The sequence below is a fragment of the Cytobacillus firmus DS1 genome (assembly GCF_000565285.1).
Taxonomy (GTDB): Bacteria; Bacillota; Bacilli; order Bacillales; family Cytobacillaceae; genus Cytobacillus; species Cytobacillus firmus_A.
Map to the genome: position 1 here is coordinate 1 of NZ_APVL01000008.1, position 115343 is coordinate 115343.

Here is a 115343-nt window from a genome sequence, read left to right on the forward strand (position 1 = left end):
AGGCGCTTTTTTATAAACTGTCCGTAAATGGGGGTACAGTTCACCTAAGGGAAGCCCTTTTATTTCTTAAAGAAAAGCTCAAAGCGCCGGCGGATTGGCGGGCACTCTGCGCTTTTCTTAGTGAACAGCAGGATATCCACTGTTAATTATGGTCATTACAGAGAACCATCCGAAAACGGCAAGTGTTCCTACAGCAAAAACCAAGCCAAGGAAGTTCTTGTTTTTCAGTGCACTAAATGCACCAAAAGCTGCAAGAACTGCGACTAATGCAAAAATGATTGGTAGTCCCATTAAAACAGCCCCCTTTATTTGGTGATCAGCAGGCAAAAAGCCATATCATAATCATTCTTCAGGTTATATACCCATTATGTAAAACCCAAGTATATACATTCGTCCTTTATTTTATATTTTTTTCTTCTATTTGTCGAGGTCTAAAAATGACACTTGTATGTCATATGCTTCAGCAATGCCGATTATTAAATCCTTTAGATGAAGTTCTGAAAAATAAACTGCGGGCATTTTTTCCTCTTTCGCTGTAAAGACTAAATGCTCCTGAAATTGATAAATAGCCATCCGGATATCTTCTTTTTTGCCCCCGGTTATTGTGAAGGCGCTAAGGAGCTCAGTGAACAAGCAAACGCCGCTTTCTGTCTCAATCGCAAAGTCCTCAAAAGTTTCTCCCTTTACACCCGATTTTATGTAACACAGCTTAAAAAAATCTTCAAAAAGTTCAGCATCGACGAGGACACTTTTGGTAAATTCCGCATGAGCCCTCTTTTCAAAAAGAAAAATGCTCTGCTGAAAACCGAAAAGTTCAGTGTTATTTTTTATCAAGTTCATAAATTCGGGCACATCTTGAATAATATAGCCGGCTTCAACGCCATATAGGATTTTCATCTTATACTCCTTTTGCAGAAATAAGGCATTCCATTCTGATATAGTGTAAAATAATAGACAAATAATCAACACTGGAGGTGTAGGCAATGGAATGGAATCAGATCCCTCTTGGACCATTGCAAACAAACTGTTATGTCCTTTCGAATGAAAACAAAGACTGTTTAATCTTTGACCCGGGTGAAGAGAGCGGAAAACTGAGCGGTATTATCGAACAAAATGGACTGAAACCTCTGGCTGTCATTCTTACTCATGCCCATTTTGATCATATTGGCGCTGTAGACGGAATAAGAGATGCATTTTCCATCCCTGTATACATACAAATACATGAAAAAGAAGCTGCATGGCTTCCGGATCCAGCCTTAAATGGTTCTCACCTATTTAAAATAGGCAAGCTGATAAAAGCAAGGCCTGCCGACCATATTATAACAGCTGAACAAGAGTTGAGCATAGGTGAATTTACCTTTAAAATTCTAGAGACGCCAGGCCATTCTCCAGGGAGCGTTTCTCTGTATTTTGGAGATGCCGGTCTTGTGGTTGCCGGAGATGCGCTGTTCAGCGGAAGCATCGGACGCACAGACCTGCCGGGCGGCAATCAGCAGCAGCTCCTTGAAAGTATACATAATAAGCTTTTGTCATTGCCTGAAGAAACAGAGGTGCTTCCAGGACACGGACCGGTTACGACCATTGGTCGGGAAATGGATTCAAATCCATTCCTGAATGGATTCTGATTGGAAAATAGAAAAGCCCTTCTCCAATGAGAAGGGCTTTTCTGGGGGATGTTTTATTCATATAAAAATGGGAGGGGATATAGTTAAGCTACTACATTAACAATATAACAGGGAAAACACTATGTCAATAGTGAAAACAGTGTCCAAAACAATAAAAATGGCTGTTTCCAAAAATCTAGATTTTTCATTCGAAAAGGGAGTTTATATGCTGAATTTTATAATAAATTATATAGAAAATACTCCTCAAAAAATGATCAGCTATGCTGACTATATCCAGCAGGCCCTTTATCATTCCGAATATGGTTATTATATAAAAGATGCGGAAAAAATTGGGCCAGGGGGAGATTTTATTACAACCAGCAATGTTTCTGATATATATGGAAGGACCATATCAAAGTGGTTTCATCAAATGGCAGGGAAATATAAGCTCCCTTTTCAGGTCTGTGAAATAGGGGGCGGAAATGGACGCTTTGCAAAAGCTTTCCTTGATGAGTGGAATCTTAATGCTGATGAAAAGATTCATTACTATATTTTTGAAACAAGCCCCTATCACAGGAAGCTGCAGCAGGAGCAGATTGTATTTTCCGAACATATCAGACAAATAGATAGCTGGAATGAGATCGCCCCATTTTGCGGCATGATTTTTTCAAATGAGCTGTTTGATGCCTTGCCTGTACATGTGGTTGAAAAAGCAAATGATCAATTGCATGAAATTATGGTAGCTGTAAAAGACGGAAAGCTTACAGAACAAGCTGTACCATTAGCAAATAGAGATATTTCCTTATACCTTGAAGAAAGTGGTTTGTCACTTAGCAATGGCCAAAGAATTGAAATCCCTCTGCAAATGGAGCAGATGATCAAGAGTATCTCTGCTGCTCTGGATAAAGGGTTTGTTCTGACTGCCGATTATGGGTATACAGATGAGGAATGGCAAGAACCAATGAGAAGGGATGGAAGTCTCAGAGGTTATTACAGGCATTCTTTAATTAATAATGTGCTAGAGCATCCTGGAGAGATGGATATAACCAGTCATATTCATTTTGATTCCCTGATCCGCATGGGAGAGAAAGAAGGGCTGGATTTTCATTTTAAGATGAGACAGGATGAATTCCTGCTGTCTGCAGGCATTTTACAGGAGCTTGAAGATCATTATGATCCTAACCCGTTTTCGGCTGTCAGCAAAAGAAACCGGGCTATCAGAAGTCTGATAATGCCTTCAGGCATGAGTGCAGCGTTTCATCTGGTCCTTCAGGCAAAGAAAATAGCACAAAAATAAAAAAGCGATGAATTCATCGCTTTTTTAACGGCTATTAGTGGCCGCCCGCGCCAGGTGTCATCATAAATGTTGACCAGTAAGTGAAGCCTACGAAGAAAACTGTTAAGTATGCTCCAAAAACATAAATATACATACGTTCGGAAAGCTTTAAGTAGCTTAAAAGCAGGAAAAATCCTGTTTGGCCGAAGAAAATTAAGGACGTTGTATACATATCGCCAAGGTAAAACATAACAGCGAAAATTCCCGTCCAGAATCCTAATACTCTGTACATACGATCCATATGTATCCCTCCTTTTACCCTTACAAGTCCATCACTACAATATTATAAAGTAAATGCTTAATAAAAGTAAATAATGGTTTCTAAATAGTCCAGAAAAGGGCGGGAAAAAATGCTTAGCACGGTCTTTTTTCCGCCATTTTCCTGCGAATTCCTTTAATTTCCAACAATTGCTTTGTATGCGCACGAATCACAGCCAGTAAGCATATTCTGCTTTTCCTCCAGCTGAATAGAATCAAACAGACTTTCAAACATACCCTTCAAAAATTCATAATGCATATTGCAGACTGGCTCAGCATGCCGGGCTGCAACCTCTTTAAAGGGGCAATTAAAAATTTGGAAATAGACGATGTTCTTTTCCTCATTTGCATCAAAATCAGGATGAAAACCTGACAAATCGGCAGCATGCTTTAAGATGTTTAATTTCTGGTCAAAAGTAAGTTTATCTGTGTTTCCATACCGTTTAAGCTCTTGCCCGATCAGCTCACTGCCAAACCTTTTTCCTGTCGAATATAGTGCTTTTCTTCCTTCTTCCCCTAAGTCGAGCATTGTTTCCATGGCTATTTTGGCCAGCAGCTGATAATCCCTGTAAGGGAAATGCAGCTGAACTACATCATCAGATAACCGATATAGCCGGCTTGGTCTTCCGCCTTTGCCAGTTTTTTTTGTTTCAGAGACAAGCATATTGACATCTTCAAGCTTGGATAAATGCAATCTGGCTACATTGGGATGGATGCTGAAATTATCTGCAATCTCCTGTACGGTAACATCTTTATGTCGTTTAGTAATGTATTGATAAATATAATAGCGGGTTGGGTCGGATAACACATTTGTTATTTTTAATGTCTGCTCCACTTATTGTCACCTCAAAAGGGTTATTTATTCCCGAGGTCATCAGCTGTCACTTAGAGGATTTAGCTGGCGCCTTCCTGGCCTGCTTCCATTATAATACAGCAGATTGGGGTTAACACTGTAATCACTATAAGTTTAGAAAATGTTCACAAATTAAGTTTAATTACTTATACAAAAGTGTATACATATATTGTACAATTAATATACAATGTGTATAAATAAAATAATATATTTGTGAGGTGAAGAGGTATGAGCCAATTGACATTTTTCACATATCCCAGCTGTACTTCCTGCAGAAAGACGAAAAAATGGCTGACAGCCCATTCAATTGAATTTGAAGAAAGGCATCTCTTCAGGGAGACTCCATCACCAAGAGAATTATTAAAAATCCTTTCTTTAACCACAAGCGGCCTTGATGAGCTTCTCGCTACCCGCAGCCAGACTTATAAAGAACTGGGACAGAACCTTGATGAATTATCATTATCAGAAGTGGTGCAAATGGTCATTAAGGAGCCTAAACTGCTGCGGAGGCCGATTCTGACAAACGGAGATAAGATTGTCATAGGCTATAATCCGGATGCATTTAAGAATATGGCTAAATAGATTTTGCTGAAATGAAAAAGGAAGGACATCCGGTGTCCTTCCACAACTACTGGGCTAGCAGGATTCGAACCTGCGCATGACGGAGTCAAAGTCCGGTGCCTTACCGCTTGGCTATAGCCCATCAATTCGCTTTATACCCTTTTATTATGGAGAGAAAAAAATAAATTTATTCACAAATTCGACAAAAAGTTTTGCCGAAAAATGAAGGAAATGCCCTGGATAAGTCGAATTATAATCCAGAACAATTAAAAAAGGTGGTGCATAATTAGTTGAGTATAATTGAAAGAATGGCAGAACGAATTATTAAAGACGCAGTCAGAAGCCATGCTTCCGACATCCACATCATTCCCCGCAGAAAAGACACACTCATTCAGCTGAGGTTCGGCAGCCAATTGACCCCAAGGCTTTATCTTCCCAAAGAAGAATGCGACAGATTAATTTCACATTTTAAATTTACAGCTTCAATGGACATTGGTGAAAAGAGGAGGCCGCAGAGCGGTGCATATTCACTGGAAGTAGACGGTCAAATGATTGGGCTGCGCTTTTCAACCCTCCCATCAAGCCACAGCGAAAGCCTCGTTATCAGAATTCTTCCCCAGCAGGAACAAATTCCTTTTTACCAGATCAGCCTTTTTCCAGACATGACAAGAAAAATGCTTGCACTGCTGAAGCATGCTCATGGATTAATTATTTTTACTGGCCCGACCGGCAGCGGAAAAACCACAACTTTGTATTCCCTTCTGAATGAAACCTCCCATATGTTCCATCGCAATGTAATCACCCTGGAAGATCCCATTGAAAAAGAAAATGACTTAGTTCTTCAAGTTCAAGTGAATGAGAAAGCTGGAGTATCTTATTCTGCAGGCTTAAAAGCAATCCTCCGCCATGACCCCGATATCATTATGGTGGGTGAAATCCGGGATGCGGAAACGGCGAAGATTGCAGTTAGAGCAGCACTTACGGGTCACCTTGTTTTAAGCACCATGCATACCCGGGATGCCGAGGGGGCTGTATATCGTTTAGCTGAGTTTGGAGTGAACATGCTGGAAATTGAGCAGACTTTAGTGGCGGTCACTGCACAGCGCCTTGTCGAATTGAATTGTCCATATTGCGAAGAGGACTGCTCTCCATTCTGTTATGGATATGGCAGGTGGAAAAGGGCGAGTGTGTTTGAGCTGCTTGCAGGAAAGGCGCTCAATGCTTCCATAAAGAAGGCTAGAGGCGAAAGCAGCCTGGTTAAGTATCGAACACTGAAAGAAGTCATAACTAAAGGGATTGCTCTTGGCTATATAAAGGAAACTGAGTACAGCAGGTGGGTGCATGGCGATGGAGAAACATAAATGGACTATTCAAGAACAGGGCTTGTTTCTGAAGAACACAGGGGAACTGTTGTCCAGAGGTTACCCTTTATCTGAAGCGCTGGAGTCACTGGTGCATCAGCTGCCGCTAAAAAGAAAAGATGAAATCAGGCAGTGCCTCTCTCAATTGAGAGAAGGGTTTCCATTTTATCAAATACTTGCAAACATGAACTTTAATAAAAATCTGATTGGCTATGTTTTTTTTGCTGAACAGCACGGAGGCCTTGCTTCTGCATTTCTTGAAGGAAGCGAAATGGTGCTCCGAAAAGGGAAGGACATTGAAAAATTGAAAAAACTGATGGCCTATCCGATTTTCCTGATGCTCATTACCGCATTCTTATTTATTTTCGTTGATAAAGTCCTGTTGCCCCGTTTCTCTTCCTTATTCGTTTCAATGCAGCTTCAGCCTAATTTCTTTACGAAAGCCGTTTATTTGTTTGGTGATTTTCTCCCGTTATTCTTTCTGATCCTGTTCTTCTGCCTGTTCGCTTTGCTTATATACTATTTTGCCAGATTCAGAAATCTTTCCCCATTACAGCAAAAAAAGATCATAGTAAGAGTACCAGCAGCAGGCCAATTTCTTCGCCTTTACTATACTCATTTCTTTGCAGTACAGCTCAGTTATCTTTTAAATGGCGGCTTATCCATACATGAGGCGCTGAGTCTTTTTGAGAAAAATGATAAGCAGCCTTTTTACAGCGCCCTCGGTAAAGCAGTGAAGATCAAGCTCCGTGAAGGGAATAAACTGGAGGACATTCTAGTGAGTTTTCCATTTTTTGAAAGGGAATTGTCTAATATTATCAGACATGGTCAAAAAAATGGCAGGCTGGACCAGGAATTAACATTTTTCGGCAGGCATTGTCTGCACAAAATGGAGGAAAACACAGAAAAACTTCTTAAGTTCATTCAGCCCATTTTATATATTTTTATCGGTTTTTTAATAGTTTCGATGTATTTGGCAGTTCTGCTGCCTATGTTTCATCTACTGGAGGGATTTTAATGAAATGGCGCATGTTAAACAATAACAGAGGGTTCACGCTTATCGAAATGATGATTGTTTTATTGGTGATTTCAGTGCTCTTAATCATCACCATTCCCAATGTAACAAAACACAATTCAAAAATAAACAGCAAGGGATGCGATGCGTTTGTTAAAATGGTGCAAGCGCAGGTTCAGGCATACGAAATCGATAAAAAAGTACTTCCTTCGGATATACAGGACTTAGTGGCTGCCGAATATCTCAATGAAGAAACCACAACTTGTCCAAATGGTGATGCCATTACGATTTCTGCAGATGGGAAGGTTGAATCCGAAGAGTCATGATAAAAAACAAAGCAGGCTTTACATTGATAGAGTCGCTATTCGTTCTCAGTATTTTCCTTATTATTGCCTCGGTTACAGCCTTGTTTCTTAAACCTCATTTTTTCTATCTTGAAAAGATAATGTTCTTTTCCCAATTAAAATCTGACCTCCTTTATGCCCAAAACTATGCCATAACCCACCAGACAGAAGTAGTTATTCAGATTATTCCAGAGGAGAATAGGTATTTCGCTCAGGAAAAGCTTGCGGATGATCCTATCATTAGCAGAGAATATCCCGGAATCATTGAGATTAAGCCGGGAACTATGCCATTGTATTTTCAATATGGACCTGGCGGTATTACAAATAAATTTGGAATCTTCTATATTAAAGCAGACAAGGAGCAATACAAAATAACATTTTTTATCGGAAGAGGACGATTTAATGTGGAGAAAGAATAAAGGCTTTTTTCTGGCTGAGCTCCTGCTGTCTTTATCAGGGATGCTGCTTGCAGCGGGAATAATGTTTCCCCTAATCATAAAGGCACTTGAGCATTCTGAAGAGGTAAAACAGGATTTTGAAAGCACACAGCTGCTTTATGAAAGTCTTCTGGAGGCTGCTTCGGAAGGGAGTTTTCCTGAGGGGGAGACCATGAAGAAAAATCAGACTGTCTATAAAATATTCCCTAAGGAAAACCAAGGGGTCATGGAGGTTTGCATAAGGTATGAAAGTGTACGGGATAGCACGAAGGAAAAGTGTGAGGTATTTCAGTAATAAGGGATTTACAATGCTTGAATTGCTGTTTTCATTTTCAGTATTCTTATTGATTGTTTCCTTACTGACGGTCAGCTTAAATTTCATTTTCCAGAACTGGAAAATGGAAGCAAGGACACAAAGGCTAGAATGGCATGTATTTATCAATCAGCTCAAAAAAGAAATCAGACTTGCTGATGCTGTAAATATTTCACCTGGTTCAATTTTATTAACGATAGATGGGAAAAGTGTGCTTTATGAAAAATATGGATCTAACATGCGAAGGAGAGTGGATATGAAAGGCCATGAGATTGTCCTTCAAAAACTGGATGCCATTGCATTTACGTCTGTCAGTGGCGGAGTTGAAATAAGTGTTTCTGATAATTTTGATCAGAAGCATTCCGCGTCTCTTTATTACTTAATGGATATGGAGGATATTGATGTACCGTAATCAGGAGGGCTTTACTTATCCTCTTACTTTAACAATCATTCTGGCTGCACTCTTTCTTCTTACAATTCAATTAGACCAGTATATTTCCGAGAAAAGGATTGTTAATCAGGCGGAAACCGTCATGATGCAGGAATACTACCTGCTGAGTTCCTATAAAAAAACAGAAAAAATGCTGAGTGAAAATGCAGAACCGGAAGAGTCAGGCGTATATTCGTTTAAAAAAGGATCGGTTTCCTATGAGATTTCTCCAGTGGCAACAAGCTTAATTCAGATTACCTTCAAAACAAAAATTGGCTCTGATAAGGAAATTTCCGGTTATGCTTACTATGACACAGACCTGCAAAAAATGATAAAATGGATTGAAAAAAACTGAGTGGGGATAAAGATGAAGCCAATTTACTTAATCGGATTCATGGGTTCCGGCAAAACAACGATAGGAAAAGAGCTGGGAGCCTGCTTAAATCAGGAAGTAATTGATACAGATGAAGAAATAGTGAAGCGCGAGAATAAAAATATTAATGATATTTTCGCGCAGCATGGAGAGGGATACTTCAGAAACCTTGAATCACTTATTTTACAGGAAATGGATGATAGAGCGGGAGTTATAACCACTGGCGGTGGCATTGTAATAAATCCTGAAAACAGAAAAAGGCTTAGCGAAACAGGAATTGTTTTCTTCCTTTATGCTTCTCCTGAAGAAATCTTCAAACGGATTGAGAAGGATCATTCCAGACCGCTGCTGAAAGGCGATAAAAAAAGGCTGATCCGTGACCTTTATGAAAAAAGGATACCGCTCTATAAAGAAACCGCTCATGTGGTCATTGATACAACTAATAAAGATAAAGCAGATATTATACAAGAAATAATAGATTGTTTAGAGTGAAAACCCGTTGGACATACTTGTAAATGATAAATAGCAGGCAGTTCTTGCAATTCTGTGCGGAAAAAGGCAGGTATGAACATGAAATCCAACGATTATGTAAAGTATCTTACACAGACAGTGGTAAAATATATTGATCAGCCAAAAGATGAGCGAAAACGGCATCGTATTGAAAAAAAGGACATGAAAGAACCATTTTTATTCAGATGGTTTGGAATGTTTTCTTATCTGTTTTACTTGGGCATGAGAAAAAAGAAACATAAATAGCTTTTATGCAAAAGACCGGCTAAATTGCCGGTTTTTTGCATTTTTAGACTGCGTTGTCTGTCAGATAAAAGAGACCGCCATTTATGATGGAGATATTTACCTTTGGTTCATATTGCTCCTGAAGGGCTGTTTTTTCGTTTTCATAACTTTCTCCCTTTTCTTCTGCCTCTTCATAAAAATGTTCAAGAAGGGTGAGATCTTTTTGCCAGCGCTTCCGGGCTTCATCAGCCCATTTATGATCTTCTTGTTCAATTTCCGCTTTAATAAAATTTGCTACCCTGAATACTCCGCTCCCCGGCATAATAAGCGGAGACAGTGTGAACGAGTAGTCGGGGATTTTGGGCGTAAGGCTCATGCCAAGCAATCTGTCATGAAAACTTTCGACCATCTGGCCATTTATCAATTGGAGGCCGATGGATTTAAAGACATCCCGTTTTCGGTCGCATTGATAAGATACGCGAATGTTCATTCCCAGCCATGGTCTTAATGGAACCTGCTTTCCTGGTGCCTGCCGGTGATTTTCATATAATCGTATATAGCCTGCCAGGTTCCTGGCAGAATCAAAGATCTGGTGAAGCCTCGGGGAGCCAAAATGAATGACTTCCCCCTTAATATGTGGGGGGGCCAGCTGCTGGTTTGTAATAAGCGTCAGCTGCATCGGGTTTGGAATTCCGCCTGTTTTTTCGAGATAATGCCAATAAAAGGGCCGATTCATCAGTTCCTTATCCAAATCAATCGTCAGCTGTACGGTCATATACCCAGGACCTTTATCAGTTATTTCACATCCATTTGCGTGAAAATACCTTTCAAGGAATTTATGAATTTCCTGTTGCTGCATTCAGTTCACCTTCTTTCAGATCCTCCGCGAATTGAATCATGCTCGTCAAGTTCTCCATTTTGATTCTCATTTCACCTTCTGAAGCCGATCTTCCGAAAATATCAACAAGGTGATCGTCAATACTTCCAAATTCAAGCTTTGTTAAAATATCGTCCAGATCGCCGATGACTTTTTCGAAAAGATGTATTTTCTCATATAAAAGCTTCATTATGTGTTCTTCGACTGTTTCTTTCGTGGCAAAATTATAAATCATGACATCCTTTTCCTGGCCGAGACGATGGATGCGTCCAATCCTTTGTTCGAGCCGCATTGGATTCCAGGGGAGATCAAAATTAATGATATGATTGCAGAATTGCAGGTTTATTCCTTCTCCTCCGGCTTCGGTTGCAATCAGTACTTGAGCATTCTTTTGGAAAAGCTCTCTCATCCAGTCCTTTTTTCCTCTTTTAAATCCTCCCCTGAACGGAACCGATGTGATCCCATATTGCTTTAAAAACCACTGCAGGTACATCTGCGTTGCCCTGTATTCAGTAAAGATTATGACCTTGTCATTTATTTTCTGTATTAATTCCAGTGCTTTTTGAGCTTTGGAGTTTTGCTGGACAGCTTCTACTTTTTTAATAAGGTATTGTATCTGCTCCTGAAAAGCTATTGAAGGCTGTTCCTGTCTTTTCAGCATATTCTGAAGTGTAAAATAGACAGCTTCTCTGCTTGAGCATGCCTCTCTTTGCAGCGTCATCACTGAAAACTGGCTGGAACTGACCCAATTTTCTTCATTCCGCAGCTCTGTTACGGCTTCATAAAGTTCACGCTCTGCCTGCGAAAATTCAATCGGTATGGTTTCCACATGTCTTTTGGTCCATTCAATCCCGGTATCTGCCCTGCGGTTGCGGATCATTACTTTGTTTACGAGTTCCTTTAGATGTGCATCATCGTTCAAAGATCGTGAGTCCTTTTTATAATTCTCATAAAAAGCTGATTCATTGCCAAGATGTCCGGGTTTAAGCAGGGACACAAGATTGAAAATCTCACTGATTCGATTCTGAATGGGTGTTGCTGTTAATAGGAGGCAAAACTTCTTTTTTAGGTTTTGTACAAATTCATAGTTTTTCGTTTTATTATTTTTTAGCTTGTGAGCTTCGTCTATAATGATCAGGTCATAATCAAGGCTGTAAATAATGTCCCGATGAGGATTGCGCTTGGCTGTATCGATGGATGATACCACAACGTCGCATTGTTCCCATACATAGCTTTTCCGCTGTGCCACAGCCGGTATAAAAAATTTGCTGTTCAGCTCCATGGCCCATTGTGAAACGAGGGAAGCTGGAACGAGTATAAGGACTTTTTTTACAAGTCCCCTGATCATATATTCCTTTAATATCAGACCAGCTTCAATCGTTTTTCCAAGACCGACTTCATCAGCCAGAATCGCTTTGCCATTCATGCTTTCGACTACCTGTTTGGCCACTTCCAGCTGATGGGGAAGAGGAGTAAGGCTCGGCAGATGCTTAGGAGCCTGCAGGCCTTCAAAGTCAGGAATAGTTGTATGGGTTTCAACCTCAACAGCCAGTTTATAAAGCTCCCAGTTTCCCCATGGACCGTCGTCATCAATTCTTTTTAAGAATTCATCCTGCCAGGCAGAATCAAAGCCAATTTGCACTGTCATAAAAACAGCTCCTTTTATCTATATAAAGATATTGCCCAAACCTTATTAAGGTGGTACGATGTTAATAGCTTTGAAAGTTTTGAAAGTTAACACATTACATTTAGTTAACCGAAATAATGGCCGCTTTGTTTTTTCTGTTTGGTATAAGTATGACCATCTTGGAAAATTTTATAAATGCGAATGATAACAAGGGGAGAGACTACGTTTGTAGCGCCGAAGGAGCAAGCAAAATCTGTGAATCTCTCAGGCAAAAGAACTCTTGTTTGACGCAGCTCTGGAGAGTGCTTTTTAATAAGCCACCCAAGGGGAAAGCCGGTTTCGGTAAACTTTCAGGTGCAAGGACAGAGATCTTCTCACAATTGAGGGGATACTCTGTCCTTTTTTATGTTCCTAAAACAATTTAAAAAGATTTAAGGGGGACGAGTAAATGTCACAGTTAAAACGCACGCCTTTATTCGAGGTGTACAAAGATTACGGAGCAAAAACCATCGACTTCGGCGGCTGGGACCTTCCTGTTCAATTCTCAAGCATTAAAGAAGAACATGAAGCAGTCCGTACAAAAGCCGGCCTTTTTGATGTATCCCATATGGGTGAAATCGAAGTGAAGGGGACGGACAGTCTTAAATACCTTCAAAAAATGATGACGAACGATATTTCCAAATTAAAGAACTCAGGTGCTCAATATACAGCCATGTGTTATGAGAATGGCGGAACTGTTGATGATTTACTTGTCTATAAAATAGAAGATGACCACTATTTGCTTGTCGTGAATGCATCCAATATTGAAAAGGACTACAAATGGCTGCAGGATCATGCAGAAGGCAATGTGGAGTTGAAGAACCTTTCAGAAGATATGGCACAGCTGGCGATTCAGGGGCCGCTTGCAGAAAAAGTGCTCCAAAAGCTTGCCGGCACGAATCTGTCGGATATCGGATTTTTTAAATTCCAGCAGGATGTTGATTTGAATGGCAAGAAAGCGCTTGTCTCCAGAACAGGATATACAGGAGAAGACGGATTTGAAGTCTATTGTGATGCCAAGGATGCAGCCGCATTATGGAATGAAATTCTTGAAGCCGGCAAAGAAGAAGGCGTTCTCCCATGCGGACTTGGCGCAAGAGATACCCTTCGCTTTGAGGCCAACCTGGCATTATATGGCCAGGAGCTCTCACCTGATATCACACCGCTTGAGGCAGGAATCGGCTTTGCTGTCAAGGTGAATAAGGAAGCGGATTTTATCGGAAAAGAAGTGCTTAAGAATCAAAAAGAAAACGGGGTGCCGCGCAAGCTGGCCGGAATTGAAATGATTGACCGCGGTATTCCGCGCCATGGATACCCAGTATATAAAGGAGTAGAACTGATCGGAGAAGTGACAACAGGCACACAATCTCCGACGTTAAAAAAGAATATTGGCCTTGTTCTTATCAAAAAAGAGCATGCGGAGCTTGGAACTGAATTGGAAGTGGAAATCCGCGGCAAAAGATTGAAGGCTAAGATTGCAGCAACACCTTTTTACAAAAGAGAAAAAAACTAACCGGGGGGACAAAATGATGAAACATCGCTATTTACCGATGACAGAGTCTGACCAGAAAGAAATGCTTGAAAAAATCGGCGTCAGTTCTGTAGAAGAATTATTCAGTGATATTCCCGAAAGTGTAAGATTTAAGGGCGAATATAAAATTAAGCCGGCGAAATCAGAGACAGCTTTACTGAAAGAGCTGACTAAAATGGCTCAGAAAAATGCGGATCTTCGCACAAATACATCTTTCCTTGGTGCGGGAGTTTACGATCATTACATGCCTGTCATTGTCGATCATGTATTATCCCGATCAGAGTTTTATACTGCCTATACTCCTTACCAGCCGGAAATTTCCCAGGGAGAGCTGCAGGCAATTTTCGAATTCCAGACCATGATCTGTGAATTAACAGGAATGGATGTTGCCAACTCATCCATGTATGATGGCGGAACAGCTCTTGCTGAAGCAGCCATGCTAAGCGCAGGCAGCACACGCCGGAAGAAAATACTAATCTCAAGCGCAGTCCACCCTGAATCTAAGGAAGTAGTCAAAACATACGCAAAGGGCCAGTATATTGAAGTGATTGAGATCCCTCATAAAGATGGCACCACTGACCTTGAAGCACTAAATGAAATGATTGGCGATGATATCGCAGCTGTGATTGTACAGTATCCTAACTTTTTTGGCAGAGTCGAGCCTTTAAAAGAGCTTGAGGAAATTATTCATGCCCACAAGTCCATGTTTGTTGTTTCAAGCAACCCGCTTGCTCTTGGCGCGCTTACTCCTCCAGGAAAATTCGGAGCAGATATCGTAGCAGGAGATGCTCAGGTTTTCGGTATTCCTACTGCTTTTGGAGGCCCTCATTGCGGATATTTCGCCGTAACATCCAAGCTGATGAGAAAAGTGCCGGGACGTCTTGTCGGACAAACGGTAGACGATCAGGGACGCCGCGGCTTTGTGCTTACCCTTCAGGCGCGTGAACAGCATATACGTCGTGATAAGGCAACATCCAACATCTGTTCCAATCAGGCTCTGAACGCACTGGCGGCATCTGTAGCGATGACTGCTCTCGGCAAGAAGGGCGTAAAGGAAATGGCTGCTGCCAATATGCAAAAAGCCCATTATGCAAAACAGAAATTTAAGGCTGCCGGCTTTGAAGTTCCATTCGAAGGCCCTTCATTTAATGAATTTGTCATCAAGCTGAATAAGCCTGTTAAAGAAGCAAATCAAGCGCTTCTTGAAAAGGGCATTATTGGCGGCTACGATTTGGGCAGAGATTATGCTGACCTGAAAAATCATATGCTTGTTGCTGTTACGGAATTGAGAACGAAGGAAGAAATCGATGCATTCGTTAAAGAAATGGGGGATTACCATGCATAAGGAAGATCAGCCACTCATCTTTGAATTAAGCACAGAAGGCCGTATCGGCTACAGCCTGCCTGAAATGGATATTCCGGAAATTGATTTGAGCGAACTTCTTCCCAAAGGCTATCTGAGAGAAGAAGAGCCTGAGCTGCCGGAAGTGTCTGAACTTGATATCATGCGTCATTATACTGCACTTTCCAAACGAAATCATGGTGTTGATTCCGGATTTTATCCACTTGGATCCTGCACAATGAAATATAACCCTAAAATCAATGAGAATGTAGCGCGCTTCAACGGTTTTGCCCACGTGCACCCGCTGCAGGATGAAAGCTCTGTTCAAGGTGCACTGGAATTGATGTATGATCTGCAGGAGCATCTGATTGAAATTACAGGAATGGATGAAGTTACACTTCAGCCGGCTGCAGGAGCACACGGAGAATGGACCGGATTAATGATGATCCGTGCTTATCATGAAGCGAATGGCGATACCAAACGTACTAAAGTGGTCGTTCCTGACTCTGCTCACGGAACAAATCCAGCATCCGCAACAGTTGCAGGTTTTGAAACAGTAACTGTTAAATCGGATGAAAATGGATTGGTCGATTTAGAGGACCTGAGAAGAGTGGTTGGCGAGGATACTGCTGCTCTAATGCTGACTAACCCGAATACTTTAGGTTTGTTTGAAGAAAACATTCTTGAAATGGCAGAGATTGTTCACAGTGCCGGCGGAAAGCTATACTATGATGGAGCTAACCTGAATGCTGTACTTTCAAAAGCACGCCCTGGAGATATGGGATTTGACGTTGTTCACCTTAATCTTCATAAAACATTTACAGGACCACATGGCGGCGGCGGACCGGGATCTGGCCCTGTCGGCGTAAAAGCGGATCTGATCCCATACCTTCCGAAGCCTGTTTTGGTTAAGAATGGTGACCAGTATGAATTTGATTATGACCGCCCGCATTCAATCGGCCGCGTGAAGCCGTATTACGGAAACTTCGGCATCAATGTCCGGGCTTATACTTATATCCGTACAATGGGGCCGGATGGACTGAAGGCAGTCACGGAAAATGCGGTACTAAACGCAAATTATATGATGAGAAGGCTTGAGCCATTCTTTGACCTGCCATTTGACAGACATTGCAAGCATGAATTCGTTTTAAGCGGAAAGCGCCAGAAGAAGCTTGGCGTACGTACATTGGATATTGCCAAGCGCCTTCTTGATTTTGGCTACCATCCGCCAACCATCTACTTCCCGCTTAACGTGGAAGAGTGCATAATGATCGAGCCGACAGAAACAGAATCAAAAGAAACGCTTGACGCTTTTGTCGACGCCATGATTCAAATTGCAAAAGAAGCTGAGGAAAACCCTGAGATTGTTCAGGAAGCACCTCATACAACAGTAATTGGCCGTCTGGATGAAACAATGGCTGCAAGAAAGCCGGTTCTTCGTTACCAAAAACAATAATAAACAAGAGGCCCCGTCAAACTGACGGGGCCTTTTCAAATAACACTATTATTTTTTCGCCTTCACTTTTCCGGACCATTTTTTAAATCCGCCCTGCAGGTGTGAAAGGTCTTTGTAGCCTTTACGGTGCAAAAACTGGGCAGCTCTCGCACTTCTCATGCCGCTCTGGCAATATAAGTAGACTGGCTTGTCCGGACGCAATTCTTTCATGCGCATCTTCATTTGTGAAAGCGGTATATTGCGTGCACCTAAAATATGGCCGTTTTCAAATTCATTTGGTTCGCGAACATCGATTAACTGGGCTTTTCTATAGCCTTCTCTAAACTGGTCTTCAGTAAGCGTTTTAACAATCCGGCGCTGATAAAACCATGTTATGACAGAATAGGTAATGATTGCACCCAAAATGATAAGAATGAAATAAAGTGTTTCCAATATGTCTTTCTCCTTTCACGCATAGGTAAGCCAACTAATATTATATAAGTCTTTCCTGATTGGAGTAAAGGAAATCAGGTAAATTTGTTCTGGAAATTCAACTTGCTTTAAATTTCATCGGAATTTTGTTAGACTAATAACCGCAAATGACCAGTTAAAGAATTTGAAAATGAGGGTTACATATGACTAAAGAAGTTTGGCGGTTTATCGATTCAGGAGAAGGTTCGCCTTCTTTTAATATGGCTTTGGATGAGGCTTTGCTTGACTGGAATAGCGAAGGCAAAATGCCTCCTGTAATCCGGTTTTACGGCTGGTATCCCGCAACTCTTTCAATTGGATACTTCCAAAAGGTTGAAAAAGAAATAGATATGGAAGCAGTGAAGAAGCATGGCCTGGGCTTTGTCCGCAGACCAACAGGGGGAAGAGGTGTGCTGCACGAACATGAACTCACATACAGTGTAATTGTTCCTGAAGCCCACCCGGAAATGCCGACTACAGTGACCGAAGCGTACAGAGTCATATCTGAAGGAATTCTAAAAGGTTTTCACGCACTGGGAATGGAAGCTTATTTTGCCGTACCAAGGACGGCTGAAGAAAGGGACTCTCTAAAAAATCCAAGATCTGCTGTTTGTTTTGATGCACCAAGCTGGTACGAACTTGTTGTAGAAGGCCGTAAGGTAGCAGGTAGTGCGCAAACAAGACAAAAAGGTGTAATACTTCAGCATGGCTCTATTTTGCTTGATTTAGATGAAGACAAGCTGTTCAGCTTGTTCAAATACCCTAATGACCGGGTAAAAGAGAGAATGCAAAAGGCTTTTAAAAATAAGGCTGTTGCCATAAATGAGCTGACAGCAGAAAATATTACGCTTGAACAGGCTAAGGCAGCTTTCAAGAAGGGGTTTGAGGAAGGCCTGGACATTGTACTCGAACCTTACGAGCTTTCAGATGATGAGATGGCATATGTCCAAAAAATTGCAAAAGAAAGATATGAAAGTGATGACTGGAACTATAAGAGATAAAAGCGGCTAAGTCGCTTTTTCTCTTTTTTTAATGAATATTTTTCCAAATGCTGAACAAAAAAAAGTGCAAGCTTCAAAATATATTAAAATTTATCGTTATTTGTTGGAAACCGGCACCTAACTCTGTTTTTCTTCAAATTCTAGTATTTTTAAAGTTTGACAAAACGATAATTAGTTGAACTTAATACAACATGTAGTATTGTCGAAAATATTAAAGGCACTATATATTGATTTTGTGGTTTAAGGTATGGTAACTTTAGGGTACTATTCTGACAGATAGATTTACTCTATCTGTCAGAATCCACTTCCATAATTGATTTAGAAGGAGTTGTAACAATGTCTGTTGCTCTAGGACAAAAAATGAAATTGAACATTGAACGTTTAAACAAGGACATCCGTCTCTTTCCTCAGGTTCACCCTGTAACCTCAGATATGAAAATGACCCACAAAGGTGTTTCCCGCTTGGTTATGCTAGATCGCTATACCTTCAAAGACACCGAGAAAGTGACACTCACAAACGGTGACTTCGTTGTTCTCACCATCAAGGAAGATCCGAAATTTCCTGCACGCGGCTTAGGATATATCCTCGATATTGACTGGGAAAACAAGACAGCAAAGGTTTTAGTAGAGGAAGATTACAGAGGAGTGCTGGATGATCCGGAAGAATCGAGAACAGGCATTATTACAAAGTCTCTTGATGTAATCGAGAAGCCTTTGGAAATTTACTATGAGCAAATCGCCAAGCGTAACGCAACAGGCCTTGCATCGGTTGAGAAGACCGAAGAAAAGAAAAAAGAGTGGTTTGAAAAATTCTATCAGGAATTGAAAAACCTGAATTTCATTCCGGCTGGCCGGGTGCTGTATGGAGCAGGTGCTGACACAGATGTTACGTATTTCAACTGCTATGTAATGCCTTTCGTGCAGGATTCCCGTGAAGGAATTTCCGAGCACCGCAAGCAGGTAATGGAAATTATGAGCCGCGGCGGCGGAGTAGGGACAAACGGTTCAACTCTGAGACCGCGCAATACACTGGCTAAAGGGGTAAACGGAAAATCTTCCGGTTCGGTTTCATGGCTGGATGATATTGCGAAGCTTACACACCTGGTGGAGCAGGGTGGATCCCGCAGAGGTGCTCAGATGATTATGCTATCCGATTGGCATCCGGACATTATCGAATTCATCATCTCGAAAATGCAAAACCCGAGAATTTTACGCTTCCTTCTTGAAAATACAAATGATGAAACGATAAAAAAATATGCTAAAGAAAAATTAAAATTTACTCCATTTAATGAACAGGAAATTGCCATGTACCAGGGCATTATTAATTACAAAACTATTCCAGGCCATGGCGGCTTCAGTGAAAAAATCATAAATGATGCTGAGGAGAAGCTGGCGGCTGGCGGTACTTATAGTGTTCATAACTCTGAGTTCCTTACAGGAGCAAACATTTCAGTCTGCCTCACGAAAGAATTTATGGATGCGGTTGAAAATGATGCAGAATATGAGCTGCGTTTTCCGGATGTTGAATCCTATGATCCCGCAACGATGAAAATATACAACGAAGAATGGCATAAAGTCGGTGATGTCAGAGAGTGGGGAAAACAGGGATATAAAGTCCGTGTTTACCGCAAAATCAAAGCGAAAGAACTTTGGAACCTGATCAATATCTGTGCAACATACTCGGCAGAACCAGGCATTTTCTTTATTGATAACGCCAACGACATGACGAATGCACAGGCATATGGACAAAAGGTTGTAGCAACCAACCCATGTGGGGAACAGCCTCTCGCGCCATATTCTGTCTGCAACCTTGCAGCAGTGAACCTTGCAGAAATGGCGGATAAGGAAAACAAAACAGTAAACTTTGAAAAACTAAAGCGTACAGTCGAAGTGGGTGTGCGTATGCAGGATAATGTGATAGATGCAACGCCATACTTCCTTGAAGAGAACAAAAAGCAGGCATTAGGCGAGCGCCGTGTTGGTCTTGGCGTTATGGGGCTTCATGATCTGCTGATCTATTGTGAAACAGAATATGGCTCTGAAGAAGGCAACGTGCTGATTGATAAAGTCTTTGAAACCATTGCTGCATCAGCATACAAAGCTTCTGTAAAGCTTGCGGAGGAAAAAGGAAGCTTCCCGTTCTTAACAGGTGACAATCCTGAAGAAACGAATCGTCTGCGCAAAGCTTTTACCGAAACAGGCTTCATGAAGAAAATGCCTGAGGATATCCGAGCTTCTATTTTAGAAAGCGGAATCCGCAATTCACATCTTCTAACCGTTGCTCCTACTGGATCCACAGGGACCATGGTTGGAGTTTCTACAGGCCTGGAACCATATTTCTCCTTCTCATACTTCAGAAGCGGCCGCTTAGGCAAGTTCATTGAAGTGAAGGCAGATATTGTTCAGGAATATTTAGACCGCAATCCGGGTGCAGATCCTGATAATCTGCCTGAATGGTTTATCGCAGCGATGGATCTTGCTCCAGAAGCGCACGCAGATGTCCAATGTGTGATTCAGCGCTGGATCGACAGCTCGATCAGTAAAACTGTCAACGCACCGAAAGGCTATAGTGTTGAACAGGTTGAAAAGGTGTATGAACGCTTATACCGCGGAGGAGCAAAGGGCGGAACAGTATATGTTGACGGATCACGCGATTCTCAGGTATTGACGCTGAAAGCTGAAGAGAACAGCTTTGATGGTGCTGATACAGTCAAAAAAGAAAAATCAAAGCAGCATGTAGTGCTGGTTGATACAATCAGCGATCTGCGTTCCACCGATGTAACAATCGGTTCAGAAGTAGGCAATACTTGTCCGGTATGCCGCAAAGGAAAAGTCAAAGAAATCGGCGGCTGCAATACTTGCACAAACTGTAATGCACAGCTGAAATGCGGTTTATAAAAATAAATGAAACGAATGAGAGAAGATGGAAATAATTGTTCCATCTTCTTTTTTTGCTGTTGGATTATTTGGCTCATACTACAGTCATAGGGTTCAGCCGAGATTATATGCTGACAGAAAAATTGACAAAGAGAGGTTAATCCAATGAAGCCATTTATCCCTCAGCTAGTTTATATAGAGCCTCAAGCTCTTGAGTATCCATTAGGAAGAGAACTAAAGGAAAAATTTGAAAAAATGAATATAGAAATCAGGGAAACAACTTCACATAATCAGGTGAGGAATATTCCTGGCGATAACGAATTGCAGAAATACCGCAATGCTAAATCCACTTTAGTGGTAGGGATCAGACGTACTCTGAAATTTGATACATCCAAGCCCTCGGCAGAATACGCCATCCCCCTTGCTACTGGCTGCATGGGTCACTGTCATTATTGCTATTTGCAAACCACCCTTGGCAGCAAGCCGTATATTCGGACTTATGTAAACCTTGAAGAAATCTTTGATCAGGCATCAAAGTATATGGAAGAGCGCAGCCCAGAGCTGACACGCTTTGAAGCCGCTTGTACATCCGATATAGTAGGGATTGATCATCTGACCCATTCACTGAAAAAAACGATTGAATTTATCGGTCAGACTGAGTACGGCCAGCTTCGGTTTGTCACCAAGTACCATCATGTCGACCATTTGCTGGATGCGAAACATAATGGGAAAACACGTTTCCGATTTAGTGTTAATTCCCGCTATGTAATAAAAAACTTTGAGCCGGGTACTTCCTCTTTTGATGACCGGCTTGAAGCTGCCCGCAAAGTAGCCAATGCCGGCTATCCGCTTGGCTTTATCGTAGCACCCATTTATATGCATGATGATTGGCGTGAAGGCTACCATGAACTTTTTCAAAGGTTAAGCAGTTCTCTCGATGGCATCAATCTGAATGGATTAACTTTTGAATTAATCCAGCACCGATTTACGAAACCGGCCAAAAAAGTAATTGAAAAGCGCTACCCAAAAACCAAGCTTGAAATGGATGAAGAAAAGCGAAAATATAAGTGGGGAAGATATGGTATAGGCAAGTATGTATATCCAACAGATGAAGCAAAAGATCTGGAACATACAATCAGGGAGTATATTCACTCCTATTTTCCCGAAGCAGAAGTGCAATATTTTACTTAATTATGAAATTTTGCTTGTCAGCCGTACTATTTTAAAAAGCTCCTGATTAAAGATGTATAAGTAAAGGTTCCTCTATGAGCAAGTACATCGACAGGAGTGGCTTACATGTATATAGATGGTGTTTTTTCAGGAGGAGGCATCAAAGGATTTGCCTTAATCGGCGCATATGAAGCAGTTCATAAAAGGGGATTCCGCTTCAAACGGGTTGCTGGTACAAGTGCAGGATCCATTGTGGCTGCGTTAATAGCTGCTAATTATACAAGTGAGGAAATATATCGGCTCGTCGATGACTTTGAAGTCAAAAAGCTTCTTGATGAAAGAAAAACATTCATCCCCTTTGCAGTCGGAAAATGGCTTAATCTGTATTGGCGTTTGGGATTATATAAAGGATCTGAGCTGGAAAGCTGGATGGCTCAGAAATTGGGCGACAGGGGGATCAGAACATTTTCAGATCTGCCGCCTCAATCCCTGAGAGTCATAGCGTCAGACCTGACAAACGGAAGACTGGTTGTACTGCCGGATGATCTTGTGCATTATGGCATTGATCCAGCTTCATTTCCGGTAGCAAAAGCTATCAGGATGAGCTGCAGCCTCCCGTATTTTTTTGAGCCGGTCAAGCTGAATGGCTACAGCAGTACAAGTGTAATCGTGGATGGCGGGGTTTTAAGCAATTTCCCGATGTGGCTTTTTGATAAGGAAAATGTGAAAAAGACCAGGCCTGTGCTCGGGATAAAGTTAAGTCATAATTTAAGCGAACGGCCCCCGAACAAAATCGACAACGCCATACAAATGTATGCGGCGCTTTTTGAAACGATGAAGGACGCGCATGATGCAAGATACATTTCGAGAAAACATGCACAAAATATTATTTTCATTCCAACCGATGGTGTACTGACTGCGGAATTTAATATAACCGAACAGAAGAAAAAAGAACTTCTGGAGCACGGAAGGCAATGTGCGGAGCAGTTTTTCACATCATGGAGCTACTAATTGGAAAGTTCAGGAGCTTCAAGTCAAACAATATATAAACATAAAAAAAATCGAGCCCGAATTAAAGGGAAGCTCGATTTTTCTTTTTGCCTTTTTTGCCTTCTATGACTGTCAAATGCGGAGAAGCCTTTTTCTTGGACTTCTTAATGGAAGTAATGGAACCAACAGATCCCTTTCTTCCGTTGGCAGTGCCAGATTCTTTATTAGTAAAGCGTCTTTTTGATTTTTTGGCTGCCTTTATAAAAGCTCGCTGCTCTCGCTTTGAGGGATTAGATCTGTTAAAGCGCTGAAAAAGAAAGTATACAACAGCTCCAATGATGACAATGACAGCTATTCTCTGCAAAAAACCGGCAGGATTTGAGATCAGGCTGACGGCAACTCCGATAACAGCTAGAATTATAAGACCGGAGACAATATAAAATGTAAATGGTTTTTTCAAGAAAGCCACCTCCCTAAAAGCATGATGAGCAATTTTATAAGCTTTTAAACTCTATAAGCTAAAGTTTATCGAAATAATTAATGAAAGTTGTCTTCATTTTTTTATTTTCCTATTTCTTTACAATTTAAACAGAAGAACATTAACTTTTAATAAGTTTTAGTAAGGTTTTCCAAGATATCGCGAATATTGCTTATACATAAATTTATGCTGTGCACCCCTGTCCCGGAACTCACATAACGGGAAATAAGCACAAAATTAAAGAGCATTATCTTTAATTATTTTATTCGACTTAAAATCTCATAAAACCTCTATATAACAGGAAAATATATAAAAAATATGAACGGTTTTTGCGGCTGGAATTATTCCGGCATCTTTTATCGCAGTCTAACGGGCAGTAAGACCCCACTTCAATACTCAGAGGTTTCGAGGAGGATAGTGAGGGTCAAACTGCCCGTAAAGGCCCGATTGGTTCAACTAACAATCAGCGGGGGATAAGACCCACCACTGATTGAAGTTTCACTTTATTTAAAATTGGATGCAATGGAATAATTGTGTGTGGACATAATAGGAAAAGGAGGTGGCGCAAAGTGGCAGAAGAAAAAGAGCGCTTGGAACAGGATCAAAGGGAAAAACCAATGTCTTTTATGACAATGGTGGTCATTACCGGACTGGTTGGAGGCATTCTCTGGAGCGGACTTGCCTATCTTGCTTATGTGTTTAATTTCACGGAAATTCGCCCTAATGTCATTCTCGAGCCCTGGACAATTGGAGCCTGGAAAGAGGGATGGCTTGGGACACTGATCTCCATTTTCCTGATAGGCGGAATATCTATTATAGCTGCCCTGATTTATTATGCTGCGCTGCGGAAATTTCAAAGTATTTTCGTGGGGGCTGGCTATGGAGTTGCCCTTTTTTTACTAGTGTTTTTTATACTCAATCCAATTTTCCCTGGAATCAGCCCCTTCTGGGATCTTGAGCGAAATACAATTATTACATCAATTTGTTTCTATATTTTATTTGGCGTATTCGTTGGGTATTCCATTTCATATGAAGCTCAAGAACTCAGAGGAAAAACCGAAGATGAAAAAAAGGCACGCACAGATCGGGATTTAATTTAATGGATTAGAGTCAGACTTCGTATTTTATTTTTGCGCGGGAATAATGAAAAATAATGCGAAAAGCGCTATACATCAGAACTGTATGAAATTTTGCTTTATGATAGAATGTTCTTAATGGGCATTCTTTTTCCAGTTGTGTCAGAAGGATGTTAAGAAGAAGGAAAAGCCCGATAAGCAATTGTTTTATAAAGGGGGTTGAATATGGGGAAAATACTCCTGTTAAATGGGCCGAATTTAAACCTGCTCGGCATAAGGGAACCAGGTGTTTATGGAAAAGAAACACTGGGTCAGCTGGAGCAAAATATGAAAGCATTGGGTGCTTCATATGAGACAGAAGTAAACTGTTTTCAATCAAATCACGAAGGTGAACTCATTGACAGGCTACACCTTGCCAATGAAGATGGCACACAGGGTATAATTTTCAATCCCGGAGCATTTACCCATTATAGTTACGCAATAAGGGATGCTGTTGCAGGAATACAGGTTCCTGTGATCGAAGTACATATTTCAAATGTTCATGCCAGGGAAGAATTCAGGCATATTTCTGTCATTGCACCTGCTGCACTGGGACAGATAGTCGGCCTTGGCTTTAAAGGGTATGAACTGGCATTTTATGCATTAATGGATTTTGTCAAGGGGAGAGGATAATATGGAGAAAATACAAAAATTACGTACACGCTTTACAGAGTCAGGGATTGATGGGATGCTAATTACCAGCAATTACAATCGCCGTTATATGACTGGTTTTACCGGTTCATCGGGCGTGGTTCTAATCAGTGCGGATAAAGCACTCTTTATAACCGATTTCCGCTACACTGAACAGGCTGCCAAACAATGTGAAGGGTATGAAATTGTAAAGCATACTGGTGCAATTCCGGAAGAAGTCGCCAAACAGGCAGAACAGCTTGGGATCAAAAAGCTTGGTTTTGAAGAGAATCATGTAACCTTTTCATCCTATAAAGCCTATGAAAAAGCTGTTAACGCCGAGCTTGTCCCTGTTTCTGACACTATTGAAAAGTTACGCTTGATAAAGGACGAATCAGAGATTAAGATAATAAAGGTGGCGGCAGACATTGCAGATGCTGCGTTTAAACATATTCTAGATGTCATTCGGCCAGGCATTACGGAACTGGAAGTTTCGAATGAATTAGAATTCTTTATGAGAAAAGCGGGTGCAGATTCATCATCGTTTGACATTATCGTAGCATCCGGGTACCGTTCTGCTCTTCCGCATGGTGTTGCCAGTGATAAGGTTATTGAAAAAGGCGATTTTGTCACTCTGGACTTCGGCGCTTATTATAAGGGGTATGTTTCAGATATTACCCGGACAGTTGCTGTTGGGGAACCGGAAGATAAGCTGAAAGAAATCTATACAATTGTGCAGGAAGCCCAGGAGCGGGGAATGGAAGGCATCAAACCTGGAATGAGCGGCAAAGAAGCAGATGCCTTAACTCGTGATTATATTGCCGGTAAAGGCTATGGCGAATATTTTGGCCATTCTACCGGACACGGGATCGGCCTTGAAGTGCATGAAGGTCCTGCATTGTCATTTAAGTCTGATGTTATCCTTGAACCCGGAATGATTGTAACGGTGGAGCCGGGCATTTACATACCGGGCCTTGGCGGTGTCCGCATTGAGGATGATACAGTCATAACAAACGATCATAATGAAACGCTTACTCATTCTACTAAAGAATTGATTATTCTTTAATTGTACACATTAGGAGGACAAACTTATGATTTCAGTAAACGATTTTCGTACGGGATTGACGATTGAAGTTGATAACGGAATTTGGCGTGTAATGGATTTCCAGCATGTTAAACCAGGAAAAGGAGCGGCTTTTGTACGTTCCAAATTGCGCAACCTTCGCACAGGCGCGATTCAGGAAAAAACCTTCCGCGCAGGTGAAAAAGTAGGGAAAGCTCAGATCGACAACCGTAAAATGCAGTACCTTTATGCAAATGGAGATCAGCATGTTTTCATGGACAATGAGTCTTATGAGCAAATCGAGCTGCCTGCATCAGCAATTGAGTATGAATTAAAGTTTTTAAAAGAAAACATGGAAGTTGCTATTATGCTTTATCAGGGAGAGTCTCTTGGAATTGAGCTTCCTAACTCTGTTGAGCTTACAGTAACAGAAACAGAACCAGGCATTAAAGGGGATACTGCATCCGGCGGAACAAAGCCTGCAACAGTTGAAACCGGCCTGATTGTGCAAGTTCCTTTCTTTGTTAACGAAGGGGATAAACTGATCATCAATACAACTGATGGCTCATACGTATCACGTGCATAGTTTAAAAAAAATCCCGAGAAATCGGGATTTTTTTTATCCTTTATATTTCCTGCCTTCTGCGCCAGGGGATATGTCAGTGTCATTGCGATTATTATAATCTGGATCAGATGTGGGAGCAGTTCTGTTATCGCGGGTTCCACCCAGATAAGCCCTGTCGCCTTTTTTCTGGTTTTTTAAAAATTCATCTAAATTTTCATTCATCCAATAACCTCTTTTCTATAAAATTGCTCAGTGCCACCTTATTAGTATTTGCTTCTTCACTGTGATTATAAGCCGAAGATTTCCTAGCTGTAGAATATGAAATCTGCCGTGATGTGACTTTCGATTTCTATTGTTCCCGGCTGGATAGGTGTGCTGACGGCACTTTTAACTAAAGCGGAGGATTGAAAAGAGACAGGCTGCACCATGCCTGAATTTCCTTCTGAAACGGATACTGGAGTACTGATTAATTGGACTCTTAGTGAAACAGCGATTGTTTCTGCCTTTCTATAAGCATCCATTACGGCCAAGCTTAATGCCTGCTGATACAATTCCTGCTGGTTTTCTGTTTCAAACGTAAATCCTCTTACCGTATTTGCGCCGCTGTCTACTGCTGTGTCCACTACAAGTCCCGTATTTTCAATCACATCGGCCGTAATGTTCAGTATATGCTCAACCTTGTACCCGCGGAAAATTTGCTTGCCATCCACAAAATCATACTGCGGAAAAATGGAGAAATCTGAAGTTTGAATTTTTGTATCTTTTATTCCAATGGCATTAAGAGCCTTCTTGACATTTGAAATGGCTTCAGCATTCTGCTCCTGTGCCTTCTGAAGCTCCTGGTCTTCTGTTAAAACTCCCAGCTTTATACTAGCCTGATCTGGCTGTACAGCTATCTTTCCTTCACCTGAAACCCTTATAGTATTTGGATTGGATCTGGAATGCCTTCCAGTCTGCACAGTATTGCGGACGAATGGCTGATAATAATACATAACTTTCTCACCCCGCTTTCCTGAAGGTATCTTTCTAGAATTACGCGGGAGAAAGAGAGAAAATGCGCATAATATTAATGCCAGCTATAATTCATCAGTCCGGCAATTTTTTTCGGTATATCTGTATTCTCCAGTACTCCTGTAAAAGTTTCACTCCCATTGCCATAAGCAAATAAAGGGATCATATTGCCTGTATGACCGCCGGTAGAGCTGAGAGATCTTACTGTATCCGTTAAAATTCCGCCATGATATTTCTCGGCAATCAGGCTTCCTATTTCCCATGCTGCTAAATATTGAGGATAAACCTTGCTGTCTGTGTTCATAAGCTTTCCATTAAACGCTTCAATCTCCTGCTGGGTTAAATCGATATTCGCATACTTTTTTAGAACACCCTTCACACTTTCTGATCGATAAATGGCCCTATCTTCATCTCTTGCCAATTGGCTGACCATATACTGCGGAGATGCCTTAATTTCCTTTAAATGCTGTATCTCCAGCGGCTCTGATGCTGATATTCCCATAGTCTCATGATCTGCGACAACCAAAACCAGTGTCTCTTTGTCCTTTTTTGCCCATTCAACCGCGTATTTGACAGCTTCATCAAATTCAATGGTTTCTTTCCAGATGCTTGTAATATCACCTGCGTGCGAAGCATGATCAATTCTTGCTCCTTCCGCCATGAGGAAAAATCCCTGTTCTCCTTTTGCGAGTACATCGATCGCTTTTTCAGTCATTTCTTTTAAGCTGGGTTCTTTGCTGTTCAGTAAATTCCGGTCCAATTTAAAGCTCATATATCCGTCATTGAACAAGCCGAGCAGCTTTGGGGCTTTGGCATTCAGCAATTCGTCGCGACTTCCGGCATAGGCATATCCTTGTTGCTTTGCCTCTTTTATTAAATCCCTTCCGCTTTGCTTTTCCGGTGTGAAGTATGCTCTTCCGCCTCCCATCAGCACGTCCACACCGGATTCCAGCTGCTGGCGTGCAATTTCCTCCTGTCCGGACCATCTGTTTGAAACACTTGCTGTAAAGGCTGCTGGTGTTGCATCTGTAACTGTATTGGTGGATATCACCCCTGCTTTTTTACCGTTTTTCTTGAATAAATCAAGGATACTGTCTGCTTCCTTCCCATCAGGCGTAACTCCGATCATCTCATTATTTGTTTTTTTTCCAATTGCAAGTGCCGTACCGCCGGCAGCTGAATCTGTCACAAAATTATTGGCAGATTCGGTATGCACCAATGCGGTGTGAGGCAGAGATTCCAGGAACAGCCGCCCGTCCTTCCCATATTCCAGTTTTCTTGCAATCTCAATCTGGCCAATTCCCATTCCGTCGCCAATCATCAGAATGACATTTTGCGGTCCGTTTGTATTTCTCTGATGTGCTATTCCTTCCGCAGGTAAGAAACCAAGAACAATCAGATGAAAAATAGCCATGATGTAAATGCATTTTGCTTTCATAATTGGCATCAGCCTTTCTATAAATTCTTTATGAATTATTTTTTGAAGAAAGATATTTTTTTACTCAGGTAAAAGCCTGTACTAAATAAATGTGAAGCTTTCAAATCTAAGTCATATTGTTTTCCATCAGGCATACATTTTAAATAATGAGAAGCTAGTCCGAGATCAGATGGTGAATGGAGGAGCAGACTTGGAAACGATTATAGCCTTTTTGCCGAAAAAAATTGCCGAACAATTACAGAGAATCCCTCCGAAAATCTTAAAGGATCTGGAGGAAATCAGGGTCCGCATTTCGAGGCCTATTGAGCTGACAGCAAGGGGAGTACCGCATTTTCTCCCTTATATAGTTGATTCAGAGGATGCCGTGCATTTACTGAATAAAATAAGCCATTTCTCGATTTACACACTCGAGGAAGAGCTCAAAAGAGGTTATATCACGATTGAGGGCGGCCATCGGGTTGGGCTTGCAGGAAAGGTCATTCTTGAGCAAGGCAAGGTTAAGGCGATCAGGGATATTTCCTCTTTTAACATTAGAATTGCCAGAGAGAAAGTTGGCATTGCCCAAAAGCTGATTCCGGGGATTTACAGGGATGGCTGGCTGCATACCATGATTATTGGCCCGCCGCAGACTGGAAAAACCACATTGCTGCGCGATATTGCAAGAATCATTTCATCTGGTGATCCAGGCACTGACCTTCCTGCGAGTAAGGTTGGGATTGTGGATGAACGCTCCGAAATAGCAGGATGTGTGAATGGGATTCCGCAGATGACTTTTGGAAACAGAATTGATGTCCTTGATGCCTGTCCCAAAGCTGAGGGCATGATGATGATGATTCGTTCTATGAGCCCCGAGGTTCTGGTTGTTGATGAAATCGGCAGGCATGAAGATGCAGAGGCCATAATGGAGGCAGTAAATGCCGGAATAAAGCTGATTATGACTACACATGGAAATTCACTGGAGGAAATTAAGAGGCGACCCACTTTACAGGCCGTACTGGAAATGGGTATTTTTCAGCGATTTATTGAACTGAGCAGAAAAGATGGACCGGGCAGCATTGTTTGCATTCGAAACTCAGAGGGTGCGGGATATCAGCATCAAGCGGGCGTGATGTAAATGATGAAGCTTATTGGAGCTGTTTTGATCATCATTGCAACAACATGGGCAGGGTTTGAAGCCTCAAGGCACCTGACCGAACGGCCGCGCCAGCTTCGTCAGCTTAAATCGGCACTGCAGTCCTTAGAGGCTGAAATAATGTATGGCCATACACCTCTTCATGAAGCAGCCAGACGGCTTTCTGTCCAGCTTTCCAAGCCATTATCATGGTTCTTTGAATCCTTTGCTAAAAAACTGACCGATTCCGAGACGACAGTAAAGGACGCATGGGAAGAAAGCTTGAAGGAAATATGGAAAATGACCGCCTTTAAACAAGGGGAATTCGAGATCATGAAGCAATTTGGCGAAACACTTGGAAGACATGACCGACTTTCTCAGCAAAAGCAGATCATGCTGACCCTTTCCCATCTGGAACGTGAAGAAGCTGATGCACATGACAGACAAGTGAAATACGAGAGAATGGTCAAAAGTCTAGGGTTTTTATCCGGATTGCTCTTAATCATTTTACTAATGTAGGAAACGCCGGCTTGATTTGCCGGACGCTGATCAGAGCTTAGGGGGAGAAAAGATGGGCTTAGAGGTAGATATCATATTCAAGATTGCAGGTGTGGGAATCGTTGTAGCCTTTTTGCATACGATTCTTGATCAGGTGGGCAAAAAGGAATACGCCCAATGGGTAACGCTTTTCGGATTTATTTATATCTTATTCATGGTTGCTTCCATTGTAGATAACCTTTTCCAAAAAATTAAATCAGTCTTTTTGTTTCAGGGATAAAAGGGGGGCTCAGCCATTGAAATTCTCCAGATAGTTGGATTTTCGCTTGTAGCCACGTTCCTGGCGCTGGTTGTTAAGGAGCAAAAGCCGAATTTTGCGTTTTTGCTGATTGTTTTTGTCGGCTGTGCCATCTTTCTTTTTCTGGTCGACCAAATTTATGCCATTATCCATATGATTGAAAAGATTGCCGTCAATGCAAAGGTGAACATCGTCTATGTTGAAACCATTTTAAAGATAATCGGAATAGCCTATATTGCTGAGTTTGCTGCCCAAATTACGAAGGATGCAGGGCAGGGGGCTATTGCAGCAAAGATCGAAATGGGCGGGAAGATTCTTATTCTTGCCATGGCCATTCCGATCCTTACTGTATTAATCGAAACCATTATTCGCATGATTCCGAGCTAACCGGCTGCCTGATGAAATTACAGGCTGCCGGACTGGACAAGCTCATATTGCTGGCATTAGATAGGGTCTTTTAAAAGAGGTGAAAAAATGAAGCAGAGGATGCAGAAAATTTTAGGGTTCAGCTTATTTCTATTCTTTTTCCTGGCACCAATAGTACAAGCCTCACCAAAGACCGGCGAAGCAGAAGAGACGATATCCCCGCAGGATTTAATTGAAACCCAGGTGGAGAAGTTAGATCTTAATGAATTAAAAGGATTTTGGGAAGAAATCACAACAGAGTATGGAGGTTTTTTGCCCGAGAGCCAAAAGGGGAGTCTCTATGAATTCATAAATGGAGAAAAGGAATTTTCACTTAAAGATTGGGCTGGCGGCGCGATTAAGTTTGTGTTCCATGAGTTTATAGTCAATGGAAAATTGCTGGGGACTCTGATATTGCTGACGGTATTCAGCATGTTCCTGCAGTCGCTGCAGAATTCATTTGAAAAAAGCACTGTCAGTAAAGCCGCGTATTCAATCGTCTTCATGGTGTTAATTATTATTGCACTGAACAGCTTCCATGTCGCGATCACTTACACAGAGGAAACCATTTCAACCATGGTGTCATTCATAATGGCTCTCATACCGCTGCTGCTTGCACTGATTGCTTCTTCGGGAGGTTTGGTATCTGCAGCGTTTTTCCACCCGGTGATACTATTTTTGATGAATGTCAGCGGATTATTTATCCAGTATGTTATTCTCCCGCTTCTATTTTTATCAGCCCTGTTAAGCATTGTCAGCACATTGTCAGAACATTATAAAGTAACTCAGCTTGCTAATCTTCTCCGGAATTGGAGCATTGGGCTTCTTGGGATGTTCCTGACGGTCTTTCTGGGAGTTATATCAGTTCAGGGAGCATCTGCCGCGGTTACTGATGGTATTACCATCCGGACAGCAAAATTTATTACAGGGAATTTTATTCCGGTCATTGGGAGGATGTTTACAGATGCGACAGATACCGTAATCAGCGCTTCAGTGCTTTTGAAAAATACTGTTGGGATAGCAGGTGTAGCCATTCTTCTTATTATTGCAGCATTTCCTGCAATCAAAATTTTAATGATTGCGTTTATATATAAATTCGCGGCAGCCATTTTGCAGCCGCTGGGGGGAGGGCCGATCATATCCTGCCTGGATATAATCAGCAAGAGCATCATCTATGTTTTTGCCGCTCTGGCCATCGTCTCCCTGATGTTTTTCCTTAGTATTACGGTTATTATAGCGGCCGGTAATTTGACCATGATGGTCAGGTAGGGAGGGAATGAAGTGGATTTCATAAAAGAATGGGTAACGAACATCATATTATTTGTTCTGCTTGCCACTGTCATAGATATGCTCCTCCCCAGTTCCAAGCTTCAGAAATACACAAAAATGGTGACAGGGCTGCTGCTGATTGCGATTATCCTTACACCGATTTTGAGAATTATATCAAGTGATTTTGAAGAAGCTCTTGTTTCCGTGCCGGTTTTTGAGGCTTCTGGAGAAAAAAATATGGAAAATTTAATAGAAATGAAGAAAAAAGAAATACAAGCCTCAAGTGATGCATATATTTTAGAACAAATGGCTGTCCACATGAAACAGGACGCTGAAGAGGAGTTGATGGAACAGTACGGTCTGGAAATTGCTAACATTGATATTTTAGTAGATGAAAGCAGTGATCAAGCCTTCCCGGATAACCTGCAAAAGGTCATGATCCAACTCAAAGCAGAAGATGCAGAAGCTGAAGCTGTAGAAGTGGTTAAAACAGTGGATATCAATGCCGGGAAACCTCTTCCATCCAGCGGGCCCGAATATGAAGATGCAGAAAGAATTGCTTCTCTTCTCGCACAAAAATGGAATGTAGACGCAAACTCAATCGAAGTTCTGGTAGAAGGGGGGAATATGGACAGGGATGGATAATGAAAAAGGTCCTTTCACATGGATAAAGAAAATGATTTCCAAAGATGGACAGTCTGATAAGAAGCCCGGAAAATTCCATTATTTGCTGCTGGTTCTCCTTTTTGGGGCAGCGATCATGCTGATCAGCAATACGCTGTTTCAAGAAGACAGTTCCACCGGGGATTTGCCCGTTTTTAAAAATGGAGAAGAAGTGAAGCAGGAGGAAGAGGTGCCGGTATTCGGCCAGCAGAAATCTGGAGGAAATGACACCATTGCCAATTATGAAAAGGCATATGAAGCCCAAATAAAAGAGGCGCTTGACGCAATCGTAGGGGTGGAAGATGCCACTGTCGTGGTGAATGTAGATGCCACAGAGAAGAAAGTCCTTGAAAAAAACAAAACAACCCAAACTCAAAAAACCGATGAAACAGATCGGGAAGGCGGCAAAAGGAAGGTTGAGGATCAGTCACAGGAGGAACAGCTTGTGATTGTCCGAAATGGAGAAAAAGAGGTTCCCATTGTCATAGAAACCAAGAAACCTGAAATAAGAGGAGTGCTGGTTGTGGCAAAAGGGGCTGAAAATATACAAGTGAAAAAGTGGATTATTGAGGCAGTAACCAGAGCTCTGGATGTTCCAAGTCATAGAGTATCCGTAATGCCTAAAAAAAACTAAGGGGGAATAATAGATGCTTTTGAAGAAACAAACAGTCTGGCTATTAACAATGCTGAGTTTGGTGGTTGTATTATCGGTTTATTATGTAACATCGCCGGAGCAAAAAGGCAGTGAACTTGCTGGAATGGAAGAAAAGGCAGAGGGCGAAATGGAGTCAGTTGAGAGTGAAGATGGCAAAGCGATCATAACAAACACTGCCAGTGATGAAATGTTTGAAAATCTCCGCCTTCAGCTTGATGACGAGCGCAGCCGCATGAAGGAAGACCTGCAGGAGGTTCTTGGTCAAACTGACCTTCCTGCTGAAGAAAGAATGAAGGCAAAAGATCAAATTGATGAATTAAATGAAATTGCGCAAAAGGAAGCGATGCTTGAAACATTAATCAGAGCGATGGATTATGAAGATGTGCTTGTCCGTGCGGATGGCAAGAAGGTTCAAATTACTGTTAAAGCAAAAGATCATTCAGCTTCAGCTGCAAACAACATCATCCAGGAAGTAAGAAATGAAATTGGAAAGCTTGAGGCAGTGGCTGTTGAATTCCAGGTTGAAAAATAAAAATGTAGCGGGAGCCTGCAACTATTTTAGGGCTCCCTTTTTATTTTAGTCTGTTTTTGCAAGGTTTGTTGTACTTTGTATAAATTTACTGAGTTTTGATTGGAGCGGAAGGTGCGAGATCCTCTAAAATGGATTCGCATTTTCTTCGTGCGGTGTTTACTCAAGGAAGCATATTCAAAGTCCTGCGGGAGTGGAGGCTCACCGCCTGCCCCGCTGTTCGCTGAGCATCCTGGAGCAGAAATCAACGGACTATATTATTGACGAAAAACAGCAAAATATACGAAAATAGCATAATTTATTTGGGGTTTGGTAACTATTACACAAAAAGATAGTTCAAAAGTCCTGATTGTGAAGTGGTTTTGGATGAAATTCGGTAAAATCCAATGAAACATTTCACAAACATTTAGAAAAATATTAAAATGGAACATAGGACGGATAGAGAAATTATTATCCAGTACATAATAGAATGTTGAAGTTTTATAAGATCTTATCGTATGATATTAGTATCTAGTCATAATTCAAACCATGCATAACATCCCAGCCGTATGTTTCTTGTCTTTCAGCAATATATGCATACGGATAATTAAAGGGATTATCATGCAATGAGAAAACAAGGGGTGCCAAAATGTTAAAAGTACAAGAAATCCGTGAACTGATTAAATTGGTAGATCAGTCAAATATCGATGAATTTGTATATGAGCATGAAGGTTCTAAAATTAAAATGAAGAAAAAAGGCAATGAAGCCGCTGTTGTACAGCAAGTTCAGCCAGCAGCTGCCCAAGTGTTAGCGCCTGCTCCACAGCCGGTCCAGCCAGCCGCTGTGAAAGTGGAAGAGCCAAAAGCTGAAGCTCCGGCAGATGCTCCTGCATCAAAGGCTGAAGCCGCGGAAGATTTACATAAGATTGTCTCACCAATGGTAGGGACCTTTTATCAATCATCTTCACCTGATGCTGATGCTTATGTAAAAGCCGGTTCAAAAGTTACAAAGGATTCCATTGTCTGCATTGTAGAAGCAATGAAATTATTTAATGAAATTGAAGCAGAAGTTAATGGTGAAATCGTAGAAGTGCTTGTAAAAGACGGCCAATTAGTAGAATATGGCCAGCCACTATTTTTAGTAAAGCCTGAATAAGGAGCGGTTACAGAATGATTAAAAAACTCTTGATTGCCAACAGAGGAGAAATAGCTGTCCGCATTATCAGGGCAGCCCGCGAAATGGGGATAGAATCTGTTGCTGTCTTTTCAGAAGCTGACAGGGAAGCGCTCCATGTCCAGCTGGCGGATGAGGCATACTGCATTGGTCCGACAGCATCTAAGGACAGCTACTTAAATTTTACAAATATAATAAGTGTCGCTAAGCTTACCGGCTGTGACGCCATCCATCCAGGTTATGGATTCCTTGCAGAAAATGCTGACTTTGCCGAACTGTGCAGAGAATGCAATATTATTTTTGTCGGCCCTACACCAGAAGCCATCAGCAAAATGGGCACAAAGGATGTTGCAAGGGAAACGATGAAGGAAGCAGGAGTTCCAATTGTTCCGGGCTCTAATGGAATCATTAAGGATGCAGAAGACGCTGTTCAGCTTGCAGAAAAGATTGAATATCCGGTCATTATTAAAGCGACTGCGGGCGGAGGCGGGAAAGGAATCCGCGTAGCGCGCAATGAGCAGGAGCTTATTAAAGGAATTACGATCACACAGCAGGAAGCAATGACAGCATTCGGGAATCCTGGCGTTTACATTGAAAAATATATCGAGGACTTCCGTCATGTGGAGATCCAGGTTCTTGCAGACAATTACGGGAACACCGTCCATCTTGGGGAAAGGGATTGTTCCATTCAAAGGCGTCTGCAAAAGCTGCTTGAGGAAACACCTTCACCTGCTCTTGACGGTGAAACACGCGAAGAGATGGGAAATGCAGCTGTAAAAGCTGCAAAAGCGGTTGATTATACAGGCGCTGGCACGATAGAATTTATATACGATTATAAAAATCGCAAATTCTATTTCATGGAAATGAACACGCGTATTCAGGTGGAGCATCCTGTTACAGAGATGGTAACAGGGGTTGATTTAATCAAGGAACAAATTAAGGTTGCTTCAGGAGAAAAGCTTAATTTCACACAAAGTGATGTGACATTTAACGGCTGGTCAATCGAATGCAGAATTAATGCCGAGAACCCGGAGAAGAACTTTATGCCATCAGCAGGAAGGATCAATATGTATCTGCCTCCTGGCGGGCTTGGTGTAAGAGTGGACTCTGCTGCCTACCCGGGCTATATGATTCCTCCATATTACGATTCAATGATTGCAAAAGTGATCACTTATGGCAATACTAGAGAAGAGGCCATTTCCAGAATGAAAAGGGCATTAAGCGAATTTGTAGTGGAAGGGGTTCATACAACAATCCCGTTCCATCTCAAGCTCTTAAGCCATGAAAGTTTTGTGGAAGGGCAGTTTAATACGAAATTTCTTGAATTGCATGATGTAATGAATTCTTAAAGACTTGTGGAGGTGCTAAAATGAACGAAAATAATATTCTCGAAATGAGCCCTGAAAATTCAGGTCTGGGCAAGGTGGAGATTGCACCGGAAGTTATTGAGGTAATAGCCGGCATTGCTGCTTCAGAAGTAGAAGGTGTTGCGCAAATGCGCGGAAACTTCGCTACAGGAGTGGTTGAAAGGCTTGGTAAAAAGAATCATGGCAAAGGTGTTAAAGTTGAATTAACAGAAGAAGGCATCAAAGTCGATGTATATTGTCTGATGAAATTCGGCGTGTCCATTCCAAGCGTTGCTCAAAAAATCCAGGACAACATCCGTCAGGCCCTCCTGAATATGACAGCCCTGGACGCCCAGGAAGTAAACATTCACGTAGTAGGAATCATGTTTGAAAACCAAAAGCATGAAGTTGAATACGAACAGGAAATGTAACATACACATCAAGCCAAAGACATCAGACTCGTCTTTGGCTTTTCTAATGGTTCTCTTCATCATTCACTCCCTAAAACGTTATAAAGGAGTTTGTAAAGGGGAAATTAATGTTATAAGTTATCCTGCATATGCGTCTGACCAAACATAATGCTCTTGTTGTAGTGCGAAGATTCCTTACTTATGCTATTATCTTCTTATGCAATTTTTGGACGTGCAAATGCTCAAAAATGAAAATTACTATGCTAGCCATAAAGGAGTTTTATAAAGATGAAGAGAAGAACAGCCAGAGAAAAAGCATTGCAGGCTTTATTTCAAATTGATGTAAGCGGGACAGAACCAGAGACCGCCATCGAACACGTTTTAGAGGGCGAAAAAAACGATGAATATCTAAGCAAACTTGTATCAGGTGTGCTAGAGCATAAAGAAGCAATTGATAGTGAAATCAAAGGGTTCCTTGAAAAATGGACGCTTGAGAGACTTGCCACTGTAGACCGCAATCTTCTGAGATTATCTGTTTTTGAGCTGCTGTATTTAACTGAGGAAGTGCCAGCCAATGTGGTGCTCGATGAAGCAATTGAAATTGCCAAACTATACGGCGATGATCAGTCAAGCAAGTTTATTAATGGTGTTTTATCAAAGATAAAAGAAAAGATTTAATAAACACACTGGATATGCTGGCGCTTTCTGGATGCAAGAAAGCCGGCAGTCCTTATCAAAGGCGCTTTCGAGTTTCTGATAGGGGGATACAAATGGCTGCAGAATTAATAGATGGAAAAGAAATTGCAAGAGAGAAACAGGAGCGTATCGGTGCTGAAGTTCAAAAGCTGAAAGCAGAAGGAGTCACTCCAGGCTTGGCTGTTATTTTAGCGGGGGATAATCAGGCATCCAGAACGTATGTGAACAACAAGCAGAAAACCTGCAATAAGCTGGGCATAAATTCTATGCTTATTGAACTTCCCGAAAGCGTCAGCGAACAAGAGCTTATCAGAAAAATCAATGAGTTAAACAAAAGTGATGCAATCCACGGCATCCTGGTCCAGCTGCCGCTCCCAAGCCATATTAATGAAAAAGCCATCATCGAGACCATATCTCCTGAGAAAGATGTAGATGGATTTCATCCCATAAATATTGGCAGGATGATGACAGCTCAGGATACCTATATCCCATGTACTCCTGCAGGGATTATTGAAATGTTAGAAAGCATCGGGGCAGACATTTCCGGAAAGCATGTAGTGGTTATTGGCAGAAGCAGCATCGTTGGGAAGCCTGCCGGGCAGCTGTTTCTTAATAAAGACGCAACTGTTACCTGCTGTCACTCGAAAACAGCTAATCTGAAGGAATATACCAAACGGGCAGATATTCTGGTGGCTGCAGCAGGAAAAGCCAATTTAATCACAGAGGACCATGTTAAAAATGGCGCAATCGTAATTGATGTGGGGATGAATCGAAATGCGGAAGGAAAGCTTTGCGGCGATGTTGAATTCGAGACAGTTAAGCACAAAGCAGGGTATATTACTCCTGTTCCGGGCGGAGTGGGACCGATGACCATTACCATGTTAATGCATAACACGTTAAAGGCAGCAAAGTATTCTATAAGCAAAATCTAAAATTTATGGCCGCCATAGATGCAAAATCTGTCCATTCCCATTATCCTTTATTTAGGAAGCCTGTCATATAGGCTGAATGGAGGGGCAGTTTTTTTTGATAGGTAAGAAAGAATAACTTTGAACTTTGATAATTGTCTAGCTTCACAAGGAAAGCTTCGACAGCTATGTCATCGCACGACTAAAAGCGCTAGCTTTTAGGAGGAGCGCCTGCACCCTCGAGGTGTCGGGGGTGGGCAAGGCGCTTGCGCTTTCTTGCGTTATTGCTTTGCAGGAGGCTTAATGCAGCATCTGCATAAAGGAGATTGTTATGAAGGAACAGCAGTATCTGACAGTTCACGCACTGACCAAATACATAAAAAGAAAATTTGACGCCGACCCTCATTTGCAAAATATTTTGGTTAAGGGAGAAATCTCAAACTTTAAACAGCACTCAAGCGGCCATATGTATTTCACTTTGAAGGATGAGAAAGCCAGAATTTTAGCCGTAATGTTTGCAGGAAATGCGAGATCCATGAAATTCAGGCCGGAGAACGGCATGAAAGTATTAGTTCGCGGAGCGATTTCCGTTTATGAATCCAGCGGGCAATATCAAATGTATGTACAGGAAATGCAGCCGGACGGGGTTGGTGAACTTTATCTGGCATACGAGCAGCTTAAAGAAAAACTGGAGAAAGAAGGATACTTTTCGTCTGCCCATAAAAAATATATCCCGCGTTATCCACGTACAGTTGCTGTTATCACATCCCCAACTGGTGCTGCAATCAGAGATATTTTGACAACACTGAAAAGGCGCTATCCAATTGCGAACATACTTATCTACCCTGCGCTTGTCCAGGGGAACCAGGCAGCTCCATCGATTGTGAAAGCGATAAAGGAAGCCAATTCCTCCAGGGAAGCGGATGTCTTAATTATCGGCAGGGGCGGAGGATCCATTGAAGAGCTTTGGGCCTTTAATGAGGAAGTTGTGGCAAGGGCTATATTTAAGTCGGAAATACCTGTAATTTCAGCTGTCGGCCATGAAACAGATTTTACAATAGCGGATTTTGTTGCAGATTTAAGGGCTCCCACCCCAACGGGAGCTGCTGAATTGGCAGTCCCGCATATTGATGATCTGACAGAAAGGCTTTTTAACAAGCAATCAAGGCTGATAAGAGCAATGAAGGAACAAATTGCACTGCAAAATGAAAGGCTTCTAAGGGTACAGAAATCCTATGCTTTCCGGTACCCGCAAAAATTGTATGAACAAAAACTGGAACAGCTCGATAAAGTCACCGAACAGCTGTTGCGGGGATCAAAAAGGCTGCATGATTTAAAGCAGGAACAGGCTGATATCCTTCAAAAAAGGCTGGTTCGGAGTCATCCCGGTCAAGCGAAGGATCAGGCGAAAGAAAGACATGATCGGCTCCATAAGCTTCTAAACAAAACAATGGCAAATACCCTGGCTGCAAAAGAAAAAGATTTTGCGAGGGCCATTTCAACCCTTGAGGCGCTCAGTCCTCTAAAAATTATGGATAGAGGCTATAGCCTTGCTTATACAGAAAAGGAATCTCTAATAAAGACTGTGTCTCAGGTTAAAGTGGATGATATGTTAAAATTGAAGGTATCTGATGGAACTATTGAATGCAGGGTAACGGATATTGAGGAGTGAATAGCATGGCGGATGAAAAGCAACTTTCATTTGAGCAAGCGATGGAAGAACTTGAAATTATTGTGGAAAAACTTGAAGAGGGCGATGTCCCTCTTGAAGAGGCTATTAATATTTACAAAAAGGGCATGGAGCTTTCAAAATTATGTCATGAGAAGCTTAAAAATGTGGAATCACAGCTTACGGAAATACTGACGGAAGATGGCCGAAAAACGAACTTCGCCATTCCGGAGGAGGAATAATCTTGCAGCAGCAATCCTTAAGTTCTTTCTCTGAATTGCATAAGCGAAACCTTGAAATCCATTTAAAGGAATATGTACATAAATTGAAGGCTCCGCCTGAAATCAAGGAATCGATGAATTATTCCCTTGAAGCCGGAGGAAAGCGGATCAGGCCGCTTCTGTTATTTGCCACATTGGCTGCTTTTGGCGAAGATACGGCAAAAGGGCTATGGACTGCGGCGGCTATCGAGATGATCCATACCTATTCGCTCATTCACGATGACTTGCCAAGCATGGATAATGACGATTTAAGAAGAGGTAAACCGACTAATCATAAAGTATATGGGGAAGCATTTGCCATCCTGGCAGGCGATGCCTTGCTCACATACAGCTTCCAGACCATTGCGGAAACCCCGGACGACTTCGCTTCAGCCGAAACCAAGCTCTCCTTAATTAAAGTGCTTTCAAAAGCTGCCGGTGCTGAAGGGATGGTTGGTGGCCAGGCGGCAGACATTAAAGGAGAGGGCAAACAGCTGGACTTAGAGGACCTTGAGTATATCCACGTGCATAAGACCGGAAAATTGCTTGAATGCAGTGTGGTTTCAGGCGCTATTTTGGCTAATGCCAATGAAGAGACGATTCAGGCTCTATCCCATTTTGCCTATCATCTGGGACTGGCTTTTCAAATCAGGGATGATATTCTTGACCTTGAGGGGACAGAAGAGATAATCGGGAAGCCTGTTGGCAGTGATGAATCAAATAATAAAAGTACCTATCCAGCTCTTCTTACAATGAATGGCGCGAAAGAGGCGCTCAAATACCATATCAGATCTGCAAAAGAGAAACTGAAGGAAACAGGCCTTCAAACAGAGCTGCTGGAAGAAATAACAGATCTAATTGCAAACAGGGACCACTAATTTCTATTTTACATACTCATAATCTCAATGATCAGGGTACAAAAATGAATGAGGAAACGATGGTCTTGCCGCTGTACTATTTGTCAGCGGCATTTGCTGTTTAATAAAATGATGGTCTTCAATGTGTATATTTTGATATGATAGGAATTGCTGCCGGGAGTCTTTTCCAAGAAAGACTGGCCGGAGTGAGAGGCTGTTTAAAATGAAAAGCATTTGGAAAATCTCCTGTAATAAGGTAATCTTAAGATATTATCTTTTATGCAGGCTGGACGCCGTAATAAACTGGATTTGATCAGTAATAAACATGATTGCCAAAATATACGTAAAAACGGACGAATAAGAAACGAAAGTGAGTGGTCCGCAGTATGGATCTGTTATCAATCAAAGACCCTTCCTTCTTAAAAGGGCTCTCGTATAAAGAATTAGAAAGTCTCAGTCAGGATATCCGCACTTTCCTGATTGAAAAGCTATCAGGCACAGGGGGGCATATTGGCCCTAATCTTGGAGTTGTTGAGCTGACTGTTGCATTGCATAAATGTTTTGACAGTCCGAAGGATAAAATTATCTGGGATGTGGGTCATCAGTCATACGTCCATAAGATCCTTACAGGCCGAGCGTGCCAATTTGACACTCTTAGGCAATATAAAGGTCTTTGCGGCTTTCCAAAGATGATTGAAAGCGAGCATGATGTATGGGAAACGGGTCATAGCTCTACTTCTTTATCTGCCGCGATGGGAATGGCCATTGCAAGAGACTTGAAAAAAGAAAGCAATTATGTCATTCCCGTTATTGGGGATGGTGCCTTAACAGGCGGAATGGCTCTAGAAGCCTTAAATCATATCGGCCATGAAAAAAAAGATATGATCGTCATATTGAATGATAATGAAATGTCGATTGCTCCTAATGTAGGTGCCCTGCACAATGTACTCGGAAGGTTAAGGACCGCAGGCAAATATAATTGGGTAAAAGATGAACTTGAATATTTATTAAAAAAGGTTCCGGCAGTCGGCGGCAAGTTGGCCTCAACTGCTGAAAGACTGAAAGACAGCCTAAAGTATCTGTTTGTGTCAGGCATGTTTTTCGAGGAATTAGGCTTTACCTATTTGGGGCCTGTCGATGGGCATAACTATGAAGCCTTATTCGAGAACCTTGCTTATGCAAAGAAAACTGAAGGGCCTGTGCTTCTCCATGTTATAACGAAAAAAGGAAAAGGCTATCACCCTGCCGAAAGCGACCGGATTGGCACATGGCATGGTACAGGCCCATATAAAATGGAGACAGGAGACTTTGTGAAACCTGCAAGTACGCCGCCTGCATGGAGCAAGCTCGTCTCAGAAACCGTCAGGAAGCTTGCAAGAGAAGATGAAAGAATCGTTGCAATCACTCCTGCAATGCCTGTCGGCTCGAAGCTTGAAGGCTTTGCAAGTGAATTTCCGGATCGGATGTATGATGTGGGTATTGCTGAACAGCATGCAGCAACAGTAGCTGCCGGCCTGGCAACGCAAAACATGAAGCCGTTCCTTGCGATTTATTCTACTTTCCTGCAGCGTGCTTATGATCAGGTCGTACACGATATTGCACGCCAGAACTTGAATGTATTTATTGGAATCGATCGGGCAGGACTTGTAGGTGCAGATGGGGAAACGCATCAGGGTGTATTCGATATCGCATTTTTAAGGCATTTGCCGAATATGGTTTTGATGATGCCAAAGGATGAAAATGAAGGCCAGCATATGGTGAAAACAGCCATTGAATATAACGATGGCCCAATCGCTATGCGGTTCCCGCGCGGAAATGGGATCGGGGTGCCTATGGACACAGAACTAAAGGCTATTCCAATTGGAACATGGGAAGTTCTGCGCGATGGCAGCGACGGAGCAATTTTAACCTTTGGGACAACCATTCCAATGGCATTGTTGGCAGCGCAGCTCCTGGAAAAACAGGGACACTCCATTAAAGTCATTAATGCAAGGTTTATTAAGCCATTTGATGAAAAGATGCTGCATGAATTGTTCACAGCAAATATGCCTATTCTCACAATAGAAGAAGCTGTGCTGCAGGGGGGCTTTGGAAGTGCAATACTTGAATATGCACACGAGCATGGCTTCCATCATTCCGAAATAGACCGTATGGGCATACCTGATACATTTATTGAACATGGAAGTGTAAATGAATTATTGGAAGAAATTGGGATGACCGTGGAGAATGCTGTGGAGAGAATGGGAAAACTGGCAAGAAAAAAACAAAAAAGGGCTTAAAAAATGAAAACAAAGAAAGAACGATTAGACGTTTTATTAGTTGAAAGAGGTCTTGCTGAGACAAGAGAAAAAGCGAAAAGAGCAGTTATGGCTGGCCTGGTGTTCAGCAATGAAAGCAGGATGGATAAGCCGGGCGAGAAGGTCAGTGCAGACATTCCGCTGACTTTAAAGGGGAAAGTTATGCCTTATGTCAGCCGCGGAGGCTTGAAGCTTGAGAAAGCTCTAAAAGTTTTTGATTTAGAAATCGAAGGCAGGATCCTCCTTGATATTGGCTCCTCAACCGGCGGCTTCACTGATTGTGCTCTGCAGAATGGAGCCAAAATGTCCTATGCATTGGATGTCGGATATAATCAGCTTGCCTGGAAATTAAGGCAGGATGAACGGGTTGTTGTCATGGAAAGGACCAATTTCCGGTATGTAACTCCAGCAGACCTTTCAGCGGGTATGCCTGATTTTGCTTCCATAGATGTTTCGTTCATCTCTTTAAAGTTAATATTGCCAGTATTGAAAACGCTGCTGGTTCCTGGCAGTGACACAGTTGCCTTAGTGAAACCGCAATTTGAAGCCGGACGGGAGCAGGTTGGAAAAAAAGGGATTGTCAGAGATCCTAAAATACATGAAGCTGTCCTTGATAAAATTATTGGATTTGCTTTGGGTCTTGGCTATGATGTCAAAGACGTTTCCTATTCACCCATTACCGGCGGAGACGGCAACATAGAGTTTCTCCTCCATCTGTATTGGTCAGGCAGCAAAGATGAAGGAGAAAACCTCCTTAAAGCCCAGACTGTTGAGGTAGTAAAAGAAGCTCATGCCGAATTGAAAACGAAGCAGGTTAAAGAAGAGGAATAGGCTGATGCCTGTTCCTTTTTTTAAAGGAATTTGTCGAGTTAGGAAGAATTATAATAATATATACGGGAAAATTGTACTTTATTGAGAAAATCAGCTAACATTATAGTACAAAACAGTATAAATTAATTTTTTTCTGCCTGCTGTCAAGCGGCTGATTATAGAGGTGAAAAAATGAATAAAGGTCAAAGACATATTAAGATACGTGAAATTATTACAAATAACGATATCGAAACACAGGATGACCTGGTGGATGAATTGAAAAACGCGGGGTTTAATGTTACCCAGGCGACAGTGTCAAGAGATATTAAAGAGCTTCACCTGGTAAAAGTTCCTTTAATGGATGGAAGATATAAATACAGTCTTCCGGCGGATCAGCGTTTCAATCCGCTGCAAAAGCTTAAAAGAAATTTAATGGATGCCTTTGTTAGAGTGGATACTGCAGGACATCTCCTTGTAATGAAGACTCTTCCAGGCAATGCCATGGCTATAGGCGCACTTATAGATAACCTTGACTGGGAAGAGATTCTGGGTACAATCTGCGGGGATGACACATGCCTGATCATTTGCAAAACCCCTGAAGACACAGAAGCTATTTCAAACCGTTTTCTTGAAATGCTGTAGATAATTTTTCTAGCTCAAGACGCGCCTGCCGCCCCTCGAAGTGTCGCGGCTGGCAAGGCGCTTCTGCTTTTTCTAATGAGGTGATAAGTTTGTTAAATGAAATAACCATACGAAATTTTGCTATAATCGAAGCCCTTTCTGTTTCATTTGAAAAGGGCTTAACTGTTTTAACTGGTGAAACAGGGGCAGGGAAGTCCATTATTATCGATGCCATTCATTTGCTGGCTGGAGGCAGGGGGTCTGCAGAATTTGTCAGGCATGGTGAAGATAAGGCTGAATTAGAGGGGCTTTTTATCCTGGATGATCCCAAGCACCCTTGCTATAAAAGATCTGCAGAATTTGGGATAGAGATTGAAGATGGAATGATTGTTCTCCGCAGAGATATATCAAAGACAGGAAAAAGCATCTGCAGAGTGAATGGAAAACTGGTTACTATTTCTGTTTTGAGGGAAATCGGAAGTTCACTTATTGATATACACGGTCAGCACGAACATCAGGAATTAATGAATGAAACCTTGCATCTTCCACTCCTCGATCAGTTTGGAGGACAAAAAATTTCTGCTTCCCTTTCTGAATACCAGGATATCTACAGGTTATATGAAAGCACTTTGAAAAAGCTTAAGAATTTAAGTGAGAATGAACAGCAAATGGCTCACCGGCTTGATTTGATCCAATTTCAGCTTGATGAAATCCAGTCGGCGCAGCTGAAATTGAATGAAGATGAGGATCTTATTGAAGAAAAGAGAAAGCTGTCCAATTTTGAACGGATTTTTGATTCTGTTCAGTCTGGCTATAATGCTCTTCAAGGAGAGCAAAAAGGGCTCGATTGGATTGGGATGGTAATGGGGTATATGAATGATGCCGCGGAATTGGACCCATCATATAAAGAAATAGCGGAAAATGTGGCAAACAGCTTCTATTTGCTTGAAGATGCGGCCAGTTCCCTCCGCAATGAAATGGACTTTATGGAATATGATCCCCAGAGGCTTAATGAGATCGAAAACAGACTGAATGAAATAAATGGGCTAAAAAGAAAATATGGAAAAACGGTTGAAGAAGTGTTGGAATACGCAGCAAAAATAGAAGAAGAAATTGAAACCCTGCAAAATAAAGAAACCCATATTGATAAGCTGCAGAAAGAAGTTGCTGCCCTGAAAAAAGACCTTATGGTTGAAGGGGAAGAATTGAGCAAGCTGCGGAGAAAGTCTGCCCTAAAGCTTACGAAGTTAATTCATAAAGAGCTTAAGGAATTATACATGGAAAAAACAGTTTTTGAGGTAAGATTCTTTTCTGATCCCGAAGTCCTGTTGAAAAATGGCATTGACAGAGCGGAATTCTATATTTCCACCAATCCGGGAGAACCGCTCAAGCCTCTGTCTAAGATTGCATCGGGAGGGGAGCTGTCCCGAATCATGCTTGCATTAAAGAGCATTTTTTCAAAACACCAGGGTGTTACAAGTATTATCTTTGATGAAGTGGACACAGGCGTGAGCGGAAGAGTGGCACAAGCCATCGCGGAAAAGATTCATCATGTTTCCGTGGATTCACAGGTTCTGTGCATCTCTCACCTGCCACAGGTTGCAGCTATTGCAGATACTCATTTATTTATTGCTAAAAACACGAATGAAGGGCGGACCAAAACTACAGTAAAGCCGCTGAATGAAGAAGAAAAGATAAAAGAAATCAGCCGTATGATTTCTGGAGTGGAAATTACCGATTTGACAAAAGAGCATGCAAAAGAGCTGCTGCATATGGCTAAACAGCTGAAATAATTATGATCCAATATCAGGTCTGTACCCATCAGCTGCTAAAGCCAGATCTAATACCTTGAAAAGCTATCCAAAGCAGGATAGCTTTTTTTATGTCACTGGCAGTTATAAATGCCATCGATGCAGGCAAAATTAAAGATGTAGCCATTTGACGTGGATGGACTAGAAGCGAGGAGAGTGAAAAATTTGACATATGATGTTTTGCGCAAAATAATTGGTGGAATTCTCCTTGTTTCATTAATTGCTTTAGGTTTATCTAAGCCTGTTCAGGAATATTTGCAAATACCTGCAAATATTACCCTTTTTGAAGGACAGCAGCTGGATATTGCAAAGGCAGAAGCAGTGTCGGCCGGGCTGTCCATAGATAATACAAGTGTTGCACTTAAAGAAGATAACCATTCGATTTCGCTTTCAGCAAAAGAAAATGGGAAAAATGAAATGCTTCTCGAGCTGGCAGGTTTTCCGATAAAAAAGGTTGATGTTAATGTCTTAAAAGATTTTAAAGTAATTCCAGGAGGCCAATCAATCGGGGTTAAACTAAATACAGTAGGCGTGTTAGTAGTGGGGCACCATCAGGTTAATACGGCTGAAGGAAAAGCATCGCCAGGTGAAACGGCCGGGATAAAAATCGGAGATATCATTACTGAAATTAATGGTAAGAAAATTGAAAAGATGTCAGATGTTGCCCCTTTTGTTCAAGAAGCTGGCAAAAGCGGCAACCCGCTCCAAATCATTGTAAGCCGTGAAAGCGGAAAGGTGAAAACGGAGCTCACTCCTCTTAAAGAAAACGGGGAAGAAACATATAAGCTTGGATTATATATACGTGACTCTGCAGCAGGCATTGGGACGATGACTTTCTATCACCCGGAATCGAAAAAGTATGGAGCACTCGGGCATGTTATTTCCGATATGGATACGAAAAAACCCATTGTGGTTGAGGACGGACAGATCGTCAGATCGACGGTTACTTCCATTGAAAAAGGAAGCAATGGCAATCCAGGCGAAAAACTTGCACGATTTTCCTCAGACAAAGAAATAATCGGGAATATTGTCAGGAATAGTCCTTTCGGAATTTTTGGGGAATTAAACCGGGATATGAAAAATGGGATTTTTGACAAACCAATGCCAATAGCACTATCCCATCAGGTAAAAGAGGGCGCTGCTCAAATACTGACTGTAGTCGACAATGATGAAGTACAATTGTTTGATATTGAAATTGTCAGCACGATTCCGCAAAAGTTTCCTGCAACAAAAGGAATGGTCATAAAAGTGACGGATCAGAAGCTCCTCGATAAAACAGGCGGCATTGTCCAGGGGATGAGCGGCAGCCCGATCATTCAGAATGGCAGGATTATTGGAGCGGTAACACATGTATTTGTAAATGATCCAACTTCGGGATATGGAGTTCATATTGAATGGATGCTAAATGAAGCAGGCATCAATATATATGAGAAAGCAGAAGAAAAAGCATCTTAATACGGGGAATGGATCAAATAAAAAGGCGGGGAAATCCCGTCTTTTTCATTTTTTATGTTAAAATGACGATAATTAAAGATTTTTCGACAAATATACACGTATTGTAAAGAGTATGGCGAAACTGGTCGAAAACAGAAGAAAACAAAAGAAAAAATGAGGTTTCGCTGGTTTTTTAAGAAAATTTCAAAAAAGTAGAGGAATTTATGTTGCATTGTCGAATTTCTCATTTAGAATAGAAAATAGATATTAAAAAAAGAGCGTGTTCAAAACGAACATTCATTAAAGAGACCATAATGGGCCGAGGAGGAAAGTAAGTGAAGAAAATAAAAGTTTGTGTTGTGGATGATAATAGGGAACTGGTCGGGCTTTTAGAGGAATATATATCTTCCCAGGAGGATATGGAAGTTGCGGGTGTTGCACATAATGGACAGGATTGCCTCGACATTTTAGAGCAGACACAGCCTGACGTTCTTGTGCTGGATATCATCATGCCTCACTTGGATGGACTTGCTGTACTCGAGAAAATGAGAGAATTAAATCTGAATGCACTCCCTAATGTAATTATGCTTACTGCATTCGGCCAGGAGGATGTCACCAAAAAGGCAGTGGATTTGGGAGCTTCCTACTTTATTCTTAAACCATTTGATATGGACAATTTGGCAAGCCATATTCGCCAGGTCAGCGGAAAATCCAATTCATTTCTCCGCAAACCCGCTCCATCTTACCGTCCTCAGGCAGAGGCAAAGCCCAAGAACCTGGATGCCAGCATCACCAGCATCATCCATGAAATTGGCGTTCCTGCCCATATTAAAGGATACCTATATCTTCGTGAAGCAATTTCAATGGTGTACAATGATATTGAACTTCTCGGTTCCATTACAAAAGTGCTGTACCCTGATATTGCTAAAAAGTTTAATACGACTGCAAGCCGGGTTGAACGTGCGATCCGCCATGCGATTGAAGTTGCTTGGAGCCGTGGTAATATAGATTCGATTTCCTCTCTTTTCGGGTATACAGTCAGCATGACTAAAGCAAAGCCGACTAATTCCGAGTTCATTGCAATGGTGGCTGACAAGCTTCGTCTCGAGCATAAGGCTTCTTGAAAGGGTAAGGACTTATAATAAAATTTTGCTTATTTTGCTGCGCTCCAATAGGGGCGTTTTTTATTTTTCCTCATAAAATAAAGCTGCAGAAATAAAAAGGTTCAGTTTGAATGCATCAAACTGAACCTTTCCTTTACAAAATAAGAAAGTATAAAATTATGAACGCAGATAACTGTCTAGCTCCGGGCGCCCTGCGCTTTTCTTATTTGTTTTCTTCTTTCTCAAGCTCGATCATTTTTTGGATCAGAATATGCTGGGGCATGTGCATGATTTGCTCAAGAGGAAGATTAAGTTTTTCAGCGAGCTTTAATGCTGTTTCCGGTGATATCTGCAGCGGCTTCACTTTTTTCCCCCACTAACTTATTTAGTTTTAAAACGATCCTGAACTTTGTTTCTTTTTCGATCACGATAAAGAATAAAACCTGCGATAAAGCCAAGCCCTATGATCAAGAAAAGGAAACCTGATACAAATTGAATCCATAAATATGGAAATGGGCTTTGCAGGATGCCAAAGACCATATCTCTCATTAATTTTATCCCATACACAGCCAATATGCCCGGCAGGAGTAAAATTAATAAAGCAATTAGTCTAATCATAAGAAAATTCCCTTCAAATCAAGTTGCCTACCGAAATCATAAATCATTAAAGAAATTTGTCAAGTGCCTCTGCTGTGCTAAAATAAAACATGAAGGATATTGCAGAAATTTCTATCGAATGTGCAAGAATTTTCAATGAAAGCAGGAAAACCTATGCAAACAGTGATGATTGTCGGTGCAGGAAAAGGCGGTACCGCCATCCTTAAAATAATTAAAGAAACGGCAGTTCTGGATGTAAAAGCCATGGTGGATATCGATCCCTATACAGAAGGACTTCGGCTTGCCAAAGAAAGCGGAATCCCAATCGGCACTGATTGGCGCCAGTTCATTAATCAGGATATTGACATCATTATTGAAGTTACCGGAAATGAGCAGGTATTTATCGACATCAGGGAAGCCAGAAGCAAAAATACAGTTCTAATACCTGGAAGTGTAGCTTTTTTAATCGCGAAATTACTTGAGGAAAAGGAAGAGCTGATTTCAAAATTTAGAAATGAAGCCTATAAGCATGACTTGATTTTTAATTCGACCGATGACGGAATGATTGTAATTAATAACCTCAATGAAATAATAGTCTTTAATCGCAGTGCGGAGAGAATGACAGGAATAAAGAGGAAAGATGCTTTAGGGAAAAAAATAAATGAAGTCATTACAGACAGCATGCTGCCAAGAGTTATGGCGACAAGGAGAATCGAAGCGAATCAGGAAATGACTTTGGCTAATGGCCTGAAAATTATTACAACAAGAATACCTATGCTTGGTGAAAACAATGAATTAATGGGTGCCTTTGCCGTTTTTAAGGATATAACAGAAGTAGTTTCACTTGCAGAAGAAATTACGAATTTAAAAGACATACAGACGATGCTTCAGGCAATTATTCAGTCAAGTGAGGAAGCCATTTCTGTTGTTGATGAAAATGGGAAAGGGATTTTAATCAATCCGGCATATTCCAGGCTTACAGGTCTGGAGGAGGAAAAAGTAATCGGAAAGCCTGCCACTGCAGATATTTCGGAAGGTGAAAGTGTGCATATGAAGGTCCTTCAAACTCGAAGAGCGATGAGAGGTGTGGCCATGAGAGTCGGACCGAAGAGAAAGGATGTAATTGTAAACGTTGCCCCTGTTATTGTTGATGGAAAGTTAAAAGGGAGTGTTGGTGTTATTCACGACGTATCGGAAATTCAAAATCTGAATCGTGAATTAAACCGGGCCAGGCAGATTATCCGCACACTGGAAGCGAAGTATTCATTCGAGGATATAATTGGAACATCTGAAGAGATGACCATTGCAATTGAACAGGCAAGACTTGGAGCTAAAACTCCTGCCACAGTTTTGCTGAGAGGAGAGTCCGGAACAGGTAAAGAGCTCTTCGCCCATGCTATACACAATGCAAGCGACCGAAAATATAACAAGTTTATCAGGGTTAATTGTGCCGCCTTATCAGAATCTCTTTTGGAAAGCGAATTATTCGGTTATGAAGAGGGGGCATTCTCGGGTGCAAAAAGAGGCGGAAAGAGAGGGTTGTTTGAGGAAGCTGATAAAGGCAGCATTTTTCTGGATGAAATTGGCGAACTGACAGCCAACACTCAGGCAAAGCTGCTCAGGGTTCTGCAGGAACATGAAATTACAAGAGTGGGAGGGACCAAGCCTATTTCAATTGATGTTCGGGTTATTGCCGCAACAAATGTCAATTTAGAAAAAGGAATTGCGGATGGCACCTTTAGGGAAGACTTATACTACAGGCTGAATAGAATGCCCATACATATTCCTTCATTACGGCGCAGGAAAGAGGATATTCCTTTGCTGTGCAGCAGACTTATTCAAAAGATAAACCAGGAATATGGGCGGAATGTAGAAGGTGTGACAGAACAAGCTGCTAAAAAGCTGATGGCGTATAATTGGCCGGGGAATGTGAGGGAACTCGATAATATCCTTGGCAGAGCCATAATTTTTATGAATTATAACGAAACGAAAATAGAAGAACGGCATATTCCGGATCTGGGTGCCAATAATCCGTCACCAAGTATTGAAGCAAGTGAAGAAGCGCAAAATAAATCATTAACTCAAATGGTTGAGCAGTATGAGGCAAAGGTGATCAGGCAAACTCTTCGAAATCTGGATGGGAATAAAACCAAGACAGCTAAAATGCTTGGACTCTCAGTCAGGAATCTTTACTATAAATTGGAGAAATACGAAATTGCAAAAAATAGCATGCAATAAATTTCATACTATGAAATAAATTGCATACTTTAGTTCGGTGAATAAAGCGTTTTCACGGTATTTTGAAGTTGGCACACTTCTTGCAAGTAAAATAAATGGAAGAACATCAAGAAAAAGGCGTCGATTATTCTTAAGTTCCTAAACTTATCCACTGGTATCCGGGTGGGCAAGGCGCCTGCGCTTTTCATGTAAGGGGGTTGAACAGATGACATTGGATTCGCTTCTAACGAAAGCAACCCAATATGGTGAGAAAACAGTAGCCGTAGCTGCAGCGGAAGACGAAGAAGTTCTGGAAGCTGTAGCTGAAGCAATTAAGCTGAACTTAGCAAGCTTTTTATTGTTCGGGGATGAAGGGGAAATCCGCGAAATCCTGAACCAGAAGCATAGCGAAGCAGCTGAAAGCCCTAAAGTTGAAATTGTTCACACAGAATCGGCTGCGCATGCAGCGGAATTGTCAGTAAGGGCTGTGAAAGAACAGAAGGCCAATGTGCTTATGAAGGGGAATATCCCGACGGCAGGCATTTTAAAAGCTGTCTTAAATAAAGAATTTGGTTTAAGAACAGGAAATGTTTTATCACATGTGGCTGTTTTTGAGGTTCCGGGCTTTGAACGGTTTACAATCGTAACGGATGCAGCTATGAATATTGCACCTGATCTTAATCAAAAAGCACAAATACTGAAAAATGCAGTTCATATTGCAAGAAGCATAGGGGTTGAAAATCCTCTCGCAGCTCCGATTGCTGCAGTAGAGGCCGTTAACCCTGCTATGCAGGCAACTTTGGATGCCGCAGCATTAACTCTTATGAACAAAAGAGGCCAGATTAAAGATTGTATAGTCGATGGTCCTCTGGCTTTGGACAATGCCATATCATTTGAAGCTGCTGAGCATAAGGGAATCAAAAGCGAAGTTGCCGGACAGGCAGATATTTTATTGGTGCCGACTATAGAAGTTGGGAATGCTTTATATAAATCACTTGTCTACTTTGCCAAAGCAAAAGTAGGAGCCGTTATCGCAGGTGCCAAAGCGCCAATCGTTCTTACTTCACGGGCGGATTCGGCTGAAAGCAAGGTTTATTCATTGGCATTAGCGATATGCTCAGCAAAGTAATAGCGCTGAAATCAGCATTTCATATAAAAAATATTAATCAAAAAACGAACATAAATTTCTTATAATCCGGGGAGGAAATATAACATGGAAATCTTCAAATACTTAGAAACTTACGATTACGAACAAGTGGTGTTTTGCCAGGATAAACAATCAGGCTTAAAAGCTATTATTGCAATTCATGACACTACTTTAGGTCCTGCACTTGGCGGTACACGCATGTGGACTTACGAATCTGAAGAGGCAGCTATTGAAGATGCATTGCGCCTTGCACGCGGAATGACTTATAAGAATGCAGCAGCAGGCTTAAACCTTGGTGGCGGTAAAACAGTTATTATCGGAGATCCGCGAAAAGACAAAAACGAAGAGATGTTCCGTGCTTTCGGCCGTTATATCCAAGGGTTAAATGGACGTTACATTACTGCAGAGGACGTAGGCACTACTGTAGCTGATATGGATCTGATCCATGAGGAAACTGATTATGTAACAGGTATTTCACCTGCCTTCGGTTCTTCGGGCAACCCTTCACCAGTTACGGCTTACGGCGTATACAGAGGAATGAAGGCAGCAGCAAAGGCTGCATTCGGAACTGACTCTCTGGAAGGCAAAACAATTGCCGTTCAGGGTGTTGGAAACGTTGCGTTCAATCTTTGCCGTCATCTGCATGAAGAAGGTGCACAGCTAATTGTAACGGATATTAATAAAGATGCAGTTCAGCGTGCAGTTGAAGAGTTCGGTGCTAAAGCGGTTGAACCAAATGAAATTTATGGAGTTGAATGTGATATTTATGCACCATGTGCTTTAGGTGCGACGGTTAATGATGATACAATTCCGCAGCTGAAAGCAAAAGTAATTGCCGGAGCTGCAAACAATCAGCTTAAAGAGACCCGCCATGGTGATATAATCCATGAAATGGGCATTGTTTATGCACCTGACTATGTAATTAATGCAGGCGGAGTTATCAATGTTGCAGATGAGCTGTACGGATACAACCGTGAACGTGCAATGAAAAAAGTTGAAACTGTATACAACAATATTGAAAAAGTTATTGATATTGCTAAAAGGGATGGAATTCCGACATATAAGGCGGCTGACCGCATGGTTGAGGAAAGAATTGAAAGAATGCGTAATTCACGCGGACAATTCCTCCAAAACGGCCATCATATCCTGAGCCGCAGATAGGTTTTAGGAAGAAGGTAAATATAGCCTGTCTTTCCTGAAATGCAAAGCGCTGAATTAAGAATTCAGCGTCTTTGCCTTTAAAAGCAGAGTAGAAAAAATGCAGCGGCAGATAAAGTACCTGAGTAAGAGTTATGCTTTTACTAGGGAGATTTCTGCTCTTTATGGAGGTTTAAACGTGCTAGAACAAGAACATCGAATTCTCGTCATCAATCCGGGATCCACTTCAACTAAGATTGGAGTTTTCGATAATGAGATCTCTGTCCTGGAGAAGACATTGCGCCATGATGCAGATGTCATTAACTCTTATGAAAGTATTATCGATCAGTATGAATTCCGCAAGCAGACCATTCTGGAAACACTTGATCATGAAGGAATCAACATCTCCAAATTAAGTGCAGTGTGCGGACGCGGCGGTTTGCTGCGACCGATTGAAGGAGGCACATATTCAGTTAATGATGCAATGCTTGAGGATCTTCGTGCCGGTTTTGCTGGTCAGCATGCTTCTAACCTTGGCGGAATCCTGGCATATGAGATTGCTTCGGGTTTAAATATTCCTTCATTCATTGTCGATCCGGTTGTGGTTGATGAATTGGATCCAATTGCCCGTATTTCAGGCTTTTCAATGATAGAAAGAAAAAGTATTTTCCATGCCTTGAATCAGAAAGCTGTTGCCCGGAGAGTAGCCAAAGAACTTGGTAAAAAATACGAGGAGCTTAACCTGATCGTTACGCATATGGGCGGAGGTATAACTGTAGGCGCTCATAAAAAAGGCAGAGTAGTGGATGTTAATAACGGACTTCATGGGGACGGGCCATTCAGTCCGGAACGGGCAGGTACAGTACCTGCCGGTGATTTGGTGGGACTTTGCTACTCCGGCAGCTTTTATCGTGAAGAAGTGATGAAGAAGCTTGTTGGACAAGGCGGTCTTGTAGGTTACCTTGGAACAAATGATGCAGTAAAAGTTGAAAAGATGATTGAAAGTGGAGATGAGAAAGCAAAGCTTGTCTACTCCGCAATGGCTTATCAGGTGGCTAAGGAAATCGGATCTGCCAGTGCGGTGCTGGGGGGAAAGGTTGATGCCATTATCCTTACAGGCGGTCTTGCCTATGGCAAGGGCTTTGTAAAAGAAATCAGTGAACGGATTAACTGGATAGCTGATGTCATCGTCCAGCCTGGTGAAAATGAGCTTCAGGCACTGGCGGAAGGTGCACTTCGCGTTCTGCGCGGTGAAGAGTCTGAAAAAGAATATCCTGGAAAAACAGCTGGCAAAGCAGCGTTGAAATAGAAGGGGGAAGCAACTTGGCACAGGAATATGATTTGGTGATTTTAGGCGGAGGCACAGGCGGTTATGTAGCAGCCATCCGTGCTTCACAGCTTGGTTTAAAAACGGCAATCGTTGAAAAAGGAAAACTTGGAGGGACTTGCCTGCATAAAGGCTGCATACCAAGCAAGGCGTTATTAAGAAGTGCTGAAGTGTTTGCTACTGCAAAGCACAGTGAAGATTTTGGCGTAATGACAAGTGATGTATCAATCAATTTTGGTAAGGTACAGGAACGGAAAAACAAAATCGTTGATCAGCTTCATAAAGGTGTTCAGCACTTGATGAAGCAAGGCAAGATTGATGTTTTTGAAGGCACAGGGCGCATTCTTGGACCTTCTATTTTCTCTCCAATGCCAGGGACAATTTCTGTGGAAATGAACAATGGGGACGAAAATGAAATGCTGATCCCTAAAAATGTTATTGTAGCAACTGGATCTCGCCCGCGCACCCTTCCGGGATTGGACATTGATGGACAACTTGTCATGACTTCGGATGAAGCCTTAGCTCTGGAAGAAGTGCCAAGCTCCATTATCATTGTTGGCGGCGGAGTCATCGGCATCGAGTGGGCATCCATGTTATCAGACTTTGGTGCAGATGTAACAGTAATCGAATATGCTGACCGCATTATTCCTACAGAAGACAAAGAAATTTCAAAAGAAATGCAGCGTCTTATGAAGAAAAAAGGAGTCAAAATTGTAACAGGAGCAAAGGTTCTTCCTGAAACCCTTCAGAAAGGTGAAGGAGTAACTATTTCTGCTGAGGTGAAAGGTTCCCAAAAGGAATTTTCCGCCGAGAAGCTGCTTGTATCTGTGGGCCGTCAGGCTAATACAGAAGGCATTGGCATTGAAAATACGGACATTCAAATTGAAAAGGGATTTATTGCCGCAAATGAATACTTCCAGACAAAGGAATCTCATATCTATGCCATTGGTGATGTTATTGGCGGACTTCAGCTCGCACACGTTGCTTCTCATGAGGGCATTGTTGCCGTGGAGCACATTGCAGGCCAGAATCCTTCTCCAATTGACTACAGCCTGGTTTCTAAATGCATTTACAGTTCTCCTGAAGCAGCAAGTGTAGGATTAACAGAGGATGAAGCAAAGGAAAAAGGCCATAATGTCAAAACTGGCAAGTTCTCTTTCCGGGCAATCGGAAAGGCGCTTGTATTTGGCGAATCCGACGGTTTTGTAAAAATTGTGGCAGATAAAGATACCGATGATATCCTTGGTGTCCATATGATCGGCCCTCACGTAACAGATATGATTTCAGAAGCAGGCCTTGCACGCGTTCTTGATGCAACTCCATGGGAAGTAGCACATACTATCCACCCGCATCCGACGTTATCTGAAGCAATCGGTGAAGCTGCCCTTGCTGTAGATGGAAAAGCAATCCACGGATAAAAATCCGATTAAATAAAATAAGTCTAGGTCTCCAATTGGAGACCGGGCTGATACATATTAGCTTAGGAGGTTGTATAAATGGCTGAAAACCGTCATAAAGATTTAGGTTTAAGTGATGAGAAAGTTATTGAAATGTATGAGACGATGCTATTAGCCCGCCGTCTTGATGAGCGCATGTGGCTTTTGAACCGTGCGGGGAAAATTCCGTTCGTTATTTCATGCCAGGGGCAGGAAGCTGCACAGGTAGGTGCCGCATTTGCTCTTGATCGCGAGAAAGATTATGTTCTTCCATATTATCGTGACATGGGTGTTGTTTTAACATTTGGCATGACCGCAAGGGAATTAATGCTGTCAGGGTTTGCTAAAGCGGAAGATCCAAACTCAGGCGGCCGCCAAATGCCTGGACACTTCGGCCAAAAGAAAAATCGTATCGTAACAGGTTCTTCTCCTGTTACTACACAGGTGCCCCATGCTGTTGGTGTAGCTCTCGCCGGAAAGCTTGAAGGGAAGGACCTGGTTACTTTTGTAACATTTGGTGAAGGTTCTTCAAACCAGGGAGATTTCCATGAAGGTGCGAACTTTGCAGGTGTTCATAAGCTTCCTGTAATCTTCATGTGTGAAAATAATAAATATGCTATCTCTGTTCCAATTGAAAAGCAGCTTGCTTGCGAAAACGTATCTGACAGAGCAATCGGCTACGGAATGCCAGGTATAACAGTTGACGGAAATGATCCGCTTGAAGTTTATAAAGCTGTGAAAGAAGCAGCAGACAGAGGCCGCCGTGGAGAAGGGCCGACTTTAGTCGAAACCGTTTCATATCGTCTAACACCTCACTCATCTGATGATGATGACCGGAGCTACCGTGCTCCTGACGAAGTCGCTGAAGCGAAAACAAAAGATCCGATTATTACTTTTGGCGCCTACCTGAAAGAAAATGGCGTTATGGACGATGCGATTGAAAAGGAAATCAATGACCGGGTTATGAATCTGGTAAACGAAGCAACTGATTATGCTGAAAACGCTCCATATGCAGAAGCGGAATCTGCTTTAAAGCATGTATATGCTGAACAGTAAGGGGGAGAGAATATGGCTGTAATTTCTTATATCGATGCGGTAACTATGGCAATCCGCGAGGAAATGGAAAGAGATCCAAAGGTATTTGTTTTAGGTGAAGACGTAGGTAAAAAAGGTGGCGTATTTAAAGCGACACAAGGGCTATATGACAAATTTGGCGAAGACCGCGTAATTGATACTCCGCTTGCTGAATCAGCGATTGCAGGGGTTGGAATCGGTGCAGCAATGTATGGAATGCGTCCAATTGCAGAAATGCAATTTGCCGACTTCATTATGCCGGCTGTTAACCAGATTATTTCAGAAGCGGCACGCATCCGCTATCGTTCAAATAATGACTGGAGCTGTCCGATTGTAGTACGTGCACCATATGGCGGCGGTGTTCATGGAGCACTTTATCATTCACAGTCTGTCGAAGCTGTATTTGCCAATCAGCCGGGACTTAAGATTGTTATGCCTTCTACCCCTTATGATGTTAAGGGTTTATTGAAAGCAGCAATCCGTGATGAGGATCCGGTGCTGTTTTTTGAACATAAGCGCGCATATCGCCTGATTAAAGGTGAGGTTCCTGATGATGATTATGTGCTGCCAATCGGAAAAGCAGATGTAAAACGCGAAGGTGAAGATATCACGGTCATCACTTATGGCCTATGCGTCCATTTTGCTCTTCAAGCTGCTGAAAGACTTGCTAAAGATGGCATTTCAGCGCACATACTGGATTTAAGAACGGTTTATCCGTTAGATAAAGAAGCAATTATTGAAGCTGCTTCTAAAACAGGAAAAGTGCTTCTTCTAACTGAGGATAATAAAGAAGGCAGTATCATGGGCGAAGTTGCTGCGATTATTGCAGAGAACTGCCTGTTTGAGCTGGATGCACCGATCAAACGCCTTGCAGGTCCTGATGTGCCAGCAATGCCTTACGCTCCAACTATGGAGAAATACTTTATGGTTAACCCTGATAAAGTAGAAAAAGCAATGCGTGAATTGGCTGAATTTTAATAATGGCATCTTAGTTAATAAAAATGGAGAGCTCGCAGATGGTGCGGCTCTAAGGCCGGATTCCATTCCGGTTCAGCTGCACCTGCTGCATGACCCGCAAAGTGCGGGCAGCTAGAAGGAGGTTAATCAGATGGCTATTGAACAAATAAAAATGCCCCAGCTTGGGGAAAGTGTTACAGAAGGTACAATCAGCAAATGGCTGGTTTCCGTTGGAGATAAAGTAAATAAATATGATCCGCTTGCTGAAGTAATGACTGACAAAGTAAACGCGGAAGTACCGTCCTCATTCACTGGTGTAATCAAAGAATTGATTGCAGAAGAAGGCGAAACGTATGAAGTCGGACAGGTGATTTTGACAATCGAAACCGAAGGCGGCGGGGAAACTGCTCCAGATACGCCAGCAGAGACAAAAGCGGAGAATAAGACTCCGGCTGCACCTTCAGCCTCAGCGCCTTCTGCACCAGCTGCACCGGTTAAAGCAGCGGATGCTCCAAAAGGAGTCCGTTATTCACCTGCAGTCTTAAGGCTTTCTCAAGAGCATGGAATCGACTTGAACCAGGTGACAGGTACTGGCGGCGGCGGACGCATCACCCGTAAAGATCTTATGAAGATCATTGAGTCCGGAGATATTCCTACAGCTGCAGCGGCTGCGGCTGCACCGGAAAAGACAGAAGCGCCAGCACCGGAAGCTGCACCTGCACCTTCCCAGCCTGCAGCATCCAAACAGGCGGCGCCAGCACCTAATGTACCGGTAAAGCCAGGTGATGTTGAAATCCCTGTTACCGGAGTGCGTAAGGCGATTGCTGCCAATATGCTCCGCAGTAAACATGAAGCACCTCATGCATGGACAATGATGGAAGTGGATGTTACAAATCTTGTTGAGTACCGCAACAGCATTAAAGGGGAGTTTAAGCAAAAAGAGGGCTTCAATATTACATTCTTTGCTTTCTTCGTAAAAGCAGTTGCACAGGCGCTTAAGGAATTCCCGCAGATTAATTCCATGTGGGCAGGAGATAAGATCATCCAGAAGAAGGATATCAATATTTCCATTGCAGTTGCAACAGATGACGCATTATTCGTTCCTGTCATCAAAGCTGCTGATGAAAAAACGATTAAAGGTATTGGCCGTGAAATAAATGATCTTGCCTTAAAAGTACGTACAGGAAAACTGACTTCTGCTGAAATGCAGGGTGGAACTTTCACTGTAAATAATACCGGATCATTCGGTTCCGTACAGTCCATGGGCATTATCAATTATCCGCAGGCTGCAATTCTTCAGGTTGAATCCATTGTGAAACGTCCTGTAGTCATGAACAATGGCATGATTGCTGTCCGAGATATGGTTAACCTTTGCATGTCACTTGATCACCGTGTGCTTGACGGCCTGGTATGCGGACGCTTCCTGCAGCGCGTAAAAGAAATTCTGGAGAACACATCTAAAGAAAATACATCTATTTATTAATAGTAAAAATACCGCTGCCCTGCTTTGGGGCAGCGGTTTCTTATTGTTCATTGCTTGTTTCTTCTTTGTATAATAAAATAGGTGTATGGAGAATTTAGAATTTTATTATAATTTTCTTGCGGCATTGTTTCTTAATAGAAACGGGTCCGCTACCGCATGAGGGGAGGGAACGCTGTCAGCTACAAGGACAGCAGATTATGTCATTAAAAAAAATGATTGAAGAAAAATTCCCGCAGCAGACTAATGAAGACTGGGAACAAAGTGCAGAAAAAGCTCTTAAAGGGAAATCCTTAGAATCATTATCACGAAATACATATGAAAACATAAAATTGAAACCGCTTTATTCCAGAGAAGACCTGGCCGAAAGTACCTTATCACAGTATCCGGGTGCAGAAGACTTCAGAAGGGGTTCATATGCTGCCGGATATCTTAGAGAAGAATGGAAGGTTGCACAGAAAGTTAGTGCTTCAGCTTCTGAAGAGCTGGCAGAAAAACTCCTTGATGCTGTATCGAAAGGGCAGACAGCACTGGCTTTCCAGCCTGAACTGTTAACAAATCCAGAGAAGATCAGCATCGCTGTTGGAGAAATTTATAAAAAATATCCTTTCAGTGTGGATGCCGGTCAAAATCACCGTCAATTAATAGAAGAACTTGTGAAATTTACAGAAAGTGAAAAAATCACAGGGTATATTGCAGCAGACCCGCTTGCTATAAGTGCTGCAGACAAAATGAACGATCGCTCAATCGATGAACTTTACGAAAATTTGAATGAAACGGTAAGTGTGGCAGCAGAACATATGCCAAACCTTAAAACCATCATGGTGAATACTGCTGTTTATCATAATGGCGGTGCGAATGCCGTCCAGGAACTTGCTTTTGCACTGGCAGCAGGAGTAAATCACCTGCAATATTTTCTTGGAAATGGCAAAAAAATCGAAGAAATACTATCAAAAATGATATTTAAATTTGCTGTTGGCTCAAACTTTTTTATGGAGATTGCCAAGCTTCGTGCGGCAAGGGTTTTATGGGGAAAGGTGGCAGAAGTATATGGAGCTGAGAGAGACAGTAAAAAAATGGTCATTTCAGCAGAAACGTCATCATTTACTAAGTCAGCTTACGATTCTTATGTGAATGTGCTGAGAGCGGGGAATGAAGCGTTTGCAGCTGTTTTGGGAGGAGTCCAATACCTGCATGTCAGTCCGTATAATGAACCGGAAGGAGCTCACTCTCCTTTTTCAGACCGAATCGCCCGAAATACCCAGCTCATTCTTATGGAAGAGGCGCATCTGCTAAAGGTCTCTGACCCGGCGGGCGGCTCCTGGTATGTGGAGCATCTGACAAATGAATTGATTGATAAAGCCTGGGAACTTTTCCTTGAGACAGAAGAGCTGGGAGGAATGGCTGAAGCTCTCCAGACTGGGTGGGTTCAGAATCAGCTTTCTCAAGTGCTTGAAAAAAGGCAAAAAGATGTTCATACGAGAAAACACAGTATCATCGGGACAAATATTTATGCTAACCATGATGAAAAGCCGCTTCAAATAGAAGCGGAAACCATTGAAAACAGCAAGAGTGTTATCAAGCCAATCCCGCAAGTTCGGCTTTCAGAGTCCTTCGAAGGTTTGAGGAGTTTATCTGAAAGATTAAAGGAAAAGGGGATTCGTCTTCAAGCAGGGCTAATCTGTCTGGGAGAATTAAAGAATCATAAAGCCCGTGCTGATTTTATTGCAGGCTTCCTGGCACCCGGAGGGGTTGAAGCAGTCAGAAGCGGTTCTTTAGAGAACCCGGAAGATGCTAAAGCATTTATCCAAGAAACAAATTGCAGGCATTATTTTATTTGCGGATCAAACGGCCAGTATGAAAGCCAGGCAGCTCCTTTAATTAGACACTTGAAAGAAGCTTTCCCGTCAGCTGCAGTCTATTTAGCCGGCCTTCCTGAAGAGACGAAAAGGGCTGAATTTAAAGATGCTGGAATCAGTGGATACATTCATGTAAAAAGCGATTGCTATGAAACTCTCGCAACTATGCTGAACGAGATGGAGGTGGCAAACAGTGGCCAATAAACCAGATTTTAAAAGCCTGGATATTCATAAAGTAAAACAATCAGCAAAGGATGACTGGAAAAGAAAAGCGGAGGAAGAAATCAATTCATCCATCGATAATCTTCTCTTTGAAACAAATGAGAGGATAAAAATAAAGCCTTTATACGTAAATGAAGACCTAAAAGAAATGGAGCATCTAAACGATAAGCCTGGGCTTCCACCATATACAAGGGGGCCTTATTCAACCATGTATGTGAACAGGCCTTGGACTGTACGTCAATATGCAGGATTTTCTACTGCAGAGGAAAGCAATGCTTTTTACCGCCGCAATCTTGCCATGGGGCAAAAGGGTTTATCAGTCGCATTTGATCTTGCCACCCATAGAGGCTATGATTCTGATCATCCAAGAGTCGAAGGGGATGTAGGGAAAGCTGGCGTGGCCATTGATTCCATCCTGGACATGAAGACGCTGTTTGATGGGATCCCTTTAGATCAAATGTCTGTATCCATGACGATGAATGGAGCAGTTTTGCCTGTTATGGCTTTTTATATCGTCACAGCTGAAGAGCAGGGAGTAAGCCAGGAGAAGCTTTCGGGAACAATCCAGAATGATATTTTAAAAGAATATATGGTTCGCAACACTTATATATATCCGCCGGAAATGTCCATGAAGATCATTGCCGATATATTTGAATATACATCAAAATACATGCCGAAGTTTAATAGCATCAGCATCTCAGGCTATCATATGCAAGAAGCGGGTGCACCTGCTGATATTGAGCTTGCCTATACACTCGCAGATGGACTCGAATATGTAAGAACCGGACTTAAAGCCGGAATCGATATTGATTCCTTTGCACCAAGGCTCTCGTTTTTCTGGGCCATCGGCATGAATTACTTTATGGAAGTGGCAAAAATGAGGGCAGCCCGCTACATTTGGGCAAAAATGATGAAGACCTTCGAACCCGGCAATCCGAAATCAATGGCGCTTAGAACGCATTCTCAAACCTCAGGATGGAGCTTAACCGAGCAGGACCCATTCAATAATGTAACAAGGACTCTTATTGAAGCGCATGCGGCAGCGATGGGGCACACTCAATCCCTTCATACGAACGCATTGGATGAAGCCATTGCATTGCCGACGGATTTTTCAGCCCGCATTGCGAGAAATACGCAACTGTACCTTCAGGAGGAGACAGGGATCACGAATGTAATTGATCCATGGGGCGGTTCTTATTATGTAGAAGCTTTAACAGATCAGTTAATTAAACGCGCCTGGGAGCATATTGAAGAAATCGAGAATCTTGGCGGAATGGCCAGGGCAATTGAGACAGGATTGCCGAAAATGAGAATCGAAGAAGCGGCCGCCAGAAGACAGGCACAAATTGATTCCGGAAAAGAAACCATTATTGGTGTGAATAAATACCGGCTGGAAAAAGAAGAGCCGATTGACATTCTGGACATCGACAACACAGCTGTACGATTAAAGCAAATTGAAAAGCTGGAGCGGCTAAAGGCATCCCGCGATAATGAGAAAGTTGCTGATGCCCTGGAGGCTATTACAAAAGCTGCTGATTCAGGGGAAGGCAACCTTCTTGAGCTTGCGGTAAATGCAGCACGGGTTAGAGCCACTCTTGGCGAAATTTCTGAAGCAATTGAAAAAGTGGCCAGCCGCCATAAAGCGATTATTCGTTCAATCAGCGGCGTGTACAGTTCTGCTTTTTCCAATGAAGAAGAAATTGCAGAAGTAAAACAAATGACAGATGAATTCCTTGAAAATGAAGGAAGAAGACCGCGGATTCTGATTGCCAAGATGGGGCAGGATGGCCATGACAGGGGAGCAAAAGTCATTTCAACAGCCTTTGCCGATCTTGGTTTTGATGTTGATATCGGCCCACTGTTCCAGACTCCGGAAGAAACAGCTCTTCAGGCGGTCGAAAATGACGTTCATGTCATTGGCATCAGTTCACTTGCTGCTGGCCATAAGACCCTTCTGCCGCAGCTTGCTGCTGAACTGAAGAAACTGGATAGGGAAGATATTATTGTTGTCATCGGCGGGGTTATTCCGGCACAGGATTATCAATATTTATATGAGCATGGTGCCTCTGCCATTTTTGGCCCGGGGACCGTCATTCCAGCGGCTGCCCAAAAGGTCATCAGAGAGATATACAGCCGTCTCGGGTACGAGGAAGTGACCCGGTAAATGACTAAGGATAAAAAACCGGAATGGTTTGATGAAGAAAAGGCAGAAAATTTTACAAGCACCGTGCGCAGTGGTGTGGATTCGGGTGAGTCGAAGCAGAAATTCAAGAACATAGGCAGGTTTCAAAAAAAATCTCCCTCTCTGCCGGATCTTGACGTTCTTGAAGAAGGAATCATGAGTGGCAGCAGACCTGTTCTTGCACGAGCAATTACTTTGATTGAAAGTAACGCCGAGCATCATTTTCGCCATGCACAGGAAATCCTGCACAGGCTCCTGCCTCATTCAGGGCGATCGCTCAGGATTGGGATAACCGGAGTGCCGGGGGCAGGAAAAAGCACGTTCATTGAATCTTTTGGGACCTATCTATGTGATGCGGGTTTAAAAGTAGCTGTTCTTGCCGTTGATCCGAGCTCAAGCTTGAGCGGCGGCAGCATCCTTGGCGATAAAACAAGAATGGAGCAGCTATCAAGAAACCCGCGTGCTTTCATAAGGCCTTCTCCTTCAGCCGGGAAACTGGGAGGTGTCCACAGAAAAACAAGAGAGACCATGCTGCTGTGTGAAGCAGCAGGCTTTGATGTTATTCTCGTTGAAACCGTCGGTGTGGGACAAAGTGAAGTCATTGTCAGGGAAATGGTGGATTTCTTTATGCTTTTAACACTGACTGGGGCAGGGGATGAACTGCAGGGAATGAAAAAAGGCATTATGGAACTGGCTGATGCGGTAATTGTTAATAAAGCCGATGGAAGCAATAAAAAATTGGCCGAAAAAACAAGAGCAGAGTATAACCGTATTCTTCACTTTCTTCAGCCAGCTACTAAAGGATGGCAAACGAAAGCTTATACCTGCTCATCTGTCTTTAATGAAGGCATCTCTGAGATCTGGAATGTGATTAAAACGTTTGAAAATACGGCAAAGACATCAGGAGTTTTTGAAGAAAGAAGAAGGCTCCAGACAAAACAATGGATACATTCCATGATCCTGGATCAGCTTCAATTCAGCTTTTTTTATCATCCTGACATAAAACCGCTTCTTCCAAAATTCGAGAACGAGGTCATCGCAGGCAACAGGACGGTTACATCTGCAGTTGAAGAATTGTTTAATGTCTATACAAAAAGATAGAGCTTTCTGTTTCGGGCAGGCTTTTCCTGAAGACAAAAAAATGGCCAGTGCCTTGCGGGCACTGGCGAATCTAGGGAGTTTAGGGGTATGGATCTAGCTGTAGTTTTATCTTTCCCTGATAACCCAAAAGCTAAACTTTTTTGTTCAAAAAATTGACTTGATTGTAAAATTTACTCTTGTATTGGTATTATGTATATAGTCAAGAGAATTTTTAACTGAGGAGTGATGACTTTGAATATGGATTTCAATTTATTTATGAATGATGTTGTCAGGCAGGCTCGGCAGGAAATCGTGCATGCCGGCTATACAGAATTAACGACACCGGAAGAAGTGGATGATGCCCTTAATAAAAAGGGAACCACACTTGTAATGGTGAACTCTGTCTGCGGGTGTGCAGGCGGAATTGCCCGTCCTGCCGCCATGCATTCCCTGCATTATGACAAGCGCCCTGACCATTTGGTTACGGTATTTGCCGGACAGGATAAAGAAGCAACCGAAAAAGCCAGATCTTATTTTACAGGCTATCCGCCATCATCACCATCTTTTGCACTTCTCAAAGATGGAGAGCTATGCACGATGATCGAGCGCCACGAAATCGAAGGCCATGAGCCAATGGCAGTTGTCCAAAAACTGCAGGATGCCTTTGAGAAATATTGCGAAGAGCTATAAACAGAGAAAAGTCCCGAATTACGGGACTTTTTTTTGGATCCAGTTATCTGAAAAATTAAACTTCTAGTAAATAATTAAAAATCTTATTGCATAAATATAAAAATCTGTTAAAATTCATTTTAGTGAATATTTATTAATAGTTATACAGAGATTATTCATATTTTATAGGGGGAAACAAAAATGAAAAAAGTGATCATGATTGCATTAAGCGTGCTCTTAGTCAGCTTATTAGCTGCATGCGGCACAAGTGAAGAAGCCAGCACTGGAAGCGGCTCAGGGGAAAACTCAGATAAAAAAGTATTAACTATGGGTACATCAGCGGATTACCCGCCATTTGAATATGTAGATTCTGCAAAAGGGGAAGAAATCATCGGTTTTGATGTTGATTTGGCCAAAGCGATCGCTGGAAAATTGGGTTATGAAATTCAAGTGAAGGATATGGATTTTAACGGACTGATTCCTGCACTGGAAACAAGCCAGGTTGATTTTGTTCTAGCAGGAATGACTCCTACAGAAGAGCGTAAAGAAAACGTTGATTTCAGCGATGTATATTATACAGCGAGCCACATGATTGTTTCTAAAAAAGGCAGCGGAATTGAATCATTGGAAGATTTAGACGGAAAAACAATAGGTGTGCAGCTTGCCTCCATTCAGGCAGATAAGGCAGAAGAAATTGCTGAAACAGTTGATATGACTGTGGAAAACCGCAACCGCATCCCTGAGTTAATTCAGGAAATCATGGCAGGCCGATTTGATGCTGCCATGATTGAAGACACAGTTGCAAAAGGATATTTTGAAAAAAATAAAGACCTGGCGGGTTTTACAATTGAAGAAGATGAAACAGAGGCAGGTTCTGCCATTGCTTTTCCTAAAGGCAGTGAATTAACTGAAGAATTTAATGCAGAGCTTTTGAAGATGAAAGAAAACGGTGAATTGGAAGAATTGATCGTAAAATGGTTTGATAACAAATAATTCGCTGGGAATTGGCGTCCAAGGCATATCTTCCTTTGGACGCTTTATTCTTCTCAGAAAATAAATTACTTACAGAAAGGATGGAAAGATAGTGAATCTGGATTTTCAGCAGTTCATTCCCTCCCTTCCATATATACTTAAAGGCATTGGCGTCACGCTGCAAATTGTGTCTATGGCAGGCATACTGGGTTTTGTATTAGGTATTATTCTATCATTCTTTAAAATTAGCAAATTTAAATTTCTTGGCTGGATTGCAGATGCCTACACATCCGTTTTTAGGGGAACACCTCTTGTTCTTCAGCTGATGCTCATCTATTATGGGTCACCCCAGCTGATCGGGTATAAAATTGATCCTTCCACAGCTGCGGTCCTGTCTTTTGGGCTTAATTCAGCGGCCTATATTTCGGAGATTATCAGGGCGGGAATCCTGGCAGTGGATAAAGGGCAAAGTGAAGCGGCAATGGCACTTGGCGTTCCATACAGGCCAGCCATGATGGATATCATCCTTCCGCAGGCAATGAAAAACATTTTGCCTGCATTAATGAACGAGTTTATTACTCTTACAAAAGAGTCTGCAATCGTAACGGTCATTGGGGTAACAGACGTGATGCGCCGGGCTTACATCGTGGGAGGCGAAAAGTTTTCCTACTTCGAACCGATACTGATTGCCGGGCTGATTTATTACATTATGGTAATGGTCCTGACTGTGCTTGGAAAAGGAATTGAAAGGAGAATGAGACGCAGTGATTAAAGTGGAAAATTTGCATAAGCATTTCGGTAAACTTGAAGTTCTAAAAGGAATTTCAACCAATATTCAAGAAGGCGAAGTAGTGGCTGTAATAGGTCCGTCCGGTTCCGGGAAGTCAACGTTCCTCCGCTGCATCAATCTTCTGGAAATGCCAACAGACGGCAGGATCATGATTAATGGGCAGGACATTACGGATAAAAGCACAAACATAATGAAAGTGCGCCAAAATGTAGGGATGGTGTTTCAGCATTTTCATTTATTCCCCCATAAAACTGCCCTGCAAAACCTGACCTACGCACCGATGAAGGTTAAGGGATTTTCAAAATCGGAAGCAGAGAAAACAGGGCTCGAGCTGTTGGAGAAAGTAGGGTTATCTGCTAAAGCACACGAGTATCCTAATAGGTTATCCGGTGGACAGAAACAAAGGGTTGCGATTGCTCGAGCTCTTGCCATGCAGCCTGAAGTTATGCTGTTTGATGAGCCAACATCTGCTCTTGACCCGGAAATGGTGAAGGAAGTGCTGGACGTTATGAAGGATTTAGCACATACAGGTATGACAATGGCGATTGTTACCCATGAAATGGGCTTTGCCCGTGAAGTGGCAGACAGGGTGCTGTTCCTGGATGGCGGTGTGCTTGTAGAGGATTCTTCGCCTGAAGAATTTTTTTCTAATCCTAAGAGTGAACGTGCAAGGGATTTCTTGCAAAAAATGCTATAATCGATATATGCTATGGGAGAAGATGGTCAACATGATCATCTTCTCTTTCGCATTTAAATACCTGACAGCCTTTTTAATATTTGATGGGCAGTTGAATATAGGAGTTTGAATAAATGAAGTACAGAATTGGCTACCGGACAATCAAGACTGCAGTGGGGACTTCCATCAGCATCATGATTGCACAGATGCTGCAGCTTGATAATTTTGTTTCTGCAGGCATCCTGACTATATTATGTATAAAAGTCACAAAGAAAAAATCACTCCGGGCTTCATGGGACCGATTTTTTGCCTGCCTGCTGGCAATGGCGTTTTCATCCTTGTTTTTTGAGGGCATTGCTTACCATCCGCTTGTAATCGGACTGCTGCTGCTGTTTTTTATTCCGACAGCAGTCATGGCAAAGGCCAGCGATGGAATTGTAACAAGCTCAGTTATTATTTTGCATATTTATTCTGCAGGGGAGGTTTCAAAGGACCTCTTACTGAATGAATTGGGCATCATTATTGTCGGGATCGGTGTTGCATTAATCGCGAACCTCTACATGCCGAGCCTGGAATCGAAGCTTAAGGAATATAGGCTGGAAATAGAAGAAAACTTTAAGATTATCTTTGACGAAATCGTGAGGTATTTGCGTACCCATGAAAGCAGCTGGGACGGCAGAGAAATTACTGAAACAATGGAATTGATTGATGAAGCAAAAGCATTGGCTTTCAGAGATGTTGAAAACCACTTTCGAAGAGATGAAAATTTATATTATCATTATTTCAAAATGAGGGAAAAACAATTTGAAATTATTGAAAGGGTTCTTCCGAGCGTAACTTCCATTGCACTTCCTGTTGAACAGGGGGAGATGATCGCTGATTTTATTGAAGAATTATCAGAGCATATTCATCCAGGAAATACGGCCCTGCTGTTTCTGGAGAAATTGTACCGTATGAAGGTTTCTTTTGAAAATATGGAGCTCCCAAAAACAAGGGAGGAATTTGAGGCGCGTGCTGCCCTGCTTCACTTTGTCAAAGAAATGGAACAGTATTTAATTATAAAGAGCTCTTTTAAAGGGCTAAAGGATAAGGAAATGAATCAAAACGGGACTGCAGAAGCAAACTAAGGAAAAGGAATTGGAGCGTGAATTGTCATGCTGAAGTTTGCTGCAGCGGCCATACTGTTTTTCTCACTTTCCCCAATCTGGCCATTGGGACCTAATCCGCTGCCTGGGGATCCATTTCTGATAGTCAATAAACGGATAAATGAAGTTGCGTTTATACAGGATCATAGAGTGCAGAATGTCATCACAGCTTCAACCGGGAAAACGGATGACCTTACACCTGAAGGGCTGTTCACAGTGACTGTAAAGGCAGCTGATCCATACTACAGAAAAAAAGACATAAAAGGCGGTGACCCCCGGAATCCGCTCGGCACAAGGTGGATTGGGTTTGACGCAGAAAATACTGATGGCAGAATCTATGGCATTCACGGGACGAATGATCCTCTTTCCATCGGCAGATATGTCTCCAATGGATGTATCAGATTGCAGAATGAGGCAGTCGAGTCGTTATATGAATCCGTGCCGATTGGAACAAAAATTTTAGTTGTCACCTCAGCTAAAAGCTTTGACGAACTTGGAAGAGATTACGGCGTCATAAAAAAAGAAAACTGAAAGAACTTACAGCTGCATCTGAATGGATGCAGTTTTTTAATGAGCTGGATGAACGCCAGCTTCGGACTCTGACTCTCGGGTTTTTGCTTTTTGTGTTCGAAGTTCATACGCTCGTGAGGTTAAGTTAATAGCATCAACAAAAAAGTGCACAGATTCTGTTCTGCCAGAAAAAAAGCTGCCCGGAATTGCCATCCTGAGCAGCTGAAAAATGAATAGAGTTTCTTGTTATAAAAACATCGACATACCCATAATGAGGGTAGATGCGAGCATTGCAAATATCATTAGATAGACAATGACTTTCGCCAGTTTCTTATTTGACATTCTATGCCTCCTCGTCCCAATTCTTACTCTTATTTTACTAAGAATCATCAAATTGAACAACCGCTCAATTTTTAAAAGGATTTTCGACATTTTTAACGAATATTTAAATAAAAGACACAAAATATGCTTGCAGGAAGTTCATAATTTCGGCATCCATGAGGAGGGAAACAGATGATTAAGAAGGTGGACCACATTGGAATTGCTGTCAGGTCTATCGATGAAGCGCTTCCATTTTATACCGAAATGCTTAAGCTTGAATTTCTGGGATTAGAAAAAGTAGATAGCCAGGGAGTAAAGGTTGCGTTTATTAAAGCGGGGGAAACGAAACTTGAGCTGCTTGAGCCGACAAGTGAAGAAAGCCCAATTGCCAAGTTTATAGAAAAGCGGGGCGAAGGGCTGCATCATGTAGCACTGGGAGTTGACAGCATACAAGAACGCATAAACGACATGAAGGAACAGGGTATCAGAATGCTGCAGGATGAACCTAAGGTTGGTGCAGGCGGTGCCCATGTAGCCTTTATGCACCCGAAATCGACAGGCGGTATTTTGTATGAATTCTGTGAAAAGAAAGGATTGAAATAAAGTATGGCAGACATCTATGAGAAAATAAATGAGTTATACGACAGGCGCAGGGAAGTAGAACTGGGCGGAGGGGATGAGCGTATACAAAAACAGCATGAAAAAGGAAAACTGACTGCCCGGGAACGAATCGATTTATTAGTAGATCCGGGAACTTTCGTTGAGCTGAACCCATTTATTGAGCACCGCAGCACGGATTTTGGACTGGAAAACCAAAAAGGGCCTGGAGATGGTGTTGTAACTGGCTATGGAAAGGTCAACGGACGTCCTATCTTCTTATTCTCACAGGACTTTACCGTTTTTGGGGGCGCTCTCGGGGAAATGCATGCAAAAAAAATTGCCAATGTTATGGATTTAGCAGCTGAAAATGGTGCTCCATTTGTAGGGTTGAATGATTCCGGCGGCGCCAGAATTCAGGAAGGTGTTGTTTCCCTTGATGGGTACGGCCATATTTTCTACCGGAATTCCATTTATTCAGGAGTGATTCCGCAGATTTCAGTCATCATGGGGCCTTGTGCCGGTGGTGCAGTATATTCTCCGGCGATTACGGATTTTGTCTTTATGGTGGAAAAGACGAGCCAGATGTTCATAACCGGACCAAAAGTAATCGAAACGGTGACGGGTGAGAAAATTTCTCCTGAGGATCTGGGCGGTGCCCGTGTGCACAATACAATCAGTGGAAACGCACACTTTAGAGGGGAGTCCGAAGAGCAAGTGATTGAGCAGGTGCGGAGTCTGTTAAGCTACCTTCCGCAGAATAACGAAGAAAAACCTCCTATGTCGGAATGGGAAGAGGACGATGATTACCGTCCGGATCTGACAGACGCCATTCCTTTTGATGCCCTTCGTCCATACGACGTTCGAAAAGTCATTGAACAGGTAGTAGATAATGATACTTTTATGGAGGTGCAGCGTGATTTCGCTAAAAATATTGTAGTCGGCCTTGCCCGGATCAAGGGTGAGACGGTGGGACTTGTCTGCAATCAGCCGAAGGTAATGGCAGGAGGACTCGATATAGATTCTTCTGATAAGGCTTCAAGGTTTATCAGGTTCTGTGATTCATTTAATATTCCTCTTATTACATTTGAGGACGTTACAGGCTTTTTTCCGGGTGTTAAACAGGAGCATGGCGGGATCATACGGCATGGTGCAAAGATTCTCTATGCTTACTCAGAAGCAACGGTGCCAAAGCTTACTGTTATTTTAAGAAAAGCATTCGGAGGAGCTTATGTTGCCCTTAACAGTAAATCTATTGGCGCAGATCTTGTTTTTGCATGGCCGAATGCGGAAGTGGCAGTAATGGGTCCTCAAGGTGCAGCCAACATTATTTTTGCAAGGGAAATCCAGAACAGTGATGATCCCGAGACCACCAGAGCACAAAAAATCGAAGAGTATAGAGAAAAGTTCGCAAATCCATATGTTGCGGCAAGCCGGGGCATGGTAGATGATGTCATAGATCCGCGCGAAACCAGAATCAAGATCATTCAGGCGCTTGAAATGCTGCGCAATAAAAAAGAAAGCAGACCACATAAAAAGCATGGAAATATTCCGCTATAATGGATTCCTGATTTGCTGTGCCAAAATTTTGGAGTTATACTTGCTTAGTAAGCTTAAATTTGGAGGTTTGTACATAAATGATTAATGAGGAACGTTTATTAAACGAATTTCTGGAACTGGTGCAAATTGATTCTGAAACAAAGTATGAAGCTCAAATTGCCAAAGTTCTGAAGAAAAAATTCAGGGATCTTGGGGTTGAGGTGTACGAAGACGATACTACTGCACAGACCGGACACGGTGCAGGCAACCTCATCTGCACTCTTCAGGGAACGAAAGAAGGAATAGATACAATTTATTTCACTTCACATATGGATACGGTTGTTCCTGGAAAAGGAATTAAACCTTCCATCAAGGACGGCTATGTTGTAACCGATGGAACAACGATCCTGGGTGCAGACGACAAGGCAGGACTTGCCGTTATGCTCGAAATTGTTAAGGTCCTGAAGGAGCAGAATATCGCTCATGGAACTATTCAGTTCATTATCACAGTCGGTGAAGAATCCGGACTGGTTGGAGCGAAGGTTCTCGATCCTTCACTTGTTAAAGCTAAGTTTGGCTATGCATTAGACAGTGACGGCAAAGTCGGGAATATTATCGTTGCTGCCCCAACCCAGGCTAAAGTTAAAGCTGCTATTCTAGGAAAAACAGCTCATGCCGGTGTTGCTCCTGAGAAAGGCATTTCTGCAATCACGATGGCATCGAAAGCGATCTCAAGAATGCCGCTGGGCCGCATTGATGAAGAAACAACGGCTAATATAGGGCGTTTTGAAGGCGGACAGCAAACGAATATTGTATGTGACCATGTTGATGTATTAGCAGAAGCACGTTCATTAATTCCTGAAAAAATGGAACAGCAGGTAGCTAAAATGAAGGAAGCATTTGAAAGTGCTGCCGAAGAAATGGGCGGCAAAGCTGAAGTGGATGTTCAGGTCATGTATCCTGGCTTTAAATTTGGCGAAGGTGATCATGTCGTTGAAGTAGCACGCAGAGCGGCTGCAAAAATCGGCCGCAGCTCCGAGCTTCTTCACAGCGGCGGCGGAAGCGATGCAAACGTAATCGCCGGCTTTGGCATTCCTACAGTTAACCTTGCTGTCGGTTATGAAGAAATTCATACAACCAATGAGCGCATGCCTATTGAAGAATTAAATAAACTGGCTGAAATGGTCATTGCCATTATTGAAGAAGTTTCAGCTTAAGCAGCAAGAAAGAGAACCGATGTGGTTCTCTTTTTTGCTGAAGCATTCTATTATTTCCTCACTAGTTAGAAAATAATGGCTATGGTATATTAGTACTATACATAAGAGTTTCCGAGGAGGAAATGCGATGATTGAAAATAATAAAGCTGTCGTTTTCAGGGCAGGAAATGAGGAATATGCTACACCGGTTCCTTTTGTTATATCCATTGAGAAAATGGACGGTATTACACCGATTCCTCATTTGCCCGCCTATGTAAGAGGGATTGTTAAAGTCAGGGGAGAGCTTATTCCTGTTGTTGATTTTGAAGAAATTCTCTACACCCGGAAGCTTGCTGATAGTGACTCCGCAAGAATGATTGTGCTGCAGACAGACGAGCTATCATTCGCCGTTCTTGTAAATGAAGCCAAGGAAATTCTTGATATTCCAGAAGGCTGCCTGAAACAGCCAGGTCTGATTGCCTATCAAAAAACCAATTATTTTACAGGTGTGGCTAATATCGATAATAGGCTGATTACTATAATTGACCCATTAAAGCTGGTGGAATCACTAGATGGAATAAGAGAAATAAAAGAGTATATGAAAACACAGCATACAACTGCATAGCGGACGAATTCTGGAACAGGGGATCAGAGAGATTCCCTGTTTTCGCTTTTTCAAAAAAGTCTCTGATTAATAGAAATGAAAAATATTTGCTAAAATAGAATTGAATTATATTTACAGGGAAGTGCCGGCATGAAACAAATGTATCCGAAAAATGGGAGAGTTATCCTTCATGTTGATATGAATAGTTTTTATGCTTCGGTTGAGATGGCTTATGATCCCTTATTAAAGGGCAAGCCTTTAGCAATCGCAGGGAATCCGGAGGAGAGACGCGGTATTATTGTAACTTGCAGTTATGAGGCAAGGAAATTCGGTGTAAAAACCACCATGCCTCTATGGGAGGCTAAAAAGCTTTGTCCCCAGCTGATTATCATGAAGCCTAATTTTGAGAGATATCGTGCTGCCTCTATGGGAATGTTTGATATATTGCGCGAATATTCCTCCCTTGTTGAACCTGTATCCATTGATGAAGGATATGTGGACATAACAGACAGCTATGAGTTTGGGAGCCCAATAGAAATTGCCTCGACGATACAAAAGCAGGTTTTTCAGCAGCTTGATTTGCCCTGCAGCATAGGTGTTGCCCCTAATAAATTTTTAGCCAAGATGGCTTCCGACATGAAAAAGCCGATGGGGATTACAGTTCTCAGAAAAAGAGATGTACCGCATATCCTTTGGCCGATGGAAGTGGAGGAAATGCACGGAGTCGGCAGAAAAACAGGAGAAAAACTGAGAAATCTCAACATCACCACAATTGGCGAATTGGCAAAAGCGGATGAAATTATTTTAAAAGCAGCACTGGGCATCAATGGCCCGAGGCTGAAACAAAAAGCCAATGGCCAGGATCTTAGAAAAGTCGATCCGGACTCGGCGTCTGAATTTAAAAGTGTGGGGAATTCGACCACACTGCCAAGAGATGTTTCAAATCAAAGAGAGCTGCTTCAGGTATTTGAAAAGCTGGCTGCACAGGTTTCTTCCCGGTTGAAAAGGAAACAGGTAATGGCGCTTTCTCTCGGGATTACTATCAGATATAAGGACCGGAAAACGATTACCAGAAGCCGCAAACTGAAAAATCCGATTCAGCATAATGAAGAAATTTACCAAATGGCAAAAGAGCTTTTTATAAAACATTGGAATGGAAATGCTGTACGGCTTCTTGGCATTACAGGAACCGACCTTGTCGAACCCGAACAGGCGGTTAAACAGCTGGATCTGTTCAGTTTTGAAAAAGATGCCAGAAAGGAGCCGTTATTTCAGACAATGGATCTTTTGCGCAAGAAATACGGCACTAAAATAATCGACAATGCGGGTGCACTTTCGGATATGAAATTGGCCAGCCACAAGATCGGCACTGACACCAGCTTTAATAAAGACTTTTTACATGGCAGTCCAGGAAGAAGCGATAAAAAAGAAAAAGATGATCATTCATGAGTTTTTCAGGAGGCTATAAGCAAAACTAAGACAGGAAAGTTGAATCAGGATAGGAATCTTGCTAAAGTAGAGTGGATTATTTGATTGGATTTTGTATGTAACGCATAAAGGCTGGAAGGGAAGTAATAAAAGATGACGAAATCACAGTTTGGTGTTATCGGCTTAGCCGTCATGGGCAAAAATCTTGCCATGAATATTGAAAGCAGAGGGTACTCGGTATCTGTATTTAACCGGTCGCGTGAAAAAACGGATGAGATGCTTAAGGAAGTGGAAGGAAAAAATTTTAAAGGTACATATACAATTGAAGAGTTTGTGAGTTCCCTGGAAAAACCCCGGAAAATCATGCTTATGGTGAAAGCAGGCGGTCCGACAGATGCGACAATTGAGCAGTTAAAGCCATTGCTGGATAAAGGGGATATTTTGATTGATGGAGGGAATACCTTCTTTGTGGATACGCAGCGCCGCAATAAGGAATTAAGCGAGCTGGGCATTCATTTCATCGGTACGGGAGTTTCAGGTGGCGAAGAGGGCGCTCTGAAGGGACCTTCCATTATGCCTGGCGGCCAAAAAGAAGCCTACGAGCTGGTTGCCCCGATTTTTCAAGATATTGCAGCAAAGGTTAATGGCGAAGCATGCACCACATACATCGGGCCGGATGGGGCAGGACATTATGTGAAAATGGTGCATAACGGCATTGAATACGGCGATATGCAGCTGATTTCCGAATCTTATTTTCTTTTGAAAAACGTGCTTGGATTGACTGCTGAAGAGCTTCATGAAGTATTCGCAGAATGGAATAAAGGCGAGCTTGACAGCTATCTGATTGAAATTACGGCTGATATTTTCACGAAAAAAGACGAGGAAACCGGAAAGCCGCTGGTAGATGTCATCCTTGACACAGCAGGCCAAAAGGGAACCGGCAAATGGACAAGCCAAAGTGCGCTTGACCTCGGTGTACCGCTTCCTATCATTACTGAATCCGTTTTTGCCCGATTCATTTCTGCCATGAAAGAAGAACGTGTGAATGCAAGCAAAGTTCTTCGCGGGCCCGCTGGACAGGACTTCACAGGCGATAAAAAAGCATTTATCGAAAGTGTCCGCAAAGCTCTTTACATGAGCAAAATCTGCTCATATGCACAAGGATTTGCTCAAATGAGAGCAGCTTCCGAAGAATATGGATGGGATCTGAAATACGGTGATATTGCGATGATTTTCCGCGGCGGCTGCATTATCCGTGCCCAATTCCTGCAGAAAATCAAGGAAGCATATGACCGTGAGCCAGGCTTGAAGAATCTCCTTCTTGATCCGTATTTCAAGGAAATCGTAGAAAGCTATCAGGATGCTGCCCGTGAAATTATCAGCATGGCTGTAAAGAACGGCATTCCTGTACCATGCTTTGCTGCTGCGCTGTCCTATTATGACAGCTACCGCACGGAAACATTGCCTGCAAACCTTCTTCAGGCACAGCGTGACTACTTTGGAGCACACACCTATCAGCGTACAGACAAAGAAGGCATTTTTCATACAAATTGGATGGAATAATAAAAAACAGCGTCCTAGCGGCGCTGTTTTTTGTCTTTAATAAAAATAAAGACCCCCTTCATCAGCAGGGGGTCTCAGAATCAATTAACACTGTTCAACATCAAGGTCAGTTACAGGCCACCAGAAGAAACCGTCTTTTTCAAGCAGCCGGTCTGCTTCTTTTGGACCCATTGAACCCGATTCGTAGTTAGGGAAATCTCCTTCTTTTGTGTTTTCCCAAACGTCGGAAATTTTGTCGACAAAGCTCCAGGAAAGGGCAACTTCATCCCAGTGTGTAAAGTTTGTGGCGTCACCGCGCATGCAATCATATAAAAGCCTTTCATACGCTTCAGGTGTATTCATGTCATCGATGCCTTTGTTGGCAAAGTTTAATTTTACCGGTGTGGCTTCCATGTTTTGGCCTGATTTTTGGGCATTTAAATAAAGGGTAATACCTTCTTCGGGCTGAATGTGGATAACCAGCAGGTTTGGATTTAGCGTTTGCTCAGTCTGATAATATAAGTTCATCGGAATGTCCTTGAACTGGATAACAATTTTCGTTGATTTAGCAGCCATTCTTTTACCTGTACGAATGTAGATAGGCACACCTGCCCAGCGGAAATTGTCAATCATCAGCTTGCCTGCTACATACGTTTCGGTGTTTGATTGTTCATCCACCATCGGCTCCTGATTATATGCTGGTACTTCCTGTCCATTTAAATGGCCTTTTCCGTACTGGCCGCGGACAAAGTAATCTCTCACCTGATCGCCTTCAATTGGGCGCATGGCTCTTAAAACTTTTACTTTTTCAGATCTGATTTCATCTGTTGTCAGGCGGATTGGCGGTTCCATTGCCAATAAGGCAACCATTTGCAGCATATGGTTTTGGACCATGTCACGAAGGGCGCCGCTTTTTTCATAATAACGGCCGCGTTCTTCTACACCAAGTACTTCGCTTGATGTAACCTGGATATTTGAGATGTAGCGATTGTTCCATAAAGGTTCGAAAATGGCATTGGCAAAACGGATAACCTCAATGTTTTGCACCATCTCTTTCCCAAGGTAGTGGTCAATCCGGTAAATTTCATTCTCTGAAAAAGCTTTTCGGATTTGCTTATTAAGCTGCTTCGCTGATTCAAGATCATGCCCAAATGGTTTTTCTATGACGAGACGCTTAAAACCATCTACATCTGTCAGGCCATCTGCTTTTAAATGCTCTGCAATGGTTCCGAAAAACTCAGGTGCCATGGCAAGGTAAAAAATGCGGTTGCCTCCAAGGGAATAATGAGTATCCAATTCTTCGGCCATGCTCTTTAATGCCAAATAGGAACTGGAATCCGTCACATCATGCGAATGATAGTAAAAGTGAGAAATAAAATCTTCAAGTTCTCCGTTATCTTTTATAGCGGACTCAACAGAGGTTTTGACACTTGTCTGAAATTCATCATGTGATAACGGCCTTCTGGCAACCCCCACTACGGCGAAGCGATCAGACAGCCTGCCCTTTTTATATAAGCGGTAAAGTGAGGGAAACAGTTTTCTCTTTGCCAAATCCCCTGTTGCTCCAAATATCATTATTAGTCCGGCCGGTTTTTCGTTTGTTTTCACGATTCTAGAACCTCTTTTCGACAAAATTTCTGTATGTAAGGCGGGACTGACTTTTGTCCGTCCTCAGCTTGAGAAGAAGCTGTATATTGCATTGCAAAAAAACGTCTGTACAAGTATAAAATTGTATCTGTTTACAGCTATTTTCGCAAATATTAAGTTTGTCCTTTTTATCATAGTTTCTATCTAACAGCCGGGAACTATCCTTTCAAATAAAACAAAAAAACATTGTTAATTGAATGAATTCCTAAGCTGCTATGGTATATTGTTTATATTCGTACAAGACCAGACAGGCTAAACCATAAATTGCCGGAGGGAGGTATTTTACATATGGACATTTTTTTTCTGGGAACGGGAGCAGGAATTCCCGCTAAGCTGAGGAATGTATCTTCGATGGCTTTAAAGCTCCTGGATGAAAGAGGAAGCATATGGCTTTTTGACTGTGGAGAAGCGACCCAGCATCAAATTTTACATACTAGCATTAAACCGAGAAGAATTGAGAAAATCTTTATCACACATCTTCATGGTGACCATATTTATGGTCTGCCCGGCCTGCTTTCAAGCCGCTCTTTCCAGGGCGGTGATACAGAGGTGACCCTATATGGGCCAAAAGGTTTGAAAGAATTCATTGAAGTTTCGCTATCTGTCAGCGGCACATACCTTAAGTATCCCCTAAAGGTAGCTGAAATCACTGAGGGTATTGTGTTTGATGAAGAAGACTTTAAGGTAGAAGCACGCATGCTTGAGCACGGAATATCCTCATACGGCTACCGGATTACAGAAAAGGACCGTCCGGGCACATTGCTTGCGGACAAACTTGCTGAAGCGGGAATCAAACCGGGTCCGATATATAAGAAAATAAAGAATGGCGAAAACATAAAGCTTGAGGATGGAAGTATGATCGAAGCAAAAAATTTCCTGGGGCCGGCTCAAAAGGGGAGAATTGTCACGGTGCTGGGAGATACCAGATTCTGCGATGCGGCAATAGATTTAGCTGCTGATGCTGACCTTTTAATACATGAGGCAACCTTCTCAGGGGGGGAAGAGAAACTTGCATACGATTATTTTCATTCGACAACCCTTCAGGCTGCTCAAGTTGCGCTCGAGGCGAATGCAAGGAAACTTTGCCTGAATCATATCAGTTCACGATATGAACGCCAGGAGTGGGGACAGCTTGTGAAAGAATCACAGACCATTTTCCCCAATACGGTTATTGCTGAGGACTTTAAAGAAATTCATATCCCGCTTGATAAAGGAGAGGCGAACTAATTGAAGACTTTCTATATCGTGCGCCATGCGAAGGCGGAGGGCCAGCCTTTCTCCGCCGAATTGACAGAAAGGGGAAGGGAACAGGCATTAAAATTAATTGATTTCTTTAAAGGCAAGGAAATCAATCGCATATACTCAAGCCCTTTTGTGCGGGCCATTGAAACAATCTGGCCGCTTGCACAGTCGAGAAATTTGGATATTATTGAGGAAAGCCGTTTGGGTGAAAGGGTGCTGAGCTCTATTCTTTTTGATGATTGGCAGGACAAGCTTAAGCAAAGCTTTTCTGATTTTGAACTCGTTTTTGAAGGGGGAGAATCTCATTCATCAGGAATGAAACGAGCCTCTTCCCTGCTGGATGAATTAATCGCGTCCAATGAGAATCACATCATTCTGGTCAGCCATGGCAATTTATCAACGCTGTTGCTCCGCTGTTTCGATGAAAATGCAGGCTTTGAGCATCTGATGAAGATGAGCAACCCGGATGTTTTCGAAATTAAAGTAAATGGTGAAGATACCAAATGGAAGCGGATTTGGAATGAAAAGTAATGCCTGGAAAAATTGAATTTTTCTAATTTGGCATTGACGGTTATCTGCATGCATACTATAATCACACTTATACTTTAAAACATTATAGTAAAAAGCTATGAAGAGACTCTATTAAGTTTTATCTCCCTGTTTATAGAGAGCCAGTGGATGGTGGAAACTGGCACAAAGATAAAATGAATTTCATCTTGGAGCTTATCTTTCCTGCATATAGCAGAGAAGACGGTTAATCCGTTATATTTTTGAGTGGAAAGTCACATGCTTTCAAAAAGGGTGGTACCGCGTGAACCTAAATTCACGTCCCTTTTGAAGAATGTGGCTTTTTTGTTTTTTAAATAGAAATCCGGCCGGTTTCTATAAACCCCTTAAGACTGCGATAAAAAAATTTTGGAGGTACAGGCATGCAGCAAAATGAGCAATGGTCATCGAAGATAGGATTTATTTTAGCATCGGCCGGTTCGGCAATCGGGCTTGGAGCTATCTGGAAGCTTCCGTATGTGACAGGAACAAGCGGAGGCGGGGCATTTATATTATTATTTCTGTTATTTTCCCTTTTAATTGGTTTTCCGCTTTTGCTGGCTGAGTTTGTTATTGGCCGCAGTACGGGGAAGGAGGCAATCTCGGCATACAAGAATATTGCTCCGGGAACTAAATGGCACTGGATAGGCTACCTTGGCGTATTCACGTGTTTTCTGCTTTTATCCTTCTATAGTGTAATAGGCGGGTGGATTCTGAAGTACATTGTATACGGGGTTACCGGGTCCATGAATGGTGCAGGCAATTATGAGGAGCTATTTGGCGCAGCCGTGTCAGACTCTGTATCTGTTGTAGCGGCACAAGGGGTCTTTTTATTCATAACTGTTTTAGTTGTTGCCAAAGGCATCCAGAAGGGGATCGAGCAGGTCAGCAAAATTATGATGCCGGCTTTGTTTCTTTTATTTATTATTTTGATTGCAAGATCCCTGACACTGGATAATGCAATGGAAGGTGTCTCATTCTTTTTAAAGCCTGATTTTTCAAATTTAACGTCCGAAACCGTTCTTTATGCGATGGGCCAATCGTTTTTCTCTCTAAGTGTCGGGGTTTCGGTTATGGTAACGTACAGCTCTTATCTATCTAAAAATGAAAATCTGATGCAGCCTGCTTTTTCTGTTGTCGGAATGAACTTATTTATTTCAGTTCTGGCTGGCCTGGCTATTTTCCCTGCTGTGTTCTCATTGGGTTTTGAGCCTGCTGCAGGTCCTGGCTTATTGTTCATTGTCCTGCCATCTGTTTTTGATCAGATTCTGTTTGGGCGGGTGTTCCTGCTCTTCTTCCTTGCACTGTTTTTATTTGCAACCTTAACATCCGCTTTTTCAATGCTTGAAATTGTGGTGGCTGCTCTGACAAATAAGAAAGGAAGTGGCAGAACCCGTGCAGCCTGGCTGACAGGACTGGCAATCTTTATCGTCGGGGTCCCATCTGCATTATCCTTCGGCAGCTTATCCGAGATTTCAATTTTCGGCAAAATCATCTTTGATGCTGCTGATTTTCTTGTCAGCAACATTTTGATGCCGGTTGGAGCTTTGCTGATTTCCATATTTGTGTCATACAAAATGAAGAAAGATCTGCTGAGAAATGAATTGATTCAAGGTTTAAAATCGCTGAATGGAATTTTTTTCGTGTGGTATTTCCTTCTGCGCTATGTGGTTCCACTGGTTATTATCATTGTATTCCTTGATTCACTGCAGATTATATAATAAAGAAGAGGGATGGCAAGGTGCCACCCCTCTTCTTAATGTTACAGCCATCCCCGTTCATATTGCTTAGGAGGTTCGATTGAGGCGCCAAGTTCTTTTGCTGCTGTCCGCGGCCAATACGGGTCTCTCAGCAATTCTCTGGCAATAAAGATTAAATCAGCCCGTCCGTTTTGGAGGATTTCTTCAGCCTGCAGGCCGGATGTAATCAGCCCGACTGCACCAGTCTGGATATTCGCACCTTCTTTAATGGTTTCAGAGAATTTGACCTGGTAGCCCGGATAAGTATGTATTCTGGCCGGCACTACTGCTCCGGAGCTTACGTCAATAAGATCCACACCCTGCTCCTTCATCCATTTTCCCATTTCTGCATAATCCTCTGCGGTTAACCCTTCATCATGATAATCATGGGCTGATACTCTGACAAATAGAGGTCCATCCCAAACGGCTTTAACGGCTTCAATGACTTCACGGAGGAAGCGGTATCGGTTTTCGGCCGTCCCCCCATACTCATCATTCCGTTTATTGCTTAGTGGTGAAAGAAACTCATTGATCAGATAGCCGTGTGCCGCATGAATTTCAATTACTTCAAAGCCGGCTTTTTTCGCCCTTTCAGCACCTTTTTTGAATGCATCCACGGTTTCTGAAACTTCTTCTTTTGTCATTTCTTTTGGTGTTTTCATTTTCTCATTAAACGCAATAGCAGATGGGGCGAGAATTTCTCCTTCGACAGCCGCTTTTCTGCCGGCATGCGCAAGCTGTATTCCAGGTGAAGCACCGTGTTCTTTCATTAGCCCGGTTAATTCCTTCAGGCCAGCGATATGGTCATCACTCCATATTCCCAGATCCTGAGGAGAAATCCGGCCCTGCGGGGTCACGGCAGTTGCTTCCAGGATGATTAATCCCACCTGCCCGACAGCCCGGCTCGCATAATGAGTCCGGTGCCAGTTTTCAACCATTCCGTCTTCATTATGGCTTGAATACATGCACATCGGTGCCATAACAATTCTGTTTTTAAAGGTGACTCCTTTAATCGTAAAAGGTGAAAAAAGTTTTGTTTCCATAATTTCTGCCTCCTTATTTCGCTATCCTAAATATTAAGTATATCAGGCAGTTCGATAAATGAAAAAGAACATGCATTCAGGAAGGTGTGTGCTTTCAGCGTCTATTCCTCAGTTCGCTTAACTTATATAATGTACCTCTCCAGACTATGCCGCCCCGTACAAAGGTTAGAATGCTGGCACGAATTATGGAATAAATAAACAGGAGAGCTGTAATTGGAAATACAGTAAACAGAAGCGGAGAAAATTTTGACATTCTTTTTGTAATGATTGTATAAACACCTGCTAATAAAATAATATTTGCAAGGCTTAAACTGAAAATAATTTTGTCAGTTGAAAAAATGGAGAAAAAGGGAAGCACCTGAGAAAGGAATGTGCCGGCAATTGCAAATAGCACCATGCTAATACGGTAATGCAGGCCTGCAAAAGTATTTTTCTCCAATCCTTTGAAGGCTTCTATTAAGCTTTCATACCATTCAACTTCAATCAGGTCCATCGCCGTTGCAAATTTCTGCCTGAATCCATTTTGTTTCATTTTCATTCCAAGCATTAAATCATCATCAGGCCGCATTTTTATTGCCCTATGTGTTCCGATTTCGTCATAGGAACGTCTGGACACCATGTTAAATGCCCCAATGCCAATTCCGCTCTTAGAACGTGGATTGTTCGCCAGCCAGGGGCGTTTATAATAGGAGAAGCCGAAAAGAAAAAAAGCAATGAACGTATTGAGCCAGAAACTCCTGCCCGTCAAGCTCGGTGCCGCCGTTAAATGGTCAAGGTCATTCTTGCTGAAATAATGAACCGCCTTGCTGAAGGCATCCTTTTTAAATAACACATCGGCATCTGTAAACAGAATTAATTCCCCTGATGATTCCATATATCCTTTATAAAGAGCGTGGTTTTTTCCCAGCCATCCGCATGGGAGGGAATCAATATGAATACATTTAACCCTTGAATCATTCTTCTGAATATGGTCCATGATGCTTCCTGTGCTGTCGGCTGAACGGTCATTGACCAATATCCATTCAATGCGCTTATAGCTTTGCCGCAGCTGGGTTTCTAAGCTCACAGCAAGCTTGGCTTCTTCATTCCTTGCCGCTGTTATAACAGAAAGAAGGGGGCCCTCAGTCATCGTATCGCTATCTTCAAGCCGGTCCAGGCTCTTTAGTCCCAGAACAGCATCAATTAGTACTGCAATCCATACCAGGAGGCTTGCGCTTAATAGAATAATGAGCATTTGCAGGTTTCTCATCCTTTTTTCATAGTTTGCAATAAGACGGCATTTTTTTGGGGAGATGCTGCCAGCTAAATTTTCACTGTGCTGCTGAAGCTTTGGCCAAGCCGCCTGGATTGGGCTGTCGCTTCCTTGATGCATTCAATGAAAGCTTCCTGCACTCCGTTCGCTTCAAGCACTTTTACACCTGCTTCGGTGGTGCCGCCGGGACTTGTTACTTCCTTCCTCAGCTGCTCGGGGTCCTTGGCTGATCTGGCCAGCATTTCGGCTGCCCCGATGAGTGTCTGGATGATGAATTCTTTCGCCATACCCTTTTCGAGCCCGATTTCTTCCGCGCTTTTTTCCATAGCTTCCGCAAGATAGTAAATATACGCCGGTCCGCTGCCTGACAGCCCTGTTACAGCATCCAGCTGTCTTTCCTCAACAAATGCTGATTTTCCCACTGTATCAAAAATCCCTATTACTGCTTCAAGCTGTTCTTTGGTCACTCTTTCATTAGCCGATAAGGCGCTCGCTGACTTTCCGACGGCTGCCGATGTATTCGGCATGGCTCTCACGACTGGCAGCTTTTTTTCTGCCAAAAGTTCAATGCTTTCGATCGAAACGCCGGCGAGAACGGAAATGATCAACATGTCTTCCTGTAAATAAGGCTTTATGAGATTGATGGCCTCCTGAGCATCTTTTGGCTTCATCGCTAAAATAACAGCATCCGCCCCGCTTAACAGTTCACTAAGATTATAAGTGGCCTGAACATCATAGGCTTTTTGCAGGGATTGCAGCTTTTCCCTGCTGCACCGGTTTGTTACCCAAATATTGCTGCCGGTAATGAGCCGGCTTTCGACGATTCCTGATATTAACGCTTCTGCCATTGATCCTGCTCCTACAATAGCTAATTTTTTCATTGTACTGTTATTCCTCCTTATTGTTGCTCCATTTGCCGGCTGTTAAAAATAAAAAAGCCTTTCCATCCAGTAAAGGACGAAAAGACTTTGCTTCCGCGGTACCACCTTCATTGCCTTTTCTTTCTTTGTGCAGCATGCCTGCCGCAGCCGCTGTGTTTTTGAAAAGGCATCTCGATCCCGATAACGCCGGGGGTGCGTTTAGGTTTTCCTAACAGCTCATAAGGCAGGTTCAATGGTCAAGTGGACGGTGAAGCCTTTCAGCCGCTCGAGCTTCACTCTCTTTCGCCGTTTTCCATTTACTAATCTTATTCATCGCCATGTTTCTGCTGTAGAAGTACAGCTTTGATTTATGAAAATCAAATTTTAATTGTGATTATGCAAGAAGACACGCTTATTTGTCAAGAATTATTTTTCAAAAAATTATCAATATTGCGTAAAAGTTATGTGAAAATAATGACAATTACTAAAAAGAACGGTACACTTATTTTTATATATGTAATTTTGTAAATTATGTTATTAAATTCCGCTAATATGTGCGTATGGCAAATGCTGATATTTTAAGGGGATAACAGAGCAGTTACTTAAAGGAAGCAAGTCTGCGGAAGTATATAGAAAACAGCTTTATTTTATTTAAATATAGTGATTTTAGGGGGATTGTATAATGGCAAAATGGAAGGATGGTATTGCAAAGCTTGTTATCCCGACACCTTTTCCTGTCGGCGACGTTAATGTATATGCAGTAAAAGGGGAAAAGCTGACTCTTGTCGATGCCGGGCCTAAAACGGATGAAGCATGGGAAGCTTTAAAATCCCAGCTTAAAGAGCTGAATTTAACTCCCGGTGATTTTGAACAGGTTGTTCTCACACATCATCATCCCGATCATGCCGGGCTGCTTGACTTTTTCCCGGACAATCTTGATGTGTTCGGGCACCCGGTTAACCAAAGGTGGCTGTCCCGTACTGACGAATTTCTAAAATTTCATGATGAGTTTTACATAAAACTGTTTAGCGAATTTGGAATTCCTGAAAGGTATGCTTCCTTTATTAACAAAATGAAAAAGACTTTGCGCTATTCCTGCAATCGTACCCTGACAGGAGAGCTGAAGGAAGGCAGCCAGCCTGAAGGACTTAACGAATGGACGGTAATGGAGACCCCCGGGCATGCACAGAGCCATATAGGTTTGTTCAGGGAGAAAGATGGTGTATTCCTTGGAGGAGACCATTTGCTTGCACACATTTCACCTAATCCTATCCTGGAGCCGCCGCTTCCCGGCAATGCGGAAAGGCCGAAGCCGCAGCTTCAGTATAACGAGTCTCTGAAAAAACTGCGGCAGCTGCCGATATCCCTTTTTTATTCCGGACATGGAGAGGATATTACAAATGTGAATGGGTTAATAAGCGAAAGGCTTGGCCGCCAGCATGAGCGGGCAATGAAAGTAAAGGCATGGCTTGAGTCCGAATCGCTTACTGTTTTTGCGGTGTGCCGCCGCCTTTTTCCGAAGGTTTATGAGAAGGAGCTTTCCCTGACCATTTCTGAAACAGTCGCACAGCTTGACTATTTGCATTCAATAGGGGAGATTTATATAAATAAAGAGGAGGAAGCATTCTTGTATTCCGCATCAAAAGAGGTGGTTTGATTGTCAGACAGATTAAAAAATAAAAATGTGATTATCACAGGTGCATCAGGCGGGATCGGGGCGCAAATGGCCGTCCTTTGTGCCGAAAGGGGAGCAAACCTTGTCCTTCTTGCCCGCAGCCTTGACAAATTGCAGGAGCTGCAGGCAGACTTGCGGAAGCGTTTTTCAGCCGATGTTCATGTGCATAAGCTTGATGTTTCAGACACTGACGAAGTTTCGGCTGTTTTTTCAGAGATCATTGCCCGGTTTGGTCACATAGACGTTCTTGTGAATAACGCCGGCTTCGGTGTTTTCCGGGAGGCGCATGAAGCAAAAGTTGAAGAAATAAAGGGAATGTTTGATGTAAACGTTGTTGGCTTAATGGCCTGCACGAGCATGGTGCTGCCAGTGATGAGGAAACAGAGGAGCGGCCATATTATTAATATCGCTTCACAGGCCGGCAAAATGGCCACACCGAAATCGAGTGTCTATTCCGCAACCAAGCATGCGGTTCTTGGCTATACAAACAGCCTTCGGATGGAGCTTGCTGACAGCAATGTATTTGTGACTGCAGTTAACCCCGGACCGATTGAAACCAATTTCTTTACGATTGCAGATGAAAAGGGCACATACGTGAAAAATGTCAGCAAATTTATGCTTAAGCCTGAATACGTGGCCCGCAAAGTAGTCAATGCCATGCTGCGGCCTGTCAGGGAAATCAACCTTCCGCGGTGGATGAATGCGGGGAGCATTATCTATGCCCTTTTTCCAGGCATGTTCGAAAAAATTGGAAAACGCGCATTCAATCAAAAATAAGAAGCTCAGAAGCTGCAGCCATATGCCTGCAGCTTCTTTTGTTTTTGACTGGTGAGGCGTCTAACCTGGGGAGAAAGAACCACTTTTAAGAAAAACCGCGTAAAATTTCCATTGAAACCGAACGCATATTCACTTAATATAATGGGTATACATATACAGAACAGATGTTCTTGTTATATATATTTTTTCTCAGAGGGGCTATGCAGCATAGAAGCTGATAAGCAGCGCCTTACGCTTTTTTTTGAAGGAGGATGTCGAAGTCATGGTTGATTACAGCTCAATGCCGAACAATCAAATTTTGTGTGTTGATATGAAGAGCTTTTATGCAAGCTGTTCTGCTGTCATGCTTGGTCTGGATCCTCTTGACTGCTATCTTGTAATTGCCGGGAATGTGGAACGGAAGGGGAGCGTTGTTCTGGCGGCCTCTCCGCGAATGAAAAAAGAGTTTGGAATAAAGACAGGGTCCCGTCTTTTTGAGGTCCCCCAAGATCCGCGCATTCGAGTTGAGGAGCCGAAAATGGCGACTTATTTAAGAATCTCCACTGAAATCACCAGAGTGTTTAACCGATATGTCCCCAAGGAAGCCATCCATACGTACAGTGTCGATGAAAGCTTTATAAAAGTAGACGGCGCAGTGCATCTCTGGGGTGATGCCCAGACGATTGCCTGGAAAATAAAAGATGATATTGAACGGGAATTTCAGCTTCCCTGTGCCATAGGAATAGGGCCTAATTTGCTAATGTCAAAGCTGTGCCTGGACCTTGAGGCGAAAAAAAAGGGAGTTGCACAATGGACGTATGGAGATGTAAAAGCAAAGCTGTGGAATGTATCCCCTTTACGGGAAATGTGGGGCATCGGCCGCCGTGTTGAAAAGACATTGAATGGAATGGGGATTTTTACAGTCGGCCAGCTTGCCCGCTATGATCTGGCTAAGCTCGAGAAGAAGTTTGGGATTATGGGCAATCAGCTCTATCACCATGCATGGGGGATTGATCTGTCGGAAATAGGCGCGCCGATTATGGCAGGACAGATCAGCTTCGGCAAAAGCCAGATTTTACTGAGGGATTACAAAGAGGAAAAGGAAATTAAGCATGTGGTCCTTGAGATGTGTGAAGAAGTGGCAAGAAGGGCCCGCAGCCACCGGAAAGCCGGCAGAACTATCAGCTTCGGCCTTGGCTACAGCCAGGATGAATTCGGAGGGGGCTTTTACCGCTCCAGGACAGTAGACCGGCCAACCAATATTACAATGGACCTTTATCGGGTCTGCCTCGAGCTTTTTGACGAGAATTATGAGGGGAAAACAGTGCGGCAGATTTCCATTTCCCTCGGCAATATTACGGATGACTGCGAAATGCAGCTAAGTCTGTTCGACTTGGATGGCTGGAAAAAAAGGGAGCTCGGCTATACTGTCGACCGGATCCGCTCCAAGTTTGGAGGAGGAGCTCTGCTGAGAGCCGTCTCTTATACAGGCGCAGGAACCGCCAAACACCGTGCGGCATTGGTCGGCGGCCATAAAATGTAAAAGGGGGTCAGCTTATGATTCGCGATCGGGGCAGAATTAAATGGACTTCCATGATGCTGCCGGAACATGTAAAGCTCTTAAGAGACTGGGCAAAGGAAGATACACACGAGCAAAAGCGGGAATTGGATGAGCAGAAGCTTGAATATATGAATGGAATTCTTTCGGAAGCAATGGAATTCCAAAAAAGCGTTACACTTACACATTACAGGGGCAGAAATTATGAACTGGTCATCGGGAGTATTCATTATTGGGATGACCTTGGCCAAAAACTTCATGTTGTTGACCGATTTGGGGAAATTCACCGTATTTCCATTAACGCTATAGCAGATGCGCGGTTTACGGAAGAATAGGGCTGTCTGAACTGGATGAATTTAAAACGGTTAGTTTTTGGACGGGGGAAGCACCTTAACAGCAGGGAGGTGTATGAAGATGCCAAGAGGAAAAGAACTGGAACAGCTGCCAATGGCTAATATCGCACCAGGGGCCGGGGAAGACAGTACGGACAGGGACCGGGAACTGCTTCAGGGGATTGTACAAGATGAAGGAGCAATACCCGCAAGAATAAAAAATGAAAAAAAACGGGGATGACTGTCCCCGTTTTCCACCCTTATTGCTTGTCATCGGGAGCTTTCTCCGCACGGACACAGGAGTGGAAAGTTCCTTTATGAGTGCCATCACAAAATGGGATTTTCAAGGATCTTCCGCAGCGGCAAAGGGAGAAGGTTTGTTTTGTTTCAAACGTATTTCCATCCATATCAATTAACTCCACCGGGCCTGTTACACGCAGCGGGCCATTATCCATCACTTTAATCTGCACCTTGGACATATCCAATCATCCTTTCTAAAAAAACATTATTTCGGTGGCTGAATAGCAGCTGTCTCTTTCAGAAGCATGTTATTCCTATCTGTGTTAAAATCAGCATATGCAAAGGGGAGGTAGTTTTACAACATGGAAATAACATTAACTGGAACAGCGGCAGAAAAATTATCGGGACGGATTGCCGGCAAAGATGGATTTATAAAGCTTAAGTATGATATAGATGGCTGCGGCTGTGTTGTAAGCGGAGTGGCTGCACTCTGGCTTGTTGACGAGCTTGATGAAGATGACAGGGAGATCAAAACAAACACCGGCAGCATATATGTGGAAAAATCTAAGGAAGTATTTTTGGATGAAAATTTAACGATAGACTTTTCTGAGAAGGCTAACTGCTTTCAGTTAAAAAGCCCGAATCAGTATCTAAATCCGAGAATGAGCTTTATTGATAAAACAAAATAAATGATCTAGCAGACGACCGCTTGAAGGAAGGCGGTCTTTTTTATACATAGGTAAAAATACCCTTCCAAAATTCTGGAAAATAAGGTTTTAATATACTAGTAAAGGGTTACAGGCTAAATAGATTAAGAAAGATGTTTGTCTTTATGGGTGAAGAGATTACTGATGGGGGAGATATGAATGAGGCAGAACTATCTGTTATATTTGCTGGTGGCAGCTTCCCTGATATTGTCAGGGTGCAGCACAGCAACAATGGGCCAGGCAATTGATGATGGAATACCATTCAATGTAAAAGAAATCTTACATAAAGAAAAAGTTAAAGATGGAGTCATTATTCTTTATTTAACGCAGCAGAATGATGGGCAAAATGAGGTAGAGGCTATGGCAGTTGCCTATTTAAAGGGCGATGACAAAAAGGGTTGGAAAAATGAAGGCCATAACCATTGGGAGCATTATGAGAATGAACATATGACCGTTTATTCAGATACTTTCTATGATTACGATAAGGAAGGAAATCTGGAAAACAGATTACCGATAATTTTTGGTGAAATTCAGAGCGGGGATATTAAAAAAGTAGAAGTGGCCGGCAAGGAAGAAAAATTTGAAGAAGCGGCTATAATTGATAAAGACAACAAACGATATTATTTTAAAATGGGAGATTTTCATACTGCCAGAGGGCTGTCGGCAGACGGTAAGGAAATCATAAAGGAAAAAAACTGATAACCTTAGTAACAGAGATATAAAAAACAGCTGACTTGAAGACAGCTGTTTTTTATTATGATAAAGCTTCTTTGCTGCTGACATACTGCTCCAAAAACTCGTCAATGACTTTTTCATAATCCTCTCTGTTTTCGTTGAAGGATTGGGCATGGATCCCATTGGCAGCAAGATAAAGTTTTTTAGGGCCTTTTTTCTTTTCATACAAAGCTTCGGACATGGTCGGCAAAATAAAATCATCTTTTTCGCTGTGAATAAACAGGATGGGCTTCTTTATATTTTCTATAACAGAAATAGGCGAAACGTCCGCAATGGAATATTTCTCCCGCATCCGCAGGAATAGATCAGCAACAGGCAAAAAGAGTTTCGCGGGCAGCTTCATCTCGGTTTTTAAACGGTAAGCCAGCTGCTCCTTAAAATCGGAAAAAGGGCAATCGGCAATGTAAAAGTCGGCACCGTCTTCAAGCATTCCCGCATAAAGGAGCATGGTGGCAGCCCCCATGCTTTCACCATGAATGCCGATCTGGATATCAGGCCCTTTTTCCGCTTTAAGCCAATCAACAATTGCTTTTAGATCAAACTTTTCGTAATGCCCGTAACTTGTCGTCTTTCCCCCGGATTCTCCGTGGCGGCGATGATCATAGATTACAGCGTTAAATCCCCGTTCCAGAAAGAGATTCATATATTTAATCGAGTTCATTTTATTTTCCGTAACCCCGTGAGAAATAATGATATAGCGGCTGTTTTTATGGGGTTCAGCAGCCACAGCTTTTAAGTTATAGCCAAATGGGGAAGGAATAAGCACCTCTCTTTTCGGGAGGCTTTCATACTTGATCAGATCAAGTCTGCCGGACTCCTTCTCCCTTTCTAAAATAAAGTCATCTTCCTTCTTTTTCATAAACATAAGCCTATTTGTAAAATAGACGCCGAGTGATGAAAGAAAGAGAACGATGGAAAATAAATAGCGCAAAAACCTTCTCAAACCCATCCCTCCATCTTTTTTTCTTTATCGCAGTCTAACGGGCAGTAAGACCCCCACTTCAAGACTCAGAGGAATCAAAGGAGGATAAGTGGGGATCAAACTGCCCGTATAGGCCCGAAATAAGGACGCAACGTCTTTGTGACCCACTTCCTGTGGGCCTCAACTAACAATCAGTGGGGGATAAAAGAAAATCCCCACTGATTGAAGTTTCACTTTATTTTACCATTCTGGATAAAATTAAAACAGAGATGTGAGCCGGGACATGGTGAAATTTCATGAAGGACTCGCGGCACAAAAAAAGCCGCTCCTGCGGCGGCTTATTGCTGTGCGTTTTGTCTTTTAGTCGGATGAATCGCTTTTTCTAATTCCTCGGCAGCAATCGTCTGGCTGACTGTATCGGAATTTGGCTTCCCCTTCTGGCTGGATCCTTTATCGCGTTTTTGGCTCATAGGATTATCCCCCTTTTAATGGCTGCAGCTGAACTTGAATTCGTCAGCTGCTTTCATCTAATAAGATGCGATAAAAAAGGGGGCATTATTCATCTAAAGCTGTTATGCTATTGAACAGTTTGAACATTCAGCCTGAAATAGGTGCTTTCAATCGGCCTGGAAAGATGAGGCTGAACAATTTTTACAGCTTCCATTAATTGATCCAGGTTAACATTGGTTTCAATTCCCATGCGCTCAAGCATATAAACAACATCTTCAGTTGCCGCATTGCCTGCAGCTCCCGGGGCAAATGGGCATCCGCCAAGTCCTCCGGCGGAAGTATCAAATCGGTCGACACCTGCCTGTAAGGCTGCAAAAATATTAGTAAGGGCCATTTTTCTTGTGTCATGGAAATGCGCAGTCAGCAGAGTATTTGGAAACTCTTCTTTTAAACGGGAAAAGAGCCCGTATGATTCATGGGGAGCAGCCATCCCGATTGTATCTGCCACGCTTAATTCATCAGCCCCTGCCTCTGTAAATTGGCGGCATAGCCCAACTGTATCTTCAGGATTGACGGCTCCTTCATACGGACAATAAAATGCCGTAGAGATGCAGGCACGGACAAAATAACCTTTTTTCTTCAGTTCTCCGATAATCGGTTTTAGTTCATCCATGCTTTCCTGAGTGGTTTTATTGATGTTTTTCTTGTTAAATGTATTGCTTACACCAACGAAAACGGCAACAGCCCGGCAATCAGTCATATATACTCTGTCAATGCCTTTGCGGTTCGGGGCAAGTACGATATCCCTTGTATTTGCATCAAGACAATCTGCCGTAATTTCAGCTGCATCCCCCATCTGCGGAACCCATTTAGGAGACACAAAAGAAGTAAGCTCCAATTCTGTTAATCCTGCATTTTTTAAACTTTTAATAAAGTCTTTCTTAACTTCAGTCGGTACAAACGACTTTTCGTTTTGCAGTCCATCCCGCGGGCCCACTTCAATAATTGTTACTTTATCCGGAAATGCAAGCGTCATGTTTTCCTCTCCCGTTTCATAATTTAAATTTTAGTAAGCGTTTTCTAGACAACCCTAAATTTATTGTATTAGGAAAGTATTTTCGATTGCAAGAATAATAGAAATTTTGACAAAATAAAAGGAATTTTGATATCCCGGAACGAATATAAGCAAAGAGATGTTTTGAAAGGATGAGAGAGATGGCACAAACAGAAGTCGTAATAGTCAGCGCTGTCCGGACAGCAATCGGCAGTTTCAATGGAAGTCTTAAAGATGTATCTGCACCAGAGCTTGGGGCGATTGCGATAAAAGGCGCTCTTGAAAAAGCAGGTGTAACACCGGATCAAATAGATGAAGTAATCCTTGGGAATGTCCTGCAGGCAGGCCTGGGCCAAAACACAGCAAGGCAGGCAGCTCTTAAAGCTGGACTTCCTGAAAGCGTTTCCGCAATGACGATTAATAAAGTTTGCGGTTCAGGGCTGAAGGCGGTCCATTTAGCAGCACAGGCCATTTTAGCTGGCGATGCCGAAGCAGTGATTGCTGGCGGCATGGAAAATATGAGCCAGGCGCCTTACATACTGAAAAATGCAAGAAATGGCTTTAAAATGGGAGATCAAAAGCTTATAGATTCGATGATTTCAGACGGTCTCTGGTGTGCTTTTAATGATTACCATATGGGAGTTACAGCTGAAAATCTTTGCTCAAAATATGAGCTGAGCAGGGAAGAACAGGACAAATTTGCCGCAGACAGCCAGGAAAAGGCAGCAAAGGCAATTGAAGAAGGAAAATTCAAAGATGAAATCGTTCCGGTGGAAATTCCTCAGCGAAAAGGGGATCCGATAGTTTTTGATACAGACGAGTATCCGAAAAAAGGAACAACTGCTGAAAAGCTCGCTGGCCTGCGTCCGGCGTTCAGGAAAGATGGCAGCGTAACAGCCGGAAATGCTTCCGGGATTAATGACGGGGCGGCTGTAGTGCTGGTTATGAGCAGAAAGAGAGCAGATGAACTGGGGCTTAAGCCATTAGTGACGATTAAAGGAAATGCAAGTGCAGGTGTGGACCCCAGCATCATGGGGATCGGACCTGTTGCTGCCGTAAAAAAAGCGCTTGAAAAGGCAACTGTTTCCATGGGTGAATTAGAGCTTATTGAAGCAAATGAGGCATTTGCAGCCCAGTCGCTGGCAGTTGACAGGGAGCTTCGTTTTAACAAGGAGATTCTGAATGTTAATGGCGGAGCCATTGCACTTGGACATCCAATCGGCGCAAGCGGAGCACGAATCCTCGTAACTCTTATTCATGAGATGCAAAAAAGACAGGCAAAGAAAGGCCTTGCAACTCTTTGCATTGGCGGAGGCCAAGGGGTAGCTACAGTAGTGGAGCTTGCATAGCTGTTTTTGATAATTAGTAAAAATAAGTACTTTTGAATGAAAGGAGCGATTGAAGTGAAGAAAATTTGTACTTCCTTCAGTGAAGCGGTTCAGGGAATTCACGATGGTGCTGTCCTAATGGTTGGCGGTTTCGGCCTTTGCGGAATTCCGGAAAACCTTATTCTGGCTTTAGTTGAAAAAGGGGTTAAGGATCTGACAGTCATTTCGAATAACTGCGGTGTTGACGATTGGGGACTTGGACTGCTTTTAAAAAATAAACAGATTAAGAAAATGGTTGGTTCGTATGTTGGGGAAAACAAAGAGTTTGAAAGACAGGTTCTCTCAGGGGAAATTGAAGTAGAGCTGCTTCCTCAAGGAACACTTGCAGAGAAAATACGTGCAGGCGGCGCAGGCATTCCTGCTTTTTACACACCAGCTGGAGTAGGGACCCCAATTGCAGAGGGGAAAGAGACGAAGGTGTTTGACGGCAAGGAATATCTTCTTGAAGAAGCACTGAAAGCAGACTTCAGCCTTGTGAGAGCATGGAAGGGCGATAAGATGGGCAATCTTGTTTACCATAAAACGGCCCGAAACTTCAATCCGATGATTGCAGCAGCCGGCAAAGTGACAATTGCAGAAGTGGAGACGCTTTATGAGATTGGTGAACTGGATCCGAATTATATTCATACCCCGAGCATCTATGTTCAATCACTAATTGAAGGAAAACAGGAGAAGCGCATTGAAAGACTGACGGTGAAGAAATAAATACTAGTGACGGAAGGAGAGGGTGTCATGAGTAACGATAAAGCGGCAGTACGCGAAAAAATTGCCAGACGGGCTGAAAAGGAAATTGAAAATGGCTTTTACGTGAATTTGGGAATCGGTATGCCAACATTGGTTGCAAATTATATTTCTGATAATAAGGAAGTGGTCCTGCAATCTGAAAATGGATTACTGGGCATCGGCCCGTATCCTGCAGAAAGTGAAGTTGATCCGGATCTAATTAACGCCGGAAAAGAAACAGTTACAGCCATCCCGGGATCATCTTATTTTGATAGTGCTGAATCTTTTGCAATGATCAGGGGCGGCCATGTGAATATTGCCATTCTCGGCGGTATGGAAGTCTCTGAAAAAGGAGATCTTGCCAACTGGATGATTCCCGGAAAAATGATCAAGGGAATGGGCGGTGCAATGGATCTGGTTCATGGCGCCAATAAAATCATTGTCATTATGGATCACACTAATAAAAACGGCGATTCAAAAATTCTTAAAGAATGCAGCCTGCCTTTAACAGGTAAAAATGTCGTTGACCGCATTATAACTGAGCGGGCAGTCATCGATGTCACCGAGTCCGGTTTGAAGCTTGTTGAAGTAGCTAAAGGCTTCACAATCGGGGACATTATCAATTCGACAGAACCCCAATTGCAGGTTGATGAAAACGTTATAACAGAAGCTTACTAATACATCTGAAAAGTACAGCTGCATGCTGTGCTTTTCATTATTTTCAGCCTAAAGAAAAGAGGAGAAAAAATGAGTTTTTCCTTTAAAGGAATTGACCATATCCAGCTGGCAGCTCCGAAAGGCTGCGAGGAGGAAGCCAGGAAATTTTATGGTGAACAGCTTGGCCTGAAAGAAATTCCCAAGCCTGAAAATCTTCAAAAGCGCGGAGGCTGCTGGTTTATTTGCGGAGATCAGGAAATCCATATTGGAGTACAGGAAGGCTTCCTGCCTGCCAAAAAAGCCCACCCTGGTTTTATTGTGGAAAACCTGGAAGCCTTAAGAAGCAAACTTGAGGAGCAGAATGTAGCAATAAAGGAAGAACCGCCGATAGAAGGAAGAGAGAGGTTCTTTGCAGATGATCCATTCGGAAATAGAATTGAGTTTCTGGAGTTTTTACGATAAAAGTGATTAAGCCATTTCCTTCATGAATAATAAAATATGCTATAATAAATGGCAAAATCAGTTGATGAGGGGATTATATGAAAAAGAAAAAACATCATTCCCAGCCTAAGAAAGACGACAAACCAGTCACGTTAGGCGACATGCTGAACCAGGATCTGATGGAGCAGCTGAAAGGGAAAAAGCAGGAATTAAAGGCTGCTGAAGATAAACAGAAGGAAGAAGAAGAGCGCAGAAAAAGAGAGGAAAGAAGACTGCGCGAAAAAAATAAAAGTTTTGAAGAACTGCTTGGAGAAAGCGATCTTAACTGGAAAGAATTCAAATAATATTAAAAAAGGGGCCGGCTTTTTCTGTCAGCCCCTTTCTTGTCTTAAATTATGGATTTTCTATCATCTATGCTGCTCATATTTATTTAGCATTGCAATAGATTTAATCAGGGCCAATTCCTCTTCGTTCAGAGGCTTGGCTCTAGCTGCTTCTGCATTTTCTCTAACTTGCTCAGCCCGGCTGGCCCCGGCTGTAACAGAAGCGACAGCAGGGTTCGCAAGATTGAACTGAAATGCTATCTCGTTCATGGTGCGCTGGTCAGAAATTTTTTCCCGGATGCTGGTGAGCGTTTTTTTCAATTCAGCATAGCTGTAGTCCAAATAGCCTTTATTCTTTATCGATTCTGATGCTTTATCCAGCATTTTGTCGCTGAGCAGCCCTTTGGCCAGCGGCCCTCTTGTAACAGCGCTGATGCCTTTTTGATTCAGAAGAGGCAGCGCTTCTTCTTCAGGGCGCCGATCTAAAATGCTGTATTGCATCATGACAGAAACAATGGATGATTTAGATGCAAATTCCCGAATTACATTTGGACGAATAGAGGAAATGCCATATTGGCGGATGTACCCTTCTTCCTTTAGTTCCTCAAATGCTTCAATGGTTTCATCAATCGGATCTTCAATCGTGCCGCCATGAAGCTGATATAAATCGATGTAGTCCGTATCCAGCCGTTTCAAGCTGTCTTTTACAGCTTCTTTGATGTGGCTTTTTGAGGGATCCCAGCTCCAGCCATCTTTATTCTTATTCCATCGGTTGCCGGCTTTGGTCGCAATAATCACCTGTTCGCGCACATTCTTTAACGATTGTCCGACAAGCTTTTCGTTTTCACCAAAATCATATAAATCAGCTGTATCAAAATAATTGATTCCTTCTTCAAGGGCAGCTTCAATAATCTCCTGAGCCTTTGAAGGGCTGGTGCCAATTGACATGCAGCCCAGTCCAAGCTCGCTTACGTACAAGTCTGAGTTTCCAAGTCTTCTCTTTTTCAAGTACCCACCTCATTTGAATGTTTTCTATAATTGTACATAAACAAATGAGGCATACTCAAATTTAGAGGCTTATCATTTTATCGTCTAACGGGCAGTAAGACCCCCACTTCAAAACTAATTTTAATCAAAGGAGGATAAGTTCAACTGACAATCAGTGGGGATAAGGAAAACCTCCACCGATTGAAGTTTCACTTTATATTGTTCTGAGATTCAACCCAGTCTTTTACAAGGACATACTGCCTGCTGTATTGTTTTAATTTCTCACGGATTTCCCAGGCTTTGCCGGCCAGAATAACTCCCCTATTATGGACATACACCTTCATGCCATACTCCCCCTCATCAAGTATGATAAAATGTATGAGCAATCATTACCGGAATAGAACAGGAGTGACTGAAAACAATGAGCCGCCTAGAAGAAAAAACAATTAAAACGGAAAAAATCTTCACTGGTAAAGTCATTAGTCTGCAGGTGGAGGATGTTGAGCTGCCAAATGGCAAAACATCGAAGCGGGAAATTATCAAACATCCCGGTGCAGTAGCTGTATTGGCAGTAACAGAAGATAATAAAATAGTGATGGTTGAACAATATCGAAAAGCGCTGGATAAGATTATTGCTGAAATTCCTGCCGGAAAGCTTGAAGCAGGAGAAGAACCCAGCATTTGTGCAGAAAGGGAACTGGAAGAAGAAACAGGGTACGGCTGCAAGGAAATGGAATGGCTGATCTCATTCTACACTTCTCCCGGATTTGCCGATGAGCTCGTGCATCTATATATAGCAAAGGGTCTTAAGAAAAAAGAAAATGCCGCTTCGCCTGATGAAGATGAATTTGTGAACCTTTTGGAGGTAACCCTTGAGGAAGCCATATCCCTGCTTGAGGAGCAAAAGGTTTATGATGCGAAAACTGCTTATGCAATCCAATATCTGCAGCTGCAGGAGGCTCTGAAAAAATAGCATGAAGCGCTTTTTTGCTGATCTCCATATCCATATTGGACGTACGTATACGGGAAAGCCAGTTAAAATTACAGGCGCTAAATCCCTTACCTTCACTAATATCATCAGGCATGCCCGCAATGAAAAGGGGCTTGATATCATTGGCATTATTGATTGTCATTCTCCTGAAGTCATCCTTGAAATCGAGGAATTGGCCCAAAAAGGCTTTGTAACCGAGCATAAGGATGGAGGACTTCAATATGGAGATTTAACGATTATTCCCGGGTCGGAACTTGAAATATATGATGATTCCTGTAAAGGCCCAATTCATGTCCTGTGCTACTTTCCAACCCTATCCGCAATGAAGGATTTCTCTGCCTGGTTAACAGGGTATTTGAAGAACATAACATTAAGCTCTCAAAGAATTTATGTCTCAGGCAGAATGCTTCAGGAAAAAGTGAAGGAACTGGAAGGGCTTTTTATTCCTGCCCATGTTTTTACCCCATTTAAGAGTCTATTCGGGAAAGGGGTAGAGCGGACGCTGTCAGAGGTTTTTGATCCTGACTTAATTGATGCGATTGAGCTGGGGCTTAGTGCAGATACGGAGATGGCTGATCAAATAGCCGAACTTCACAGATATACATTTTTAACAAATTCAGATGCCCATTCATTAAAAAAAATCGCCAGAGAATATCAGATTCTGGAAATGGAAGCACCCACATTTGCTGAACTGCAGAAAGCTTTGGCCGGAAAAGAAAAACGCAGGGTTAAAGCCAATTACGGGCTTGATCCACTGCTCGGAAAATACCATCAGACTGTTTGTTCTGAATGTTTTGGCCTCTTTGATGAAGGGAAGGGAAGATGCCGGAATTGCAGTCACCACAAATTTATCAAAGGCGTGGCTGACCGGATCTCTGAACTGAAATCTTCCGGAGAATTGCCCGTTGCACGGCCGTCTTATATTCATCAGGTGCCTCTCGAGTTCATACCAGGGTTAGGCCCGAAAATGCTCGAGAAGCTTCTGAATTTTTTCGGAACGGAAATGGCCATTCTTCACGATGTTCCTTTCTCAGAAATTAGCAAAGTAATTCCTGAGAAAACAGCTAAGCTTATTGGAAAAGCGCGTGAGGGAAAGTTAAACCTCCAGGCAGGGGGCGGAGGCAAGTACGGCAGAATTGTGGATTCGTAAAAACATAGAGCCCGTGCAGGCTCTATGTTTTTATGTGCTGACTTTAGCATAAACACAAGTATCTCTAAGCTCTTTTCCGTCTGCGCTTAGACTGTCATTAATTAGGATCCCTTCAAGCGTGTACCCCAGCCTTTCGGGAATTCTTCGGCTGTTAATGTTTTTAGGATCACATCTGATTTCCACTCTGTTCGCTTGAAAATGCTCAAAGGCAAACTTCGTCAAACCTGCGGCTGCTTCAGAAATATAGCCGTTTTTCCGAAACCTCGAATCTCCCCAATATCCAATTTCGAATTTGCGGACATCCCAGTTTATGCGATGCAGGCCAGTAGAGCCGATAAATATATCATCTTCTTTCTTATAAATATGGATACGGAAATCTTCCCTTTGAATAAATTTGGCATAAGATGTGCGGATACCAGACTCAACTTCGTCTGCTGATTGTTCATTCTGTGCAAAAGGAAGCCATTTTTTAAGCTCGGCAGCTGAAGCTGATATAGCCTCATAAACTGTTTTTCCGTCACCGGGCAGGGCAGGCCTCATATAAAGTCTTTCTGTTTCAATTCTTTCTGGAAACTCCTTTAAGATCGGATCCATTTTCTCAACGCCCCTAATGATATTTTAATAATTTTGAAAATTATACAAGAAACACATGAAGTATTCAAGGCCTTTTTTCTCAATTGAAGAGCAGCCCAATTCTTTGTCATACAATTCCGGGACTGGCATACAATTTAATATCCAATTTGTTTTGTCTTAGGAGGAAGAGCAATGAAGAAAAAAATGTACCAGAACGCTGCAGCAGCCCACTTTCGCGAACATTCCTCAATCTACTTATTTGTTATTGTATTATTTCTCATGGGTGTCATTTTTGGGGCTATCGTTGTAAATAGCTTGAGTTTTACACAAAAAGAAGACTTATTTTATTATCTGTCTCAGTTTTTTGGACAAGTATCAGATGGGCATATTGCAGCAGCAGATGAATTATTTAAACAAAGCTTTTTCCATAATACAAAATTTATAGGATTGATGTGGATTTTGGGAATCTCTATAATTGGACTGCCGGTCATTCTGATTCTGCTTTTTATGAAAGGCATGGTGGTTGGCTTTACAGTTGGCTTTCTCGTTAACCGCATGGGATGGGAAGGATTTTTGCTTTCCTTCGTATCGGTCCTTCCCCAGAACCTGATCATCATACCTATTTTTATAATAGCAGCAACTCTGGCTGTGTCTTTCTCTTTAAAAATGATAAGAAGACAATTTATGAAAAAAGCCGGTCAGCCCATGATGCCTCTTTTCGGAAGATATATGATTGCATTTGCTGTAGCCATTCTGTTTCTAATCGCTGCAGCCGGGGTAGAGGCGTTTATCTCGCCTGTCTTAATGAAGTCTGTTGTTAATTCAATCCAATCCTAATAGAAATCATTGCTGAAGGCAGAGCGGCAGGCTCTGCCTATTTGCTGTACGGGATAAGGATAAAAATTATTAAATAGGGTACATATAAAGAGGTTTCAATCTATTTTGGACTATATTATAATCATTATTATATTAAATTCATTATCGTTTGTTATTTATAATTATTTTATTTTGAATGTGATCTCATTTCTGTTATAATGAGAATGTTAGTGGCGAGGGAGGGACTTTCGGTATGGAAAGCAGAATTGAAAGAATCAAAAAACAGTTGCATTCATCCAGCTATAAACTAACACCACAGCGAGAGGCAACAGTTCGCGTCCTGTTAGAACACGAAGAGGATCATTTAAGTGCGGAAGATGTCTACCTCCTAGTAAAAGAGAAATCGCCTGAGATAGGCTTGGCAACTGTATATAGAACACTTGAATTGCTGACTGAATTAAAAATTGTCGATAAAATCAACTTTGGTGATGGAGTTTCCCGGTATGACCTGCGTCAGGAAGGGGCAGCCCATTTTCACCACCATTTAGTCTGTATTGAGTGCGGAGCTGTTGATGAAATACAGGAAGATTTGCTTGAAGACGTAGAGGAAGTGGTTGAACGCCGCTGGAACTTTAAAATAAAGGATCACCGCCTTACGTTCCATGGCATCTGCTACCGCTGCCAGGATAAACAAACAGAAACCGAAGCAGATAAAAATTAATATGTGTATTGACAAAGCTTATTCTACATTAGGATAGGCTTTTTTATTTTGGTTGTTTTCGAAAGGTTTGTTGTTTTTGCATCTTATTCACTGAGTTGATTGTAGCGGAAGGTGCGAGATCCTCGAAAATGCCATCGCATTTTCTTCGTGCGATGTTTTCCCAAGGAAGCCTTTTAACGTCCTGCGGGAGTAGCGGGACAGGTGAGACCCCGCAGACGCGTAGCGTCGAGGAGGCTCACCGCCCGCCCCGCGGTTCGCTGAGCATCCTGGAGCGGAAATCAACGGGCAACATTTATTTAGGCTGTTTTCAAAAAGGCAAGTGCCCTGAATAAACATCATTTATACAAATCCAGGTATAATTCTTGTCCAAAATGGCATACCTTTTAATAATAGAAAGCTGAATATCTTTCTTTTTTATTAAAAGTTATGGAGGACCAAACCATGAAATCCTGGCTGGGCATGGCTTTTCAGACCATTAAAGTATTTGTGATTTTTACTGGATGCACAATCCTTTTTTATTATGGTATTATGTGGTTAAACGAAGAATACCAGGATTATCACCGCTATGACGAACCAAGGGGAGCGGCTGTTAAGGTGTCTGCGAGCGGAACTGATGAAGATAGGAGCTTGCTGGACCGGTTAATTCTTTTCTACTTAAACGGGGAGTAATGCAATCATATGGATGATCAGTTAAAAGACTTTATTCATTATTTACTTGTAGAAAAAGGCCTCGCCAAAAATACAATTATCTCTTATGAAAGGGATTTGAAAAGTTATCTGAAGTATCTCAAGTCAGGAGAGAAGATTACAAGTCTTGAAAATGTGCAGCGCACGCATATTATCCAATTTCTCGGCTTTTTAAAAAAACAGGGCAAATCCTCAAAAACACTGGCCCGTCATATAGCCTCCTTAAGGGCCTTTCACCAATTTCTGCTCCGCGAAAAAGCAGTTGGTCATGATCCTTCTGTCCATATAGAGACACCGCAAATGGAACGTTCGCTTCCAAAAGTATTAAACATGCAGGAAGTGGAAACTTTATTGGATTTTCCAGAAATTAAGGATCACTTTGGTCTGCGGGATAAAGCCATGCTTGAACTTTTATATGCTACAGGCATTCGCGTAAGTGAACTGATAGGGCTGAACTCAGGTGATGTTCATTTAACGATGGGCTTTGTTAGATGCATTGGCAAAGGGAACAAGGAACGCATTGTTCCTATTGGCAAAACAGCTTCTGAAGCGCTTGAAAGGTATTTAAATGAAGGAAGAGGCAAGTTTGTTTCTAAAAAACATAGGGATGAAGCTTTATTCTTAAATCATCACGGCAAACGTCTTTCGAGACAGGGATTCTGGAAAATACTGAAGCGGCTGACTCAGGAAGCAGGGATCGAGAAGGAGCTTACTCCACATACGCTGAGGCATTCATTTGCCACTCATCTGCTGGAAAATGGTGCTGATTTACGTGCAGTCCAGGAAATGCTTGGACATGCCGATATTTCAACCACGCAAATTTATACGCATGTAACCAAAACTCGGCTTAAAGATGTGTACAGTCAATATCACCCGCGTGCTTAAAAATAGAATCAAATCAAATGTCATAAAGCTGCCATGAAAAATAGGCAGCTTTTTCTTGTCATTTTACCTGTTTATTAGGTAAAATATAGATGTCAGACTTCTGACAAATGAAAGGGCTAACCTAGATAAGTTTTGAGAATGCATGAATGGAGGTTTGTTCTCCAGCTCCGGCAAGAGAATCAGTGTTAAATAAACCTAAAAGGGGTACTATACGAATATGATTTTTGTAACCGTATTCAAATAATTAGGAGGTTTTCAAATGTCTGCATATACATATAAGCGTGTTTTTTTAATTGTCATGGATTCAGTGGGAATCGGAGAAGCGCCTGATGCCGATAAGTTCGGTGATAAAGGTGCCGATACCATCGGCCACATCGCAGAAAAAATGAATGGCCTGAAGATGCCGAATATAGGCAAACTGGGGCTAAGTAATATACGCGAAATCAAAGGAATCGAAAAAGCGGATAGCCCTATGGCGTTTTACACAAAGATGCAGGAAGCATCAAATGGAAAAGACACAATGACTGGCCATTGGGAAATAATGGGTTTGAATATTCAAACTCCATTTAGAGTCTTTCCTGATGGATTTCCGGAGGAATTGATTTCAGAGCTTGAATCACGCACCGGCAGGAAGATTATTGGGAATAAGCCTGCAAGCGGAACAGAAATCCTGGTTGAACTGGGAGAAGAGCATATGAGAACAGGAGCTCTGATTGTTTATACATCAGCAGATTCAGTTCTGCAGATTGCGGCACATGAAGATATCATTCCAATTGAAGAACAGTACAAAATCTGCAAAATCGCACGCGAGCTGACACTTGATGAAAAATATATGGTAGGCCGTGTGATTGCCAGACCATTCGTTGGCGAGCCGGGAAATTTCCAAAGAACCTCAAACCGGCATGATTATGCGTTAAAGCCATTTGACCGCACAGTAATGAATGAAATGGCAGATGGGGGACTTGATGTAGTGGCAATTGGGAAAATCTCTGACATTTATGATGGGGAGGGAGTAACTGAGGCCATTCGAACAACTTCAAATATGGATGGAATGGATAAGCTGATCGAAACGTTCGATAAAGAGTTTACAGGCCTGAGCTTTGTAAATCTGGTGGACTTTGATGCATTATTCGGCCATAGACGTGATCCGGAAGGGTATGGAAAAGCTCTTGAAGAGTTTGATGAACGCCTGCCTGAAGTCTTTGCAAAAATGCAGGATGGCGACTTATTAATAATCACGGCAGACCACGGCAATGACCCTGTCCATCATGGGACAGATCATACGAGAGAATACGTTCCGCTTCTTGTTTATTCAAAAGGTATGGAAGAAGGAAAAGAGCTTCCGGTCAGTGAAACCTTTGCAGATATTGGGGCGACAATAGCGGATAATTTTAAAGTGAAAATGCCGGCATATGGCAAAAGCTTTTTGAACCAATTGAAATAATTACAATAGGCTGTTTTCGCAAGGTTTGTTGCTTTATATATATTATTTGCTGAGTTGATTGGAGCGGAAGGTGCGAGACTCCTGCGGGAGTAGCGGGACAGGTGAGACCCCGCAGACGCGCAGCGCCGGGGAGACTCACCGCCCGCCCCGCGGTTCGCTGAGCATCCTGGAGCGGAAATCAACGGACTACATTAATAGTCTAAAAACAACAATTTATACGAAAAGAACCTTACAAAAAAAGCAGAAGAGGAGATTGATGATGGATTACAGTAAAATTCAAAATGCGGCTGAATTTCTTAAAAATAAATATACAGGCCAGCCAAAGATTGGGCTGATTTTAGGCTCAGGACTTGGTGTATTGGCAGACGAAATCGAAGAACCGGTTAAAATTCCATACAATGAAATTCCTGATTTTCCTGTATCAACAGTAGAGGGCCATGCAGGACAGCTTGTATTTGGACGCTTGAACGGCATTGAAGTGGTTGCTATGCAAGGCCGGTTCCATTATTACGAAGGATACTCATTTGATAAGGTAACCTTTCCTGTAAGAGTTATGAATGAGATGGGTGTTGAGAAGCTCATTGTTACGAATGCGGCAGGCGGAGTGAATGAAAGCTATTCTCCAGGGGATTTAATGCTTATTTCAGACCATATCAACAATATGGGCAGCAACCCTTTAATCGGTCCTAATGATTCCCGCATGGGTCCGCGTTTTCCGGATATGTCAGAAGCATATTCCAAAGAACTGAGGAAACTTGCCAGAGGCCTAGCCGAAAAGCTGAATCTGAAGATTCAGGAAGGAGTATATGTCGGCAACACAGGCCCAACATATGAAACCCCTGCAGAAGTTCGCATGCTGAGAACAATGGGTGGAGATGCAGTCGGGATGTCAACTGTTCCGGAAGTCATCGTTGCACAGCATTCAGGCATGAAGGTACTTGGAATCTCCTGTATCTCAAATATGGCAGCAGGCATCCTTGACCAGCCCCTTAACCATGAAGAAGTAATCGAAACAACAGAAAAAGTCAAAGCTGACTTCCTTCGTTATGTGAAAGCAATTGTTAAGGAATTTGGTGCTTAAGCTTTTAAATTATTTTGGCGGTTATGCTGCTGATTTAGTTTTAAAACTGAGTTGATTTTTGGAGCGGAGGGTACTTGACTCCTGCGGGAGGAGAGGGGTCGGGAGTCCCCGCAGGCGAAGCCGAGGAAGCTCCCGTTCCTCCCCGCGGAAAGCAAGTGCCCCGTGCTGAAATCAACGGGCTGACTTTTTAAGCAAAACAACAATCGATTAGACTAAAGCCATAAGAAAAGAATAAATGAAAGCAGTGGTGTTTTAACGATGAGAATGGTGGATCTTATTGAAAAGAAAAGAGACGGACTGGAGTTAACGGCAGAAGAAATTCAATTCGTCATTAAAGGATACACAGACGGTTCAATCCCGGATTATCAGGTAAGTGCATTAACAATGGCAATCTTCTTCCAGGGGATGACAGAGAACGAAAGAGCCAACTTAACTATGGCAATGGTAGAATCCGGTGATCAAATCGACTTATCCAAAATAGAAGGAATTAAAGTAGATAAACATTCAACTGGCGGTGTAGGTGATACAACAACACTCGTACTGGGCCCGCTTGTAGCTGCAGTAGGTGTTCCGGTTGCGAAGATGTCAGGGCGCGGGCTTGGACATACAGGCGGAACAATCGACAAGCTTGAGGCTGTTGAAGGATTCCATGTGGAAATTGAGAATGAAGAATTTATTAAGCTTGTTAATCAAAATAAAATTGCAGTCATTGGCCAGAGCGGCAACCTAACGCCTGCAGACAAAAAGTTATATGCACTGCGCGATGTAACAGCCACAGTGGACAGTATTCCTCTGATTGCAAGCTCGATTATGAGCAAAAAAATCGCTGCAGGTGCTGACGCCATTGTCCTTGATGTTAAGACAGGCGCAGGCGCATTTATGAAGACACTTGACGATTCACGTGAATTAGCAAAAGCGATGGTCCGCATTGGTAATAATGTTGGCAGAACCACAATGGCTGTTATCTCGGATATGAGCCAGCCGCTTGGTTATGCCATTGGCAATGCCCTTGAAGTAAAGGAAGCTATCGATACATTAAGAGGCGAAGGACCTGAAGATCTGACTGAGCTATGCCTGACCCTGGGCAGCCATATGGTTTTCCTGGCGAAAAAAGCGGATTCATTGAAGGAAGCGCGCGAAAAATTAGAGAATGCTATGAAGGACGGTTCAGCTTTAGAAACATTTAAGGTATTCCTAAGCTCACAAGGCGGAGATGCGTCAGTTGTTGATGATCCGCAAAAACTGCCTCAGGCAAAATATACTTTTGAATTAGAAGCAATGCAGGATGGCTATGTTTCTGAGATTGTTGCGGATGAAATTGGAACTGCAGCCATGCTATTGGGAGCAGGAAGAGCAACCAAGGAATCAGAAATTGATCTGGCCGTCGGACTGATTTTAAGAAAGAAAATCGGCGACCGGGTACAGAAGGGCGAATCTCTCGTAACCATTTGCAGCAATTTCGAAAATGTAGAAGAAGTAAGAAATATGCTTTATGAAAACATTACGCTTTCCACTGAAAAAGTAGAGGCACCAGTATTAATTCATGAAGAAATAACTGAATAAGATTGAAGGAAAAAGCCGCCGGGATTTATATCCGGCGGCTTTTTAGCGTGGAGCTGACTGTTTATTTTCTTTTTAGTCTTTCTGAACTGTATAAAAATTCTTTAACTGGAAAAAATGGAGGCTATAAAGAATGGAGGTATTGTGTGATGAAACGACTCGTCTCATTAATATTAATAGCATTATTAATGGCAACAATCTTTGCTCCTTCCGGGTTTGCAAGAGAAAGCAGCGCAGATTTAGCGGATAATGTGAAGTCCGCAATTCTTATCGAGCGTGATACCGGTTCGGTATTGTATGAAAAAAACAGCGGTGAGCAGCTTCCGCCTGCCAGTATGACAAAAGTCATGACCATGCTCTTAATTATGGAAGCGATAGATGAAGGAAAGCTTTCATGGGATGAGAAAATTCGGACAAGCGAATATGCAGCATCAATGGGCGGTTCGCAAATCTTCCTGGAGCCAGGTGAAGAAATGACCACAAAGCAAATGCTGCAGGGGATTGCCATTGGTTCCGGTAATGATGCATCCGTTGCAATGGCTGAGAGAATTGCCGGTTCAGAAGAAGCTTTTGTTGAAATGATGAATAAAAAGGCAAAGGAATTAGGGCTAAAAAATACTAATTTCCAAAACCCTACAGGCCTGTCAGCTAAGGAACATTACAGTACTGCACATGATATGGCCATAATGGCCAAAGAGCTTCTTAAATATGAGAAAATAACTGATTTTACAGGCACATATGAAGCCTATCTTCGTGAAGACACAGATAAAAAATTCTGGCTGGTCAATACAAATCGCCTTGTGCGTTTTTATCCTGGTGTTGATGGCCTCAAAACAGGCTTTACTTCAGAAGCAAAATACTGTCTGACGGCAACAGCCGAGAAAGACGGAATGCGGGTTATAGCAGTTGTATTTGGCGCACCAACTTCAAAAGAACGCAATGCCCAAGTGACTAAAATGCTCGACTTTGCATTCAGCCAATATAAGACACACCCAATGTATGAAAGAAATCACGTTCTTGGAAAAGTTGAAGTCAGCAAAGGTGAAAAGGAAAGGGTTGAAGCCCTGACTAGTGAACCGATTTCCCTTTTAACTAAAAAAGGGGAAAGCATCAAGGAAATTGAACAGAAGATCACTTTAAATAAAAATATTAAAGCTCCTGTCCAAAAGGGTGATCAGATCGGAACACTAACTTTGAAAAAGGATGGAAAAGTCTTGGTTGAAAGCCCTTTAGTTGCTAAAGAAGATAGCAGTGAAGCATCATGGTGGACATTGTTTAAACGATCCATGGGGTTATTTTCAAAAACTGAATAAATAACCATTTATATTTGTCGAAAAACATGCCTATGATTATTATTTTTTAGCGAAAATACACTAGTTTTGTCTCCAGGAAGGAAATGAAGTTCCAGGCATCGAAATTGACTCACTATAAGGACGGATACCGGAATTTTATCAGATTCCGGATTATCCTATCCGGAGGAAAAGCATGAGCATTAGCGGCTTTTTCAGTTGCGGATACCAGATAGGAGGCTAAGATAGTGAGTCTTAACATTAATTTGGAAGTAAAGCATGATGTCTTATGTATTCGTTTAAGCGGGGAGCTGGACCATCATTCGGCAGATGAACTGCGTGAACAGGCGACAAGGGCGATTGAAGATCATGACATCCATCATATTATATTAAACCTTGAGCAGCTTTCTTTTATGGATAGTTCAGGGCTGGGAGTGATTCTGGGCCGCTACAAACAAATCAAACAAAAGCATGGTGAAATGGTTGTTTGTGCGATTTCTCCAGCAGTGCAGAGATTATTTGATATGTCGGGTTTATTTAAGATAATCCGTTTAGAACCGACAGAAGAAAACGCACTGCAAAGATTGGGGGTTGCCTGAACGATGAAAAATGTGATGAACCTCGAATTTAGTGCGCTTAGCCAAAATGAATCATTCGCCCGTGTCACTGTTGCTGCCTTTATTGCCCAGCTTGATCCGACAATGGACGAACTGACAGAAATTAAAACGGTCGTTTCTGAAGCTGTAACCAACTCAATTATTCACGGCTATGAAAATGATCCTAATGGGGTTGTCTATATATCTGTCCTGATTGAAGATGGATTCATTGATTTGACCATTAAGGATAAAGGCCTTGGTATTATGGATGTGGAGGAGGCGCGGCAGCCATTATTTACAACAAAACCTGAATTGGAAAGATCAGGTATGGGCTTTACCATCATGGAGAATTTCATGGACGAAATCGAAATCAAATCGCAGCCGGGAATAGGCACAGAGATCCGATTAAGGAAGCATTTATCAAATAGTAAAATGCTATGCAATTAAGGGAGTCTTGCTATGGATGTGGAGGTTAAAGCAGAGAAGGGCCAAACCTATTTAAAGGACAATGAAGTCAAGGAGCTAATAAAGCAAAGCCAAGGCGGAGATCAGGGTGCGAGGGACAAAATTGTTCAAAAAAATATGCGTCTTGTCTGGTCTGTCGTCCAGAGATTCTTGAATAGAGGATATGAACCCGATGACCTCTTCCAAATTGGCTGTATCGGCTTATTGAAATCGGTTGATAAGTTTGATCTCAGTTATGATGTAAAGTTTTCGACCTATGCGGTTCCAATGATTATCGGAGAAATCCAAAGGTTCATACGGGATGATGGAACGGTAAAAGTAAGCCGTTCTTTAAAGGAAATGGGCAATAAAATCAGGAAAGCCAAAGACGAGTTATCAAAAACGCTTGGCCGCATCCCAACCGTTACAGAGCTTTCCGAGTTTCTGGAAATTTCACCGGAAGATATTATCCTTGCCCAGGAAGCAAGCCGGATCCCTTCTTCTATACATGAAACAGTGTATGAAAACGATGGAGATCCCATTACACTGCTCGATCAGATTGATGATGGAAATGAAGGAAAGTGGTTCGATAAAATAGCATTAAAAGAAGCGATCCGTGAATTGGATGAGCGGGAAAGACTAATTGTTTACTTGCGCTACTATAAAGATCAGACTCAATCCGAAGTGGCAGCAAGGCTTGGTATTTCCCAGGTGCAGGTGTCGCGTCTGGAAAAAAAGATACTTCAGCAAATGAAAGACCGGATGGATATTTAAATCCATCCGGTCTTTCATTTTTTTATATAACAATTCCGTGCTTTTCAACGCATATCAAACAGCCAATTATTGGAGTTCATGAAGCTAATATATGTAACTCATACTAAATATAGACACAAAAGCGAAACGCTCTAAATAGGCGAACCAATTTCGAAGAGGATATCACTTTGTGGGAAGTGAGCATATTGGAAAAAACAGTTTATATTCGCTTGCGGCATCGTCTGCAAATACGGCCCAATCAGAGAATACTGCTGAAAGATATTGCACAGGTCATTGCCGATGAAGACATTTACGAAAAGCTTTGTGCACTTCCGCTTTATCAAGTAAGCGAGCAGGATCGTAATATTGTCGTAATTGACGTTATGAAGGTAATTAGGACCATAACCCAATTGTTTTCGACAATTGAAGTCCAGTCGATCGGGCCGGCTCAAGCGATAGTCGAGGTGGTTACAAAGAAGCGTAAAGTATCATTTCCTCTCTTTCTGCTGGTTTGGCTGCTTCTGTTCATAGGTGCAGCCCTGGCTATTATGAATTTTCATGAAGACGTGAGCATGCAGGATGTACAGCTGAGAATTTACACACTCATAACCGGAGAAGTGGACAGCCAGCCACTCATTTTTCAAATCCCCTATTCGATCGGCCTGGGGCTTGGCATGGTCATTTTCTTTAACCATGTTTTTAAGAAGCGGCTGAACGAGGAGCCAAGCCCATTGGAAGTAGAAATGTTTAATTATCAGCTTGATCTTGATAACTATGTTGCATTGAAAGAGAACAAGGAGAGTATGAAGTATCTTGATGACCATTAATGTTGTCCTGGTAATGATCATAGGATTTGCAGGCGGGCTCGCGGTTGGTTCAGGTTTTGTCGCTTTTCTGGCTGTTTTGGGCATCATCCCAAGGCTTACCCAGCTGAGCAAAACGATGAAGATGATTCATTATTATGAAGCTGCAGTCGTAATGGGGGCTTTGGCGGGTGCACTGGCTACTTTATGGAATCCGGAATTCCACCTTACACCCCTGCTTTTAATACCCATTGGGCTGGCTTCAGGTATATTTATTGGCATGCTGGCAGCAGCTTTAACTGAAGTATTGAATGTTTTTCCAATCCTTGCGAAAAGAATCGGAGTGGATGGGAAAATTGCGATTTTGTTGATGGCATTTGTATTTGGAAAGGTGTTCGGATCACTGTTTCAATGGATTTATTTTGTAAATAAATAAGCAATCGGCTGGGCATATTTAAGAAAAATGAGGATTCGGAAAGGAAAACTGCTATGGATGATCGGAGGCACGTCATTCTTATAACTGATGGAGACGATTTTGCAAGAAAGACAGTGGAGCATGTTGCGAAGGAAATCGGAGGAAGATGCCTATCCTTGTCGCATGGAAACCCTTCTGTCTTAAACGGTCAGCAAATCGTCAAGCTGATAAAAAAAGTCTCCCATGACCCTGTATTGGTTATGTTTGATGACAGCGGGTTTATCGGGGAGGGAGCCGGAGAGAATGCCCTGAAGTATGTTGCGTGCCATAAAGATATCGATGTTCTGGGAGTCATAGCAGTTGCCTCAAAAACAAGACAGGCCGAGTGGACAAAAGTAGATATATGTATTGATAACAACGGGGAATTGACTCCATACGGAGTTGATAAGTTCGGAATACCCGAGATGGAAATTGGCAGAATTAATGGTGATACCGTTTATTGTCTTGATCAGCTGGATGTGCCGATAATTGTGGGAATTGGCGATATCGGAAAGATGTCTAAAAAAGATCATTATGAATTAGGTTCGCCAATCACTAAAAAGGCAGTAGAGCTTATATTGGAAAGGAGCGGCTATTATGACACAAAGCAAGACGAAGGATGATAAAACACCTATATTTGAGTCCGTTCATGAAATTGAAAAATATATGAAAAATAGAGTTGGCCTGGGAGAAAGCTTCGATCTGGGTGTCAGAAAGCTAACGATCTTAAGGAAGGATGTTCATTTCTATTATATTAATGGACTAACGGATACGAGTTATATCATTGCCATCATTGAGGGTCTGGTTGGGATCAATGACAGTGAAAAGCTTTCCTCCAACCTATTTAAAATCATTGAGAACAGGCTGAGGCATCAATCCATTGAGCACATTAAAACAATGGATGAATTGGTTGATCAGGTACTATCAGGCCTGATTGTCGTTGTGGGCGAGGGTGAGGGAGAAGGGCTTGTCATCGATGTCAGAAGCTATCCCGGAAGAACACCGCAGGAGCCGGATACAGAAAAAGTTGTC

At 42.4% G+C, this 115343-nt stretch carries 127 protein-coding genes, 1 tRNA gene, 1 riboswitch and 1 other annotated feature (1 of these 130 running past the window's edge); of the genes, 101 read left to right on the plus strand and 27 right to left on the minus strand.

Annotated elements, in window-relative coordinates; genetic code table 11:
* Positions 1-117: 117 nt before the first annotated feature.
* Entirely contained in the window at positions 118-291 is a 174-nt protein-coding gene (locus PBF_RS25170) for a DUF2759 domain-containing protein (RefSeq protein WP_009332942.1), read from the minus strand.
* A gap of 126 nt (positions 292-417) precedes the next feature.
* Positions 418-897, minus strand: a complete 480-nt coding sequence (locus tag PBF_RS11640) for a hypothetical protein (protein ID WP_035329963.1) — start codon at positions 895-897, stop codon at positions 418-420.
* Positions 898-983: 86 nt separating this feature from the next.
* Here PBF_RS11640 and PBF_RS11645 point away from each other — a divergent pair, with 86 nt between their 5' ends.
* Positions 984-1625, plus strand: coding sequence for an MBL fold metallo-hydrolase (locus tag PBF_RS11645; RefSeq protein ID WP_035329964.1), 642 nt, complete (start codon positions 984-986; stop codon positions 1623-1625).
* 205 nt (positions 1626-1830) lie between these two features.
* Complete coding sequence (locus tag PBF_RS11650) at positions 1831-2901, plus strand: class I SAM-dependent methyltransferase (RefSeq protein ID WP_035330228.1); 1071 nt, start codon at positions 1831-1833, stop codon at positions 2899-2901.
* Positions 2902-2935: 34 nt separating this feature from the next.
* Here PBF_RS11650 and PBF_RS11655 read toward each other — a convergent pair whose 3' ends face one another.
* Both PBF_RS11655 and PBF_RS11660 read right to left on the minus strand, forming a co-directional pair.
* Entirely contained in the window at positions 2936-3181 is a 246-nt protein-coding gene (locus PBF_RS11655) for a DUF2626 domain-containing protein (protein ID WP_009332938.1), read from the minus strand.
* A 153-nt stretch (positions 3182-3334) separates the two neighbouring features.
* Positions 3335-4033, minus strand: a complete 699-nt coding sequence (locus PBF_RS11660; RefSeq protein WP_035329965.1) for a helix-turn-helix transcriptional regulator — start codon at positions 4031-4033, stop codon at positions 3335-3337.
* 246 nt (positions 4034-4279) lie between these two features.
* Here PBF_RS11660 and PBF_RS11665 point away from each other — a divergent pair, with 246 nt between their 5' ends.
* On the plus strand, positions 4280-4633 hold the full coding sequence (locus PBF_RS11665) for a Spx/MgsR family RNA polymerase-binding regulatory protein (protein ID WP_035329966.1): 354 nt from the start codon (positions 4280-4282) through the stop codon (positions 4631-4633).
* Between the two features lie 49 nt (positions 4634-4682).
* On the opposite strand, the gene PBF_RS11670 is transcribed toward PBF_RS11665, so the two are convergent.
* Positions 4683-4754, minus strand: a tRNA-Gln gene (locus PBF_RS11670).
* A gap of 148 nt (positions 4755-4902) precedes the next feature.
* Between PBF_RS11670 and comGA the strand changes: the two genes are divergently transcribed.
* From comGA to PBF_RS11715, 9 genes are all read left to right on the plus strand, one after another.
* Positions 4903-5973 carry a competence type IV pilus ATPase ComGA gene (comGA, locus tag PBF_RS11675; protein WP_035329967.1) on the plus strand — a complete coding sequence of 357 codons (1071 nt, stop codon included), beginning with the start codon at positions 4903-4905 and terminating at the stop codon, positions 5971-5973.
* Positions 5960-6991, plus strand: coding sequence for a competence type IV pilus assembly protein ComGB (gene comGB, locus PBF_RS11680; protein ID WP_035329968.1), 1032 nt, complete (start codon positions 5960-5962; stop codon positions 6989-6991). Before comGA ends, comGB begins: the two co-directional genes overlap by 14 nt.
* Positions 6991-7314, plus strand: a complete 324-nt coding sequence (comGC, locus tag PBF_RS11685; RefSeq protein ID WP_035329969.1) for a competence type IV pilus major pilin ComGC — start codon at positions 6991-6993, stop codon at positions 7312-7314. The genes comGB and comGC overlap by 1 nt, the downstream gene beginning before the upstream one ends.
* Positions 7311-7751 (plus strand): competence type IV pilus minor pilin ComGD, encoded by a 441-nt coding sequence (gene comGD / locus PBF_RS11690; RefSeq protein ID WP_035329970.1) that lies wholly within the window; start codon positions 7311-7313, stop codon positions 7749-7751. The genes comGC and comGD overlap by 4 nt, the downstream gene beginning before the upstream one ends.
* Positions 7735-8064, plus strand: a complete 330-nt coding sequence (locus PBF_RS11695) for a hypothetical protein (protein WP_035329971.1) — start codon at positions 7735-7737, stop codon at positions 8062-8064. Before comGD ends, PBF_RS11695 begins: the two co-directional genes overlap by 17 nt.
* Positions 8015-8494, plus strand: coding sequence for a competence type IV pilus minor pilin ComGF (gene comGF, locus PBF_RS11700; protein WP_268745111.1), 480 nt, complete (start codon positions 8015-8017; stop codon positions 8492-8494). Before PBF_RS11695 ends, comGF begins: the two co-directional genes overlap by 50 nt.
* Complete coding sequence (comGG, locus tag PBF_RS11705) at positions 8484-8867, plus strand: competence type IV pilus minor pilin ComGG (RefSeq protein ID WP_035329973.1); 384 nt, start codon at positions 8484-8486, stop codon at positions 8865-8867. Before comGF ends, comGG begins: the two co-directional genes overlap by 11 nt.
* 12 nt (positions 8868-8879) lie before the next feature.
* The gene (locus PBF_RS11710) at positions 8880-9377 is read left to right on the plus strand and encodes a shikimate kinase (protein ID WP_035329974.1); all 498 of its coding nucleotides are present in this window, start codon (positions 8880-8882) and stop codon (positions 9375-9377) included.
* A 78-nt stretch (positions 9378-9455) separates the two neighbouring features.
* On the plus strand, positions 9456-9641 hold the full coding sequence (locus tag PBF_RS11715; RefSeq protein WP_035329975.1) for a YqzE family protein: 186 nt from the start codon (positions 9456-9458) through the stop codon (positions 9639-9641).
* A gap of 43 nt (positions 9642-9684) precedes the next feature.
* On the opposite strand, the gene PBF_RS11720 is transcribed toward PBF_RS11715, so the two are convergent.
* Positions 9685-10479, minus strand: a complete 795-nt coding sequence (locus PBF_RS11720; RefSeq protein WP_035329976.1) for a YqhG family protein — start codon at positions 10477-10479, stop codon at positions 9685-9687.
* Positions 10457-12145 carry a DEAD/DEAH box helicase gene (locus tag PBF_RS11725; RefSeq protein WP_035329977.1) on the minus strand — a complete coding sequence of 563 codons (1689 nt, stop codon included), beginning with the start codon at positions 12143-12145 and terminating at the stop codon, positions 10457-10459. The genes PBF_RS11720 and PBF_RS11725 overlap by 23 nt, the downstream gene beginning before the upstream one ends.
* Positions 12146-12325: 180 nt before the next feature.
* A riboswitch (glycine riboswitch) is annotated at positions 12326-12414 on the plus strand.
* 158 nt (positions 12415-12572) lie between these two features.
* On the opposite strand from PBF_RS11725, the gene gcvT reads away from it, so the two are divergent.
* The 3 genes from gcvT to gcvPB are packed head-to-tail and all read left to right on the plus strand — an operon-like array spanning position 12573 to position 16492.
* On the plus strand, positions 12573-13676 hold the full coding sequence (gcvT, locus tag PBF_RS11730) for a glycine cleavage system aminomethyltransferase GcvT (protein WP_035329978.1): 1104 nt from the start codon (positions 12573-12575) through the stop codon (positions 13674-13676).
* Between the two features lie 16 nt (positions 13677-13692).
* A complete protein-coding gene (gcvPA, locus tag PBF_RS11735; RefSeq protein ID WP_035329979.1) occupies positions 13693-15039 on the plus strand; it encodes an aminomethyl-transferring glycine dehydrogenase subunit GcvPA in 1347 nt (448 codons plus the stop codon).
* Positions 15032-16492 (plus strand): aminomethyl-transferring glycine dehydrogenase subunit GcvPB, encoded by a 1461-nt coding sequence (gene gcvPB / locus PBF_RS11740; RefSeq protein WP_035329980.1) that lies wholly within the window; start codon positions 15032-15034, stop codon positions 16490-16492. The genes gcvPA and gcvPB overlap by 8 nt, the downstream gene beginning before the upstream one ends.
* A gap of 48 nt (positions 16493-16540) precedes the next feature.
* Here the strand turns inward: gcvPB and PBF_RS11745 are convergent, their stop codons facing one another.
* Entirely contained in the window at positions 16541-16924 is a 384-nt protein-coding gene (locus tag PBF_RS11745) for a rhodanese-like domain-containing protein (protein ID WP_035329981.1), read from the minus strand.
* Positions 16925-17106: 182 nt separating this feature from the next.
* Between PBF_RS11745 and PBF_RS11750 the strand changes: the two genes are divergently transcribed.
* The 4 genes from PBF_RS11750 (at position 17107) to PBF_RS11765 (ending at position 23001) form a co-directional block, all read left to right on the plus strand.
* Positions 17107-17943, plus strand: a complete 837-nt coding sequence (locus tag PBF_RS11750; protein ID WP_035329982.1) for a lipoate--protein ligase family protein — start codon at positions 17107-17109, stop codon at positions 17941-17943.
* 336 nt (positions 17944-18279) lie between these two features.
* A complete protein-coding gene (locus PBF_RS11755) occupies positions 18280-20841 on the plus strand; it encodes a vitamin B12-dependent ribonucleotide reductase (RefSeq protein ID WP_035329983.1) in 2562 nt (853 codons plus the stop codon).
* 144 nt (positions 20842-20985) lie between these two features.
* On the plus strand, positions 20986-22011 hold the full coding sequence (splB, locus tag PBF_RS11760) for a spore photoproduct lyase (RefSeq protein ID WP_035329984.1): 1026 nt from the start codon (positions 20986-20988) through the stop codon (positions 22009-22011).
* A 105-nt stretch (positions 22012-22116) separates the two neighbouring features.
* The gene (locus PBF_RS11765; protein ID WP_035329985.1) at positions 22117-23001 is read left to right on the plus strand and encodes a patatin-like phospholipase family protein; all 885 of its coding nucleotides are present in this window, start codon (positions 22117-22119) and stop codon (positions 22999-23001) included.
* 61 nt (positions 23002-23062) lie between these two features.
* Here the strand turns inward: PBF_RS11765 and PBF_RS11770 are convergent, their stop codons facing one another.
* Positions 23063-23449 carry an SA1362 family protein gene (locus PBF_RS11770; protein WP_275451091.1) on the minus strand — a complete coding sequence of 129 codons (387 nt, stop codon included), beginning with the start codon at positions 23447-23449 and terminating at the stop codon, positions 23063-23065.
* 578 nt (positions 23450-24027) lie between these two features.
* Between PBF_RS11770 and PBF_RS11775 the strand changes: the two genes are divergently transcribed.
* The 4 genes from PBF_RS11775 (at position 24028) to efp (ending at position 26852) form a co-directional block, all read left to right on the plus strand.
* On the plus strand, positions 24028-24558 hold the full coding sequence (locus PBF_RS11775; protein ID WP_035329987.1) for a YqhR family membrane protein: 531 nt from the start codon (positions 24028-24030) through the stop codon (positions 24556-24558).
* Positions 24559-24759: 201 nt separating this feature from the next.
* The gene (aroQ, locus tag PBF_RS11780; RefSeq protein ID WP_035329988.1) at positions 24760-25206 is read left to right on the plus strand and encodes a type II 3-dehydroquinate dehydratase; all 447 of its coding nucleotides are present in this window, start codon (positions 24760-24762) and stop codon (positions 25204-25206) included.
* 1 nt (position 25207) lies between these two features.
* Positions 25208-26269 (plus strand): M24 family metallopeptidase, encoded by a 1062-nt coding sequence (locus tag PBF_RS11785; protein ID WP_035329989.1) that lies wholly within the window; start codon positions 25208-25210, stop codon positions 26267-26269.
* A gap of 25 nt (positions 26270-26294) precedes the next feature.
* The gene (efp, locus tag PBF_RS11790) at positions 26295-26852 is read left to right on the plus strand and encodes an elongation factor P (protein ID WP_035329990.1); all 558 of its coding nucleotides are present in this window, start codon (positions 26295-26297) and stop codon (positions 26850-26852) included.
* Between the two features lie 33 nt (positions 26853-26885).
* Here efp and PBF_RS26485 read toward each other — a convergent pair whose 3' ends face one another.
* The 3 genes from PBF_RS26485 to PBF_RS11805 form a co-directional block, all read right to left on the minus strand.
* Positions 26886-27053 (minus strand): hypothetical protein, encoded by a 168-nt coding sequence (locus PBF_RS26485; RefSeq protein ID WP_035329991.1) that lies wholly within the window; start codon positions 27051-27053, stop codon positions 26886-26888.
* 83 nt (positions 27054-27136) lie between these two features.
* Positions 27137-27823, minus strand: coding sequence for an SIMPL domain-containing protein (locus tag PBF_RS11800; RefSeq protein WP_035329992.1), 687 nt, complete (start codon positions 27821-27823; stop codon positions 27137-27139).
* Positions 27824-27897: 74 nt separating this feature from the next.
* Positions 27898-29280, minus strand: coding sequence for an alkaline phosphatase (locus PBF_RS11805; protein WP_035329993.1), 1383 nt, complete (start codon positions 29278-29280; stop codon positions 27898-27900).
* A 190-nt stretch (positions 29281-29470) separates the two neighbouring features.
* Between PBF_RS11805 and spoIIIAA the strand changes: the two genes are divergently transcribed.
* The 16 genes from spoIIIAA (at position 29471) to PBF_RS11885 (ending at position 42028) form a co-directional block, all read left to right on the plus strand.
* Positions 29471-30394, plus strand: coding sequence for a stage III sporulation protein AA (gene spoIIIAA / locus PBF_RS11810; protein WP_035329994.1), 924 nt, complete (start codon positions 29471-29473; stop codon positions 30392-30394).
* Entirely contained in the window at positions 30395-30910 is a 516-nt protein-coding gene (gene spoIIIAB / locus PBF_RS11815) for a stage III sporulation protein SpoIIIAB (protein ID WP_035329995.1), read from the plus strand.
* A 52-nt stretch (positions 30911-30962) separates the two neighbouring features.
* A complete protein-coding gene (gene spoIIIAC / locus PBF_RS11820; RefSeq protein ID WP_009332905.1) occupies positions 30963-31169 on the plus strand; it encodes a stage III sporulation protein AC in 207 nt (68 codons plus the stop codon).
* Positions 31170-31184: 15 nt separating this feature from the next.
* A complete protein-coding gene (spoIIIAD, locus tag PBF_RS11825) occupies positions 31185-31574 on the plus strand; it encodes a stage III sporulation protein AD (protein WP_200870043.1) in 390 nt (129 codons plus the stop codon).
* An 87-nt stretch (positions 31575-31661) separates the two neighbouring features.
* The gene (gene spoIIIAE / locus PBF_RS11830; protein WP_035329996.1) at positions 31662-32861 is read left to right on the plus strand and encodes a stage III sporulation protein AE; all 1200 of its coding nucleotides are present in this window, start codon (positions 31662-31664) and stop codon (positions 32859-32861) included.
* 12 nt (positions 32862-32873) lie between these two features.
* Complete coding sequence (gene spoIIIAF / locus PBF_RS11835) at positions 32874-33506, plus strand: stage III sporulation protein AF (RefSeq protein ID WP_035329997.1); 633 nt, start codon at positions 32874-32876, stop codon at positions 33504-33506.
* Positions 33499-34158, plus strand: a complete 660-nt coding sequence (spoIIIAG, locus tag PBF_RS11840) for a stage III sporulation protein AG (protein WP_035329998.1) — start codon at positions 33499-33501, stop codon at positions 34156-34158. The genes spoIIIAF and spoIIIAG overlap by 8 nt, the downstream gene beginning before the upstream one ends.
* A gap of 13 nt (positions 34159-34171) precedes the next feature.
* Positions 34172-34711: a SpoIIIAH-like family protein gene (locus tag PBF_RS11845; protein ID WP_035329999.1), complete on the plus strand. Its 540-nt coding sequence runs from the start codon at positions 34172-34174 to the stop codon at positions 34709-34711.
* 625 nt (positions 34712-35336) lie between these two features.
* Complete coding sequence (gene accB, locus PBF_RS11850; protein ID WP_035330000.1) at positions 35337-35843, plus strand: acetyl-CoA carboxylase biotin carboxyl carrier protein; 507 nt, start codon at positions 35337-35339, stop codon at positions 35841-35843.
* A 14-nt stretch (positions 35844-35857) separates the two neighbouring features.
* Positions 35858-37210, plus strand: coding sequence for an acetyl-CoA carboxylase biotin carboxylase subunit (accC, locus tag PBF_RS11855; protein WP_035330001.1), 1353 nt, complete (start codon positions 35858-35860; stop codon positions 37208-37210).
* Positions 37211-37230: 20 nt separating this feature from the next.
* Positions 37231-37638 (plus strand): Asp23/Gls24 family envelope stress response protein, encoded by a 408-nt coding sequence (locus PBF_RS11860; protein ID WP_035330002.1) that lies wholly within the window; start codon positions 37231-37233, stop codon positions 37636-37638.
* A 267-nt stretch (positions 37639-37905) separates the two neighbouring features.
* Positions 37906-38295: a transcription antitermination factor NusB gene (gene nusB / locus PBF_RS11865; protein WP_035330003.1), complete on the plus strand. Its 390-nt coding sequence runs from the start codon at positions 37906-37908 to the stop codon at positions 38293-38295.
* A gap of 92 nt (positions 38296-38387) precedes the next feature.
* Positions 38388-39245 (plus strand): bifunctional methylenetetrahydrofolate dehydrogenase/methenyltetrahydrofolate cyclohydrolase FolD, encoded by an 858-nt coding sequence (gene folD, locus PBF_RS11870; protein WP_035330004.1) that lies wholly within the window; start codon positions 38388-38390, stop codon positions 39243-39245.
* Between the two features lie 307 nt (positions 39246-39552).
* Positions 39553-40893, plus strand: a complete 1341-nt coding sequence (gene xseA / locus PBF_RS11875) for an exodeoxyribonuclease VII large subunit (protein WP_035330005.1) — start codon at positions 39553-39555, stop codon at positions 40891-40893.
* Positions 40894-40898: 5 nt separating this feature from the next.
* Positions 40899-41132 carry an exodeoxyribonuclease VII small subunit gene (gene xseB, locus PBF_RS11880; protein WP_035330006.1) on the plus strand — a complete coding sequence of 78 codons (234 nt, stop codon included), beginning with the start codon at positions 40899-40901 and terminating at the stop codon, positions 41130-41132.
* Between the two features lie 2 nt (positions 41133-41134).
* The gene (locus tag PBF_RS11885) at positions 41135-42028 is read left to right on the plus strand and encodes a polyprenyl synthetase family protein (RefSeq protein ID WP_035330007.1); all 894 of its coding nucleotides are present in this window, start codon (positions 41135-41137) and stop codon (positions 42026-42028) included.
* A gap of 24 nt (positions 42029-42052) precedes the next feature.
* On the opposite strand, the gene PBF_RS11890 is transcribed toward PBF_RS11885, so the two are convergent.
* The gene (locus tag PBF_RS11890; RefSeq protein ID WP_035330008.1) at positions 42053-42241 is read right to left on the minus strand and encodes a hypothetical protein; all 189 of its coding nucleotides are present in this window, start codon (positions 42239-42241) and stop codon (positions 42053-42055) included.
* Between the two features lie 152 nt (positions 42242-42393).
* On the opposite strand from PBF_RS11890, the gene dxs reads away from it, so the two are divergent.
* From dxs to spo0A, 6 genes are all read left to right on the plus strand, one after another.
* On the plus strand, positions 42394-44286 hold the full coding sequence (dxs, locus tag PBF_RS11895) for a 1-deoxy-D-xylulose-5-phosphate synthase (RefSeq protein WP_035330009.1): 1893 nt from the start codon (positions 42394-42396) through the stop codon (positions 44284-44286).
* Positions 44287-44289: 3 nt separating this feature from the next.
* Positions 44290-45135 (plus strand): TlyA family RNA methyltransferase, encoded by an 846-nt coding sequence (locus tag PBF_RS11900; RefSeq protein ID WP_035330010.1) that lies wholly within the window; start codon positions 44290-44292, stop codon positions 45133-45135.
* Positions 45136-45306: 171 nt separating this feature from the next.
* On the plus strand, positions 45307-45756 hold the full coding sequence (gene ahrC, locus PBF_RS11905) for a transcriptional regulator AhrC/ArgR (RefSeq protein WP_009332889.1): 450 nt from the start codon (positions 45307-45309) through the stop codon (positions 45754-45756).
* An 89-nt stretch (positions 45757-45845) separates the two neighbouring features.
* A complete protein-coding gene (recN, locus tag PBF_RS11910; protein WP_035330011.1) occupies positions 45846-47528 on the plus strand; it encodes a DNA repair protein RecN in 1683 nt (560 codons plus the stop codon).
* A gap of 183 nt (positions 47529-47711) precedes the next feature.
* Positions 47712-49001: a SpoIVB peptidase gene (gene spoIVB / locus PBF_RS11915; protein ID WP_035330012.1), complete on the plus strand. Its 1290-nt coding sequence runs from the start codon at positions 47712-47714 to the stop codon at positions 48999-49001.
* Between the two features lie 314 nt (positions 49002-49315).
* Positions 49316-50104, plus strand: a complete 789-nt coding sequence (spo0A, locus tag PBF_RS11920) for a sporulation transcription factor Spo0A (RefSeq protein ID WP_035330013.1) — start codon at positions 49316-49318, stop codon at positions 50102-50104.
* A 202-nt stretch (positions 50105-50306) separates the two neighbouring features.
* Here the strand turns inward: spo0A and PBF_RS25175 are convergent, their stop codons facing one another.
* Together PBF_RS25175 and PBF_RS11925 are read right to left on the minus strand one after the other, a co-directional pair.
* Positions 50307-50447, minus strand: a complete 141-nt coding sequence (locus PBF_RS25175) for a YycC family protein (protein WP_064503413.1) — start codon at positions 50445-50447, stop codon at positions 50307-50309.
* A gap of 17 nt (positions 50448-50464) precedes the next feature.
* Positions 50465-50701 carry a DUF2627 domain-containing protein gene (locus tag PBF_RS11925; protein WP_035330014.1) on the minus strand — a complete coding sequence of 79 codons (237 nt, stop codon included), beginning with the start codon at positions 50699-50701 and terminating at the stop codon, positions 50465-50467.
* A gap of 153 nt (positions 50702-50854) precedes the next feature.
* Here PBF_RS11925 and PBF_RS11930 point away from each other — a divergent pair, with 153 nt between their 5' ends.
* The 18 genes from PBF_RS11930 to PBF_RS12010 all read left to right on the plus strand — a co-directional run bounded on the left by PBF_RS11930 (position 50855) and on the right by PBF_RS12010 (position 71581).
* Complete coding sequence (locus PBF_RS11930) at positions 50855-52918, plus strand: sigma-54 interaction domain-containing protein (RefSeq protein ID WP_035330015.1); 2064 nt, start codon at positions 50855-50857, stop codon at positions 52916-52918.
* A gap of 205 nt (positions 52919-53123) precedes the next feature.
* On the plus strand, positions 53124-54026 hold the full coding sequence (yqiS, locus tag PBF_RS11935; RefSeq protein ID WP_035330016.1) for a phosphate butyryltransferase: 903 nt from the start codon (positions 53124-53126) through the stop codon (positions 54024-54026).
* Between the two features lie 84 nt (positions 54027-54110).
* Positions 54111-55205 carry a branched-chain amino acid dehydrogenase gene (bcd, locus tag PBF_RS11940; protein WP_035330017.1) on the plus strand — a complete coding sequence of 365 codons (1095 nt, stop codon included), beginning with the start codon at positions 54111-54113 and terminating at the stop codon, positions 55203-55205.
* Positions 55206-55380: 175 nt separating this feature from the next.
* Entirely contained in the window at positions 55381-56490 is a 1110-nt protein-coding gene (buk, locus tag PBF_RS11945) for a butyrate kinase (protein WP_035330018.1), read from the plus strand.
* 14 nt (positions 56491-56504) lie between these two features.
* Positions 56505-57926, plus strand: coding sequence for a dihydrolipoyl dehydrogenase (gene lpdA, locus PBF_RS11950; RefSeq protein WP_035330019.1), 1422 nt, complete (start codon positions 56505-56507; stop codon positions 57924-57926).
* Positions 57927-58004: 78 nt separating this feature from the next.
* A complete protein-coding gene (locus tag PBF_RS11955; protein WP_035330021.1) occupies positions 58005-59000 on the plus strand; it encodes a thiamine pyrophosphate-dependent dehydrogenase E1 component subunit alpha in 996 nt (331 codons plus the stop codon).
* A 12-nt stretch (positions 59001-59012) separates the two neighbouring features.
* The gene (locus tag PBF_RS11960; RefSeq protein WP_035330022.1) at positions 59013-59996 is read left to right on the plus strand and encodes an alpha-ketoacid dehydrogenase subunit beta; all 984 of its coding nucleotides are present in this window, start codon (positions 59013-59015) and stop codon (positions 59994-59996) included.
* Positions 59977-60111 carry a hypothetical protein gene (locus PBF_RS27025; protein ID WP_268745113.1) on the plus strand — a complete coding sequence of 45 codons (135 nt, stop codon included), beginning with the start codon at positions 59977-59979 and terminating at the stop codon, positions 60109-60111. Before PBF_RS11960 ends, PBF_RS27025 begins: the two co-directional genes overlap by 20 nt.
* A gap of 15 nt (positions 60112-60126) precedes the next feature.
* Positions 60127-61458 (plus strand): dihydrolipoamide acetyltransferase family protein, encoded by a 1332-nt coding sequence (locus PBF_RS11965; protein ID WP_035330023.1) that lies wholly within the window; start codon positions 60127-60129, stop codon positions 61456-61458.
* A 197-nt stretch (positions 61459-61655) separates the two neighbouring features.
* On the plus strand, positions 61656-63518 hold the full coding sequence (locus PBF_RS11970) for a methylmalonyl-CoA mutase family protein (RefSeq protein WP_035330024.1): 1863 nt from the start codon (positions 61656-61658) through the stop codon (positions 63516-63518).
* Positions 63508-65700 (plus strand): methylmalonyl-CoA mutase, encoded by a 2193-nt coding sequence (scpA, locus tag PBF_RS11975; protein ID WP_035330025.1) that lies wholly within the window; start codon positions 63508-63510, stop codon positions 65698-65700. Before PBF_RS11970 ends, scpA begins: the two co-directional genes overlap by 11 nt.
* Entirely contained in the window at positions 65701-66819 is a 1119-nt protein-coding gene (gene meaB / locus PBF_RS11980) for a methylmalonyl Co-A mutase-associated GTPase MeaB (RefSeq protein WP_035330026.1), read from the plus strand.
* A gap of 231 nt (positions 66820-67050) precedes the next feature.
* A complete protein-coding gene (locus PBF_RS11985; protein WP_035330027.1) occupies positions 67051-67488 on the plus strand; it encodes a BrxA/BrxB family bacilliredoxin in 438 nt (145 codons plus the stop codon).
* A gap of 180 nt (positions 67489-67668) precedes the next feature.
* On the plus strand, positions 67669-68460 hold the full coding sequence (locus PBF_RS11990; protein ID WP_035330028.1) for a transporter substrate-binding domain-containing protein: 792 nt from the start codon (positions 67669-67671) through the stop codon (positions 68458-68460).
* Positions 68461-68551: 91 nt separating this feature from the next.
* Positions 68552-69211, plus strand: coding sequence for an amino acid ABC transporter permease (locus PBF_RS11995; protein ID WP_035330029.1), 660 nt, complete (start codon positions 68552-68554; stop codon positions 69209-69211).
* The gene (locus PBF_RS12000; protein ID WP_035330030.1) at positions 69204-69926 is read left to right on the plus strand and encodes an amino acid ABC transporter ATP-binding protein; all 723 of its coding nucleotides are present in this window, start codon (positions 69204-69206) and stop codon (positions 69924-69926) included. The genes PBF_RS11995 and PBF_RS12000 overlap by 8 nt, the downstream gene beginning before the upstream one ends.
* Before the next feature lie 113 nt (positions 69927-70039).
* A complete protein-coding gene (locus PBF_RS12005) occupies positions 70040-71032 on the plus strand; it encodes an aromatic acid exporter family protein (protein ID WP_035330031.1) in 993 nt (330 codons plus the stop codon).
* 27 nt (positions 71033-71059) lie between these two features.
* Positions 71060-71581, plus strand: a complete 522-nt coding sequence (locus tag PBF_RS12010; protein WP_200870040.1) for a L,D-transpeptidase — start codon at positions 71060-71062, stop codon at positions 71579-71581.
* Positions 71582-71806: 225 nt separating this feature from the next.
* Here the strand turns inward: PBF_RS12010 and prli42 are convergent, their stop codons facing one another.
* The gene (prli42, locus tag PBF_RS25860; protein ID WP_152539676.1) at positions 71807-71902 is read right to left on the minus strand and encodes a stressosome-associated protein Prli42; all 96 of its coding nucleotides are present in this window, start codon (positions 71900-71902) and stop codon (positions 71807-71809) included.
* Positions 71903-72073: 171 nt separating this feature from the next.
* Between prli42 and mce the strand changes: the two genes are divergently transcribed.
* The 6 genes from mce to gndA all read left to right on the plus strand — a co-directional run bounded on the left by mce (position 72074) and on the right by gndA (position 78808).
* Positions 72074-72484: a methylmalonyl-CoA epimerase gene (mce, locus tag PBF_RS12015; protein ID WP_035330033.1), complete on the plus strand. Its 411-nt coding sequence runs from the start codon at positions 72074-72076 to the stop codon at positions 72482-72484.
* 3 nt (positions 72485-72487) lie between these two features.
* Complete coding sequence (locus tag PBF_RS12020; protein ID WP_035330034.1) at positions 72488-74038, plus strand: acyl-CoA carboxylase subunit beta; 1551 nt, start codon at positions 72488-72490, stop codon at positions 74036-74038.
* A 77-nt stretch (positions 74039-74115) separates the two neighbouring features.
* The gene (locus PBF_RS12025) at positions 74116-75234 is read left to right on the plus strand and encodes a tripeptidase T (protein WP_035330035.1); all 1119 of its coding nucleotides are present in this window, start codon (positions 74116-74118) and stop codon (positions 75232-75234) included.
* Between the two features lie 127 nt (positions 75235-75361).
* Positions 75362-75838: a chemotaxis protein CheW gene (locus PBF_RS12030; RefSeq protein ID WP_035330036.1), complete on the plus strand. Its 477-nt coding sequence runs from the start codon at positions 75362-75364 to the stop codon at positions 75836-75838.
* 129 nt (positions 75839-75967) lie between these two features.
* Positions 75968-77266, plus strand: coding sequence for a DNA polymerase IV (locus tag PBF_RS12035; protein ID WP_035330037.1), 1299 nt, complete (start codon positions 75968-75970; stop codon positions 77264-77266).
* 132 nt (positions 77267-77398) lie between these two features.
* Positions 77399-78808, plus strand: a complete 1410-nt coding sequence (gene gndA, locus PBF_RS12040) for an NADP-dependent phosphogluconate dehydrogenase (RefSeq protein WP_035330038.1) — start codon at positions 77399-77401, stop codon at positions 78806-78808.
* An 84-nt stretch (positions 78809-78892) separates the two neighbouring features.
* Here gndA and zwf read toward each other — a convergent pair whose 3' ends face one another.
* Positions 78893-80395 (minus strand): glucose-6-phosphate dehydrogenase, encoded by a 1503-nt coding sequence (gene zwf, locus PBF_RS12045; RefSeq protein WP_152539677.1) that lies wholly within the window; start codon positions 80393-80395, stop codon positions 78893-78895.
* A 327-nt stretch (positions 80396-80722) separates the two neighbouring features.
* Between zwf and rnz the strand changes: the two genes are divergently transcribed.
* The 3 genes from rnz to PBF_RS12060 all read left to right on the plus strand — a co-directional run bounded on the left by rnz (position 80723) and on the right by PBF_RS12060 (position 83943).
* Entirely contained in the window at positions 80723-81661 is a 939-nt protein-coding gene (gene rnz / locus PBF_RS12050) for a ribonuclease Z (RefSeq protein WP_035330039.1), read from the plus strand.
* Positions 81662-82207 carry a histidine phosphatase family protein gene (locus PBF_RS12055; protein WP_035330041.1) on the plus strand — a complete coding sequence of 182 codons (546 nt, stop codon included), beginning with the start codon at positions 81662-81664 and terminating at the stop codon, positions 82205-82207.
* Between the two features lie 88 nt (positions 82208-82295).
* Positions 82296-82512 (plus strand) — a binding site (T-box leader).
* A gap of 93 nt (positions 82513-82605) precedes the next feature.
* Complete coding sequence (locus tag PBF_RS12060) at positions 82606-83943, plus strand: sodium-dependent transporter (protein WP_035330042.1); 1338 nt, start codon at positions 82606-82608, stop codon at positions 83941-83943.
* 41 nt (positions 83944-83984) lie between these two features.
* On the opposite strand, the gene namA is transcribed toward PBF_RS12060, so the two are convergent.
* The 3 genes from namA to proC all read right to left on the minus strand — a co-directional run bounded on the left by namA (position 83985) and on the right by proC (position 87137).
* Positions 83985-85004, minus strand: coding sequence for an NADPH dehydrogenase NamA (gene namA / locus PBF_RS12065; RefSeq protein WP_035330043.1), 1020 nt, complete (start codon positions 85002-85004; stop codon positions 83985-83987).
* 94 nt (positions 85005-85098) lie between these two features.
* Positions 85099-86376, minus strand: coding sequence for a glycosyltransferase (locus PBF_RS12070; RefSeq protein WP_235192249.1), 1278 nt, complete (start codon positions 86374-86376; stop codon positions 85099-85101).
* On the minus strand, positions 86307-87137 hold the full coding sequence (proC, locus tag PBF_RS12075; RefSeq protein ID WP_035330044.1) for a pyrroline-5-carboxylate reductase: 831 nt from the start codon (positions 87135-87137) through the stop codon (positions 86307-86309). The genes PBF_RS12070 and proC overlap by 70 nt, the downstream gene beginning before the upstream one ends.
* A 661-nt stretch (positions 87138-87798) precedes the next feature.
* On the opposite strand from proC, the gene PBF_RS12080 reads away from it, so the two are divergent.
* From PBF_RS12080 to PBF_RS26140, 5 genes are all read left to right on the plus strand, one after another.
* On the plus strand, positions 87799-88773 hold the full coding sequence (locus tag PBF_RS12080; RefSeq protein WP_035330045.1) for an MBL fold metallo-hydrolase: 975 nt from the start codon (positions 87799-87801) through the stop codon (positions 88771-88773).
* Positions 88774-89568 (plus strand): SDR family NAD(P)-dependent oxidoreductase, encoded by a 795-nt coding sequence (locus PBF_RS12085; RefSeq protein WP_035330046.1) that lies wholly within the window; start codon positions 88774-88776, stop codon positions 89566-89568.
* A 262-nt stretch (positions 89569-89830) separates the two neighbouring features.
* Positions 89831-91090, plus strand: a complete 1260-nt coding sequence (locus tag PBF_RS12090) for a DNA polymerase thumb domain-containing protein (protein WP_035330047.1) — start codon at positions 89831-89833, stop codon at positions 91088-91090.
* A 14-nt stretch (positions 91091-91104) separates the two neighbouring features.
* On the plus strand, positions 91105-91440 hold the full coding sequence (locus PBF_RS12095; protein WP_035330048.1) for a YolD-like family protein: 336 nt from the start codon (positions 91105-91107) through the stop codon (positions 91438-91440).
* Positions 91441-91513: 73 nt separating this feature from the next.
* On the plus strand, positions 91514-91678 hold the full coding sequence (locus tag PBF_RS26140; protein ID WP_160169258.1) for a hypothetical protein: 165 nt from the start codon (positions 91514-91516) through the stop codon (positions 91676-91678).
* A 19-nt stretch (positions 91679-91697) separates the two neighbouring features.
* On the opposite strand, the gene PBF_RS12105 is transcribed toward PBF_RS26140, so the two are convergent.
* Positions 91698-91916 (minus strand): CDGSH iron-sulfur domain-containing protein, encoded by a 219-nt coding sequence (locus PBF_RS12105; protein WP_035330050.1) that lies wholly within the window; start codon positions 91914-91916, stop codon positions 91698-91700.
* A 123-nt stretch (positions 91917-92039) separates the two neighbouring features.
* Between PBF_RS12105 and PBF_RS12110 the strand changes: the two genes are divergently transcribed.
* Both PBF_RS12110 and PBF_RS12115 read left to right on the plus strand, forming a co-directional pair.
* Positions 92040-92366 (plus strand): iron-sulfur cluster biosynthesis family protein, encoded by a 327-nt coding sequence (locus tag PBF_RS12110; RefSeq protein WP_035330051.1) that lies wholly within the window; start codon positions 92040-92042, stop codon positions 92364-92366.
* Between the two features lie 177 nt (positions 92367-92543).
* The gene (locus PBF_RS12115; RefSeq protein ID WP_035330052.1) at positions 92544-93083 is read left to right on the plus strand and encodes a hypothetical protein; all 540 of its coding nucleotides are present in this window, start codon (positions 92544-92546) and stop codon (positions 93081-93083) included.
* A gap of 55 nt (positions 93084-93138) precedes the next feature.
* On the opposite strand, the gene PBF_RS12120 is transcribed toward PBF_RS12115, so the two are convergent.
* The 3 genes from PBF_RS12120 to PBF_RS12125 form a co-directional block, all read right to left on the minus strand.
* Positions 93139-94062, minus strand: a complete 924-nt coding sequence (locus PBF_RS12120) for an alpha/beta hydrolase (RefSeq protein WP_035330053.1) — start codon at positions 94060-94062, stop codon at positions 93139-93141.
* 317 nt (positions 94063-94379) lie between these two features.
* Complete coding sequence (locus tag PBF_RS27030) at positions 94380-94511, minus strand: hypothetical protein (protein WP_268745115.1); 132 nt, start codon at positions 94509-94511, stop codon at positions 94380-94382.
* A gap of 107 nt (positions 94512-94618) precedes the next feature.
* The gene (locus PBF_RS12125; protein ID WP_035330055.1) at positions 94619-95527 is read right to left on the minus strand and encodes a hydroxymethylglutaryl-CoA lyase; all 909 of its coding nucleotides are present in this window, start codon (positions 95525-95527) and stop codon (positions 94619-94621) included.
* Positions 95528-95706: 179 nt separating this feature from the next.
* On the opposite strand from PBF_RS12125, the gene PBF_RS12130 reads away from it, so the two are divergent.
* From PBF_RS12130 to PBF_RS12150, 5 genes are all read left to right on the plus strand, one after another.
* Positions 95707-96894 carry an acetyl-CoA C-acetyltransferase gene (locus tag PBF_RS12130; protein WP_035330056.1) on the plus strand — a complete coding sequence of 396 codons (1188 nt, stop codon included), beginning with the start codon at positions 95707-95709 and terminating at the stop codon, positions 96892-96894.
* Positions 96895-96948: 54 nt separating this feature from the next.
* Complete coding sequence (locus PBF_RS12135) at positions 96949-97638, plus strand: CoA transferase subunit A (RefSeq protein ID WP_035330057.1); 690 nt, start codon at positions 96949-96951, stop codon at positions 97636-97638.
* Positions 97639-97665: 27 nt separating this feature from the next.
* On the plus strand, positions 97666-98334 hold the full coding sequence (locus PBF_RS12140; protein WP_035330058.1) for a 3-oxoacid CoA-transferase subunit B: 669 nt from the start codon (positions 97666-97668) through the stop codon (positions 98332-98334).
* Positions 98335-98403: 69 nt separating this feature from the next.
* The gene (locus tag PBF_RS12145) at positions 98404-98775 is read left to right on the plus strand and encodes a VOC family protein (protein ID WP_035330059.1); all 372 of its coding nucleotides are present in this window, start codon (positions 98404-98406) and stop codon (positions 98773-98775) included.
* 77 nt (positions 98776-98852) lie between these two features.
* Positions 98853-99098 carry a YqkE family protein gene (locus tag PBF_RS12150; protein ID WP_035330060.1) on the plus strand — a complete coding sequence of 82 codons (246 nt, stop codon included), beginning with the start codon at positions 98853-98855 and terminating at the stop codon, positions 99096-99098.
* A 63-nt stretch (positions 99099-99161) separates the two neighbouring features.
* Here the strand turns inward: PBF_RS12150 and PBF_RS12155 are convergent, their stop codons facing one another.
* Both PBF_RS12155 and mciZ read right to left on the minus strand, forming a co-directional pair.
* Positions 99162-100085: an aldo/keto reductase gene (locus tag PBF_RS12155; RefSeq protein WP_035330061.1), complete on the minus strand. Its 924-nt coding sequence runs from the start codon at positions 100083-100085 to the stop codon at positions 99162-99164.
* Positions 100086-100273: 188 nt separating this feature from the next.
* Complete coding sequence (gene mciZ / locus PBF_RS25455) at positions 100274-100408, minus strand: Z-ring formation inhibitor MciZ (protein ID WP_081757274.1); 135 nt, start codon at positions 100406-100408, stop codon at positions 100274-100276.
* Between the two features lie 77 nt (positions 100409-100485).
* Between mciZ and PBF_RS12160 the strand changes: the two genes are divergently transcribed.
* Together PBF_RS12160 and PBF_RS12165 are read left to right on the plus strand one after the other, a co-directional pair.
* Positions 100486-101037 (plus strand): NUDIX hydrolase, encoded by a 552-nt coding sequence (locus tag PBF_RS12160; RefSeq protein WP_035330062.1) that lies wholly within the window; start codon positions 100486-100488, stop codon positions 101035-101037.
* A gap of 1 nt (position 101038) precedes the next feature.
* Positions 101039-102205, plus strand: a complete 1167-nt coding sequence (locus tag PBF_RS12165; protein ID WP_035330063.1) for an endonuclease Q family protein — start codon at positions 101039-101041, stop codon at positions 102203-102205.
* A 30-nt stretch (positions 102206-102235) separates the two neighbouring features.
* Here the strand turns inward: PBF_RS12165 and PBF_RS12170 are convergent, their stop codons facing one another.
* A complete protein-coding gene (locus PBF_RS12170) occupies positions 102236-102799 on the minus strand; it encodes a GNAT family N-acetyltransferase (protein WP_035330064.1) in 564 nt (187 codons plus the stop codon).
* Positions 102800-102970: 171 nt separating this feature from the next.
* On the opposite strand from PBF_RS12170, the gene spoIIM reads away from it, so the two are divergent.
* The 15 genes from spoIIM to PBF_RS12245 form a co-directional block, all read left to right on the plus strand.
* Positions 102971-103615, plus strand: coding sequence for a stage II sporulation protein M (gene spoIIM / locus PBF_RS12175; RefSeq protein WP_035330065.1), 645 nt, complete (start codon positions 102971-102973; stop codon positions 103613-103615).
* 232 nt (positions 103616-103847) lie between these two features.
* Complete coding sequence (locus tag PBF_RS12180) at positions 103848-104315, plus strand: Fur family transcriptional regulator (protein ID WP_035330066.1); 468 nt, start codon at positions 103848-103850, stop codon at positions 104313-104315.
* 441 nt (positions 104316-104756) lie between these two features.
* Positions 104757-104984: a YqzK family protein gene (locus PBF_RS12185; protein ID WP_035330067.1), complete on the plus strand. Its 228-nt coding sequence runs from the start codon at positions 104757-104759 to the stop codon at positions 104982-104984.
* Between the two features lie 9 nt (positions 104985-104993).
* Positions 104994-105887 carry a site-specific tyrosine recombinase XerD gene (gene xerD, locus PBF_RS12190; RefSeq protein WP_035330068.1) on the plus strand — a complete coding sequence of 298 codons (894 nt, stop codon included), beginning with the start codon at positions 104994-104996 and terminating at the stop codon, positions 105885-105887.
* A 259-nt stretch (positions 105888-106146) separates the two neighbouring features.
* The gene (deoB, locus tag PBF_RS12195) at positions 106147-107331 is read left to right on the plus strand and encodes a phosphopentomutase (RefSeq protein WP_035330069.1); all 1185 of its coding nucleotides are present in this window, start codon (positions 106147-106149) and stop codon (positions 107329-107331) included.
* A gap of 259 nt (positions 107332-107590) precedes the next feature.
* A complete protein-coding gene (locus PBF_RS12200; RefSeq protein WP_035330071.1) occupies positions 107591-108412 on the plus strand; it encodes a purine-nucleoside phosphorylase in 822 nt (273 codons plus the stop codon).
* 258 nt (positions 108413-108670) lie between these two features.
* Positions 108671-109975, plus strand: a complete 1305-nt coding sequence (locus tag PBF_RS12205; RefSeq protein ID WP_035330072.1) for a pyrimidine-nucleoside phosphorylase — start codon at positions 108671-108673, stop codon at positions 109973-109975.
* A gap of 146 nt (positions 109976-110121) precedes the next feature.
* On the plus strand, positions 110122-111285 hold the full coding sequence (locus tag PBF_RS12210; RefSeq protein WP_035330231.1) for a D-alanyl-D-alanine carboxypeptidase family protein: 1164 nt from the start codon (positions 110122-110124) through the stop codon (positions 111283-111285).
* Between the two features lie 224 nt (positions 111286-111509).
* A complete protein-coding gene (spoIIAA, locus tag PBF_RS12215; RefSeq protein ID WP_035330073.1) occupies positions 111510-111860 on the plus strand; it encodes an anti-sigma F factor antagonist in 351 nt (116 codons plus the stop codon).
* Between the two features lie 3 nt (positions 111861-111863).
* Entirely contained in the window at positions 111864-112304 is a 441-nt protein-coding gene (gene spoIIAB, locus PBF_RS12220; RefSeq protein WP_035330074.1) for an anti-sigma F factor, read from the plus strand.
* 12 nt (positions 112305-112316) lie between these two features.
* Positions 112317-113075, plus strand: coding sequence for an RNA polymerase sporulation sigma factor SigF (gene sigF / locus PBF_RS12225; protein ID WP_035330075.1), 759 nt, complete (start codon positions 112317-112319; stop codon positions 113073-113075).
* 185 nt (positions 113076-113260) lie between these two features.
* A complete protein-coding gene (locus tag PBF_RS12230; protein WP_035330232.1) occupies positions 113261-113881 on the plus strand; it encodes a stage V sporulation protein AA in 621 nt (206 codons plus the stop codon).
* The gene (locus tag PBF_RS12235; protein ID WP_035330076.1) at positions 113871-114293 is read left to right on the plus strand and encodes a stage V sporulation protein AB; all 423 of its coding nucleotides are present in this window, start codon (positions 113871-113873) and stop codon (positions 114291-114293) included. Before PBF_RS12230 ends, PBF_RS12235 begins: the two co-directional genes overlap by 11 nt.
* Before the next feature lie 53 nt (positions 114294-114346).
* Positions 114347-114934 carry a stage V sporulation protein AE gene (locus PBF_RS12240; RefSeq protein WP_035330078.1) on the plus strand — a complete coding sequence of 196 codons (588 nt, stop codon included), beginning with the start codon at positions 114347-114349 and terminating at the stop codon, positions 114932-114934.
* A protein-coding gene (locus PBF_RS12245) for a spore germination protein (protein WP_035330079.1) crosses the window boundary here: on the plus strand, positions 114909-115343 show its start. 1050 nt of this gene lie beyond the right edge of the window; only the first 435 of its 1485 coding nucleotides appear in the window; its start codon is at positions 114909-114911; its stop codon lies off the right edge, out of view. Before PBF_RS12240 ends, PBF_RS12245 begins: the two co-directional genes overlap by 26 nt.

Bases quoted from the DNA above. Each gene is read 5' to 3' on its own strand.
- PBF_RS25170 (WP_009332942.1), bottom strand. From the start codon at position 291: ATGGGACTACCAATCATTTTTGCATTAGTCGCAGTTCTTGCAGCTTTT.
- PBF_RS11640 (WP_035329963.1), bottom strand. From the start codon at position 897: ATGAAAATCCTATATGGCGTTGAAGCCGGCTATATTATTCAAGATGTG.
- PBF_RS11645 (WP_035329964.1), top strand. From the start codon at position 984: ATGGAATGGAATCAGATCCCTCTTGGACCATTGCAAACAAACTGTTAT.
- PBF_RS11650 (WP_035330228.1), top strand. From the start codon at position 1,831: ATGCTGAATTTTATAATAAATTATATAGAAAATACTCCTCAAAAAATG.
- PBF_RS11655 (WP_009332938.1), bottom strand. From the start codon at position 3,181: ATGGATCGTATGTACAGAGTATTAGGATTCTGGACGGGAATTTTCGCT.
- PBF_RS11665 (WP_035329966.1), top strand. From the start codon at position 4,280: ATGAGCCAATTGACATTTTTCACATATCCCAGCTGTACTTCCTGCAGA.
- comGB (WP_035329968.1), top strand. From the start codon at position 5,960: ATGGAGAAACATAAATGGACTATTCAAGAACAGGGCTTGTTTCTGAAG.
- comGC (WP_035329969.1), top strand. From the start codon at position 6,991: ATGAAATGGCGCATGTTAAACAATAACAGAGGGTTCACGCTTATCGAA.
- comGD (WP_035329970.1), top strand. From the start codon at position 7,311: ATGATAAAAAACAAAGCAGGCTTTACATTGATAGAGTCGCTATTCGTT.
- PBF_RS11695 (WP_035329971.1), top strand. From the start codon at position 7,735: ATGTGGAGAAAGAATAAAGGCTTTTTTCTGGCTGAGCTCCTGCTGTCT.
- comGF (WP_268745111.1), top strand. From the start codon at position 8,015: ATGAAAGTGTACGGGATAGCACGAAGGAAAAGTGTGAGGTATTTCAGT.
- comGG (WP_035329973.1), top strand. From the start codon at position 8,484: ATGTACCGTAATCAGGAGGGCTTTACTTATCCTCTTACTTTAACAATC.
- PBF_RS11710 (WP_035329974.1), top strand. From the start codon at position 8,880: ATGAAGCCAATTTACTTAATCGGATTCATGGGTTCCGGCAAAACAACG.
- PBF_RS11715 (WP_035329975.1), top strand. From the start codon at position 9,456: ATGAAATCCAACGATTATGTAAAGTATCTTACACAGACAGTGGTAAAA.
- PBF_RS11720 (WP_035329976.1), bottom strand. From the start codon at position 10,479: ATGCAGCAACAGGAAATTCATAAATTCCTTGAAAGGTATTTTCACGCA.
- PBF_RS11725 (WP_035329977.1), bottom strand. From the start codon at position 12,145: ATGACAGTGCAAATTGGCTTTGATTCTGCCTGGCAGGATGAATTCTTA.
- gcvT (WP_035329978.1), top strand. From the start codon at position 12,573: ATGTCACAGTTAAAACGCACGCCTTTATTCGAGGTGTACAAAGATTAC.
- gcvPA (WP_035329979.1), top strand. From the start codon at position 13,693: ATGAAACATCGCTATTTACCGATGACAGAGTCTGACCAGAAAGAAATG.
- gcvPB (WP_035329980.1), top strand. From the start codon at position 15,032: ATGCATAAGGAAGATCAGCCACTCATCTTTGAATTAAGCACAGAAGGC.
- PBF_RS11750 (WP_035329982.1), top strand. From the start codon at position 17,107: ATGACTAAAGAAGTTTGGCGGTTTATCGATTCAGGAGAAGGTTCGCCT.
- PBF_RS11755 (WP_035329983.1), top strand. From the start codon at position 18,280: ATGTCTGTTGCTCTAGGACAAAAAATGAAATTGAACATTGAACGTTTA.
- splB (WP_035329984.1), top strand. From the start codon at position 20,986: ATGAAGCCATTTATCCCTCAGCTAGTTTATATAGAGCCTCAAGCTCTT.
- PBF_RS11765 (WP_035329985.1), top strand. From the start codon at position 22,117: ATGTATATAGATGGTGTTTTTTCAGGAGGAGGCATCAAAGGATTTGCC.
- aroQ (WP_035329988.1), top strand. From the start codon at position 24,760: ATGGGGAAAATACTCCTGTTAAATGGGCCGAATTTAAACCTGCTCGGC.
- PBF_RS11785 (WP_035329989.1), top strand. From the start codon at position 25,208: ATGGAGAAAATACAAAAATTACGTACACGCTTTACAGAGTCAGGGATT.
- efp (WP_035329990.1), top strand. From the start codon at position 26,295: ATGATTTCAGTAAACGATTTTCGTACGGGATTGACGATTGAAGTTGAT.
- PBF_RS26485 (WP_035329991.1), bottom strand. From the start codon at position 27,053: ATGAATGAAAATTTAGATGAATTTTTAAAAAACCAGAAAAAAGGCGAC.
- PBF_RS11800 (WP_035329992.1), bottom strand. From the start codon at position 27,823: ATGTATTATTATCAGCCATTCGTCCGCAATACTGTGCAGACTGGAAGG.
- PBF_RS11805 (WP_035329993.1), bottom strand. From the start codon at position 29,280: ATGAAAGCAAAATGCATTTACATCATGGCTATTTTTCATCTGATTGTT.
- spoIIIAB (WP_035329995.1), top strand. From the start codon at position 30,395: ATGATGAAGCTTATTGGAGCTGTTTTGATCATCATTGCAACAACATGG.
- spoIIIAC (WP_009332905.1), top strand. From the start codon at position 30,963: ATGGGCTTAGAGGTAGATATCATATTCAAGATTGCAGGTGTGGGAATC.
- spoIIIAE (WP_035329996.1), top strand. From the start codon at position 31,662: ATGAAGCAGAGGATGCAGAAAATTTTAGGGTTCAGCTTATTTCTATTC.
- spoIIIAG (WP_035329998.1), top strand. From the start codon at position 33,499: ATGGATAATGAAAAAGGTCCTTTCACATGGATAAAGAAAATGATTTCC.
- PBF_RS11845 (WP_035329999.1), top strand. From the start codon at position 34,172: ATGCTTTTGAAGAAACAAACAGTCTGGCTATTAACAATGCTGAGTTTG.
- accB (WP_035330000.1), top strand. From the start codon at position 35,337: ATGTTAAAAGTACAAGAAATCCGTGAACTGATTAAATTGGTAGATCAG.
- accC (WP_035330001.1), top strand. From the start codon at position 35,858: ATGATTAAAAAACTCTTGATTGCCAACAGAGGAGAAATAGCTGTCCGC.
- PBF_RS11860 (WP_035330002.1), top strand. From the start codon at position 37,231: ATGAACGAAAATAATATTCTCGAAATGAGCCCTGAAAATTCAGGTCTG.
- nusB (WP_035330003.1), top strand. From the start codon at position 37,906: ATGAAGAGAAGAACAGCCAGAGAAAAAGCATTGCAGGCTTTATTTCAA.
- folD (WP_035330004.1), top strand. From the start codon at position 38,388: ATGGCTGCAGAATTAATAGATGGAAAAGAAATTGCAAGAGAGAAACAG.
- xseA (WP_035330005.1), top strand. From the start codon at position 39,553: ATGAAGGAACAGCAGTATCTGACAGTTCACGCACTGACCAAATACATA.
- xseB (WP_035330006.1), top strand. From the start codon at position 40,899: ATGGCGGATGAAAAGCAACTTTCATTTGAGCAAGCGATGGAAGAACTT.
- PBF_RS11890 (WP_035330008.1), bottom strand. From the start codon at position 42,241: ATGCTTTTCATTTTAAACAGCCTCTCACTCCGGCCAGTCTTTCTTGGA.
- dxs (WP_035330009.1), top strand. From the start codon at position 42,394: ATGGATCTGTTATCAATCAAAGACCCTTCCTTCTTAAAAGGGCTCTCG.
- PBF_RS11900 (WP_035330010.1), top strand. From the start codon at position 44,290: ATGAAAACAAAGAAAGAACGATTAGACGTTTTATTAGTTGAAAGAGGT.
- ahrC (WP_009332889.1), top strand. From the start codon at position 45,307: ATGAATAAAGGTCAAAGACATATTAAGATACGTGAAATTATTACAAAT.
- PBF_RS11925 (WP_035330014.1), bottom strand. From the start codon at position 50,701: ATGATTAGACTAATTGCTTTATTAATTTTACTCCTGCCGGGCATATTG.
- PBF_RS11930 (WP_035330015.1), top strand. From the start codon at position 50,855: ATGCAAACAGTGATGATTGTCGGTGCAGGAAAAGGCGGTACCGCCATC.
- yqiS (WP_035330016.1), top strand. From the start codon at position 53,124: ATGACATTGGATTCGCTTCTAACGAAAGCAACCCAATATGGTGAGAAA.
- bcd (WP_035330017.1), top strand. From the start codon at position 54,111: ATGGAAATCTTCAAATACTTAGAAACTTACGATTACGAACAAGTGGTG.
- PBF_RS11955 (WP_035330021.1), top strand. From the start codon at position 58,005: ATGGCTGAAAACCGTCATAAAGATTTAGGTTTAAGTGATGAGAAAGTT.
- PBF_RS11960 (WP_035330022.1), top strand. From the start codon at position 59,013: ATGGCTGTAATTTCTTATATCGATGCGGTAACTATGGCAATCCGCGAG.
- PBF_RS11965 (WP_035330023.1), top strand. From the start codon at position 60,127: ATGGCTATTGAACAAATAAAAATGCCCCAGCTTGGGGAAAGTGTTACA.
- PBF_RS11970 (WP_035330024.1), top strand. From the start codon at position 61,656: ATGTCATTAAAAAAAATGATTGAAGAAAAATTCCCGCAGCAGACTAAT.
- meaB (WP_035330026.1), top strand. From the start codon at position 65,701: ATGACTAAGGATAAAAAACCGGAATGGTTTGATGAAGAAAAGGCAGAA.
- PBF_RS11990 (WP_035330028.1), top strand. From the start codon at position 67,669: ATGAAAAAAGTGATCATGATTGCATTAAGCGTGCTCTTAGTCAGCTTA.
- PBF_RS12005 (WP_035330031.1), top strand. From the start codon at position 70,040: ATGAAGTACAGAATTGGCTACCGGACAATCAAGACTGCAGTGGGGACT.
- PBF_RS12010 (WP_200870040.1), top strand. From the start codon at position 71,060: ATGCTGAAGTTTGCTGCAGCGGCCATACTGTTTTTCTCACTTTCCCCA.
- prli42 (WP_152539676.1), bottom strand. From the start codon at position 71,902: ATGTCAAATAAGAAACTGGCGAAAGTCATTGTCTATCTAATGATATTT.
- mce (WP_035330033.1), top strand. From the start codon at position 72,074: ATGATTAAGAAGGTGGACCACATTGGAATTGCTGTCAGGTCTATCGAT.
- PBF_RS12020 (WP_035330034.1), top strand. From the start codon at position 72,488: ATGGCAGACATCTATGAGAAAATAAATGAGTTATACGACAGGCGCAGG.
- PBF_RS12025 (WP_035330035.1), top strand. From the start codon at position 74,116: ATGATTAATGAGGAACGTTTATTAAACGAATTTCTGGAACTGGTGCAA.
- PBF_RS12030 (WP_035330036.1), top strand. From the start codon at position 75,362: ATGATTGAAAATAATAAAGCTGTCGTTTTCAGGGCAGGAAATGAGGAA.
- PBF_RS12035 (WP_035330037.1), top strand. From the start codon at position 75,968: ATGAAACAAATGTATCCGAAAAATGGGAGAGTTATCCTTCATGTTGAT.
- gndA (WP_035330038.1), top strand. From the start codon at position 77,399: ATGACGAAATCACAGTTTGGTGTTATCGGCTTAGCCGTCATGGGCAAA.
- rnz (WP_035330039.1), top strand. From the start codon at position 80,723: ATGGACATTTTTTTTCTGGGAACGGGAGCAGGAATTCCCGCTAAGCTG.
- PBF_RS12060 (WP_035330042.1), top strand. From the start codon at position 82,606: ATGCAGCAAAATGAGCAATGGTCATCGAAGATAGGATTTATTTTAGCA.
- namA (WP_035330043.1), bottom strand. From the start codon at position 85,004: ATGGAAACAAAACTTTTTTCACCTTTTACGATTAAAGGAGTCACCTTT.
- PBF_RS12070 (WP_235192249.1), bottom strand. From the start codon at position 86,376: ATGCATCAAGGAAGCGACAGCCCAATCCAGGCGGCTTGGCCAAAGCTT.
- proC (WP_035330044.1), bottom strand. From the start codon at position 87,137: ATGAAAAAATTAGCTATTGTAGGAGCAGGATCAATGGCAGAAGCGTTA.
- PBF_RS12080 (WP_035330045.1), top strand. From the start codon at position 87,799: ATGGCAAAATGGAAGGATGGTATTGCAAAGCTTGTTATCCCGACACCT.
- PBF_RS12090 (WP_035330047.1), top strand. From the start codon at position 89,831: ATGGTTGATTACAGCTCAATGCCGAACAATCAAATTTTGTGTGTTGAT.
- PBF_RS12095 (WP_035330048.1), top strand. From the start codon at position 91,105: ATGATTCGCGATCGGGGCAGAATTAAATGGACTTCCATGATGCTGCCG.
- PBF_RS26140 (WP_160169258.1), top strand. From the start codon at position 91,514: ATGAAGATGCCAAGAGGAAAAGAACTGGAACAGCTGCCAATGGCTAAT.
- PBF_RS12105 (WP_035330050.1), bottom strand. From the start codon at position 91,916: ATGTCCAAGGTGCAGATTAAAGTGATGGATAATGGCCCGCTGCGTGTA.
- PBF_RS12110 (WP_035330051.1), top strand. From the start codon at position 92,040: ATGGAAATAACATTAACTGGAACAGCGGCAGAAAAATTATCGGGACGG.
- PBF_RS12115 (WP_035330052.1), top strand. From the start codon at position 92,544: ATGAGGCAGAACTATCTGTTATATTTGCTGGTGGCAGCTTCCCTGATA.
- PBF_RS27030 (WP_268745115.1), bottom strand. From the start codon at position 94,511: ATGAGCCAAAAACGCGATAAAGGATCCAGCCAGAAGGGGAAGCCAAAT.
- PBF_RS12125 (WP_035330055.1), bottom strand. From the start codon at position 95,527: ATGACGCTTGCATTTCCGGATAAAGTAACAATTATTGAAGTGGGCCCG.
- PBF_RS12130 (WP_035330056.1), top strand. From the start codon at position 95,707: ATGGCACAAACAGAAGTCGTAATAGTCAGCGCTGTCCGGACAGCAATC.
- PBF_RS12140 (WP_035330058.1), top strand. From the start codon at position 97,666: ATGAGTAACGATAAAGCGGCAGTACGCGAAAAAATTGCCAGACGGGCT.
- PBF_RS12145 (WP_035330059.1), top strand. From the start codon at position 98,404: ATGAGTTTTTCCTTTAAAGGAATTGACCATATCCAGCTGGCAGCTCCG.
- PBF_RS12150 (WP_035330060.1), top strand. From the start codon at position 98,853: ATGAAAAAGAAAAAACATCATTCCCAGCCTAAGAAAGACGACAAACCA.
- mciZ (WP_081757274.1), bottom strand. From the start codon at position 100,408: ATGAAGGTGTATGTCCATAATAGGGGAGTTATTCTGGCCGGCAAAGCC.
- PBF_RS12160 (WP_035330062.1), top strand. From the start codon at position 100,486: ATGAGCCGCCTAGAAGAAAAAACAATTAAAACGGAAAAAATCTTCACT.
- PBF_RS12165 (WP_035330063.1), top strand. From the start codon at position 101,039: ATGAAGCGCTTTTTTGCTGATCTCCATATCCATATTGGACGTACGTAT.
- PBF_RS12170 (WP_035330064.1), bottom strand. From the start codon at position 102,799: ATGGATCCGATCTTAAAGGAGTTTCCAGAAAGAATTGAAACAGAAAGA.
- spoIIM (WP_035330065.1), top strand. From the start codon at position 102,971: ATGAAGAAAAAAATGTACCAGAACGCTGCAGCAGCCCACTTTCGCGAA.
- PBF_RS12180 (WP_035330066.1), top strand. From the start codon at position 103,848: ATGGAAAGCAGAATTGAAAGAATCAAAAAACAGTTGCATTCATCCAGC.
- PBF_RS12185 (WP_035330067.1), top strand. From the start codon at position 104,757: ATGAAATCCTGGCTGGGCATGGCTTTTCAGACCATTAAAGTATTTGTG.
- xerD (WP_035330068.1), top strand. From the start codon at position 104,994: ATGGATGATCAGTTAAAAGACTTTATTCATTATTTACTTGTAGAAAAA.
- deoB (WP_035330069.1), top strand. From the start codon at position 106,147: ATGTCTGCATATACATATAAGCGTGTTTTTTTAATTGTCATGGATTCA.
- PBF_RS12200 (WP_035330071.1), top strand. From the start codon at position 107,591: ATGGATTACAGTAAAATTCAAAATGCGGCTGAATTTCTTAAAAATAAA.
- PBF_RS12205 (WP_035330072.1), top strand. From the start codon at position 108,671: ATGAGAATGGTGGATCTTATTGAAAAGAAAAGAGACGGACTGGAGTTA.
- PBF_RS12210 (WP_035330231.1), top strand. From the start codon at position 110,122: ATGAAACGACTCGTCTCATTAATATTAATAGCATTATTAATGGCAACA.
- spoIIAB (WP_035330074.1), top strand. From the start codon at position 111,864: ATGAAAAATGTGATGAACCTCGAATTTAGTGCGCTTAGCCAAAATGAA.
- sigF (WP_035330075.1), top strand. From the start codon at position 112,317: ATGGATGTGGAGGTTAAAGCAGAGAAGGGCCAAACCTATTTAAAGGAC.
- PBF_RS12235 (WP_035330076.1), top strand. From the start codon at position 113,871: ATGACCATTAATGTTGTCCTGGTAATGATCATAGGATTTGCAGGCGGG.
- PBF_RS12240 (WP_035330078.1), top strand. From the start codon at position 114,347: ATGGATGATCGGAGGCACGTCATTCTTATAACTGATGGAGACGATTTT.